This window comes from Mycolicibacterium sp. 624 (assembly GCF_040548615.1).
Lineage (GTDB): Bacteria > Actinomycetota > Actinomycetes > Mycobacteriales > Mycobacteriaceae > Mycobacterium.
In genome coordinates, this window is sequence record NZ_JBEPRZ010000011.1 from 1 (window position 1) to 113403 (window position 113403).

General features: G+C 66.7%; 114 protein-coding genes (1 of these 114 only partly in view). 34 read left to right on the forward strand and 80 right to left on the reverse strand.

Annotated elements, in window-relative coordinates; genetic code table 11:
* The 3 genes from ABIA65_RS31360 to groES form a co-directional block, all read right to left on the reverse strand.
* The coding region (locus tag ABIA65_RS31360) for a helix-turn-helix domain-containing protein (protein ID WP_354526027.1) at positions 1-201 on the reverse strand (201 nt) is incomplete at its 3' end.
* A gap of 107 nt (positions 202-308) precedes the next feature.
* Entirely contained in the window at positions 309-1931 is a 1623-nt protein-coding gene (gene groL, locus ABIA65_RS31365) for a chaperonin GroEL (RefSeq protein WP_241400687.1), read from the reverse strand.
* 93 nt (positions 1932-2024) lie between these two features.
* Positions 2025-2327, reverse strand: coding sequence for a co-chaperone GroES (gene groES / locus ABIA65_RS31370; protein WP_003887755.1), 303 nt, complete (start codon positions 2325-2327; stop codon positions 2025-2027).
* A gap of 246 nt (positions 2328-2573) precedes the next feature.
* Here groES and ABIA65_RS31375 point away from each other — a divergent pair, with 246 nt between their 5' ends.
* Entirely contained in the window at positions 2574-4052 is a 1479-nt protein-coding gene (locus ABIA65_RS31375; protein ID WP_354526028.1) for an HNH endonuclease signature motif containing protein, read from the forward strand.
* A gap of 5 nt (positions 4053-4057) precedes the next feature.
* Here ABIA65_RS31375 and ABIA65_RS31380 read toward each other — a convergent pair whose 3' ends face one another.
* From ABIA65_RS31380 to ABIA65_RS31420, 9 genes are read right to left on the reverse strand one after another with little or no spacing between them, the layout of a single operon-like run.
* Positions 4058-4504, reverse strand: a complete 447-nt coding sequence (locus tag ABIA65_RS31380) for a nuclear transport factor 2 family protein (protein ID WP_354526029.1) — start codon at positions 4502-4504, stop codon at positions 4058-4060.
* Positions 4501-5523 carry a tRNA (adenosine(37)-N6)-threonylcarbamoyltransferase complex transferase subunit TsaD gene (gene tsaD / locus ABIA65_RS31385; protein WP_241400690.1) on the reverse strand — a complete coding sequence of 341 codons (1023 nt, stop codon included), beginning with the start codon at positions 5521-5523 and terminating at the stop codon, positions 4501-4503. Before tsaD ends, ABIA65_RS31380 begins: the two co-directional genes overlap by 4 nt.
* Positions 5520-5987 carry a ribosomal protein S18-alanine N-acetyltransferase gene (gene rimI / locus ABIA65_RS31390; protein ID WP_241400691.1) on the reverse strand — a complete coding sequence of 156 codons (468 nt, stop codon included), beginning with the start codon at positions 5985-5987 and terminating at the stop codon, positions 5520-5522. Before rimI ends, tsaD begins: the two co-directional genes overlap by 4 nt.
* Entirely contained in the window at positions 5984-6610 is a 627-nt protein-coding gene (tsaB, locus tag ABIA65_RS31395) for a tRNA (adenosine(37)-N6)-threonylcarbamoyltransferase complex dimerization subunit type 1 TsaB (RefSeq protein WP_354526030.1), read from the reverse strand. Before tsaB ends, rimI begins: the two co-directional genes overlap by 4 nt.
* Positions 6607-7086 carry a tRNA (adenosine(37)-N6)-threonylcarbamoyltransferase complex ATPase subunit type 1 TsaE gene (gene tsaE, locus ABIA65_RS31400; RefSeq protein WP_241400693.1) on the reverse strand — a complete coding sequence of 160 codons (480 nt, stop codon included), beginning with the start codon at positions 7084-7086 and terminating at the stop codon, positions 6607-6609. The genes tsaB and tsaE overlap by 4 nt, the downstream gene beginning before the upstream one ends.
* Positions 7079-8200 carry an alpha/beta fold hydrolase gene (locus ABIA65_RS31405; RefSeq protein WP_241400694.1) on the reverse strand — a complete coding sequence of 374 codons (1122 nt, stop codon included), beginning with the start codon at positions 8198-8200 and terminating at the stop codon, positions 7079-7081. Before ABIA65_RS31405 ends, tsaE begins: the two co-directional genes overlap by 8 nt.
* Positions 8197-9366, reverse strand: coding sequence for an alanine racemase (gene alr / locus ABIA65_RS31410; RefSeq protein WP_354526031.1), 1170 nt, complete (start codon positions 9364-9366; stop codon positions 8197-8199). Before alr ends, ABIA65_RS31405 begins: the two co-directional genes overlap by 4 nt.
* 43 nt (positions 9367-9409) lie before the next feature.
* Positions 9410-10792 (reverse strand): glutamate decarboxylase, encoded by a 1383-nt coding sequence (gad, locus tag ABIA65_RS31415; protein ID WP_241400696.1) that lies wholly within the window; start codon positions 10790-10792, stop codon positions 9410-9412.
* A 12-nt stretch (positions 10793-10804) separates the two neighbouring features.
* Positions 10805-12232, reverse strand: coding sequence for a bifunctional ADP-dependent NAD(P)H-hydrate dehydratase/NAD(P)H-hydrate epimerase (locus ABIA65_RS31420; protein ID WP_354526032.1), 1428 nt, complete (start codon positions 12230-12232; stop codon positions 10805-10807).
* Positions 12233-12333: 101 nt separating this feature from the next.
* On the opposite strand from ABIA65_RS31420, the gene ABIA65_RS31425 reads away from it, so the two are divergent.
* Complete coding sequence (locus tag ABIA65_RS31425) at positions 12334-12747, forward strand: nuclear transport factor 2 family protein (RefSeq protein ID WP_354526033.1); 414 nt, start codon at positions 12334-12336, stop codon at positions 12745-12747.
* Here the strand turns inward: ABIA65_RS31425 and ABIA65_RS31430 are convergent.
* A complete protein-coding gene (locus ABIA65_RS31430) occupies positions 12713-13123 on the reverse strand; it encodes a VOC family protein (protein WP_354526034.1) in 411 nt (136 codons plus the stop codon). The genes ABIA65_RS31425 and ABIA65_RS31430 overlap by 35 nt on opposite strands.
* A 91-nt stretch (positions 13124-13214) precedes the next feature.
* Here ABIA65_RS31430 and ABIA65_RS31435 point away from each other — a divergent pair, with 91 nt between their 5' ends.
* Positions 13215-13691: a MarR family winged helix-turn-helix transcriptional regulator gene (locus ABIA65_RS31435; RefSeq protein ID WP_354526035.1), complete on the forward strand. Its 477-nt coding sequence runs from the start codon at positions 13215-13217 to the stop codon at positions 13689-13691.
* Here the strand turns inward: ABIA65_RS31435 and ABIA65_RS31440 are convergent.
* Together ABIA65_RS31440 and glmS are read right to left on the reverse strand one after the other, a co-directional pair.
* The gene (locus tag ABIA65_RS31440) at positions 13668-14582 is read right to left on the reverse strand and encodes an alpha/beta fold hydrolase (RefSeq protein WP_354526036.1); all 915 of its coding nucleotides are present in this window, start codon (positions 14580-14582) and stop codon (positions 13668-13670) included. The genes ABIA65_RS31435 and ABIA65_RS31440 overlap by 24 nt on opposite strands.
* A 10-nt stretch (positions 14583-14592) precedes the next feature.
* Positions 14593-16461, reverse strand: coding sequence for a glutamine--fructose-6-phosphate transaminase (isomerizing) (gene glmS, locus ABIA65_RS31445; protein WP_354526037.1), 1869 nt, complete (start codon positions 16459-16461; stop codon positions 14593-14595).
* A 76-nt stretch (positions 16462-16537) separates the two neighbouring features.
* On the opposite strand from glmS, the gene ABIA65_RS31450 reads away from it, so the two are divergent.
* The 3 genes from ABIA65_RS31450 (at position 16538) to ABIA65_RS31460 (ending at position 20055) form a co-directional block, all read left to right on the forward strand.
* Positions 16538-17383 carry a dienelactone hydrolase family protein gene (locus ABIA65_RS31450; RefSeq protein ID WP_354526038.1) on the forward strand — a complete coding sequence of 282 codons (846 nt, stop codon included), beginning with the start codon at positions 16538-16540 and terminating at the stop codon, positions 17381-17383.
* A 38-nt stretch (positions 17384-17421) separates the two neighbouring features.
* Entirely contained in the window at positions 17422-18462 is a 1041-nt protein-coding gene (locus ABIA65_RS31455; protein WP_354526039.1) for an LLM class F420-dependent oxidoreductase, read from the forward strand.
* A 195-nt stretch (positions 18463-18657) separates the two neighbouring features.
* On the forward strand, positions 18658-20055 hold the full coding sequence (locus ABIA65_RS31460; protein WP_354526040.1) for a DEAD/DEAH box helicase: 1398 nt from the start codon (positions 18658-18660) through the stop codon (positions 20053-20055).
* A 7-nt stretch (positions 20056-20062) separates the two neighbouring features.
* On the opposite strand, the gene ABIA65_RS31465 is transcribed toward ABIA65_RS31460, so the two are convergent.
* The 13 genes from ABIA65_RS31465 to ABIA65_RS31525 form a co-directional block, all read right to left on the reverse strand.
* Positions 20063-21211, reverse strand: coding sequence for a hypothetical protein (locus ABIA65_RS31465; RefSeq protein ID WP_354526041.1), 1149 nt, complete (start codon positions 21209-21211; stop codon positions 20063-20065).
* A gap of 3 nt (positions 21212-21214) precedes the next feature.
* Positions 21215-21517 (reverse strand): type VII secretion target, encoded by a 303-nt coding sequence (locus tag ABIA65_RS31470; RefSeq protein WP_241400706.1) that lies wholly within the window; start codon positions 21515-21517, stop codon positions 21215-21217.
* A gap of 62 nt (positions 21518-21579) precedes the next feature.
* Complete coding sequence (gene glmM, locus ABIA65_RS31475) at positions 21580-22911, reverse strand: phosphoglucosamine mutase (protein WP_354526098.1); 1332 nt, start codon at positions 22909-22911, stop codon at positions 21580-21582.
* Positions 22912-22993: 82 nt separating this feature from the next.
* Complete coding sequence (gene rpsI / locus ABIA65_RS31480; RefSeq protein ID WP_241400707.1) at positions 22994-23515, reverse strand: 30S ribosomal protein S9; 522 nt, start codon at positions 23513-23515, stop codon at positions 22994-22996.
* Entirely contained in the window at positions 23512-23955 is a 444-nt protein-coding gene (gene rplM, locus ABIA65_RS31485) for a 50S ribosomal protein L13 (RefSeq protein ID WP_241400708.1), read from the reverse strand. The genes rpsI and rplM overlap by 4 nt, the downstream gene beginning before the upstream one ends.
* A 198-nt stretch (positions 23956-24153) precedes the next feature.
* Positions 24154-24927 carry an ethanolamine ammonia-lyase subunit EutC gene (gene eutC / locus ABIA65_RS31490; protein ID WP_354526042.1) on the reverse strand — a complete coding sequence of 258 codons (774 nt, stop codon included), beginning with the start codon at positions 24925-24927 and terminating at the stop codon, positions 24154-24156.
* Positions 24924-26339 (reverse strand): ethanolamine ammonia-lyase subunit EutB, encoded by a 1416-nt coding sequence (locus tag ABIA65_RS31495; protein WP_241400710.1) that lies wholly within the window; start codon positions 26337-26339, stop codon positions 24924-24926. Before ABIA65_RS31495 ends, eutC begins: the two co-directional genes overlap by 4 nt.
* The gene (gene eat / locus ABIA65_RS31500; protein ID WP_371746853.1) at positions 26336-27757 is read right to left on the reverse strand and encodes an ethanolamine permease; all 1422 of its coding nucleotides are present in this window, start codon (positions 27755-27757) and stop codon (positions 26336-26338) included. The genes ABIA65_RS31495 and eat overlap by 4 nt, the downstream gene beginning before the upstream one ends.
* A gap of 114 nt (positions 27758-27871) precedes the next feature.
* A complete protein-coding gene (locus ABIA65_RS31505) occupies positions 27872-28324 on the reverse strand; it encodes a glycerol dehydratase reactivase beta/small subunit family protein (protein ID WP_354526043.1) in 453 nt (150 codons plus the stop codon).
* Positions 28284-30152 (reverse strand): diol dehydratase reactivase subunit alpha, encoded by a 1869-nt coding sequence (locus ABIA65_RS31510; RefSeq protein WP_354526044.1) that lies wholly within the window; start codon positions 30150-30152, stop codon positions 28284-28286. Before ABIA65_RS31510 ends, ABIA65_RS31505 begins: the two co-directional genes overlap by 41 nt.
* The gene (locus ABIA65_RS31515; RefSeq protein WP_241400714.1) at positions 30153-30746 is read right to left on the reverse strand and encodes a propanediol/glycerol family dehydratase medium subunit; all 594 of its coding nucleotides are present in this window, start codon (positions 30744-30746) and stop codon (positions 30153-30155) included.
* Position 30747: 1 nt separating this feature from the next.
* Complete coding sequence (locus ABIA65_RS31520; RefSeq protein WP_354526045.1) at positions 30748-32463, reverse strand: propanediol/glycerol family dehydratase large subunit; 1716 nt, start codon at positions 32461-32463, stop codon at positions 30748-30750.
* Between the two features lie 9 nt (positions 32464-32472).
* Positions 32473-32901, reverse strand: a complete 429-nt coding sequence (locus ABIA65_RS31525) for a diol dehydratase small subunit (RefSeq protein ID WP_241400716.1) — start codon at positions 32899-32901, stop codon at positions 32473-32475.
* A gap of 85 nt (positions 32902-32986) precedes the next feature.
* Between ABIA65_RS31525 and ABIA65_RS31530 the strand changes: the two genes are divergently transcribed.
* Positions 32987-33697, forward strand: a complete 711-nt coding sequence (locus ABIA65_RS31530) for a (2Fe-2S)-binding protein (protein ID WP_354526046.1) — start codon at positions 32987-32989, stop codon at positions 33695-33697.
* Between the two features lie 12 nt (positions 33698-33709).
* Here the strand turns inward: ABIA65_RS31530 and ABIA65_RS31535 are convergent, their stop codons facing one another.
* The 7 genes from ABIA65_RS31535 to eccCa all read right to left on the reverse strand — a co-directional run bounded on the left by ABIA65_RS31535 (position 33710) and on the right by eccCa (position 42937).
* Entirely contained in the window at positions 33710-34108 is a 399-nt protein-coding gene (locus ABIA65_RS31535) for a GlcG/HbpS family heme-binding protein (protein ID WP_241400718.1), read from the reverse strand.
* A 98-nt stretch (positions 34109-34206) separates the two neighbouring features.
* Positions 34207-35730, reverse strand: a complete 1524-nt coding sequence (gene adh, locus ABIA65_RS31540) for an aldehyde dehydrogenase (RefSeq protein ID WP_241400719.1) — start codon at positions 35728-35730, stop codon at positions 34207-34209.
* A 146-nt stretch (positions 35731-35876) separates the two neighbouring features.
* Positions 35877-37163, reverse strand: a complete 1287-nt coding sequence (locus ABIA65_RS31545) for a helix-turn-helix domain-containing protein (protein ID WP_371746856.1) — start codon at positions 37161-37163, stop codon at positions 35877-35879.
* A gap of 149 nt (positions 37164-37312) precedes the next feature.
* Positions 37313-37609, reverse strand: a complete 297-nt coding sequence (locus tag ABIA65_RS31550) for a WXG100 family type VII secretion target (protein ID WP_241400722.1) — start codon at positions 37607-37609, stop codon at positions 37313-37315.
* Between the two features lie 30 nt (positions 37610-37639).
* Positions 37640-37963, reverse strand: coding sequence for a WXG100 family type VII secretion target (locus ABIA65_RS31555; RefSeq protein ID WP_354526047.1), 324 nt, complete (start codon positions 37961-37963; stop codon positions 37640-37642).
* 94 nt (positions 37964-38057) lie between these two features.
* Positions 38058-39218 carry a type VII secretion-associated protein gene (locus ABIA65_RS31560; protein WP_354526048.1) on the reverse strand — a complete coding sequence of 387 codons (1161 nt, stop codon included), beginning with the start codon at positions 39216-39218 and terminating at the stop codon, positions 38058-38060.
* A complete protein-coding gene (gene eccCa / locus ABIA65_RS31565; RefSeq protein ID WP_354526049.1) occupies positions 39215-42937 on the reverse strand; it encodes a type VII secretion protein EccCa in 3723 nt (1240 codons plus the stop codon). Before eccCa ends, ABIA65_RS31560 begins: the two co-directional genes overlap by 4 nt.
* A 115-nt stretch (positions 42938-43052) precedes the next feature.
* Between eccCa and eccD the strand changes: the two genes are divergently transcribed.
* Both eccD and mycP read left to right on the forward strand, forming a co-directional pair.
* Positions 43053-44339 (forward strand): type VII secretion integral membrane protein EccD, encoded by a 1287-nt coding sequence (gene eccD / locus ABIA65_RS31570; protein WP_354526050.1) that lies wholly within the window; start codon positions 43053-43055, stop codon positions 44337-44339.
* The gene (gene mycP, locus ABIA65_RS31575; protein WP_354526051.1) at positions 44324-45736 is read left to right on the forward strand and encodes a type VII secretion-associated serine protease mycosin; all 1413 of its coding nucleotides are present in this window, start codon (positions 44324-44326) and stop codon (positions 45734-45736) included. The genes eccD and mycP overlap by 16 nt, the downstream gene beginning before the upstream one ends.
* Here mycP and eccB read toward each other — a convergent pair.
* The gene (gene eccB / locus ABIA65_RS31580; RefSeq protein WP_354526052.1) at positions 45665-47056 is read right to left on the reverse strand and encodes a type VII secretion protein EccB; all 1392 of its coding nucleotides are present in this window, start codon (positions 47054-47056) and stop codon (positions 45665-45667) included. The two genes, mycP and eccB, sit on opposite strands and share 72 nt — an antisense overlap.
* 58 nt (positions 47057-47114) lie before the next feature.
* Positions 47115-47666 carry a CGNR zinc finger domain-containing protein gene (locus tag ABIA65_RS31585; RefSeq protein WP_354526099.1) on the reverse strand — a complete coding sequence of 184 codons (552 nt, stop codon included), beginning with the start codon at positions 47664-47666 and terminating at the stop codon, positions 47115-47117.
* Between the two features lie 75 nt (positions 47667-47741).
* On the opposite strand from ABIA65_RS31585, the gene ABIA65_RS31590 reads away from it, so the two are divergent.
* The 5 genes from ABIA65_RS31590 (at position 47742) to ABIA65_RS31610 (ending at position 51544) form a co-directional block, all read left to right on the forward strand.
* A complete protein-coding gene (locus ABIA65_RS31590; protein ID WP_354526053.1) occupies positions 47742-48761 on the forward strand; it encodes an EamA family transporter in 1020 nt (339 codons plus the stop codon).
* A 15-nt stretch (positions 48762-48776) separates the two neighbouring features.
* Entirely contained in the window at positions 48777-49445 is a 669-nt protein-coding gene (locus ABIA65_RS31595; RefSeq protein ID WP_354526054.1) for a cutinase family protein, read from the forward strand.
* 24 nt (positions 49446-49469) lie between these two features.
* Positions 49470-50147 (forward strand): cutinase family protein, encoded by a 678-nt coding sequence (locus ABIA65_RS31600; protein WP_354526055.1) that lies wholly within the window; start codon positions 49470-49472, stop codon positions 50145-50147.
* Positions 50148-50230: 83 nt separating this feature from the next.
* Positions 50231-50869 (forward strand): cutinase family protein, encoded by a 639-nt coding sequence (locus ABIA65_RS31605; RefSeq protein WP_241405815.1) that lies wholly within the window; start codon positions 50231-50233, stop codon positions 50867-50869.
* 57 nt (positions 50870-50926) lie between these two features.
* Complete coding sequence (locus ABIA65_RS31610; RefSeq protein ID WP_354526056.1) at positions 50927-51544, forward strand: cutinase family protein; 618 nt, start codon at positions 50927-50929, stop codon at positions 51542-51544.
* Here the strand turns inward: ABIA65_RS31610 and truA are convergent.
* The 9 genes from truA to ABIA65_RS31655 all read right to left on the reverse strand — a co-directional run bounded on the left by truA (position 51541) and on the right by ABIA65_RS31655 (position 56912).
* Complete coding sequence (gene truA, locus ABIA65_RS31615) at positions 51541-52407, reverse strand: tRNA pseudouridine(38-40) synthase TruA (protein ID WP_241400733.1); 867 nt, start codon at positions 52405-52407, stop codon at positions 51541-51543. The genes ABIA65_RS31610 and truA overlap by 4 nt on opposite strands.
* A gap of 7 nt (positions 52408-52414) precedes the next feature.
* Positions 52415-52984, reverse strand: a complete 570-nt coding sequence (gene rplQ / locus ABIA65_RS31620) for a 50S ribosomal protein L17 (protein WP_354526057.1) — start codon at positions 52982-52984, stop codon at positions 52415-52417.
* A gap of 59 nt (positions 52985-53043) precedes the next feature.
* On the reverse strand, positions 53044-54096 hold the full coding sequence (locus ABIA65_RS31625) for a DNA-directed RNA polymerase subunit alpha (RefSeq protein WP_241400735.1): 1053 nt from the start codon (positions 54094-54096) through the stop codon (positions 53044-53046).
* 75 nt (positions 54097-54171) lie between these two features.
* Positions 54172-54777, reverse strand: coding sequence for a 30S ribosomal protein S4 (gene rpsD, locus ABIA65_RS31630; protein ID WP_241400736.1), 606 nt, complete (start codon positions 54775-54777; stop codon positions 54172-54174).
* Positions 54778-54794: 17 nt separating this feature from the next.
* A complete protein-coding gene (gene rpsK, locus ABIA65_RS31635) occupies positions 54795-55211 on the reverse strand; it encodes a 30S ribosomal protein S11 (protein ID WP_241400737.1) in 417 nt (138 codons plus the stop codon).
* 6 nt (positions 55212-55217) lie between these two features.
* The gene (gene rpsM / locus ABIA65_RS31640; protein ID WP_047331955.1) at positions 55218-55592 is read right to left on the reverse strand and encodes a 30S ribosomal protein S13; all 375 of its coding nucleotides are present in this window, start codon (positions 55590-55592) and stop codon (positions 55218-55220) included.
* 153 nt (positions 55593-55745) lie between these two features.
* On the reverse strand, positions 55746-55859 hold the full coding sequence (gene rpmJ, locus ABIA65_RS31645; RefSeq protein WP_003879483.1) for a 50S ribosomal protein L36: 114 nt from the start codon (positions 55857-55859) through the stop codon (positions 55746-55748).
* 88 nt (positions 55860-55947) lie between these two features.
* The gene (gene infA, locus ABIA65_RS31650; protein WP_003418601.1) at positions 55948-56169 is read right to left on the reverse strand and encodes a translation initiation factor IF-1; all 222 of its coding nucleotides are present in this window, start codon (positions 56167-56169) and stop codon (positions 55948-55950) included.
* A gap of 221 nt (positions 56170-56390) precedes the next feature.
* Positions 56391-56912, reverse strand: a complete 522-nt coding sequence (locus ABIA65_RS31655) for an SRPBCC family protein (protein ID WP_354526058.1) — start codon at positions 56910-56912, stop codon at positions 56391-56393.
* 76 nt (positions 56913-56988) lie between these two features.
* Here ABIA65_RS31655 and ABIA65_RS31660 point away from each other — a divergent pair, with 76 nt between their 5' ends.
* From ABIA65_RS31660 to rfbC, 6 genes are read left to right on the forward strand one after another with little or no spacing between them, the layout of a single operon-like run.
* A complete protein-coding gene (locus tag ABIA65_RS31660) occupies positions 56989-58695 on the forward strand; it encodes an NAD(P)/FAD-dependent oxidoreductase (RefSeq protein WP_354526059.1) in 1707 nt (568 codons plus the stop codon).
* A gap of 24 nt (positions 58696-58719) precedes the next feature.
* Positions 58720-60195, forward strand: a complete 1476-nt coding sequence (locus ABIA65_RS31665) for an ATP-binding protein (RefSeq protein ID WP_241400740.1) — start codon at positions 58720-58722, stop codon at positions 60193-60195.
* Positions 60196-60223: 28 nt separating this feature from the next.
* Positions 60224-61102, forward strand: coding sequence for an LLM class F420-dependent oxidoreductase (locus ABIA65_RS31670; protein WP_241400741.1), 879 nt, complete (start codon positions 60224-60226; stop codon positions 61100-61102).
* A 17-nt stretch (positions 61103-61119) separates the two neighbouring features.
* Complete coding sequence (locus tag ABIA65_RS31675) at positions 61120-61971, forward strand: LLM class F420-dependent oxidoreductase (RefSeq protein ID WP_241400742.1); 852 nt, start codon at positions 61120-61122, stop codon at positions 61969-61971.
* A 17-nt stretch (positions 61972-61988) separates the two neighbouring features.
* On the forward strand, positions 61989-62984 hold the full coding sequence (rfbB, locus tag ABIA65_RS31680; RefSeq protein WP_354526060.1) for a dTDP-glucose 4,6-dehydratase: 996 nt from the start codon (positions 61989-61991) through the stop codon (positions 62982-62984).
* Positions 62981-63583 (forward strand): dTDP-4-dehydrorhamnose 3,5-epimerase, encoded by a 603-nt coding sequence (rfbC, locus tag ABIA65_RS31685; protein WP_241400744.1) that lies wholly within the window; start codon positions 62981-62983, stop codon positions 63581-63583. The genes rfbB and rfbC overlap by 4 nt, the downstream gene beginning before the upstream one ends.
* A gap of 58 nt (positions 63584-63641) precedes the next feature.
* On the opposite strand, the gene ABIA65_RS31690 is transcribed toward rfbC, so the two are convergent.
* The 4 genes from ABIA65_RS31690 to ABIA65_RS31705 all read right to left on the reverse strand — a co-directional run bounded on the left by ABIA65_RS31690 (position 63642) and on the right by ABIA65_RS31705 (position 69473).
* The gene (locus tag ABIA65_RS31690) at positions 63642-65282 is read right to left on the reverse strand and encodes a PucR family transcriptional regulator (protein WP_354526061.1); all 1641 of its coding nucleotides are present in this window, start codon (positions 65280-65282) and stop codon (positions 63642-63644) included.
* Positions 65283-65464: 182 nt separating this feature from the next.
* Positions 65465-66079 carry a DUF1989 domain-containing protein gene (locus ABIA65_RS31695; protein ID WP_354526062.1) on the reverse strand — a complete coding sequence of 205 codons (615 nt, stop codon included), beginning with the start codon at positions 66077-66079 and terminating at the stop codon, positions 65465-65467.
* Positions 66076-67539 (reverse strand): purine-cytosine permease family protein, encoded by a 1464-nt coding sequence (locus ABIA65_RS31700; RefSeq protein WP_354526063.1) that lies wholly within the window; start codon positions 67537-67539, stop codon positions 66076-66078. The genes ABIA65_RS31695 and ABIA65_RS31700 overlap by 4 nt, the downstream gene beginning before the upstream one ends.
* Positions 67540-67844: 305 nt before the next feature.
* Positions 67845-69473 (reverse strand): amidohydrolase, encoded by a 1629-nt coding sequence (locus tag ABIA65_RS31705; protein WP_354526064.1) that lies wholly within the window; start codon positions 69471-69473, stop codon positions 67845-67847.
* Positions 69474-69579: 106 nt separating this feature from the next.
* On the opposite strand from ABIA65_RS31705, the gene ABIA65_RS31710 reads away from it, so the two are divergent.
* Positions 69580-70632 (forward strand): LacI family DNA-binding transcriptional regulator, encoded by a 1053-nt coding sequence (locus ABIA65_RS31710; protein ID WP_354526065.1) that lies wholly within the window; start codon positions 69580-69582, stop codon positions 70630-70632.
* Positions 70633-70874: 242 nt separating this feature from the next.
* Here ABIA65_RS31710 and ABIA65_RS31715 read toward each other — a convergent pair whose 3' ends face one another.
* Genes ABIA65_RS31715 through ABIA65_RS31725 form a run of 3 tightly spaced genes read right to left on the reverse strand, consistent with a single transcriptional unit; the run spans position 70875 to position 73751 of the window.
* Positions 70875-71696 carry a carbon-nitrogen hydrolase family protein gene (locus tag ABIA65_RS31715; protein ID WP_354526066.1) on the reverse strand — a complete coding sequence of 274 codons (822 nt, stop codon included), beginning with the start codon at positions 71694-71696 and terminating at the stop codon, positions 70875-70877.
* The gene (locus ABIA65_RS31720; protein ID WP_354526067.1) at positions 71693-72304 is read right to left on the reverse strand and encodes a DUF1989 domain-containing protein; all 612 of its coding nucleotides are present in this window, start codon (positions 72302-72304) and stop codon (positions 71693-71695) included. Before ABIA65_RS31720 ends, ABIA65_RS31715 begins: the two co-directional genes overlap by 4 nt.
* 7 nt (positions 72305-72311) lie before the next feature.
* Complete coding sequence (locus ABIA65_RS31725) at positions 72312-73751, reverse strand: APC family permease (protein ID WP_502919644.1); 1440 nt, start codon at positions 73749-73751, stop codon at positions 72312-72314.
* Between the two features lie 323 nt (positions 73752-74074).
* Here ABIA65_RS31725 and ABIA65_RS31730 point away from each other — a divergent pair, with 323 nt between their 5' ends.
* The 3 genes from ABIA65_RS31730 to mmsB are packed head-to-tail and all read left to right on the forward strand — an operon-like array spanning position 74075 to position 77684.
* Positions 74075-75592, forward strand: a complete 1518-nt coding sequence (locus ABIA65_RS31730; protein WP_354526068.1) for a CoA-acylating methylmalonate-semialdehyde dehydrogenase — start codon at positions 74075-74077, stop codon at positions 75590-75592.
* A 14-nt stretch (positions 75593-75606) separates the two neighbouring features.
* Positions 75607-76770 (forward strand): acyl-CoA dehydrogenase family protein, encoded by a 1164-nt coding sequence (locus ABIA65_RS31735; RefSeq protein WP_241400746.1) that lies wholly within the window; start codon positions 75607-75609, stop codon positions 76768-76770.
* Positions 76771-76781: 11 nt separating this feature from the next.
* A complete protein-coding gene (mmsB, locus tag ABIA65_RS31740; protein WP_354526069.1) occupies positions 76782-77684 on the forward strand; it encodes a 3-hydroxyisobutyrate dehydrogenase in 903 nt (300 codons plus the stop codon).
* Between the two features lie 9 nt (positions 77685-77693).
* Here the strand turns inward: mmsB and ABIA65_RS31745 are convergent, their stop codons facing one another.
* Positions 77694-78461 carry an HAD family hydrolase gene (locus tag ABIA65_RS31745; protein ID WP_354526070.1) on the reverse strand — a complete coding sequence of 256 codons (768 nt, stop codon included), beginning with the start codon at positions 78459-78461 and terminating at the stop codon, positions 77694-77696.
* A gap of 117 nt (positions 78462-78578) precedes the next feature.
* On the opposite strand from ABIA65_RS31745, the gene ABIA65_RS31750 reads away from it, so the two are divergent.
* Positions 78579-79238 (forward strand): response regulator, encoded by a 660-nt coding sequence (locus ABIA65_RS31750; protein WP_241400749.1) that lies wholly within the window; start codon positions 78579-78581, stop codon positions 79236-79238.
* Positions 79235-80485, forward strand: coding sequence for a GAF domain-containing sensor histidine kinase (locus ABIA65_RS31755; RefSeq protein ID WP_354526071.1), 1251 nt, complete (start codon positions 79235-79237; stop codon positions 80483-80485). Before ABIA65_RS31750 ends, ABIA65_RS31755 begins: the two co-directional genes overlap by 4 nt.
* A gap of 11 nt (positions 80486-80496) precedes the next feature.
* Here the strand turns inward: ABIA65_RS31755 and ABIA65_RS31760 are convergent, their stop codons facing one another.
* The 10 genes from ABIA65_RS31760 to secY form a co-directional block, all read right to left on the reverse strand.
* Positions 80497-81000: a MarR family transcriptional regulator gene (locus ABIA65_RS31760; protein ID WP_354526072.1), complete on the reverse strand. Its 504-nt coding sequence runs from the start codon at positions 80998-81000 to the stop codon at positions 80497-80499.
* Positions 81001-81038: 38 nt separating this feature from the next.
* A complete protein-coding gene (locus ABIA65_RS31765) occupies positions 81039-82076 on the reverse strand; it encodes a pyridoxal phosphate-dependent aminotransferase (RefSeq protein WP_354526073.1) in 1038 nt (345 codons plus the stop codon).
* Positions 82073-83110, reverse strand: a complete 1038-nt coding sequence (locus ABIA65_RS31770) for a 3-oxoacyl-ACP synthase III family protein (RefSeq protein WP_241400753.1) — start codon at positions 83108-83110, stop codon at positions 82073-82075. Before ABIA65_RS31770 ends, ABIA65_RS31765 begins: the two co-directional genes overlap by 4 nt.
* Before the next feature lie 8 nt (positions 83111-83118).
* Positions 83119-83766, reverse strand: coding sequence for a DUF8713 domain-containing protein (locus tag ABIA65_RS31775; protein WP_241400754.1), 648 nt, complete (start codon positions 83764-83766; stop codon positions 83119-83121).
* Positions 83747-85447, reverse strand: coding sequence for a thiamine pyrophosphate-binding protein (locus ABIA65_RS31780; RefSeq protein ID WP_354526074.1), 1701 nt, complete (start codon positions 85445-85447; stop codon positions 83747-83749). The genes ABIA65_RS31775 and ABIA65_RS31780 overlap by 20 nt, the downstream gene beginning before the upstream one ends.
* A gap of 69 nt (positions 85448-85516) precedes the next feature.
* The gene (locus ABIA65_RS31785; protein WP_241400756.1) at positions 85517-86257 is read right to left on the reverse strand and encodes an anti-sigma factor family protein; all 741 of its coding nucleotides are present in this window, start codon (positions 86255-86257) and stop codon (positions 85517-85519) included.
* Positions 86254-86769 (reverse strand): sigma-70 family RNA polymerase sigma factor, encoded by a 516-nt coding sequence (locus ABIA65_RS31790; RefSeq protein ID WP_241400757.1) that lies wholly within the window; start codon positions 86767-86769, stop codon positions 86254-86256. Before ABIA65_RS31790 ends, ABIA65_RS31785 begins: the two co-directional genes overlap by 4 nt.
* 159 nt (positions 86770-86928) lie before the next feature.
* Positions 86929-87723 (reverse strand): type I methionyl aminopeptidase, encoded by a 795-nt coding sequence (gene map / locus ABIA65_RS31795; RefSeq protein ID WP_241400758.1) that lies wholly within the window; start codon positions 87721-87723, stop codon positions 86929-86931.
* Between the two features lie 3 nt (positions 87724-87726).
* Positions 87727-88272: an adenylate kinase gene (locus ABIA65_RS31800; protein WP_241400759.1), complete on the reverse strand. Its 546-nt coding sequence runs from the start codon at positions 88270-88272 to the stop codon at positions 87727-87729.
* Positions 88269-89594 (reverse strand): preprotein translocase subunit SecY, encoded by a 1326-nt coding sequence (secY, locus tag ABIA65_RS31805; RefSeq protein WP_241400760.1) that lies wholly within the window; start codon positions 89592-89594, stop codon positions 88269-88271. Before secY ends, ABIA65_RS31800 begins: the two co-directional genes overlap by 4 nt.
* Before the next feature lie 289 nt (positions 89595-89883).
* Between secY and ABIA65_RS31810 the strand changes: the two genes are divergently transcribed.
* From ABIA65_RS31810 to ABIA65_RS31820, 3 genes are read left to right on the forward strand one after another with little or no spacing between them, the layout of a single operon-like run.
* Positions 89884-90783 (forward strand): class I SAM-dependent methyltransferase, encoded by a 900-nt coding sequence (locus ABIA65_RS31810; RefSeq protein ID WP_241400761.1) that lies wholly within the window; start codon positions 89884-89886, stop codon positions 90781-90783.
* A gap of 23 nt (positions 90784-90806) precedes the next feature.
* Entirely contained in the window at positions 90807-91718 is a 912-nt protein-coding gene (locus ABIA65_RS31815; protein ID WP_354526075.1) for an SAM-dependent methyltransferase, read from the forward strand.
* Between the two features lie 33 nt (positions 91719-91751).
* Entirely contained in the window at positions 91752-92651 is a 900-nt protein-coding gene (locus tag ABIA65_RS31820; RefSeq protein ID WP_354526076.1) for a class I SAM-dependent methyltransferase, read from the forward strand.
* Positions 92652-92936: 285 nt separating this feature from the next.
* On the opposite strand, the gene sppA is transcribed toward ABIA65_RS31820, so the two are convergent.
* Positions 92937-94721, reverse strand: a complete 1785-nt coding sequence (sppA, locus tag ABIA65_RS31825) for a signal peptide peptidase SppA (RefSeq protein WP_354526077.1) — start codon at positions 94719-94721, stop codon at positions 92937-92939.
* 123 nt (positions 94722-94844) lie between these two features.
* Here sppA and ABIA65_RS31830 point away from each other — a divergent pair, with 123 nt between their 5' ends.
* Positions 94845-96077 carry a serine hydrolase domain-containing protein gene (locus ABIA65_RS31830; protein ID WP_354526078.1) on the forward strand — a complete coding sequence of 411 codons (1233 nt, stop codon included), beginning with the start codon at positions 94845-94847 and terminating at the stop codon, positions 96075-96077.
* Positions 96078-96156: 79 nt separating this feature from the next.
* Here the strand turns inward: ABIA65_RS31830 and rplO are convergent, their stop codons facing one another.
* The 13 genes from rplO to ABIA65_RS31895 all read right to left on the reverse strand — a co-directional run bounded on the left by rplO (position 96157) and on the right by ABIA65_RS31895 (position 105924).
* The gene (gene rplO / locus ABIA65_RS31835) at positions 96157-96597 is read right to left on the reverse strand and encodes a 50S ribosomal protein L15 (RefSeq protein ID WP_354526079.1); all 441 of its coding nucleotides are present in this window, start codon (positions 96595-96597) and stop codon (positions 96157-96159) included.
* A gap of 5 nt (positions 96598-96602) precedes the next feature.
* Positions 96603-96782 carry a 50S ribosomal protein L30 gene (gene rpmD, locus ABIA65_RS31840; protein ID WP_020101428.1) on the reverse strand — a complete coding sequence of 60 codons (180 nt, stop codon included), beginning with the start codon at positions 96780-96782 and terminating at the stop codon, positions 96603-96605.
* A gap of 4 nt (positions 96783-96786) precedes the next feature.
* Positions 96787-97467: a 30S ribosomal protein S5 gene (gene rpsE, locus ABIA65_RS31845; RefSeq protein WP_241400767.1), complete on the reverse strand. Its 681-nt coding sequence runs from the start codon at positions 97465-97467 to the stop codon at positions 96787-96789.
* A 28-nt stretch (positions 97468-97495) separates the two neighbouring features.
* Entirely contained in the window at positions 97496-97909 is a 414-nt protein-coding gene (gene rplR / locus ABIA65_RS31850) for a 50S ribosomal protein L18 (protein WP_241400768.1), read from the reverse strand.
* Positions 97910-97912: 3 nt separating this feature from the next.
* Complete coding sequence (rplF, locus tag ABIA65_RS31855; RefSeq protein WP_241400769.1) at positions 97913-98452, reverse strand: 50S ribosomal protein L6; 540 nt, start codon at positions 98450-98452, stop codon at positions 97913-97915.
* A 21-nt stretch (positions 98453-98473) separates the two neighbouring features.
* A complete protein-coding gene (gene rpsH, locus ABIA65_RS31860) occupies positions 98474-98872 on the reverse strand; it encodes a 30S ribosomal protein S8 (RefSeq protein ID WP_241400770.1) in 399 nt (132 codons plus the stop codon).
* A 100-nt stretch (positions 98873-98972) separates the two neighbouring features.
* Entirely contained in the window at positions 98973-99158 is a 186-nt protein-coding gene (locus ABIA65_RS31865; RefSeq protein WP_163918946.1) for a type Z 30S ribosomal protein S14, read from the reverse strand.
* A 4-nt stretch (positions 99159-99162) separates the two neighbouring features.
* Entirely contained in the window at positions 99163-99735 is a 573-nt protein-coding gene (rplE, locus tag ABIA65_RS31870) for a 50S ribosomal protein L5 (protein WP_241400771.1), read from the reverse strand.
* Positions 99736-99737: 2 nt separating this feature from the next.
* Positions 99738-100055 carry a 50S ribosomal protein L24 gene (gene rplX / locus ABIA65_RS31875; RefSeq protein WP_241400772.1) on the reverse strand — a complete coding sequence of 106 codons (318 nt, stop codon included), beginning with the start codon at positions 100053-100055 and terminating at the stop codon, positions 99738-99740.
* Positions 100056-100424 (reverse strand): 50S ribosomal protein L14, encoded by a 369-nt coding sequence (rplN, locus tag ABIA65_RS31880; RefSeq protein ID WP_241400773.1) that lies wholly within the window; start codon positions 100422-100424, stop codon positions 100056-100058. It lies immediately after the preceding gene.
* 231 nt (positions 100425-100655) lie between these two features.
* Entirely contained in the window at positions 100656-101372 is a 717-nt protein-coding gene (locus ABIA65_RS31885) for a hypothetical protein (RefSeq protein WP_241400774.1), read from the reverse strand.
* The gene (locus tag ABIA65_RS31890) at positions 101372-103723 is read right to left on the reverse strand and encodes an arylsulfatase (RefSeq protein ID WP_354526080.1); all 2352 of its coding nucleotides are present in this window, start codon (positions 103721-103723) and stop codon (positions 101372-101374) included. Before ABIA65_RS31890 ends, ABIA65_RS31885 begins: the two co-directional genes overlap by 1 nt.
* 164 nt (positions 103724-103887) lie before the next feature.
* Positions 103888-105924 carry a cellulose biosynthesis cyclic di-GMP-binding regulatory protein BcsB gene (locus ABIA65_RS31895; protein ID WP_241405816.1) on the reverse strand — a complete coding sequence of 679 codons (2037 nt, stop codon included), beginning with the start codon at positions 105922-105924 and terminating at the stop codon, positions 103888-103890.
* Between the two features lie 424 nt (positions 105925-106348).
* On the opposite strand from ABIA65_RS31895, the gene ABIA65_RS31900 reads away from it, so the two are divergent.
* The 4 genes from ABIA65_RS31900 (at position 106349) to ABIA65_RS31915 (ending at position 111125) form a co-directional block, all read left to right on the forward strand.
* Positions 106349-107488, forward strand: coding sequence for a hypothetical protein (locus tag ABIA65_RS31900; RefSeq protein WP_241400776.1), 1140 nt, complete (start codon positions 106349-106351; stop codon positions 107486-107488).
* A complete protein-coding gene (locus tag ABIA65_RS31905; protein ID WP_241400777.1) occupies positions 107485-108600 on the forward strand; it encodes a glycosyltransferase in 1116 nt (371 codons plus the stop codon). The genes ABIA65_RS31900 and ABIA65_RS31905 overlap by 4 nt, the downstream gene beginning before the upstream one ends.
* Before the next feature lie 30 nt (positions 108601-108630).
* A complete protein-coding gene (locus ABIA65_RS31910; protein WP_241400778.1) occupies positions 108631-109797 on the forward strand; it encodes a hypothetical protein in 1167 nt (388 codons plus the stop codon).
* Between the two features lie 110 nt (positions 109798-109907).
* On the forward strand, positions 109908-111125 hold the full coding sequence (locus tag ABIA65_RS31915) for an O-antigen polymerase (RefSeq protein ID WP_354526102.1): 1218 nt from the start codon (positions 109908-109910) through the stop codon (positions 111123-111125).
* Here ABIA65_RS31915 and ABIA65_RS31920 read toward each other — a convergent pair.
* Together ABIA65_RS31920 and ABIA65_RS31925 are read right to left on the reverse strand one after the other, a co-directional pair.
* The gene (locus ABIA65_RS31920) at positions 111112-112686 is read right to left on the reverse strand and encodes a glycosyl hydrolase family 28-related protein (protein ID WP_354526081.1); all 1575 of its coding nucleotides are present in this window, start codon (positions 112684-112686) and stop codon (positions 111112-111114) included. The two genes, ABIA65_RS31915 and ABIA65_RS31920, sit on opposite strands and share 14 nt — an antisense overlap.
* Positions 112687-112691: 5 nt before the next feature.
* Positions 112692-113403 carry the 3' portion of a glycosyltransferase family 4 protein gene (locus ABIA65_RS31925; RefSeq protein ID WP_354526082.1) on the reverse strand. Its footprint extends 431 nt past the window's final position, so the window shows 712 of its 1143 coding nt (coding positions 432-1143); its start codon lies beyond the right edge, outside the window; it ends in the stop codon at positions 112692-112694.

A 113403-nucleotide genomic window follows, 5' to 3' on the forward strand; every position in this document is an offset into this window, starting at 1 on the left:
GCCGACGACGTCGAGTTTGAACTCGAACGAGTACGACGTCTTGGTCGGTTTAGCCACCAGCGCTCTCCTGCCGTGCAGGCTCCACCGGCGATACACATCGCGCACCGCCCACGGACTCAACCCGAGACGCGTCGCCGTGGCGTGATGCCGCCAACCCTGCTCGAACAACGCTACAACCGCACCGCGCTGCCCCTCAGTCAACGAACTACGTGGATGCAAAAAAGTACTCCCCAGAAGAAGGAACTGAATTTCTCAGTCCAACTTCCGGGGAGCACTTCAGGACCGGGGGTGCTTTCGAGAATCAGTGCCTAGTGAGCGTGGCCGTGGTGGCCGTGCCCGTGATCATCGTCCGCCTCGACGGGCTTCTCGACGATCGCGGTCTCGGTGGAGAGCACCATGCGCGCGACCGATGCCGCGTTGACCACCGCGGAGCGGGTGACCTTCACCGGGTCGACGATGCCGTCGGCAACCAGATCGCCGTACGACAGGGTCGCGGCGTTGAAGCCGTGCCCGGCGGGCAGTTCGCGGACCTTGTTCACCACGACGGCCCCATCGAGGCCTGCGTTGGTGGCGATCCAGTACAGCGGGGATGACAGCGCTGCGGCGAAGACGTCAACGCCGATCGCCTCGTCACCACTGAGCGACTCGCGCAGTTTGTCCAGCACCGCGCCGGCCTGAACCAGCGCCGCGCCACCTCCGGTGACGATGCCCTCCTCGACGGCTGCCTTGGCCGCGGCGACCGCGTCCTCGACGGCCTCCTTGCGCTTCTTCAGGTCGGTCTCGGTGGCCGCGCCGACCTTGATGACCGCGATGCCGCCGGCCAGCTTGGCCAGCCGCTCCTCGAGCTTCTCGCGATCCCAGTCGGAATCGGTCGACTCGATCTCGGCCCGCAGCTGTGAAGCGCGCGCCTGCACGGCATCGGCAGAGCCGCCACCGTCGACGATCACGGTGCTGTCCTTGTTGACCACGACGCGGCGCGCAGTGCCCAGCACGTCCAGCCCGGCCTCGCGAAGCAGCAGCCCCACATCGGGGTTGACGACCTGGCCGCCGGTGACGACCGCAAGGTCGTCGAGGAACGCCTTGCGGCGGTCACCGAAGAACGGTGCCTTGACCGCCACGGCCTTCAGCGTCTTGCGGATCGCGTTGACCACCAGGGTGGACAGCGCCTCACCGTCGACGTCCTCGGCAATGATCAGCAGCGGCTTACCGGATTCGGCGACCTTCTCCAGCAGCGGGAGCAGATCGGGCAGCGAGCTGATCTTGTCGCGGTGCAGCAGCACCAGCGCATCCTCGAGGACGGCTTCCTGCGAGTCGAAGTCGGTGACGAAGTACGCCGACAGGAAACCCTTGTCGAAGCCGACGCCCTCGGTGACCTCGAGTTCGGTCGACATCGTCGACGATTCCTCGATGGTGACGACGCCGTCGTGGCCGACGACGGTCATTGCCTCACCGACCAGTTCGCCGATCTCCGCGTCGCGCGAGGAGACGGTGGCGACCTGCGCGATGGCCTTCTTGTCGTTGACCGGGGTGGCCGCGGCGAGTAGCGCCTCGGACACGGCGTCGGCGGCCTTGCTGATACCCGAGCCGACGGCGATGGGGTTGGCGCCCGCCGCGACGTTGCGCAGCCCGGCCTTGATGATGGCCTGGGCCAGGACAGTGGCGGTCGTGGTGCCGTCACCGGCGACGTCGTTGGTCTTGGTGGCGACCGACTTGACCAGCTGGGCACCCATGTTCTCGAACGGGTCTTCCAGGTCGATCTCACGCGCGATGGTGACACCGTCATTGGTCACCACGGGGCCACCGAAGGCCTTGGCGAGCACGACGTGCCTGCCGCGGGGACCGAGCGTCACGCGTACTGCGCCGGCGAGCTTGTCGACGCCCGCCTCCAACGCCCGTCGCGCAGTCTCGTTGAACTCAATCTGCTTGCTCATGAATGTACTTTCTGACTACGTAGGAGAGATACAACGCATGCCGCCCCGGAAATCACACGTTTCGACGGTGATCTCCGGGGCGGACACGAACGCTTACTTGTTGACGACTGCCAGCACGTCGCGCGCGGAGAGGATCAAGTACTCCTCGCCGTTGTACTTGATCTCGGTGCCGCCGTACTTGCTGTAGATGACGGTGTCGCCCTCGGCGACGTCCAGGGGGATGCGCTTTTCGCCATCCTCGTCCCAGCGGCCGGGGCCAACTGCGACGACGGTGCCTTCCTGCGGCTTCTCCTTGGCCGTGTCGGGGATGACCAGACCGGATGCGGTGGTCGTCTCGGCCTCGTTGGCCTGTACGAGGATCTTGTCCTCGAGTGGCTTGATGTTGACGCTCGCCACGATGGAGCCCTCCACTAGTTCAGGTGTTAGGTCCGGACACCCCGGACCTGTCGATTACCAGGTGTTCGGCACGCGTCCGTGCCCGTTGCGCCGTCGTCGCGGGAGCCGGCACAGGGGGTTGGTCGCCTGCCACCTAGCACTCTATACACGCGAGTGCTAGCACTCAAGGTTGGGGTTCTGCCTAGTTTCGACGCACGGCCGAATCGGCTGCCATCGATGTCAGTGGACGGAACTATAATCGAACATGTGTTCGATCCGCCGCCACCGGAGCCCGCTGAGATGGGCAGACTCGACGATGCCGCGTTAATCGCGGCCGTCGAGGGCTGGGCACGCAGCGCAGCAGCGGCCGAGGCCTGCAAGTACGCCGCCATCGCCGAACTCGAGCGCCGTCGCGATACTGCCGAACACCCCAACTGGGCGTGCGACGACTGGGACGCCGCCGCAGCGGAAATCGCCGCTGCCCTGAATATCGGCCACCGCCGCGCGAGCGGCGAGATGGACATCGCGGTCATGCTGCGTGACAGGTTCCCGAAGGTCGGAGCGATGTTCCTGTCAGGTGCGGTGGACGCCCGTCGGGTGGCAGTGATCGCGGATCGCACCTATCTCGTTCAGGATTCGACCGCGTTGACGGAACTGGACGCCGCGATCGCCGAACGCATCACCGACTGGGGACCGCTGTCCGAGTACAAACTCACGCAGGCCATCGACGTGTGGGTCGACTCGGTCGATCCTGGCGCGCTGCGACGCACGCGCAGTAACGCTCGATCGCGCGACTTCAAGGTGTCCGACCCCGACGAGAAGGCCGGCACCTCTGCCGTGTGGGGTCGGTTGTTAGCCACCGATGCCGCACTGCTGAATCAGCGGCTGGCGGCGATGGCCCGCGATGTGTGCGAGGACGACCCACGCACAACGGCGCAGCGCCGCGCCGACGCCGTTGGCGCGCTCGCGGCGGGTTCTCAACACCTTCGCTGCATGTGTGACAACCCGCAGTGCCCCGCAGCCTCCGATGACGGACGTGCCAGCAGTGTCATCGTTCACGTGATTGCCGAGGAGGCGGCCACGACCGGCTCTCCCGACCCGTACCTGCACGGTGAGGATCCGGTCGGCGACGACAGTGCGGAGGACACCGGCCGTACGAAGGCGGCCTTGATCACGGGCGGCGGCGCGGTGCCCGCGCCCCTGCTGGCCGACCTGATCGCCCATGGTGCGCGGGTGCGACCCGTCGTGGCACCCGACACCGCGCCCGAGCCTCGATATCGGCCCAGCGCCGCACTCGACGAATTCGTCCGGGTGCGGGACATGACGTGCCGCTTTCCTGGCTGTGACCGTCCCGCGATGACCGGCGACATCGACCACACCGTGCCCTATCCGGCGGGGCCCACTCACGCCGGTGGCTTGAAGTGCTACTGCCGAAAGCATCACTTGCTCAAGACTTTCTGGCCGGGATGGTCCGATCACCAACTGGCCGACGGCACCGTGGTCGTGACCACTCCCACCGGGCGCGCCTACGCCACGAAACCCGGTGCCAGCCTGTTCTTCCCGGGGTGGGCCATCGCCACCCCGGCACCACCGCCTGCCACACCGGCAACGCCAAGTGCCTACCGCACGGTGATGATGCCGACCCGAAAACGCGCCCGCATGGAGGCACGCGCCGACCGCATCAAGGCGGAGCGCGCACTCAACGATGCCCATGTGGCGGAACGCAATAGGCCGCCGCCGTTCTGACGGTTCTAGCCGTACTGGCGCGGATCGATCATCAGGTGCGCCGAGACGTCCCCCACCAACTCGACGTCCACCTTGCGTTCGGTGAAGTACCAGCCGCTCTCGTCGCGGGCGAACGTGTCGGCATATCGTCCGACGACGATTGGCTGCAGCGGCACCGTCTCGGTGCCCTGAACGACACAGAACGTCGACCGAGACGTGGCGACGTCACCATCCACGTCGACGATCGGGTTCTGCACCAGGTGCCGCGTGCGCGGCGTATTGCCGTGGTCCGGGAAGCGGCGGGTGGTCGTCGCGAAAAGCTTGGCGATCGAGGATGCGCCGCTCACACCCATGAAGTTGCCCCGGCCGAGTAGTTCACCAACGCCGTCGAAGTCACCCGCGTCGATCAGCTCGGCGTAGCGGTACAGCAGGTCGGTGACGGCAAATCGGGCCGCGAGTGCATCGAGGCTCACGCGACCTGACCCTTCAGCACCGGCAGCCCGGGGTCGCTGGCAACATCGAGTGGCGACGGCGACGCGCCCGCCGCGATGAGCTGGGCGGCAAAGGATGCGATCATCGCGCCATTGTCGGTGCACAGCCGCGGTCGCGGGATGCGTAACGTCAAACCCGCTGCGGCGCAGCGTTCCTCGGCAAGCTCACGCAGCCTTGAGTTGGCCGCCACCCCACCGGCGATCAGCAGCGTCGACACCCCGAGCGTGGTGGCGGCCCGCACGGCCTTCATGGTGAGCACGTCGGCGACGGCCTCCTGGAAGCCGGCGGCCACGTCGGCCTGCGAGGCCTCCGGATGGCTTTCGACGTAGCGCGCCACCGCCGTCTTGAGACCGGAGAAGCTGAACACGTTCGGGGCGTCGCGCGGGCCGGTCATCCCGCGCGGGAACACCACCGCATCGCGATCGCCGGTGCGCGCGAGTTCGTCGAGAACCCTGCCGCCGGGATAGCCGAGCCCCAGCAGGCGGGCCACCTTGTCGTAGGCCTCCCCCGCCGCGTCGTCGACGGTGCTGCCGAGTTCCTCGATCGGCTCCCCCAGCGACCGCACGTGCAGCAGGTGGGTGTGACCGCCCGAGACGAGCAGCCCAACGCTCTCGGGCAACGGTCCGTGCTCGTAGACGTCAGCGGCGAGGTGACCGCCGAGGTGGTTCACGGCGTAGAACGGCACCTCCCAGGCCGCGGCGTACGCCTTGGCCGCGGCGACGCCGACCAGTAGCGCACCCGCGAGGCCGGGCCCTATGGTCGCGGCGACCACGTCGGGCCGAGAGACGCCTGCGACGTCAAGCGCCCGACGCATGGTCGGGCCGAGTGCCTCCAGGTGCGCGCGGGACGCGATCTCGGGGACGACGCCGCCGAACCGCGCGTGCTCGTCGACGCTGGAGGCCACCTCGTCGGCCAGCAGTGTGACGGTGCCGTCGTCAGCGAGATCGCAGATACCGACACCGGTCTCATCGCACGAACTCTCGATCGCCAGGATGATCATCGCGCCACTTCCTCCTTGGCAGGCCTGCGCATCGTGTAGGCGTCAGCCCCGCTGACACGGTAGTACCGCTTGCGGATGCCGACCCGGACGAAACCCGTGCTCTCATACAGCGCGATCGCCGCGTCGTTGTCGGTACGGACCTCCAGGAACACGGCGTCATCCGCCGCGATGGCGAGCAGCTGGTCGAGCATGTGACGCCCGATTCCGCGGCCCTGGAACGCACTGTCGACGCCGATGGTGTGAATCTCGAACTCGTACGGCGGTTTCCGGCCCAACCGGGTGATTCCGGCATAGCCGACCAGAACACCGTCGACCCGTGCCGCGACATAGTGGTTGTGCTGGGAGTCCAGTTCGCGCAGGAACGCCACGGCGGGCCACGGGTCGTCGCCGGGGAACAGTTGGGCCTCGAGTTCGGCGCACCGGTCGGCATCGCGGACCGCCAGCGCGTCGTAGACGACGGTCATCGTCGCCGCTCGCCGGGTGGCGTGGCATCCGGGCGGCGCAGATACAGCGGCACCAGCGGTGCGGGCGCGACCGACCAGTCCACGGCGCGAACCAGACCCGAGGCCGTCGGATACACCGGGGCGAGCCTGGGCAGGTCGAAAAGCGCGGCGTGCTCGGGTGAGCCCGCCACCGCATCCGCATCGACGGGGACGTCGGCGGGCGCGGCCACCGCCGGACCGTCGATCCTGACGCTGTCGCGGTAACGCGCCCAGTAGACCTCGCGACGTCGAGCGTCGGTGACCACGAGGGCCTCACCGGTGGTGTCCACTCCGATGGCATCGAGGCTGCACACGCCGTACACGGGGATGTCGAGGGCATGACCGTAGGCGGCCGCGGTCGCCATGCCGACCCGCAGCCCGGTGAAGGGGCCGGGGCCGCATCCGACCACGACCGCGGTCAGGTCCGCCATCGCGACTCCCGCATCGGCCAAGGAGGCCAACACATTCGGCGTTATCCGCTCGGCGTGTGCGCGGGGGTCGAGCGTGACGTGCTCGGCGAGCACCTCCACGGAGTCCGCACGCCGGATCACCCCAGCGGTGACGGCGGGTGTCGCGGTGTCGATCGCCAGTACAAGACCCGTCACGGCCGGCTCCACTGCCACATGACCGTGCGCACCTCGGTGTCACTGGCTCGCTCGAGCCGGATGTCCAGGTGACGTTCCGAGAGTCGTTCGGCCAGACCCTCACCCCACTCCACAACCACGACGGCATCCTCGAGATCGGTGTCCAGGTCCAGCGAGTCCAGTTCGGCCAGCAGGTCCGCGCCGGCGGCCGAGTGGCCGGGGTCGAGCAGTCGATACACGTCCACGTGCACCATGGCTGGCCGCCCCTCCTGGCGCGCCGGGTGCACGCGCGCCAACACATAGGTCGGCGACGTGACCGGACCGTCGACATCCATCGCCTGCGCAATCCCCTTGGCCAGTACCGTCTTTCCCGCACCGAGCGGTCCGGAGAGCACCACGACGTCACCGGCCCGCAGGTCCGCGCCCAGTCGCGCGCCCAGTGCGATGGTGTCCTCCGCGGTGGCCAGTTCCGCTGTTCCCGACGACCCGTCAGCCATGGCTGCGCACTCGATCCCGCAGGCGCCGGGTGATGGCCACCAACTTGGACGGTGTGGCGCGCTCGACCAGCCGGACCAACGCGTCGTCCACAATCTCGGGCTGTTCGAGTTGAACGAGATGCCCTGCGCCCCCGATGATCACGAGTTCGGACTTGGGCAGGGCGATCGCCATGGCCTCGGAGTACTCCATCGGCGTCAGCAGGTCGCGCTCACCGCACACGATCAATGTGGGGATCTTGGCAAGCACCTTCAGCCCGTCGGTCTCGTCGTGCACCTCGAGTGCATGCAGGAAACCGACCAGGGTGGCAATCGGCGTGTCGTGCATCATCCGTTCGGAGAACGCGACGACGCTCGGGCTGATCTTCTCGTCGCCGTACGACGCGGCACGCAACACCGGTCCGATGAGCTTGCGCGCCGCCCCGCGACCACGGTGCACGAACTTCGGCGCGTACCGCACGGCGAACCTCGCGGTCTCCAGCGCGGGATTGCGCAGGATCTCGCCCAGCGGTGACCGCGCGACACCTTCTGCGGCGGTGGAGATCAGCGCGGCACCGACGATCCGAGTCTTGTAGCGCTGCGGGAACTGCCTGGCGTGCGACAGCACCGTCATGCCGCCCATCGAGTGCCCGACCAGGACCACGGGCCCGCGCGGCGCCATCACCGCCAGGACCGCCTCCAGGTCCTGGCCCAGCTGCGGAACCGTGAACGTGTCGGGAGACGCGTTCCCGGACTGGCCGTGCCCGCGTTGGTCGTAGAACACCATCCGAACCTGGTCACCCCATTGCTCGGTGAGCCGTGCTCGCTGAAAGTAGAAGGCCCCCATACGGAGACAGAAACCGTGCGCGAACACGACCGTCAGCGGTGCGCTCTCGGGTCCGACCTCGCGCACCGCAAGAGGAACGCCGTCGGCGGTCGTGACGACATAGCTGCGGTCGGCGTCGAGGAGTTCGAAGTCCTCAGCGTCATGCGGGTCGAATTCGCTGAACCGTCGGGTCAGTGAGCGCGCGACGCTGAGTCCCGCCGCGCCGCCCACGGCGGAGAGTCCCGCCGCGCCGGCCAGCCAGTGTCCCTTGCGCGCCCTCTCATTCGGCGCCTCGGGTTCTTCGTCGCTCAACGGTTTCGACCGGCCCCGGTATAGACCCGTTGAACCCGCCACCGCGGGCTGGTGACGACCTCGTAGTTGATGGTGCCGAGCAGATCGGCCCAATCCTGTGCGGTCGGCTCGCCTTCGCGACCGGGACCGAACAACACTGCGCGGTCACCCTCCACGACGTCGACGGGTCCTGGCCCCAGGTCAACGACGAACTGGTCCATGCAGATCCGCCCGACATTGCGGCGGCGCCGACCATTGATCAGTACGTCTATACGTCCGCCCAGGGTCCGGAACACACCGTCGGCGTAACCGATCGGCAGCAGCGCCACCGTGGTGTCGCGGTCGGCGATCCAGGTGTGCCCGTAGGACACCCCGTCACCCGCCTTGATCTGGCGGACCATGGCCACCGTGCACGTCAGCGTCATCGCGGGGATCAACCCCATGTCCCCGCGCTCCGGGATGGGCGACTGCCCGTAGACCGCGATGCCGGGACGAACCAGGTCGAACGCCAGGTCGGGCCGCGTCATGATGGCCGGCGAGTTCGCCAGGTGCGCGACCTCGAACGACACGCCGGCCGCACCCGCCTGCTCGCGCATCTCTGACAGCCGCTGAGCCTGGGTGCCGTTCATCGGGTTGTCCGGGTCGTCACCACAGGCCAGGTGCGACATGAGCCCCCGCACCCTGATGGCGTCTGCGGCGCGGGCCCGGGCCAGGTCGGGCAGCATCGTGGCGAACTCCGCCCGAGCCGCGCCGTTGCGGCTCAGGCCGGTGTCCACCTTGACCGTCACCGTCGCGGTACGGCCGGTGCGTTCGACGGCGTCGAGCACGTCGGCGAGTTGGCGCCGCGACGACACCGCCACCTGCACATCGGCCTGCAGCGCGGGGCCGAAGTCGACGCCCGGCGCGTGCAACCACGCCAGCAGCGGGGCGCTCACGCCATCGCGTCGCAGCGCCAGGGCCTCGTCGGTGGTGGCCACGCCGAGTTCGGCGGCGCCGGCCGCGAGCGCGGCACGGGCCACCTCGGTGGCACCGTGCCCATATCCATCCGCTTTCACCACCGCCATCACCTGGGCGGATCCGGCGCGTTCGCGCAGCACCGTGATGTTGTGCGCGATCGCGTCGAGGTCCACCACCGCAGTCGCGGCGGCATTGGCGGTTGTCGATGTCGTGAGCTCAGTCGTCTGCATGGTCATATCACCACTGGCGATTGTCCCAGACCCGCTTCCCGGCCTAGTGGGCGAAGGGCTGCACCTCGTCGTAGAGCCCCTTCGGCTTGAGTTCGTCGAGGCCCTTGAGCACGGTGATGATGTCGTCGCGCAGGGACCTCGCGAGGTCGGCGGAGAAGCCCTCCCGGACCACCACGCGCAACACGGTGACGTTGGTCGCATTGTCGGGCATCGTGTAGGCGGGCACCTGCCAACCGAACGCGCGCAGCGCATGCGACACGTCGAACTCGGTGTATTCGCGTTTGCCGGTGAGTCGGAAGCTGATGACCGGGATCGCCGACCCATCCGTGATGACCTCGAAGTGCTCACTGTCGCGCAGCTGGTCACCGAGCCACCGTGCGGTGTCGGACAGGCAGTGCATGATCTGCGAGTATCCGGCGCGGCCCAGGCGCAGGAAGTTGTAGTACTGGCCGACGACCTGATTTCCCGGCCGGGAGAAGTTCAGCGTGAACGTCGGCATATCCCCACCCAGGTAGTTCACCCGGAACACCAGCTCCTCCGGCAGATGTTCGCGGCTGCGCCACACCACAAAGCCGATACCCGGGTAGGTCAGGCCGTACTTGTGGCCGCTGACGTTGATCGACACCACCCGCGGCAACCGAAAGTCCCACATGAGGTCGGGGTGCAGGAATGGCACCACGAAGCCACCACTGGCCGCGTCGACGTGCACGGGTACGTCCACGCCGCCGTCGGCCGCGAGCTTGTCCAGGGCCGCGCAGATCTCGGCGATCGGCTCGAGTTCGCCGGTGTAGGTGGTGCCCAGGATCGCCACCACGCCGATGGTGTCCTCGTCGACCGCGGCCAGCACCTGCTCGGGGGTTATGACATAGCGCCCCTCCTCCACGGGCAGGTAGCGCGGCTCGACGTCGAAGTATCGGCAGAACTTCTCCCACACCACCTGAACGTTGGACCCGAGGACCAGGTTGGGCGTGCGCTTGCGCCAATCCTTGCCAACCTTCTGGCGCCACCGCCAGCTCATCGCGAGGCCACCGAGCATCACGGCCTCGCTGGAGCCGATGGTCGACACGCCGGTGGCGCTGCTGGGGTCGTCGTTGAGCAGGTCCTCGGCATGGAACAGGTCGGCCACGATGGACACGCAGCGAGCCTCGATCGCCGCGGTCGCCGGGTACTCGTCCTTGTCGATCATGTTCTTGTCGAACGTCTCGGCCATGAGCTTCTCGGCCTCGGGGTCCATCCACGTCGTGACGAAGGTGGCCAGATTGAGCCGCGAGCTGCCGTCGAGCATCAGCTCGTCGTGGATGAACCGATACGCCGCCTGCGGGTCCATCGCATCGTCGGGCAGCCGCAGCGATGGAATCGGCGCGACGGAGAGGCGTCCGGTGTAGGCCGGTGAAACCGAGGGGGACCGGTGGTGCCTGTGTGTCATGCGGTCTGTCTCCTAGAGGTTGGCGATAGATGAGCGAATGTGGTCGAGGATTCTGGAAGCCGACGTGGGCGCAGGCGAGGGTCCCGGGTCGGCGGCGGCGAGCCCCGCCGCCCGCGCGTGCACGAACGCACCCATCGCGGCCGCCTCACCGGCGGGCAGGCCCGCAGCGAGCAGCGCTCCGATGACGCCCGACAGCACGTCGCCGGATCCCGCAGTGGCGGCCCAGGACTGGCCTGCCGGGTTGAGGTAGGTGGTGCCCGTCGAACGGGACTGCGCACCCGCCTCCGCGATGATCGTGACGTTGCCCTTGAGCAGCACCGTGACGCCGAGGGAGTCGGCCAGTCGGCGGGTTGCCGCCACGCGGTCATCGCCGGGCGGATGACCAGCGAGCCTGGCGAACTCGCCGGCGTGCGGGGTCAGCACCGTCGGCGCAGTGCGGCCCGCGACGAGGTCGGGGTGCGCGGCGAGGATCGTCAGCGCATCCGCGTCGACGAGGACTGGAAGGTCGGTGCCCAATGCGAACCACAGCGCCGTCGCGCCCGCCTCGTCGGTCCCCAGACCGGGTCCCACGACCCAGGACTGGACGCGTCCCGCGGCACTGGGGCTCGGCGCGGCGACGACCTCCGGCCAGTGCGACACGACCTCGGCGGCGGCACTGCCCGCGTAACGGACCATGCCGGACGTGGCGGCCACCGCGGCCCCGGCACACAGGATGGCCGCGCCGGGGTAGGTCGCTGATCCGGCGAGCACACCGGTGACACCCTGGGTGTACTTGTCGTCGGTGGCACGCGGTATCGGCCAGCGGGCGGCGACATCGGCGGCCTCCATGCTCGCCACGCTGGTGGCCGGCAGGTCGAGGCCGATGTCGATCAGTTTGACACGCCCGCACTCGCCAAGGGCGTGAACGGGTTTCAGTCCCCCGAACGTCACGGTGAGCGCCGCGTGGACGTGCGGTCCTGCGGCGGCACCGGTGTGCACGTCGAGACCACTGGGGATGTCCACGGCGACGACGGGAACACCCGCGGCGTCGACTCCGGCGAACACCTCGGCCGCGTTCGGGCGCAGCGGCCCGCTGCCGGATATGCCGACGACGCCATCAATCACCAGATCGGTTGACTCTGGCACGGTTTCAACCAGGCGACCACCCGCCCGGCGGAATGCGGCCAGCGCCTTGGCATGTGTGCGTTCGGGGTTGAGCAGCAGTGCCGTCGCGGCCGCGCCCCGCCTACGCAGGAACGTCGCCGCCCACAGCGCATCGCCACCGTTGTCGCCGGAGCCCACCACGGCGCACACCGTGGCACCCGTGACGGTGCCGAGTTCGCGGGCTATCGCGGTGGCCAGTCCGTATGCGGCGCGGCGCATCAACGCGCCGTCGGGAAGGCTGGACAACAACGGCGCCTCGGCGTCACGGATCGCGTCCGCGGTGTAGTAGTGCCGCATCGTCGGGTCTTCGTCGCCTCTCGAGCCTCGGTGCTGTCGCGGTCCAACGTTACGCGGTGCGGTCCGGATAAAACGGGACTCCGAGCGGGTACCCCTCCCCCATGACGAATACCCCCACCGATCCGGTTCTCCTCAAGGAACTGCTCGCGCTCGAAAACGACGGATGGAAGGCGCTGTGCGAAGGCACCGCTGCGCAGTACTACGGCGAGATGATGTCCGCCGATGCGCTGATGGTGCTGGCCAACGGCGCCACGATGAATCGCTCCGAGGTGAGCGCCGCACTCGCGCAGGCGCCGCCGTGGCTGCGGTACGAGATCGCCGATACCCGGGTGATCGACATCGACCCCGGCACCGCGGCTCTGGTCTACACGGGCCGAGCCTGGCGCGAGGGTTCCGACGAACCGTTCGTCGGGGCGATGTCGTCGGTCTATCACCGCAGTGAGACCGGCTGGCAGCTCGCGCTGTATCAGCAGACCGCCGTCACTCCGGGCGGTGGCACACCGCCTCGACATTGATCCCGTCGGGATCAAGCACGAAGGCTCCGTAATAGTCGGGCTGATACTCCGGGCGAAGCCCTGGCTCGAGCAGCGTGCGGCCGCCGGCCGCCAGCGCCGTCTCGTAGAAGCCCCGGACGGCGGCTCGGTTCTCGGCGATGAACGCAAGGTGCACGTGATCGCCCACCCTGCCATCGGCGACCAGCCAGAAGAACGGCTTGTGCTCCCACCCGAACCCGTGCATCTCGAGTTGGCCGGTCGCCTCGTCAGCGGGCACGGTCATGACCTTCACGATGCCCAGCGATGCCAGAGTGGGTTCATAGAATGCGAGCGACCGGGCCAGGTCGGGCACGGCGATGTTGAGGTGATCGATGGACGATCCAGTGAAGTCAGGCATACGGCATCCGTTCTGGCAATCGGTTTCGAGGCGGCGTGGATAGTTCAATCGGATATATCTGCATCATGCAATTACTTTATGATGCAGTCAAATGGAAGGGGTTCTCATGTCGCAGCAGTCGTCCGCACGACAGCGCGCATCCGGCGAACTGATCGAGGCGCTGGCCGGATGGCAGGTGCTGGTGGCCCAGTTCAATGACCTCGTCGCACGCAATATCGGGGTCAGCCCGGCCGAGACCCAGTGCATGTACATTCTCGAGCGGTTCGGCCCGTCGACTCCGGGGGAGCTCGCGCGCCGCGTGAACCTGAGCACCGGCGCCACCACCCGCATGCTCGACCGCCTGCAGAACGCCGGCTACATCACCCGGACGCCGGACCCGCACGATCGACGCAAGGTCGTCATCGAGCCGGCCGGTGATGGCGTCGCACGAATCGCCGCACTGTACGGCCCGCTCAACGAGGACCTCGTCAGGCTTCTCGACGACTTCGACCTGCCCCAGCTCGGACAGCTCACCCAGTTCGCGAGGTCGGCGGAAGACGTTACGTCAGAACATATTCGGAGAATCTAGACCGTCCAGATCGTCGACCTTGTCCCAGAACCTGCGCACGCGCTCATCGATCTCGTCGGCGCACTCGCCGGAGATCGCGTGTGACGCCTCGGCCCACAGCTCGATCTCACCGTGCGGCAGCAGATTCCGCGCGCGGGTGGTGGCGACCTCGGCGTCGTGGATCACGCTGCGGCCCGCGATCAACGCGAGGACGGGGACATCCAGCGTCCGCAGCTGATCGTCGGTGAAGAGTGTCGGCATGGACTGACTCAGGACGAAGTCGGCCGTGCCCGCGGCAATGAGCCGCGCCTCGGGAACCGAGTCGTCGACGTCGGCCCCACCCGATATCCAGCGAAGCACTCTGCGCCGCAACGACTCCGGCACACCGGGCAGGCCCATCGGCGCCACTGCGAGCATTGTGCGGATGGGGATGCGCGCGAACGTCATGACGGGGTCCAGCAGCGCAAGTGACGCCACCCGGCCCGGCTGCCGGATCGCGTAGTTGCACGCCGTCCAGCCGCCGAACGACACACCCATCAGATGAGCCGAATCCAGCCCGAGCCCGGCAACGACGTCACCCATCCAGCGCGCCTGGTCCTCGGCCCCGGTGAGCGGCCGCTGCTGCACCGACAGCCCGGGCTCACCCAGGAGGTCGACGGTGAACACCGTCCGGTGATGCAACAACGCGGGAAGATTCGCAGCCCACATGGGAGTTGACGCGTTACGTCCGGGCAGCAGAACCACCGGCCGACCGCCCGAGGGTCCGTCGAAGCGGTAGCCCCGAACCTCGCCGAAAGCGGTTGGTACGTCAAATGACTCGGCATACGACGGCAACGCCGCGAGGCACTCGCGGTAGACGCCGAGGTAGTGCGCGCGGGCGACCTCGCTACGGAAGCGCCCGACATCGCCCACGCCGGTAGGCCTACTCGACGGTGACCGACTTGGCCAGGTTGCGCGGCTTGTCAACGTCGTAGCCGCGCGCGCGAGCCACCTCGGCGGCGAACACCTGCAGCGGGATCGTTGAGAGCAGCGGCTGGAACAGCGTTGACACCGCCGGGATCTCGATCAGGTGATCGGCATAGGGCGCCACCGTGTCGTCGCCCTCCTCCGCGATCACAATGGTGACAGCACCGCGTGCCTGGATCTCGCGAATGTTGCTCAGCAGCTTGGAGTGCAGCATCGCCGCGTTCTTCGGCGACGGCATCACCACGATCACCGGCAGACCGTCCTCGATCAGCGCGATGGGGCCGTGCTTGAGCTCGCCTGCGGCGAAACCCTCGGCGTGCATGTACGCCAGCTCCTTGAGCTTGAGCGCACCCTCGAGCGCCACCGGGTAGCCGACGTGGCGCCCCAGGAACAGCACCGTCGGAGACGTCGCGAACCGGCGGGCCAGCTCCGCGACGGGCTCCATGCAGGTCAGCACGCGGCTGACCAGGTCGGGCATCGCCTCCAGGTCGCGGTACTCCCGCTCAACCTCGTCGGGGTACTTGGTGCCACGGGCCTGCGCCAGCGCCAGGCCAACGAGGTAGTTGGCCGCGATCTGGGCCAGGAACGTCTTGGTGGAGGCAACACCGATCTCCGGTCCGGCGCGCGTGTAGAGCACCGCGTCGCACTCGCGCGGAATCTGGCTGCCGTTGGTGTTGCAGATGGCCAGCACCTTGGCCTTCTGTTCCTTGGCGTGCCGGACGGCCTCGAGAGTGTCGGCGGTCTCGCCCGATTGCGATATGGCGATCACCAGCGTGCTGCGGTCCAGCACGGGGTCGCGGTAGCGGAACTCGCTGGCGAGCTCGACCTCGACCGGCAGCCGGGTCCAGTGCTCGATCGCGTACTTGGCCAGCATCCCCGAGTGGTACGCGGTACCGCAGGCGACGATGAAGACCTTGTCGACCTCGCGCAGTTCCTGATCGGACAGCCGTTGCTCGTCGAGCACGATGCGACCGTCGGCGAAGTGCCCGAGCAGGGTGTCTGCGACCGCGGCGGGCTGCTCGGCGATCTCCTTGAGCATGAAGTACTCGTAGCCGCCCTTCTCGGCGGCCGACAGATCCCAGTCGATGTGGAAGGGACGAGCAGCGGCGTCGTCCCGGTTGCCGTGGAAGTCGTAGATCTCGTAGCCGTCGGCGGTGATCACGACGGCCTGGTCCTGACCCAGCTCAACGGCCTCACGGGTGTGCTCGATGAAGGCGGCGACGTCGGAGCCGAGGAACATCTCGCCGTCACCGACGCCGATGACCAGCGGGGTCGAGCGGCGGGCCGCCACGATGGTGCCGGGGTCGTCAGCGCTGGCGAACACCAGCGTGAAGTGGCCCTCAAGGCGCGGCAGGACGGCCATCACGGAGCCGACGAAGTCACCCGCGGTGGGTCCGTGGTGGTACTGCCACGACACCAGGTGAACGGCGACCTCGGTGTCGGTGTCGCTCGCGAACTCGACCCCGGTGGCCTCGAGCTCGGCGCGCAGGGACGCGAAGTTCTCGATGATGCCGTTGTGGACCACGGCGATCTTGCCCGCGGCATCGCGGTGCGGGTGCGCGTTGCGGTCCGTCGGGCGACCGTGGGTGGCCCAGCGGGTGTGGCCCATGCCTGTGTTGCCGTCCAGCACCCCGTCGGGCGTCTCATCGAGAGCTGCCTCCAGATTGGACAGCCTGCCGGCGCGCCTGCGGACCGTCAGTCCACCCGAGCCGTCGAGCAGCGCCACACCAGATGAGTCGTAACCGCGGTACTCCATCCGGCGCAACGCGTCGACGACGATGCCCCGGGCAGGGCGCTGTCCGACATATCCGACGATTCCGCACACGGGCTAAAGGGTAGTGCAGGTGCCGGGCCCCGGCGCCCGTCAGCGTCCGTCGGCCCTGGTGAGTTACGGTCATCGGGTGGCCAAGACCAAGAAGCTGTTCGCTTCCTTGACGCGCCGGGGACCACATCGCGTTCTACGCGGTGACCTGGCCTTCGCCGGACTGCCCGGGGTGGTGTTCACCCCCGAGTCGGGCATGAACCTACCCGGCATCGCATTCGGTCACGACTGGCTGGCCAGCACCGACCGCTACCTCGGCACGCTGGAGCACCTGGCGTCGTGGGGCATCGTCGCAGCGGCCCCCAACACCGAGACGAGCATCGCGCCGTCGGTGATGAATCTCGCCTTCGACCTGGGCAGCACGCTCGACATCATCAGCGGGGTGCGGCTGGGGCCGGGGCAGATCAGCGTGCACCCCACCAAGCTCGGTGTCGTCGGGCACGGCTTCGGCGGTTCGGCGGCCGTGTTCGCCGCCGCAGGCATACCGGGCAAGCTCAAGACGGCCGTGTCGCTGTTCCCGACGGTGTCCAAACCGCCCGCTCAGGAGCCCGCCAGGGCACTGCAGATGCCCGGCCTCATCCTGGCCGACCCCGGCGATCCGATGTCGCTGCGATCCAACGCGGTCGAGCTGGCACGGGCGTGGAGACCGGCGACCCTGCGCACCGTCGACAAGGCAACGGCGGGCGGGCTCGTAGAGGGCCGGCGGCTGGCTCGGGTGTTCAAGCTGCCGGGCGCCGACCGCGGCACGCAGAAGACCGTGCGCGCGCTGACCACCGGTTACCTCCTGTTCCAGCTCACCGGCGACAAGACCTACCGCGACTTCGCCGACCCCGAGGCCGTTCTTCCCAGGACCCACGTGGTGGATCCGTTCGCCGACGACCCCGTCGCTCTGGAGAACAAGGTTGTCGCACTCCTGAAGCCCTGACGACGGGTCCAACCAACTGGTTGGTGTATAAACCAATCATGCGCACCGGAATCTTTCTGAGTTACGCCGGCGACTTCAAGGCGGCCGCAGACCAGGTCGTCGAACTCGAAAAGGTCGGTGTCGACATCGCGCTGGTCCCCGAGGCCTACTCGTATGACGCCATCAGCCAGCTCGGCTACCTCGCCGCCAAAACCTCGACCATCGAACTCGGCTCTGGCGTGGTCCCGATCTACACCCGCACCCCGTCGCTGCTCGCGATGACCGCGGCCGGCGTGGACTACGTCTCCGACGGCCGCTTCCTGCTGGGCCTCGGCACCTCGGGCCCGCAGGTGATGGAGGGCTTCCACGGCGTCCCATTCGACGCACCGCTGGGCCGTACCCGCGAGGTGGTCGACATCTGCCGGCAGGTGTGGCGCCGCGAGGACGTCAACTACGACGGCAAGTACTACCAGCTCCCTCTGCCCGCCGACCGCGGCACGGGCCTGGGAAAGCCACTGCACCTCATCAATCACCCGGTCCGCGAACGCATTCCGATCGCGATCGCCGCACTGGGCCCGAAGAACGTGGAACTGACCGCCGAGATCGCCGAGGGCTGGCAACCGCTGTTCTTCTATCCCGAGCGAGCCGACTCGGTCTGGGGCGATGCACTGCGCGCCGGCCTGGCCAAGCGCGACCCAGCGCTGGGTCCGCTTGACGTCATGGTGTCGGCATCGCTGGCCATCGGCGACGACGTGGAAGACCGCCTGGCATGGGCCAAACCCCAACTGGCGCTGTACATCGGCGGAATGGGCGCGCGCGGCAAGAACTTCTACCACAACCTAGCCACCCGATATGGCTACGGCGAGGTGGCGGATCGCATTCAGGACTTGTTCCTGGCGGGCAAGAAGAATGAGGCCATCGCCGCCGTTCCCGACGACCTGGTCCGCAACGTGTCACTGATCGGACCGCGTGGTTTCGTCAAGGAACGCCTGGCGGCCTACGCCGAGGCCGGGGTCACCACCATGCTCGTCCATCCCATGGGCGCGGACACCGCCGAGCAGCTCCGTTTCGTCGAGGAATTGGTGACGCTCACCTCATAATTGGGGCCGAACTCCATCGTCGGATAGAGTGATCACCAGCGGCATCGTCTGTTCTGCCTTTTGCCGCTTCGCCGGAGGCGAGCATTCGACCGGTTCGCCGGAGGCGATTGTTCAGCCCCCGTTCGATCGTCACCGAGCGCCGCGGATCACCCGCGCCGGGCAGGACGACCACTCGACTTTCGGAGTTTTCCAAACATGTCTTCATTCGCCGACCTCGGCTTGCCCGAGGCCGTCATCTCCACGCTCGCTGCCAACGGCATCGACTCCCCCTTCCCGATTCAGGCCGCGACGCTGCCGGATTCGCTCGCCGGGCGCGACGTGCTCGGCCGCGGCCGCACCGGCTCCGGCAAGACCTACGCATTCCTGCTCCCCGTCGTCTCGCGCCTCGCGAGCACGGCCGGCGATCGGCGTCCCGGCAAGCCCCGCGCGCTGATCCTGGCGCCGACCCGCGAACTGGTCGCCCAGATCGACGCGGCGCTGGCTCCGCTGGCCGCCGCCACGAACCTGAAGTCGGTCACCATCTTCGGTGGCGTCGGCGCGGGCCCGCAGATCGACAAGCTGCGTAAGGGCGTCGACATCGTCATCGCCTGCCCCGGCCGGCTCGAGGATCACGTTCAGCAGCGCCATGCCGACCTGTCCGCGGTGGAGATCACCGTTCTCGACGAGGCCGACCACATGGCTGACCTCGGCTTCCTGCCGCCGGTCAAGCGCCTGCTCGACAAGACCCCGAATCGCTGCCAGCGCCTGCTGTTCTCGGCGACGCTCGACGGCGGCGTCGACGTGCTGATCAAGCGCTACCTGCACGACCCGATCACGCACAGCGTCGACTCGGAGCAGTCGCCGGTCAACGAGATGGCTCATCACGTGCTGCACGTCGACAACGCGGCACGCTTCGAGGTCCTGAGCGACCTGGCCGCATCACCCGGCCGCACCATCGTCTTCGCGCGCACCAAGCACGGCGCGAAAGGCCTTGCCCGCAAGCTGAACGCGCGCGGCGTGCCCGCAGTCGAGTTGCACGGCAACCTGTCTCAGAACGCCCGCACCCGCAACCTCGCGGCGTTCTCCGACGGCACGGCCGCGGTGATGGTCGCAACCGACATCGCCGCCCGTGGCATCCACGTCGACGACATCACCCTCGTCGTGCACGCCGACCCGCCCGTCGAGCACAAGGCCTACCTGCACCGGTCCGGTCGCACCGCCCGCGCGGGCAACGAGGGCACTGTCGTGACCCTCATGATCGACGCGCAGGTGGCCGATGTGCGCACGCTGACCCGCAAGGCCGGTGTTAAGCCGACCATCACCAAGTTCAACGGCACGTCACACCCCGTCCTACTGGAGATCGCCCCCGGCGAGCGCTCCTTCACCGGGGGGATCGTCATGGACGTTCCCGAGCAGCCGCAGCGCAATAACGCGCCCCGCAGGCGTCCGGCAGGCGATGGCCGTTCCTCGGCGAATCCGCGCTCGGGCAACCGCGGCGGAAGCGGCGGTGGCGGTGGCCAGCGCGGAAACCGTTCACGTGGCGGTCAGACACGCTCCTACTCGACCTCGTCGAGTTCATCGTCGGGTCGCTCCGGCGGCTCACGCGCCAACTAGGCCGCACTCACTCACCAACGCGCGGTAGCTCCTCGGCGGCGATCTCGCACGGCGTCTTCTCCGCGGCGAGTGGCGCCGCGAGATCCTGCACGGCGGGTGCAGCCAACGGCGGCGCCACCGGCTCGGGTGCAGACAACGGCGGCGCCACCGGCTCGGGGACGGGTTTCACCGGCTCCTCCGGCGCGATGTCCGAATCATCGTCCTCGGAGTCGGTCTCGTCATCCTCAACCGGGTCTTCCTCGGGCAAGTCCTCCTCGACGACCGGGTTCTCATCGGGCCGTTCGTCGTCGGGCTCTTTCAGCAGGTCGTCGGGCTCGGCGAGGTCTGGCCCCGCGTCGGCGGAGCCGGTGAATCCACCGATCAGGTCGGCCAGCTGCTGCCCGAACCCGGACAGCCCACCACCCAGCGACGGTATGCCCCCACCAAGTGAGGGCATACCACCGCCGAAGTCCGCCGGCGGCGCGGTGATTGGCTGCGCGGCGGCGCCCGACTCCCCCGGGACGTCGAATCTCGCAGCGGGACTGGCCTCGAGCCTCGCGATCGCCGTGTCGAACGCGTCGACCACCCGATCGAATCCCGCGCGCATCTCGCTCAGCCACTCCGCGCCGATATCGTTGTCCACGAATGGTTTAACCTGCTGGTCGACCAGTTCGCTGGCGGTCGGGACGTCACCGGCACCGGTGGTCACCGTCTGCGCGGCCGCCAACCAGTCACCGCGCTGCCCAGAGGGTCGGCCGTCGATGTCCAGTGCCGCGTCCACCTTGGCATTGACGGCCTGCCACAGATCGTCGCGCAGTGTCGCCAGCGCCGAGGCAGCGGTCACCAGGCCGTCGCGCACGGCCGCCGCGGCATCGTTCTGGCGGGCCAGGAAGTCCTGCGCAGCCGACGCCGCCGGACCCGACCACGCACCCGCAAGCCGGGAGGCCAACTCGACCTGTTGTCGCGCGGCGTCCTCGACCGCGGCCGCGGCGGTGCCGAGCGCATCGGAGTCGCGCTGCAGGACAGCGAGATCCATCCCATCCTCAGTGCCGTACCACTCGCGTAGCGAGGCATCCGACACACCGTGATAGCCGAGCTGCCGGCATGCGGCCACATAGGTGCCCGCGTTCTCCACGGCGGGCAGCCCCTGCGCGAGGCGGGCGGCGACGTCAGGCACGGCTCAGCCCAGCCGGCTAGCTGATCGGGCGTCGACGTCGGCATAGCGATCGGCTGAAAGACGCAGCACAGCAGCGATTCCCGCGTTGGCCGCCGCCCACCGCTGCATCGCCTCGTCAATCTGCCTCAGGCTGGCCCGCAGCGCGTCGCCCCGTGCCGCGTGCGACCGTCCGGCCACCGCGCCGTCGAACGTCAGCCCAGCCAGATGCGAGCGCGCGGTTGCGACCGTGTCGGCGAGCGAGTCGTAGCCGCGGGCGGCGTCACGAAGCGCCGCGACCTGAACCCGTGCAGCATCGAGATGTCCCATGTAGGACTAGGACGCAGCGGCGGGCCATTCGGTTCCGCAAGATCGGCGCCAGTTGCGCTCGGTCAGCGTTGCGCGCTGACCGACTGAGCCACCCGATGGGCGAGCAGCCGGGCGGTGTCCTCGTCGGCGGCCTCGACCATGACGCGGACCACCTGCTCGGTTCCCGACGGCCGCAACAGGATTCGCCCGGTACCTCCGAGTTCGGCCTCGGCCTCGGCGACGGCCGACTGCACGGCAGGCGCCTGGGCAACCGTCGTCTTGTCGGCCACCGCCACATTGATGAGAACCTGTGGCAGGGTCTGCATCGGTGCGGCCAGACCGGCCAGCGTGAGCCCTGTCTGGTTCATGCGCGCCATGAGCCGCAGACCGGTGATGATGCCGTCCCCGGTGGTGCCCAGCGCGGGCATCACGATGTGGCCGGACTGCTCGCCGCCAAGGGCGAACCCACCGGCACGCAGCTCCTCGAGGACGTAGCGGTCGCCGACGCTGGTGGTCCGGACCTCGATACCCGCCGCACGCATTGCCAGGTGCAGACCGAGATTGCTCATCACCGTCGTGACAAGCGTGTTCGACACCAGTTCCCCGGCATCACGCATGGCCAGTGCCAGCACGACCATGATCGAGTCACCGTCAACGACGTTGCCCTCGGCATCCACCGCCAGGCAGCGGTCGGCGTCACCGTCATGCGCCAGGCCGAGGTCGGCGCCGTGCGCCAGTACCGCCTGCTGCAGGACGTCCATGTGGGTCGAGCCGCAGCCGTCGTTGATGTTGAGGCCGGTCGGTTCGGCGTTGATCGCGATGACGGTGGCACCGGCCGCGCGGTAGGCCTGCGGCGCGGCGACCGATGCGGCGCCATGGGCGCAGTCGACGACGACGGTCAGACCGTCGGCCCGCGTGGCGATTGCCGTTGCAGCGTGGTTCAGATAGCGGTCGAGGGCATCGGGGGCCTCCAGGACGCGGCCAATGCCGGCTCCCTCGGGGCGGCGGCCCGGGCCCATCCGGACGAGGTCCTCGATGCGATCCTCGGTGGCGTCGTCGAGCTTGTGCCCGCCGCGGCCGAAGATCTTGATGCCGTTGTCGGGCATCGGATTGTGCGACGCGGAGATCATCACGCCGAACTCCGCGTCATACGCGGCGGTCAGGTAGGCCACGGCCGGCGTCGGCAGCACGCCGACCCGCAACGCGTCCACGCCCTCACTCGTCAGGCCTGCGATGACGGCGGCTTCGAGCATCTCGCCGCTGGCGCGGGGATCACGGCCGACGACGGCGACACGTCGGGAGCGATCGTAGGTACCCAACCGTGCCGCGGCCGACCCCAGGGCCAGCGCCAGCTCGGCGGTCAAATCTCGGTTGGCGACGCCGCGCACCCCATCGGTGCCGAACAGTCGACCCATGCGCATCCCTCCTGGAAACGCCGAGAGCGTGCGCGCCGACAATTCGACGCGCACGCTCACGGTCACACAATGCTGTGAAAGATCAGCGCTTGCTGTACTGAGGTGCCTTACGGGCCTTCTTGAGGCCGTACTTCTTGCGCTCGATGGCACGCGGGTCACGCGTGAGGAAGCCGGCCTTCTTCAGCGGCGGGCGATCCTCGGGCTGCACGATGATGAGCGCCCGGGCGATGGCCAGACGCAGCGCGCCAGCCTGTCCGGACGGTCCGCCGCCGTCGAGGTGGGCGAAGATGTCGACGGTGTCGACCCGGTCCACGAGCACCAGCGGAGCCTTGATCAGCTGCTGGTGCACCTTGTTCGGGAAGTACTCCTCGAGGCTGCGGCCATCCAGGTGGAACTTGCCGGTGCCAGGCACCAGGCGCACGCGAACCACGGCCTCCTTGCGGCGGCCGACGGTCTGGATGGGGCGGTCGATGACGATGGGCTCGCGAGGAGTGGACTCCTCGACTGGCGTCGTCTCGACAACCTCGACGACCTCAACGGCCTCGGGGGTCTCAACAACCTCGACGACCTCGGTCGTCTCGGTCACGTCGTTGGTCTCGGTCACTGGGCCACCTGCTTGATCTCGTACGGAACCGGCTGCTGCGCGGCGTGCGGATGCTCGGGGCCCGCGTAGACCTTCAGCTTCTTCTGGACCTGGCGGCTGAGCTTGGTGTGCGGAAGCATGCCGATGATCGCGTTCTCGACGACGCGGGTCGGGTGCTTGATCAGCAGCTCGCCGATGGTGCGCTTGCGCAGGCCGCCGGGGTAACCCGAGTGGCGGTAAGCGAACTTCTTGGTGAGCTTGTCGCCGCTGAGGGCGATCTTCTCGGCGTTGATGACGATGACGAAATCGCCACCATCGACATTCGGCGTGAATGTCGGCTTGTGCTTGCCGCGGAGCAGCTTGGCTGCTTCGACGGCGAGCCGGCCGAGCACCACGTCCTGGGCGTCGATGACGTACCACGTACGCGTGGTGTCACCCGCCTTCGGCGTGTACGTAGGCACAGCGCTTACCTCTTCTTCTCGGGTTGGATCCCGGTGTGACCCGGGTGCCGGTCTCGGTATGTGCACTCCGGCGCCCCAGCGACCGACATCGACCCGGGACCCGCATGCCCATCAGGGCAGCACACACCAACGAGGCAGCTTACCTGGGGCCGTCATCGCAGGTCAAAACGCGAGTCATGAGGTCGCGTCGGGCGGCGTTCAGCGAAGTTCGGTGGTGCTGGCGGCCTCAAGCGTCGAGCCGCGCGATGCGTCCTTGAGGTCCACACCGGATCGCCCCAGCTCACGTGCGCCCGCAACCAGGCCCGCCGCGACCCGGGCCGCCTCGGCGTATCCGAGACCGTCGGGCGGGTGGATGTTGGAGATGCAGTTGCGGTTGGCGTCGGTGCAGCCGAGCCGCGGCAGGTGGGTCAGGTAAATGCCAAGGCTGTCGGCGACGCTCAGACCGGGCCGTTCACCGATGACGACGAGCAGCGTCCGCACCCCCAGCTGTGCGCCGATGTGGTCTCCGAGCCCGACCCTGGCCTGCGTCGCGATGACGGGCGGCGCCAGCGTGCAGCGGTCCCCCAGCTGCGCCGCGAGTGCCTTCAGCAGAGCCGCGCCATGGTGACTCAGCGCGGTCGGCGAGAGTCCGTCGGCCAGGACGAAGCCGATATCGGCTCCGCTCTCGGCCACCATCGTCACGTCGGCCGGTATCCGGCCCAGATCGGGCCGACGCAGGTACTCGTCGCGGGATGCGGCGCGGCTGGTCACCACCGTTGGCTCGCCGATACCCACCTGGCGCACCTCGCCGATCAGCCGATCGACGTCCAGCGGGACATGCACGGCATCGCGGGCGGCGGCATGGGCCGCGGCCAGCTCCAGCACCTGCCGGGTCGGCAGGGCATTCCCTGCGCGGCCCAGACCGATCCTGGCCTGCGTCGACTTGCGCAGCTCGTCCCAGAACTCGCGGACGGCGGGATTCTCGGCGGTCATGGTGTCTGCGCCGAGGTGAGCGAACGCAACGCCGAATGGGCGACGTCGAAGGGAGTGAGGCGGCCGGTGTCGTCGACCATCCCCACGGTGCGCAGCCACGCCTCGAACTCGGGGGCGGGCCGCAGTCCCAGCGTGCGGCGCGTCACCAGCACGTCATGAAACGACAGGCTCTGGTAGCCGAGCATCACGTCGTCGGCGCCGGGCACGGTGATCACGAATGCCACACCCGCTGCCGCAAGCAGCATGAGCAGGGTGTCCATATCGTTCTGGTCGGCTTCGGCGTGGTTGGTGTAGCAGACGTCGACACCCATCGGCAGGCCGAGCAGCTTGCCGCAGAAGTGGTCCTCAAGCCCTGCGCGGATGATCTGCCTGCCGTCGTAGAGATACTCCGGGCCGATGAAGCCGACGACCGTGTTGACCAGGAGCGGTTGCAGGTCGCGGGCCACCGCGTAGGCGCGCGTCTCGAGGGTCTGCTGATCGACGGGCTTACCTCCGGTACCCAGGTGCGCGCCCGAACTCAATGCCGAGCCCTGTCCGGTCTCCAGATACATCACGTTGTCCCCCACGGTGCCGCGCCGCAGGCTGCGTCCGGCATCGCGGCCCTCGCGCAGCAGGGCAAGGTCGACGCCGAACGCGGTGTTGGCTCCCTGGGTGCCGGCTATCGACTGGAACACCAGGTCGACGGGTGCGCCCGCCTCGATGAGACCGATCGTGGTGGTGATGTGCGACAGCACGCAGGACTGCGCCGGAATGTCGTAGCGGGTGCGGATGGAGTCGAGGAGGTGCAGCAGGTCGGCGGTTGCCTGCGGGGAGTCGGTGGCCGGGTTGATACCGATGACGGCGTCACCGCATCCCAGGAGCAACCCATCTAGCACGGCTGCGGCGACACCGCGGGGGTCATCGGTCGGATGGTTGGGTTGCAGCCGCGTCGCCAGTGTTCCGCGCCTGCCGACCGTGGTCCGAAACGATGCGGTCACCTCCATGGCGGCCGAGACCGCGATGAGGTCCTGGTTGCGCATGATCTTGCTGACGGCGGCGACCATCTCCGGGGTCAGGCCCGGCGCCACGGCGGCAAGATCCGCCGCACCGTCATCGCGCGATGCGGCGTCCAGCAGCCAGTCCCGGAAGCCACCGACGGTCAGATGCGATATCACCGAAAAGGCTTGGCGGTCATGGCTATCGAATATCAGCCGAGTGACCTCGTCGGTCTCGTAAGGCACGATCGCCTCGTTGAGAAAGGTGTCAAGCGGCAGGTCCGCCAGAACCCACGCCGCCGCGGCGCGTTCCGCGTCGTGTTCGGCCGCGCATCCGGCGAGCTGGTCGCCCGAGCGCAACGGTGTGGCCTTGGCCATCACCTCGATCAGTCCGTCGAAGGCGTATGACTCCCCCGCGACCTGTTGCCGGTAGATCACTTGAGTTCGCTCTCCGCCCTCGCGAGCATGGCGAACTCCTCATCGGGCGAGTTGGCCACCAGTTTGTGCCGGCTGTAGACCGCGAAGTACAGCATGAACGCGGCGAACACGGCGAGGCACCAGCCGGCCGCGACGGGATTGACCAGGAATGTCGCGATCACCGCGAGAACCGCGATGACGAGGGCGAATCCGGTCGTGATCGCACCGCCAGGGGTCCGGTAGGGCCGCGGCATATCCGGTTCGCGGCGGCGCAGCACGATATGGCTGACCATCATGAGCACGTAGCTGAGCGCGGCGCCGAAGACCGCCATGTTCAGCAGCAGGTCGCCCTGCCCCGTCAGCGACAGCACGAAGCCGATGACACCGGGGACGATCAGCGCCAGCGTGGGCGCCTTCCGCGAGTTCGTCACCGACAGCGCCGTGGGCAGATAACCCGCCCGCGACAGTGCGAACAGCTGTCGGGAGTAGGCGTAGATAATCGAGAAGAAGCTGGCGATCAGCCCGGCCAGACCGATGTAGTTCACGATCTTGGCCGCGGTGCCGTCGCCGAGCGCCTCGACCAAGGGGTTACCCGATGACGACATCTCCTGTGCTCCACCGGCTCCGGTGGTCAGGATCAGCACCGTCACGCAGGTGACCAGCAGGACGCTCATGCCGGCGATGATGCCGCGCGGGACGTTGCGCTCCGGGTTGGCGGTCTCCTCGGCAGCCAGCGGCACGCCCTCGATGGCCAGGAAGAACCAGATGGCGAACGGTATCGCGGCCCAGATACCCAGGTAGCCGTGTGGCAGGAAGCTGGACGCACCGGCCGCATCGGTGGGAGCGATATTGGTCAGGTTGGCCAGATCGAAGTGGCCGACGGCGGAGATCGCGAACACCAGCAGACCCACCAGGGCGATGGCGGTGATCACGAACATCACCTTGAGTGCCTCACCGACGCCAGCCAGGTGAATCCCGATGAACAGGGCGTACGCCGCCAGGTAGATCCACCACCCGCTGGTGATGCCGAACAGCCCCAGCGACTCCACATAGGCCCCGATGAAGGTCGCGATGGCCGCGGGTGCGATCGCGTACTCGATGAGAATGGCTGTGCCGGTGGCGAATCCACCCCATGGACCGAGCGCGCGACGCGCGAAGGTGTAACCGCCGCCCGCCGCCGGCAGCGCCGAGGACAGCTCGGCCATACCCAGCACGAGAGCCAGGTACATACCGGCGATGATGACGGCGGCGATCGCCAGCCCGCCGAAACCGCCCTGCTCGAGACCGAAGTTCCAGCCCGAGTAGTCACCGGAGATGACGTAGCTGACGCCGAGCCCGGCCAACAACAGCCAGCCCGCGCTGCCCGATTTGAGCTGCCGCTTCTGCAGATAGTCTGCGCTTTCCAGATGTTCTTCAACGCCTGCCACTTGGAACTCCATCTCGACTATCAGCCTTGGGCTGATTCGGAAAGTAGCGCGCCTCGCTTCGACGCGAGCCTCAAAGGTCTGATAACCAACCTTTGATAGAAGTATCGGCACAAATGGCTGTCGTGTCTAGCCGAAACTCAATATTGGTGTGCGCGGCATCGGCTTAAGCGGAAGACTCACCACGATGCGGGCCGCGTTGTGGCCCAGAGTCCTTGCGACATCACGGTCTGCGGCACCGTCAGAGCACAGCTCTGACAACGGCTCGGAGAGCTTGTCGTGGTGCACGCAGACATCCCCGGCGGCTCCCACTCCCACACCGACGTGCAACGGTGAGCGCAGCGCCGCCTGACGAGCAAGACCTGTCGCAGACGCGGCCTCGGTGTTGATTCGGGGGGGCCATTGAACCGAGTAGGGGACGCCCTCCTCCTCGATGCCGGCCAGCACCTCACGCAGCTGCGGCCCGTCAGCTGCGCGCAGTACGACGATCACGGGCGGTTCGGGCTGTCCGCGGGCGGGCCTGGGGCGGGGGATGTTCCCGTCACGCGTCAACGCGCTGCCCTGCCAACCGCGGTACGGCATACGATGCGACCAGACCAGAGGCCACCGCGTTGCGAGGCCCCTCTGTGCCCCGCACATTGCCTGTGCCACAGACGATCCCGTAGGACGCCAGCGCATCGGCGATGAGGTCTGGGATCTCGAAGTCGAGAGCACAGCCGCCCAACAGCACCACGAACCCGATCTGACGCAGATCACCGCCGGGCGCGACCGTCCTCAACGCCCGCAGGGCGTTCACCACGAAGACGCGCTCCTTGGCGCCACGGCGCACGGCCCGGATGCGGTCGAGAGAATGCCTAGTCGGAATCGGGTTCATCGCCTGTCCGGACAGAGTCACCACCCTGGCGAACGCCGTTGCGGGTAGGGGCGAGGTGAAGAACTGCACGGTGCCGTTCTCCAGCCGAACGTGGAAGAAACTCTCCGCCTTCCCCAGCGGGAACCGCTTGATCTCCTCGGCCAGTTCGAGATTGTCCAGCCCGAGTTCGGAATCGATCAGCCTGCTGACCAGATCGCCCGCACCGGCCAGGTGCACGGTGTCGATGGTGTCATCGACCTCGATAAGGGCCGCATCCGTCGAGCCGCCACCGAGATCGAGTACCACCAGCGGCTTGTCGGTGCCGGGCGTGGTGAGCGCACCGAGCACCGCCATCTCCGCCTCGACCCCTCCGACGACGACATCCACCCGCGTGGCACCGGTGGCGTGCAGGCGGTGCCGCACTGCATCGGCAACGGCCTGCATACCGCTCTCCAGAGTGCGCACCATGGCCGCAAGGGCGACCGCATTCTCCAGCGCCACCTCCCCCGCGAGGCCACCCCGAACCTCCTGCGGCACAAAGGTGTCCACTGCGAGTAGGTCCTGGATGTGCACGTCGGCGAGTGCATGCTCGGACAGATCGGCCATACCCTGACGAACATTCGCGATCATGCCGCCGGTGTTGGTGCCGGCCTCGCCCACAACATCAGCCATCGGGCTGACCCGCTCCACAGCCGCCATGATCTCGACGGCACCGCGGGACACGTCCACCGTTGCACGTTTGCTCTCGCCGATCAGCTCGAGGGATCCCGCCGGTATGGTGCGGTCGGCGACATCACCGGTGGGTGTGCGCACCACGACCGCCGAGCGGTTACCGGTCAACGCCCGCGCCACCGGCGAGACCACCTTGGTGGCGGCGGGATCAAGATCGAATATCGTCGCCAGGCCGTAGGCGTTGGACAGAGTCCGGATCGACTGACCGGGACCGGACACCTCGACGGCTGCGAGCATGCCCAGGGGCACCGCCTCGATGCGTGACACCTCGTCGATCACCGGGATGGCGGTGTTGAGCCGGTTCACCACCAGAACGGCATCGTCGTTGCCGAGGATCGCCCCGGCGACTCGCACGCCCCGTTCGGTGGCGACATTGATCGCACGGGCGGTCATCTCGAAGTCGACGCCCCTTGCGACGACCGCGATCACCGCCGTATCCGAGGGGATCTCGGTGAGCGTCTCGAGGCGGACCGTGATGCCGACACCGAGCCCTCGACCACCGGGGGTACGTGGGTCGTGACCGATCATCGTCGACTCGGTGATGATGGTCTCGGTGATGGTCTCCATGGCCAGACCACTGATCACCGGTGTGGCCTCGTTCAGCAGGACGACGTCAAGTTCGGTCAGGGCGATACCGGCGTCCCCGAGCGCGCAGCTGACGGCGGCCGCCACGCCGTCGACATTCTTCGGCGTGCCCTTTATGCCGGTGGTGGGCGTCAAGGCGGCGCCGACGAACCGCACGGATCCATCCGGGCCCACGGTCGCGGCACTGGCCTCCGTCGTCGAGTTGCCGATATCGACGCCGACAACGGTCCGCGTGGCCAACTAGTTCACCGGGTCCTCGGCGAACTGCGGCACCACCTCGACCGGACGGGCCTGCTTGCGAATCTGCTCGGTCTCCTTCAGATGCAGCAGCGCGGCCTTAGCCTGCCACCGCGGGCGGGCCATCTGGTCGTTGAGTGTCGGAACCGGTTCCGGTGACTCCCCTTTCGCATACTGCGCGGCGTTCGACCCGATGCTGCGGTAGGTGTCGAGGGTCATCAGCGGACTCTGCGGGAACAGTTCCAGACTGGAGAGCCGCGGCAGGTCGCGCTGATGGATCATCGAGGTCCCGCGCGACAGGATGCCAATTCCGATTCCCGAACCGGACAGCTTGGCCGCGGTGTGCGCCACGACCGCGAGGTCGCTGCTGTGCCGGACCCGGATGCACCGCGCGGTGACCTCCTGCTCCTCGATGCCAGCCAGGATCTGCCGGATCACCTCAGCGTGGGACACCCCGATGATGGTTTGACTGAAGAAGTCGGCGAACGCAGGCGATATCGCCAGCACCACCTCGTCGGAGCGCGTACCCGGCTGCGCGGGGGTGTCCCCGGTGAAGGCCAATGTCCATCTGGGTGCATCGAACGCAACCTCGGTCATATCACTGGACCTCCATTTCCGGGTTCGAGGCACTGGTGACGTGACGCAAGCGCTTCATTTCCTCCCAGCGCGCGCCGGACGGCCGGTAACCAGTGCCCGGTCCGGCGTAGTCATTGCGGTCGTTGACGGCGGACAACGGCGTCAAGTCGCGGGTCATGATCGCCGATGTCTGCAGCAGGTCACCCGAAACCCGTTGACGCAGCACGCTGAGCAGGTTCTCGGCGACATCGGAGAAACCCGTCGACTCGAGCGCCTTGACCAGATCGAGGCCCGTCACGTTGCGATCCATGACCTGCTGGGCCCCCTTGAGGTCTTCGAGGACGTCGCGGGGCACCAGTTCCCGACTGCCGTGCGCGTAGACGGCCGCGTCGATCTCCGCATCGGAGATCGACGGTAGGTCCAGGTGTCTGAAGACGGCCTGCAGCGCCTTACCGGCACGCAGCCGCGCCGCGAGGATCTCGGCTTCGCTCACGTGCCGCAGACCGCCGTCGATCTGCAGGTCGCGCTGAATGGTGTTGAAGTCGTCGAAGTCCTCGGCGTCCACGTTCGATCCGGCGAACATGTTGTCGTAGTTGGGAGTTGCCGAGTAACCCGAGGTGATGAAGTCGGTCCCCGGCATCATCTGGGGCAGCAGGCGCGCGGTCCGCCGCATCGGCGAGTGCGAGAACGACTGGTCGTTGCCCGACGCACACTCCAGGTCCACCGCGGATGCAACGAGATTCTCCGCCGCCACCGCCCTGATCCCCGCAGGCACCGCACCCGGCACACCGATGCACGAGATCGAACCGTTCTGCAGACCCTGCACTCCGGCGCCCTTGGCCACCAGGATGCAGCGGATCTCCAGGTACAGCATCGACCGGCCCTCGGCGTTACCCATCTGCACCTCGGAGCCGGTTCCCGAGGTGAAGCGCATCTTGATTCCGCGGGACGCGTACGCCGCCGCCAGGAACGCCTTCGACCACGGGGTGTCGTCACCGTCGACGAACACCGACTCGGTGCCGTACACCGAGATGGTCTCCGCATACGCGGTGATGCCGCGCATGCCCAACTCGAGTTCGGTGGCCTCCTCCAGTGCACACTGGGTCAGCCGGCCGCCGGTGCCGACCTGGGCGCCGATCTGCAGGGCCATCGCGACCAGCGGGGCGTACCGCACGACACCCAAAGTCGTCTCCACCTCAGAGAATCCGCGAAGCGATGCCTCTGCCGCCTCGCAGGCGACCTGCAACGGGTTGTCCCGGGCGCTGGTGCAGTGCGCCTGATTGGCCGGAGTCCGGCGGGCCCGCATCTTCTGCATACCCATCATGATCTCGACGATGTTCATCGCCTTCATGACCTCCAGCAGTTTCGCCGGAGTCAGGCCGCCGGTCACGGCGATCACCTCGTCGCGGGAAACCCTGGGATCAACGAGCATTCCCGCGATCTCTACCGCAGGGATCGCCATCGACTGCGCGGTGGTGTCCACATCGATCGCCTTATCGGCGATGAACTGGTCGATGAAGTCGAAATCGGCCCGTGCCCTGCCATCCATCTCGACGATGACGCCGTCAACAACCCGCACGCTCGGCTTTGGGTCGAACTCGCTGTCCATCGCGACCATGCCGACCTCGGGCCACTCCTCGACGAAACCGTCAAGGTTGACCGGCCGGTCCTCGAGAACCCTTGTCCGCTCGGAGTGGCGCTTCTCGGGGGCAGAATTCCTGGGTGCTACCGCGGTCACAACCGTCTCCTATTCGCTGGTGGCCAGGATGTCGCGACGCTGGTAGACGTCTGCGGCTTCACGGACGAGATCGGCCAGCAACGTTGCGCCGTACTGGTTCTGCAGCTCATCAGCGATCGACTCGAGTTCATCCTTGGTCGACGCATTCGGCCGCAACGCGTTGTAGATCTGCAGCACTCGCTCGTCGCTGATCGTGGTCATCTCGGCCGCCCGGCGCAGGTTCCCGCCGAGCTGTTTGCGACCGTCCTTCTCGGCGATCTGGGCCTGCAGGCGCAGTGTCTGCGGTGTGATGCGCAGGTCTGAGGCCTCGACCTCACCCGACATCACCGACTCCATGGTGATGGCGTCGATGGGCTTGCCGTTCGGGGTGAAGAGCAGGTCCTTGCGATTGCTGCTCAGCGGGTAATCCACTGCAGGGTCCAGGTTCGGCTCCGTCATGCTGAGATTGTGCGCTGCATCACGTTGCACGGAGGTTGGTGCGCAGGTCAGTGGTGATGCCGGGGTGCCGCTAGCCTGGCTGACGATGACCGTCCCGCATCCGGCAGCAATGAACCCGATCGCCGAACTCGGCGAGTTCTTCGCCCTTCCCACGGCTGAGGGTGATTCGTGGCTGCCGATCCTCACCCTGTGCAACGATGCCGCGGTTGCGCGCGAGTACGCCCGTCGCGCCCAGTCCGCGATCGCCGCCTCGATGCGCGTAGACGTGGCCGACGTACCCATCAAGGCCGCCGCATCCTCGGTCCATCTGTCGATCGCGGCCCGACTGCTGTCCCCGGTCATCGGGGCCGCGACCTGCCTCGCAACGTTTCCGCTGCTGTCTGCGAAAAACGTCTTCTGGCAACAATCTTCGACGCATCGCATGGAACTCGGGGTCGCAGATGCCGAGTTGGCCACGGTCACCGGTCCACGGCAGTCTGCCAACGCCATCGCCGACTCCCTCATCGGCGATGTGTTTCGCCCGTTGAACGAGACCATGCGTCTGGCAACCGCGCTTTCGCAGAAGGTGTTGTGGGGCAACATCGCATCAGCGGCCAACGGTGCGGTGACGGTCCTATCACAGTCCCGGCCGGCGGATGAACCGCGCGGGCGTGCGCTGGTAGCCGCGCTCATCGCGACGGGTCCGTTGCGCGATGCAGCCGAGATTCTCGACGGCCAGTTCCGGCGGCGCAACTGCTGCCTGTTCTATCAGGTGCCCGGGGCGGGATACTGCGGCGATTGCGTTCTGACGGAATGACTTACAACTGCATCACAGGGCTGCGACGCCGGCCTCTGCCACCGACACGTCCTGTTCCACACTGCCCGCGCTGACTCCGATCGCGCCGATCACCACACCCTCGGACTCCAGCAGCAGACCGCCGCCGAAGATCACCAGGCCGCCCGACGTCTGCTCGAGACCGTAGAGCTCGGCGCCGGGTTGCGACACCGCAGTTAAGGCACTGGTGGGCAGGTTCATCATGATCGAGGTCCGTGCCTTGCGAATCGATATGTCGATACTGGCCTTGATCGCGCCGTCCATTCGCACGAACGCGACCAGATGCCCGCCGTCGTCGACCACAGCGATGTTCATCGGCTTGCCGATCTCGATCGCCTTGGCGACCGCGGCATCAATCACGTTCTGGGCAGTCTTCAGCAGCAGGGAACCCATCGAATCTCCTCAGTGACAGGGGCGCGAACGTGAGCTTGTGCGCGAGACGAGGGGGGTCGATCGCGCACAAGCTCACGTTCAGCGGGGGAAGGCGCGGTTTAGAAGAAGCCCTGCGCCTTGTTCGAGTAGCTGACCAACAGGTTCTTCGTCTGCTGGTAGTGGTCCAGCATCATCTTGTGGTTCTCGCGGCCGATACCCGACTGCTTGTACCCACCGAATGCGGCATGCGCGGGGTACTGGTGGTAACAGTTGGTCCAGACGCGGCCAGCCTTGATATCGCGACCAGCCCGGTAGGCGGTGTTGCCGTCGCGGCTCCACACTCCCGCACCGAGTCCGTAGAGGGTGTCGTTGGCGATGCTGATGGCCTCGTCGTAGTCCTTGAACGACGTGACCGCGACGACGGGCCCGAAGATCTCCTCCTGGAACACCCGCATCTTGTTGTGGCCGGTGAAGATCGTCGGCGCGACGTAGTAGCCACCGTTGAGATCGCCGCCGAGTTCGGCGCGCTCGCCGCCGGTGAGCACCTTGGCGCCCTCGGACTTGCCGATCTCGATGTAGGACAGGATCTTCTCCAACTGGTCGTTGGAGGCCTGCGCCCCGATCATCGTCTCGGTGTCCAGCGGATCGCCCTGGCGCACGGCCTTGGTACGGATGGCGGCCAGTGCGAGGAACTCGTCGTAGACGTCGGCCTGGATCAGGCTGCGCGACGGGCAGGTGCACACCTCGCCCTGGTTGAGGGCGAACATGGTGAAGCCCTCGAGCGCCTTGTCCTGGTAGTCGTCGGCGGCCGCCATCACGTCGTTGAAGAAGATGTTCGGGCTCTTGCCGCCGAGTTCCAGGGTGACGGGGATCAGGTTCTGCGACGCGTACTGCATGATCAGCCGGCCGGTCGTGGTCTCGCCGGTGAACGCGATCTTGGCGATCCGGTTGCTCGACGCCAGCGGCTTGCCCGCCTCAACGCCGAACCCGTTGACGATGTTCACCACACCCGCGGGGAGCAGGTCGCCGATGATCGAGAACAGGTGCAGGATCGAGGCCGGGGTCTGCTCGGCGGGCTTGAGCACGATGGCGTTACCCGCGGCAAGCGCCGGTGCCAGCTTCCACACGGCCATCAAGATCGGGAAGTTCCACGGAATGATCTGCCCGACGACGCCCAACGGCTCGTGGAAGTGGTAGGCGACGGTGTCCTCGTCGACCTGCGACAGTGAACCCTCTTGCGCACGAATGCATCCCGCGAAGTAGCGGAAGTGGTCGATCGCCAGCGGGATGTCGGCGTTGAGCGTCTCGCGGACCGGCTTGCCGTTATCCCATGACTCGGCGACCGCGATCGACTCGAGGTTCTCCTCGATGCGGTCGGCGATCTTGTTCAGGATCAGCGCGCGCTCCGCCGGCGAGGTCTTACCCCACGCGGGGGCGGCGGCGTGCGCGGCATCCAGCGCCTTCTCGATGTCAGCCTCGGTCGAACGGGCGACCTCGCAGAACACCTCACCGGTGACCGGAGTGGGGTTGGCAAAGTACTCGCCGCCGACGGGTGCCACCCACTCGCCGCCGATGAAGTTGTCGTAACGGGACTGGAAGGACATCACGGCGCCCTCGGTACCCGGACGTGCGTAAACAGTCATGCGCGATCTCTCCTGCTATTCAGACGCCACAAGTGTGTCGGTCGTCACTAACACTACGAGTGCGACCGTTGCAGCACGGTTGCATCGGCGGGCTGACTGCAAGGTGTTCTCCCGGGCGAACGGCACGACCTACTCAGGTTCTGGGGTCAGCCGATGTCGAGATCGAGGCCGGCGAGGTGCCCGCTCGCGGTGGCGCGCTGCACCGACCCCGCGGGCACGCCGTCGTGCAGGATACGCCAGCCGTCGCGGTCGTCGCGTCCCTCGGGGAGTTCGAGCCAACGGTTCAGCAGCGCGATATCCCCGGTGCCAAGCACCGCTGCGCGCACGCTCGTGGACAGTTCGGCACGCAGGCGGCCGATCGCCGGCGACACCGACTGCGGTAGCAGCTCCCCGCGGTACTGCGATACCGCGGCCGCGACATCGCCGCGCCGCAGGGCCTCGAACACGTCGCCCAGATCGCTGTCGACGGGCTCGAGCAGCCGGTAGGGCCGGGAGCCGACGTACTGGGTTCCGATGACGCGACGCAGCCGCGACATCTCGGCGCGAATCGTCACAGCGTCGAGGTCGTTGTCGTCCAACAACATTGCGAGATGATCAGCGCTCAGACCCTCCTGGTGGCGGGTGAGCAGAACCAGGATGTCGGCGTGCCTGCCGGTGAGCGTGCAGGCGTCCAGACCACCTTCGGACGTCCACCGGGGGCGTCCTGCGCCAAGGACCGACAGGCGGGCGCGGTGCACCGCGGCATCGGCGGATCGGGTGAGCGCCAGCAGCGCGAGGTGGTTTTCGATGGCAACGGCGGTGGCCCGGACCAGGGCGAGGGTCTGCGGTGAGGCGACCTGCGGGCCGCCGGTGAGATCGATGGCCCCGAGCACCAGGCCAGTGGCGGGATCGTGGACGGGCACCGCGGTGCAGTTCCACGGCTGCACGATGCGGGAGAAGTGCTCGCTGCCCCGGATCTGCAGTTCGCGGTCCAGCGCCACCGCCGTGCCGGGTGCGTTGGTACCGGCACGTCGCTCGCTCCAGTCCGCACCGGGGACGAAGTTCATGGTCTCGGCCCTGCGCCGGGCGACCGGGTCGCCCTCGACCCACAGCAGGGTGCCGTCGGCGGCCATCACCGCGACCACCACACCCGCATCGGATGCGTCCTCGACCAGAAGCCGGCGGATGACAGGTAGCGCGGCGGTCAGCGGATGGCTGGCGCGCAGTTCGTCGAGGGTACGGGCAGCCCAGGAAAGCTCGGCACCGCTGTGGTCGGGGTCAACACCGATGGCGAGGCTGCGCTGCCAGCTTTCGGCGACCACCTTGCGTAGTGGCGAGGAGTCCAGATAGCTCGCGTCGACCTCACCGGCGACAAAGAGTTCGTGCATCGCGCGCACGGCCGATCCGGGCGGCTGGTCCATGGCCCCGCCGCCCGTGGTCCTCGAGGCACTCACCGGCGATCACACTCCTCGTGCGGGGCCTGTTTCCGCTGGCCACGTCACCGAAACCACCCTATCCCAACCGGCAGGGCGAGCGGTGAGACTGGGCGGCCCCGCAGGCTCTCCTCCTGCGGGACCACCCAGGGGTCTCGGCGGCTGCGGGGTCACATCCCCCAGGCCGTGGCCGCTCGCCGGTCGGTGCTGGCGACATCGTCGGCGCCGTCCCGGACGGCGTTGCCCAGCCGGAACAGGATGTCGTTGAGCGCGGCGGCCGACTGGTCCCACCTGGCCTGCTCGACGCGGTACGCCTCGGCGGCCTCCCGGGTCCAGACCGCCGTCAACGGCGCGATCTGCGCACGCAGGTCGTCCAGCGCAGCGTTGAACCGGGCCGACGTGGCGTGGATCTGCTGTCGCACGGCGAACTCGATCTCGTTGAAGTCGTATGACAGAACCGGATCCATGAGTGCTCCATTTCGGTGGGGAATGTCGGGCTACAGCGCCGCGGTGGTGGCGCCGATGCGCGCCGCGTGCGCGTCGGCGGCGTCTCGCAACGCGTGTTCGTTGAGGCGCATGGTCTCGGCGATGCGTGCCAACGCGGTGTGCAACGTGATCGACTCCGCGTCCCACCGCGCAACGACGTCGCGGAACCGCACGGCGGCGACACCACCCCACACCGAGGGCGGCACGCCGCTCATCTTGCCCATGAATGCGCCCAACATGGCACGCACCTCCTCGTTACGCGCGTCGATCTTGCCCGCGACTGCCGTCATCAGCTCGAGGTCGGTGTTGAGTGCACCACCTGCCGGAGTTGTCATCGTGTCCCCTTCTTCGTAGTGAGGTCCTTTGTAGTGAGGTCTAGGTATAAGACGCGGCCGGGGTCCGATCGGTTCCATTGGCCACGAACGATTTTCATTCCCACTCGTGCGCCGATCGGATCGCGCGCCCGCATACGGCGTCAGGGGTGGGGCCACCAGGGGCACCCTGGCAGCCGATGGCGATGCGGACACCCCCCTCGAGCACCAGCGTCCAGTCGACAACGCGGTCAGATCGCGTCTCGCGATAGGTGATCGCGGGTTCGTCCTCGACGCGGGCCGCCGGGTCGAAGTCGCCGAAGACGCCGTCTGGTTGCTGCCCCAGCGCGGTTCGCACTACCGCGGCGGCCGCCTCCAACGATTGGCCCCTGGGTATCGGGGACTGCGTGACGTGTATCGCCTGGATCGGATCAGTGGGTGAGACCACTTGCACGCGAGCCGATCCCGGACCGACCACAATGCGCTCGGTGCTCCACTCGGCGGGCACCTCGAGGGCCACGCGCCCCTCGACGAGCCAGGTCAAGCCCTCATCACCAGGGGTTTCGGCGTCGTACCGCGCGCCGAGGGCCGACAGCACCGACACCGACAGGGCGACGCCCGCTGCGATGACGACCCGCGGTTGGAGGCATCGCTGCAACCAGCGCCGTTCACCCGGCGACCGACGTTGGTGCTCGAGCACCGCCGCGGCGATGACGGCGGCGTCATCAGTGACCGTGACGAGAGCACCGCGACCCCGTAGTTCTCGGGCCATGTCGTCGACGAGCTCCGCGACGTCCACCTCCGTCGAAGGATCAATGACCACGCGATCGACGTGACGAAGCCGGCTGATCGCGGCGTTCACGACGTCACCACGGTCGCCGACCCTCGGCACCAACCTCATCGATGACCCTGGTGGCGAAATCGCTATCAGCTCCGGCGCAATCTCAACGACCGCGTGAACCGCGCTGGCGTGCAACGCATCCCCACGACGCACGACACAGACGTCTCGGCACGTCCCCTCGGCGGCCGTGGCGACCCGGCGGATGCGCGTCGCCGTCCACCATGACGGGCAGATGAGAAGCACCGCGTCGGTGTGCTCGCCCACCGCATGTCGCAGCACCTCCGACCACAGCGCGTTGACGGAGACCACCCGGTCATCGATCAACGCGAGATCGTCGTCGACGCAGGCCAACGCCTCGGCGTCGAGGTCGGCCGGTACATCACTCGGACCACGTGTCGTCGCAGGCCCCACCAGCACGACGGCGGGGGCGCTGCTCACAGCGGCGCAGCCGTCCACGCGATCTGGACGAGCTGATCACCGAGCCCGCGGCGGATCAGCGTGCCCCGGCCCGGCGGCTGCACCGTCGGGCGCAGCGATCCGAACAGCGGGCCCTCATCGGCTCGCGCACTCATCATCAACCCCATGCAGCCCAGGTCGCGCAGGCGAGCGAGAACGGGATCGTACATCGCCCGCGCGGCACCGCCGGAGCGTCGCGCAACCACCATGTGCAAACCGAGATCACCTGCATGCGGGAGTAAGTCAAGAATGCCGAGCAGAGGGTTGCCATCAGCGGATTCGGCGATCAGGTCGTAGTCGTCGACGATCACCCAGGCCTCGGGCCCCGTCCACCACGAGCGCTCGCGTAGCTGTCGTTGTGTGACACCTGCACCAGGCAGACGGGCGCGCAGCCGGGCGGACAGTTCGGCGACGTGAGGTTGTGCGCCGGCGGCCGACACCGCATAACCCAGCAGGTGGTCGGTCTCGACGACACCGAGCAGGGTCCGGCGTGGATCGATGATCATCAGCTGTGCTGCCGCCGCGTCGAGGCCTCCGGTGATCGCGCGGCACAGCGTGCGCAACGTCGCGGTCTTCCCGCACTCGGACTCACCGAGCACGATCAGATGCGGCTGCCGGTCGAATTCGACAGCGAGCGGCTGCAAGTCGTCGTCCCCGACGCCGATCGGGATCCGGGTCGACGTCGCCGCTCCGCTACGGGCAGTGACCGTGTCGAGGTCGACGGTGGCCGGCAGAAGGTGCACGGGCGGCGCCATCAGGTCGCCGTGGCGCGTGCGCAGTTGATGAGCGGCACTGTGCAGCGCGTCATCGAGGTCCATCACCGTCGGCACACCATCGAGCCGCGGTAACGCGATCACCAGCTCGAGGCCCTCACGTGTGACGCCCCTGCCGGGTGGACGATCGAGGAGCCCCCTGGCCCGTCCGCGGTCCATCTCCGACTCGGCCGGATCGCCGAGTCGCAGCTCGATTCGGGTGGCGATCCGGTCCTTGAGCGCGGGTCGCAGATCGGCCCACCGCGAGGACGCCACGACGATGTGCACACCGACCGCCAGACCCTGACCGGCAAGCGCGGTGACGGACTCCTCGAGCCCGTCGAGTTCCGCACGCGCGGTGGCCCACCCATCGATCACGAGGAACACGTGACTGTAGGCGTCCGCGAAACCACGGCGCAGGCGCGACTCGCGCTGCCACACCATGGATTCGAGTTGGGCGACGATACGTCGGGCCAGGTCCGACTCGAAACGTCCGGCGACGGCCCCGACGTGCGGCAGCGCCCGTGTCGCCGCCAGCGTGCCACCGCCGAAGTCCAGGCCGTAGATCTGGACGGCCTCCGGCGAGTGTGTCGCGGCCAGGGCCAGAACGAGACTGCGCAGCGCCGTCGACTTGCCCGCCCGAGGGCCTCCGACCACGGCGACATTGCCGCCCGCTCCAGCGAGGTCCACGATCAGCTGGTCGCTGCGCTGGTCGAACGGTCGGTCCACCAGGCCGATCGGGACGTTCAGGGGCGCGAGCCGGCCGCCGCGGGCGAGCACCTGGTCCAGGCTTGGCGAGGCGGTCAGAGGTGGTGACCACACCTGATGTGCCGGCGTTCCGGCATCCGACAGCCCGTTCAGAACGACGGCCAAGACGCTGGCACCCGACGCCTCGGCGTGCGGTTTGTGCGCACCGTCGCGTCGCACCCCGACCTGCGCCGCCGTGAACAACGTTGGGATGAACGTCGATTCACCGGTGTCGCGGACCTGAGCGCCGACGACGGGCGCGGAGACGTACGAGGAACGGAACCGGATCAGATCACCGTCGGCGGTCTTGAGCAACGCCATACCCGGCGTGTTCGGCAGGTCGTATCCGTCAGCGGTGCCGAGGACCGCACGGGACTCCGCGGCGGAGAACGTCTTCAGGCAGATCCGGTAGGACAGGTGGGTCTCGAGCCCGCGGAGCCTTCCCTCGTCGAGACGCTGACTCGCCAGGAGCAGGTGCATGCCCAGCGAGCGCCCGACGCGTCCGATCGCGACGAACATCTCGGCGAGGTCGGGTTGTCGGGCCAGCAGTTCGGAGAACTCGTCGACGATGATGAGCAACACCGGCAACGGCGCCAGCGGAGCCCCTGCGGCCCGGGCCTCCTCGTACACGGTGACGTTGGCGAGGTTGCCCGCCGTGCGCAGGATCTCCTGCCGCCGGTTCATCTCACCGGACAGCGCGTCTCGCATCCGGGAGACCAGATGGGCCTCATCGGCGAGGTTGGTGATCACGGCCGCGACGTGGCGAAGCCTCTCGAAGCCGAGGAACGTTGCGCCACCCTTGAAGTCGATGAGGGCGAGGTTCAGCACGTCGGGCGAGTGGGTCGCCACCAGGCCCAACGCCAGGGTGCGGAGTAGCTCCGACTTTCCGGAACCGGTGGCACCGACGCAGAGTCCGTGCGGTCCCATGCCGCCGTGCGCAGCCTCCTTCAGGTCCAGCTCGACCGGTTCGCCGTCATCGCCGCGCCCGATCGGCACCCGCAGATGCCGGCCGGCCGTGCGGCCCTGCCAGGTTCGCGCGGGGTCTATTCGGCAGGGATCGCCGATGCCCACCAGGTCCGGCCAGCCAGGCGCATCGTCGGACCGACGGTGTCCACTGCCCGTGCGGGATGCCAGGCGCCGGGCGCAGGTCAGCGCCGCGGCCATCGGCATGGCATCGGGCACCGCGAGTGTGTCGACGCCCGTTCCGTCGAGGAGAACCGCCACCGGGCCACCCGGCCGGGTGCCGACAACGAGCACGCTCACCCCGGTCGCAGGGAGATCAGCGGGCACCTCGCCGCCATCCACAACGATCACGACGTTCTCGGCAGCCACCGACGGCAGCGCGTCGAGTCGACCGTCATACGTCAACCGGGCCGAACCCGCATCGTCGGCCTCGCGTCGATGCTGATGATGGGGAAGCCATTTCATCCATTCCCAGTGCCGCGCAGCCGCTGCGTCGACCACCGACACCACGCTCACCTCATCGGGATCGTGGAGCACCGTCAGTTGACACACCATCGCGCGCATCAGCGCCCGCGTCGCGGCGGGCTCGCCCTCGACGGTGACGAAGCGGTGACCACGCAGATCGACGGTGACGGGTACCGGGGCGACGCCGGAGCGCGCGTCGACAAGCCGTTGCACTGCGTCAACGGTCACCGGGTCGGCGGACCCAGCCGGCGCCACATCGGGTGCGATCAGCGCCGCCGCCGGTCGACACACCCCGAGCCCCACCCGGACGTGACAGAAGTCGCCGTCCCCCGGGCGCCGCTCCCCCATGCGTTCACCCCCCACCAGCGTCCACAGCGCCGACGGATCGGGATGACTCCACCACAACGAGTGATGTTGGGCGTCGGCGGTTCTGGTCACGGCATCGTCGACGGCAGCCAGGTAGCAGAGGTAGTCCCTGCGGTCGGAGTTCAGCTCGCCGGTGCGCCGGGTACCGCGCATGCCGTAGGCCACGGATCCGAGGACCGACACTGCCATCATGACCGGGAACAGCAGCATCATCGGCCCGCGCGATCCGACGCCCGAGGTGAAGTAGAGCGCCGCCATACCGCCCGCGGCGATGAGCATAACCACGGGAAGCAGCCGCGATATCGGGTCGGCGGGCACCAGCCGCGGCACGTCGGGTGGCCGGTCCACGACGACGTCACCGATGTCGACAGGTGGGGCCGGCAGGCGCGCAGCATGCGAAAGTTCCATCGGTGCTTGGACGCGCCAGAGGCCGGCTTGGTTCCATCGAATATTGGCGCACGGGCGCCGGTCCGGACTCGGCTACGGTGACTGCAGAGGCATCAACGTACCGGGGGGTGAGCCGATGCCGCTGTGCCGGTTGTCCATTCACGCGGAGTACGACGACGGGGCGCGAACCGTCGATATCGCGCTGCCGAGCACCATCAGCGTCCACGCACTGCTCCCCACGGTCGTCGACCTCGCAGGCCCGACCAACCCCGCTGCCGGTGCGCCAACGCGGTGGCACCTGGGCTGGGTGACAGGGCAGCCCATCGACCTCGCGCTGACGCTCGCCGAGAACGATGTGCGAGACGGCGATGTGCTGGTGCTGTCGCCACAGACCCCACCACCACTCCGACACAGCGACTGGGATCCGTGCGCAACGGTGGCATCCGCGTCCGACACACGATCGACGTCACCCGTCGCCGAGATCCTCTGCGGGTGGGCGCTGCTCACCGGAGCAGTCGCACTGGCCTGGACGGGACTCTCCACCGAGCGGATCGTGCACCTTGTCATCGCCGCCGTGGCGGCGTGCATGGTGATGGCGCTGGCAGTATCGACACCGCACCGGTCGACGCTGCGCATTGTGGCGGTGACGATGTGCGCCGTCACCGGTTTCCTGGCTGTTCCGTCGGGCCCTGCCGCGGCCAATGTCTTCCTCGCGGCTGTGGCGGCATGCTCATCGGCGGCGCTGTTGGCAAGGTGGACCGACCTGTGGTCTCCGAGTCTGATTGCCACAGGCACATTCTCGACCATCGTCGCGCTGTCGAGTGGGGTACCGATGGTCGTTGCCACGCCCCCGGCTGCGATCGGTGTGATCGTGACCCTCGTGTCGCTCGTGTCGCTCGCGGTATCGGCCCGGCTTGCCGCCGCACTGGCCGGGCTCACACCGGGAGGGCATATCGTCGATGTGACCGATCGCGGCGCCCACGGTCACGCCGTGCTGAGCGGACTCGTCGCGGGCGGTGCCTGCGGCGCAGCCGCGGGTTCGACACTGGTGTTCCTCGCTCATCTCCATGACGGTGCAGACCCGCTGCGCCGGGCGGCGTTCACCGCCGTCGTGGGTTTGGCGCTCGCACTGAGGGCGCGCGTCCATGCAGTTCCGACCCGTTGCACGGCCCTGATCGCAGCCGGATTGACCTGCGCCACTGCCGCGTTGGCGATTACCACCCACGCGTCGGTGGTGATCGCGCCGTGGTGTGCGGCGTTCGTCATCGCAGTGGGCCTCGTCGCCGCCGCACGACCCGACCTCGGCGCGTCGATCGGGCGCGGTCTGGACATCATCGACTACGTCGCGCTCACCGCGATCATCCCGCTGGCGTGCTGGGTCGGCGGTCTGTACGCGGTGGCCCGCGGATGGCACTCACCGTGACCGCGCGAATCGCTGCTGTGCTGACCGTGATCCTGCTGGCGGCGGCCCTCGCCACACCGTCCGCCGCGGCCGTGGCACCACCGGCCGTCGAGCACGGCGCACTACCCAGACCTGCGCCACCCGCACCGCCCGGGCCCACCGAGCTCATCGGCGAGTGCCAGGTGATGCACACCCCGGCCGAACAAGCCGGCCGGCAACCACTGCGGTCGACCGAGTTGCAGGCGTTGTGGCAGCTGACCCGCGGCGCGGGCCAGACGGTCGCCGTGATCGACACCGGCGTGGCCCGTCATCACCTGCTCCCCCGCCTGATACCCGGCGGCGACTACGTCGGTACCGGTGACGGCACCGAGGACTGCGACGGGCACGGCACCATCGTGGCCGGGCTGATCGGTGCGGAACCCTCCGGTGGCGACGGCTTCGCGGGCATCGCACCGGATGCCGGGATTCTCGCGATCCGGCAGTCGAGCAACGTCTTTCGCCGCTCCGGCGACCAGTCGGGGCCCGGTGTCGGTGACGTCGAGACCCTGGCCAGGGCGATCCGCACGGCAGCCGACGCGGGCGCGACGGTCATCAACGTCTCCTCCGTTGCCTGCGCACCGGCGGCGGAGTCCATCGACGACAGGGCGCTGGGTGCGGCACTCGCCTACGCCGTCGACGTCAAGAACGCCGTGGTCGTCGCGGCGGCGGGCAACGTCGGCGGGCACGGCCGATGCGATCAGCAGAACCCTGTCAGCGGCGACCGCCCAGACTGGGACGGTGTCAAGGTGGTGGTCAGTCCGAGCTGGTACGACGACTACGTGCTGACCGTGGGTTCACTCGACGATGCGGGCCGACCGTCGGCGTTCAGCCTGGCCGGGCCGTGGGTGGACGTCGCAGCACCCGGGGAGCGGCTGGTGTCACTGGATCCCGACGGGGAGGGCCTCATCGACACCGCACCGGAATCGGGCACACCGAATTCAACAGCAGCCAAGCCGCTTTCGGGAACCAGCTACTCCGCCCCCGTGGTGTCGGGCATCGCCGCGCTGATCCGGTCGCGCTCCCCTGGGCTCACGGCCAGGCAGGTGATGCACCGCATCATCGACACCTCGATCGAGCCGTCGGCCGGTTGGGATCCGATGGTCGGTTATGGCGCCGTCGATGCACTCGCCGCCGTGAGCAGCGACGGGCCCGGCGATCAGGCGGGCCGTCGTCCTCCGGGCCCGACGGTGGCCGCACCAGCCGCTCTGGCGGCCGTCGAGGCCGGCCCGCCCCGAGGAGTCGCGTTCGGCGGAGCGGCGGCATGTATCGCCGTGGCGGCCGCGGCGATTGCGTTGTCGACCAAACGGTTACGGCGTCGCAACGAGCACGTCGTGGACCCGGGAGGCGCCGTCGACGCTGAGTTCCGGTCCACGCGGTAGCCGGGACAAGACCGGCCACGGTGCGCTACCGAGGGGTTCGGACAATCCCAGTGCGCTGGCCGCGGCATCGTCGGCAATGCCGTGAACCACTCCCTCGGCGGTGACGACGAACCTCGGCCCAGAGCGCCCGTCGTCCCCAACGATCCGCGCGGAACCGACGTAGGCACTGTTACCGGCCGGCATGGCGATGCGGTCGATGGCGGGTCCGTCGCCATCCGCCTGGGCCAGAACCATCCCGTCCTCGACCGCCGGTGACGTCCCCACCAGGACAGCGGTGTTCGTCGTGGCCTCGAGGGGACCCGCCTGCCACCGCGCACACACCACAACGGACGGCGCCGCGCCGACTGGTGCGCCAGCGCGATCCGGCAGCGTCGCGATGGCGAGTCTGTCCACCAGGGGGATCGCGGCGATGGCCGCCGGCGCCACGGTGAGCACGGCCGCTGGGCCTGCGGGGTAGCCGAAGCGGATCAGGTCGGCCGCCATCTCGCCGATGCGCTGCACGCCATCGGCGAGGACCACGTAGTGGTCTGCGGCCTCCGCACGTGACACCCGGACGACAGCGCCCACCCGGGCGCCACCCAACGTGGGCGGCCCCGCCGCCCCCACGCCCTCGATATGCGGGACGGCGATCGGCGCGACCTCCGGCACCGAGTCAAGCAACGCCCGCGAAACAGGCAGCGGTGCAACTCCATCGAGGCGCATCGCGCGCACAACCGCCGGATTGCGTAGGTCAACCTTGGCGCGCTGCCCGTCGTACAGCAGGTAGGTGAGGGCCGCACTCTCGCCACGCGGGGTGACCAGCACGGTGCGGGTGGGGTCGAACCGCTGCACCGACGGCACCTCGTCACCGGTGATGACGACGGTGTCCGCACCGTCGCAGACCACCCACACCCGTAGCGGCGCTGGCACACCGATCGTCGGCGCACCCGCAATACCCACCGCCGGGCCCCGTTTCACGGCGCTGAGCGCCTGCCGTGTGACCACCACCGGGTCGACGGCGGCGCCAACGGCGAGCCTGGCCGAGGCGAGGTTCGGCGTGGCATGCCAGGTGTCGCCGAGCCGCACGTACAGCGCGCCCGTCTCGCGGGCCAGCACGATCTGCGCCGACCCGAGCGTGCCGTGCGGCTTGATGATCGCCAGAATGGCGCACACCGCGACGATGATCACGGCGACGACGCACCCCGCCGCCAGCGCCACCGACTGCGCGCGCAATGGGTCGTCGTGCATGCCAATATCGTTGCGCACCAACGCATGCTCCATGCGTCGCGCCAGAAAGCGTTGCGCGCTGACCTGCAGCCACGTCGACGGTTGCCGAGCCATAGATCCCCCGGCTTCGACCCTAACCGGCTCGCCACCCCCGCGACGGCAGCAGTTTCTTCTAGGACTTGGCGTGCCGCTCGCGGTAGGCCGCGACGTGCTGGCGGTTGCCGCAGTTGCCGGTGTCGCAGAACATCCGTGAGCGATTGCGCGACAGGTCAACCAGCACGGCCTCACAGTCCGGTGCCGCGCACACCTTGAGGCGGCGCAGTTCGCCGACGCGGATCAGATCGGCCAACGCCATCGCCATCTCGGCCCCCATGCGCTGCCAGAGCGGATCGTGGATGGACGCCAGGTGTAGATGCCACTCCGGCATCTCGACGTGACGAGTCAGCCACGGCGAGGCGCGGGTGTCGCTCAGCAGCGCATTGACCTGCCCAACCGTGCGCTCCTCGTCACCGGCGACGGCCCAGATCGTGCCGAGCCGCTCACGGAGCCGGTGCACGGACTCTAGTTCTGCGGCGTTCTTGTCTCGGCGCCCCGTCCAGCCGAAGCCGTCCAGGTACGCATCGAGCGCGGACATATCGCCGAGCCGTTCCCCATCGACGCGATCGGAGTTGATCAGCACGCAGGCAGCGCGCAGCGTCAGCTCGGTGTCATGACTGAAAATCATTTGACTCATGACCCCTTCTGGGAATAGCGTCAGGACCAACATCGACTTTACTCATTACAGCGCGGGAGGTGCCCTGTGTCCGCGACACGACTCGACTCGACACCCAACGTCGATCACTTCCGGGTCGGCCTCCTGTTTGCGATCGGCTCTGCGCTCGCATTCGGCATGGCGGGCCCGCTCGGCAAGGCCCTGATGGAGGCCGGCTGGTCACCGACCGCCGCCGTGACGGCCCGCCTCGCCGGTGGCGCCCTCGCCATTGTCGTGTTCGCGAGCGTCACGAGGCCGGGTTGGGCCCGCGAGGCATTGCGGCACTACAAGACCGTGATCGCCTACGGCATCATCCCCATCGCCGGCGCACAGCTCTGCTACTACAACGCCGTCTCACATCTGTCGGTCGGCGTGGCCCTGCTGCTGGAGTACACCGCGCCGCTGCTGGTCGTCGGCTGGCTGTGGGCGACCACCCGGCGCAGGCCCAGCAATCTCGTCCTGGGCGGTGTCGTACTCGCGATCGCCGGAATCATGCTGGTCCTGGATGTGTTCGCCGGTGCCCACGTCAACGTCGTCGGCGTCACCTGGGGGCTGGCCGCCGCCATCTGCGCGGCGTGCTACTTCCTGCTGTCGGACAGGGTCGCCGCCGACGGCACTGGGTTGCACCCCATCACGCTGGCCGCCGGTGGTCTGATCGTCGGCGCGGTGGCGGTCGCCCTGTTGGGCGCCTCCCGCATCATGCCGATGACCTTCACCGCCAACGACACCGTCATCGCGGGCCACACCACGTCATGGCTGGTGCCGGTGATCCTGCTGGCGCTGATTCCGACCGCGATCGCCTACACGCTGGGCATCATGGGCATCGCTCGGCTACGGCCGCGCTTCGCCTCGCTCGTCGGCTTGGCCGAGGTGCTGTTCGCCGTCATCGCCGCATGGGCACTTCTCGGCGAGTCCATCTCGGTGACGCAGGCGGTCGGCGGCGCAGTGGTCCTGGTCGGGCTTGCGCTGGCCCGCCAGGGTGATCGCTCGGAGAAGATCGCGCAGGCCACCTGGCCGGAGACCCCGGCGCAGCCCGTCGACATCGAGCGAACGGTTCCTCGTAGCTGAAGGCGGTATGTGAAGATGGCGGGCGTGACCATGCTCAAAACGTCCGCCAAGCTGGCCGCGGTCGTCTCGGCCGTCGCGGCGACCGCAGCGATCCTCACCGCCGCGCCCGCGACCGCCGAACCCGGCTGCTCCGATGTCGAGGTGATCTTCGCGCGCGGCACCAGTGAGCCCCCCGGCATCGGTCGCGTGGGCCAGGCAATGGTCGATGCCCTGCGTCCGCAACTCGGCGACCGCACGGTGAGCACCTACGGCGTCAATTACCCGGCCACCTACGACTTCCTGGCCGCCGCCGACGGCGCGAACGACGCGACGGCCCGTATCTCGCAGCTCGCAACGACCTGCCCGAACACCCGCATCGTGCTCGGCGGGTACTCGCAGGGCGCGGCCGTGGTCGACATGCTGGCTGGCATTCCGCCCCTGGGCAACAAGATCGGCGACGTCGGTTCGGCTCCCCCGCTGCCTGCGAGCCTCGACGGCAACATCGCCGCGGTCGCGGTGTTCGGCAACCCGTCGGCAAAGTTCAGCATTCCGATCACCAGCTCGATCTTCGGTGGTCGAGCCATCGATCTGTGCAAGGACGGCGACCCGATCTGCTCACGCGGACGCAACCCGTTCGCGCACAGCGACTACGTCGACGGCGGCCAGGCAGCGCAGGCGGCTAACTTCGTAGCCAGACTTATTTAGTCTGTTTACGCGTTATCATGTGGCGTGCCCCTTGATCTTGTTCGACGTTCGCTTCTCGCTGCCGCCGCCGCCTCTCTGACCGCGGCCGCTGCCGTCATCGGACCCGTGGTCGCGCCGTCACCCCTCGGTGGCGTGGGCACCGCCTCGGCCGACGACTGCCCCGACATCGAGGTGGTGTTCGCCCGCGGGACGAGTGAGGCTCCGGGCCTGGGTCTGGTCGGCGGCTCGTTCGTTGATGACCTGCGCGGCAAGGTCGGTGGCCGTTCGGTCGGCGCCTACGCGGTGAACTATCCGGCCAGCTACGACTTCCTGGCCGCCGCCAATGGCGCCAACGACGCCAGCGCTCACATCCAGTACATGATGGGCGCCTGCCCCAACACCCGGCTGGTGCTGGGCGGCTACTCACAGGGCGCCGCGGTGATCGACGTCATCGGCGCCGTGCCCATCCCGGCGATCGGGTTCACCAATCCGCTGCCGCCCAACACGCCTGACTTCGTCGCCGCGATCGCCGTGTTCGGCAACCCCTCGGCCAAACTGGGCCTGCCCATGACCACCAGCCCTGTGTGGGGCGGGCGCTCAATCGACCTCTGCAACGCCGGTGACCCGATCTGCCAGACCGACGGCGAGAGCGTCCCGGCGCACAAGGCATATGCCGGCGGACCCACCGACCAGGCAGCAAACTTCGTCGCCGGCCTGCTGTAGCTGTGAGCAAAGAAACAGTAACCACATCGTCAAAACCCTCGGTTAGAGTCGGTTTCGTGATCCGTCGCTACGTCATCGCTCCCATGATCGTCGCCCTCGCCGCGGGCACCCTGCTCATCGCTCCCGCCCTCACCCGCCACGGTGCCCCCACGGCATCGGCCGCGTGCCCGGCGATCGAGGTGATCTTCGCCCGCGGCCGCACCGAGCCCGCCGGTGCCGGCGTGATCGGCAACAACTTCGTCAGCGCCCTGCGGTCCAAGACGGGCAAGAACGTCAACCTCTACTCGGTGCAGTACCCCGCCGACAACGAGATCGACGTGGGCGCCAACGATATGAGCCGGCGTATCCAAGCCACGGCGGCGAACTGCCCCGACACGCGGATCGTGCTCGGCGGGTACTCGCTTGGCGCTGCGGTGACCGATGTCGTGCTGGCCGTGCCGTTCCAGTTCTTCGGCTTCAACCAGCCGCTGCCCCCCGGTATGGATCCCCACATCGCGGCCGTCGCACTGTTCGGCAACGGCAGCGCGTGGGCGGGGCCCATCGGCGCGTTCAACCCGGCCTACCGCGAACGGACCATCGAGATGTGCCACGGCGCGGACCCCATCTGCAGCCCCGCCGACCCGAACACGTGGAGGGACAACTGGTCCGATCACGCTGCGCGGGCCTACATCGACGCCGGAATGGTCAACCAGGCCGCCGATTTCGTGGCGGGCCGGGTCTAATCTCCCTGCCGCGCACGGTGTAACGCTTTGCCAGTAGCGACAGATACCATCGGTGTGGTGAATTCGAGATTAGCTGCGGCCGCCATACTGGCGGTCGGTCTGGCGGTCGGTCTGGCTGTCGGTCTGGCCGTCGGCCCGGTGCCCACAGCGGCGGCGGCGCCGTGCCCCGACGTCAACGTCGTGTTCGCACGCGGAACCGATGAGCCCGCAGGCCTCGGCGGGGTGGGTGAGGCCTTCGTCCAGCAGCTGCGGGACAAGTCGGGCCGCGATATCGCGGCGTCCCCGGTCAACTATCCGGCCCACCAGGACGTCGCGCCCGGGGTGACCGATATGACGGCTCAGATCAACTCGATCATCGCGAACTGCCCGGACACCAAGATCGTCGTCGGCGGGTACTCGCTGGGCGCCGCGGTCACCAACGATGCGCTCAACAACACCGTGCCGCCCGGCGCCGATCAGCACATCGCCGCCGTCGTCCTGTTCGGCAACGCCAGCCGGCTGCTCAACATCCCGTTGGGACCTGGCCCCGCGTACGCCGCCAAGTCGATCGACGTCTGCAATCCGGGCGATCCCATCTGCTCCGGCGGCCCAACGGCGTTGACCCACCTGCAGATCGCCTACCTCATCGGCGGCGGTATCGGCAGTGCCGTCGACTTCACCGCCGGCCGGATCTAGCGCTTCCGCACGTCGCGCGTGACATCGATGCGCGCCGCGAGTTCGTCGTCGCGCGGGTAGTCGACCGCCACCAACGTCAGACCCCGTGCCGGGGCCACTGCGAACGCACTCGAGCGGCTCGTCTCCGCCAGCAGCGCAGCGCACCAGGCCGGCTCGAGTCGGCCCTCCCCGACGGCCAACAACGCACCGACGAGTGAGCGGACCATCGACCAGCAGAACGCATCGGCGGTGACGCGGGCCAGGATCTGATCGCCCTCGCGCGACCACTCCAGGCGTTGCAGTTCGCGGATGGTCGTCGCCCCCTCCCGGGGACGACAGAATGCCGCGAAGTCATTGAGGCCCAACAGTTCTGCCGAGGCGGTGCGCATCGCGTCGAGGTCGAGTGGACGCGGCCACGGCACGACGAAGCGAGCGTCCGCCGGCTCCACCCCGTAGGGCGCGGTGGACAGCCGATACTCGTAGTGCCGCCGCAGCGCGGAGAACCGCGCATCGAAACCGGCAGGCGCCCGCACGATGTCACGCACCCGCACATCCTCGGTCAGCAGCTTTGCCAGCCGACGCACCAACGGCAGGAACTCGGCGTCACCCTCGCGGCGGGTGCGTGGGTAGGCGTGCGGCACGGCGTCGACCGGAACGTCGATGTGGGCCACCTGACCCGTGGCGTGCACCCCGGTGTCGGTGCGTCCCGCCGCATACGTGCGCACCGGTGTGCGGAACACCGTGGACAGGGCCTCCTCGAGCACGCCAGCGACGGTGCGCTGACCCACTTGCGTCGCCCAGCCTGCGAAATCCGTTCCGTCGTAGGCGATGTCGAGGCGCAAACGAACGAGCCCGCCACCGGAGTCGATGGCGGGCTCGTTCATTGCGTGACTACTTGGCGTCGTCGGCCTTGTCCTCGTCGGCGGGGGTCTCGGCGGCTGCCTCAGCGGCAGCCTCCTCGACCTCAGCCTCGGCGGCTTCTGCAGCCTGGCCTTCCTCGATCGCGGCGTCCTCGGCCTTAACCTCGGCGACAGTCTCGGTCTCGGCGACCGGGGCGGCCGGCGAACCGACGCGGCGCGCGCGGTCGGCCTCAGAGGTCACGGTCTTCTCCCGAACCAGCTCGATGACGGCCATGGGGGCGTTATCGCCCTTACGTGCCTCCACCTTGATGATGCGGGTGTAGCCGCCCTCGCGATCGGCGAAGAACGGGCCGATCTCGGCGAACAGCACGTGCACGACGTCCTTGTCGCGGATCTTCTTCATCACCTCACGCCGGTTGTGCAGCGTGCCCTTCTTGGCATGGGTGATGAGCTTCTCCGCGTAGGGCCGCAGCGCCCGCGCCTTGGGCTCGGTCGTCTTGATGCGGCCGTGCTCGAAGAGCGACGTGGCCAGGTTGGCCAGGAGCGCCTTCTGGTGCGAGGACGACCCGCCGAGGCGAGGACCCTTAGTGGGCTTGGGCATTGCGACTATCTCCTAATTGGGGCCGGTCCCCGTATCAGGTAGGACCGGGACGGGATTACTTAGAGCTGTTCGGTTTCGGCGTAGTCCTGGGTGTCGTCCAGGTCGTAGCTGGCGTCGCTGTTCCAGGTGCCAGTGGCGACGTCGTAGCCGGCGACCTCGGACGGGTCGAACGTGGCCGGGCTGTCCTTGAGCGAGAGACCCAGCTGATGCAGCTTGATCTTGACCTCGTCGATGGACTTCTGGCCGAAGTTACGGATGTCCAGCAGATCGGACTCCGTCCGCGAGACCAGCTCGCCGACCGTGTGCACACCCTCACGCTTGAGGCAGTTGTACGACCGGACTGTCAGCTCGAGGTCGTCGATCGGCAGCGCAAAGCTGGCGATGTGGTCGGCCTCGGCCGGTGACGGCCCGATCTCGATGCCCTCGGCCTCGACGTTGAGCTCGCGTGCCAGACCGAATAGCTCAACCAGCGTCTTACCGGCCGAGGCCAGTGCGTCACGCGGGGTGATCGAGTTCTTGGTCTCGACGTCGAGGATCAACTTGTCGAAGTCGGTGCGCTGCTCGACGCGGGTGGCCTCCACCTTGTAGGTCACCTTGAGCACGGGCGAGTAGATCGAGTCGACCGGGATGCGGCCGATCTCGGCACCCGACACCTTGTTCTGCACGGCAGGCACGTAACCACGGCCACGCTCGACCTGGAGCTCGACCTCGAGCTTGCCCTTGTCGTTCAGGGTCGCGATGTGCATATCGGGGTTGTGCACCGACACACCGGCCGGCGGCACGATGTCACCCGCGGTGACCGCACCCGGGCCCTGCTTGCGCAGGTACATGGTGACCGGCTCGTCCTCCTCCGAGGACACGACCAGGCCCTTGAGGTTCAGGATGATGTCGGTGACATCTTCCTTGACCCCATTGACCGTGGTGAACTCGTGCAGCACACCGTCGATGCGGATGCTGGTGACCGCCGCGCCCGGGATGGACGACAGCAGCGTCCGCCGAAGCGAGTTGCCAAGGGTGTAGCCGAATCCGGGCTCCAGAGGCTCGATGACGAACTTGGAGCGATTCTCGGCGAGGCTCTCCTCGGAGAGCGTGGGGCGCTGTGAGATCAGCATGGTGTTTCTTCTCCTTCTCGGCACCCGCTATTTGATGCCGTCTGGTTACTCTCCGGCCTGATGGCCGAAGAGCATTTACTTCGAGTAGAGCTCGACGATCAGCTGCTCGGTGAGCGGGATGTCGATCTGCGCGCGCTCGGGCAGCTGGTGCACGAGGATGCGCTGACGCTCGCCGACAACCTGCAGCCAGCCCGGGATCGGTCGATCACCAGCGTTGGCCCGAGCGATCTCGAACGGCAACGTGTTGATCGACTTTTCCTTGATGTCGATGATGTCGTACTGCGACACGCGGTAGCTGGGGATGTCGACCTTCACGCCGTTGACGGTGAAGTGGCCGTGGCTGACCAGCTGGCGGGCCATGCGACGCGTACGGGCGAGCCCGGCGCGGTACACGACGTTGTCCAGCCGGCTCTCCAGGATGCGGAGCAGGTTGTCACCCGTCTTGCCCGGCAGGCGGTTGGCCTCTTCGTAGTAGCGACGGAACTGCTTCTCCATCACGCCGTACGAGAAGCGAGCCTTCTGCTTCTCCTGCAGCTGCAGCCGGTATTCGCTCTCCTTGATCCGCGCGCGGCCGTGCTGGCCGGGCGGGTAGGGGCGCTTTTCGAACGACTGATCGCCACCGATGAGGTCGACGCCGAGGCGGCGCGACTTGCGGGTTGCGGGTCCGGTATAACGAGCCATTTGTTAGTTCCTCTTCCCTAGACCCGGCGCCGCTTGGGCGGGCGGCAGCCGTTGTGGGGCTGCGGGGTGACATCGGAGATCGCGCCGACTTCGAGGCCTGCGGCCTGCAGCGAGCGGATGGCGGTCTCGCGGCCCGAACCCGGGCCCTTCACGAACACGTCGACCTTCTTGACACCGTGCTCCTGCGCCTTTCGGGCAGCGTTCTCGGCGGCAAGCTGAGCGGCGAACGGTGTCGACTTACGCGAGCCCTTGAAGCCCACGTGGCCCGATGACGCCCAGGCAATGACGTTGCCCTGCGGATCGGTGATCGACACGATCGTGTTGTTGAACGTGCTCTTGATGTGAGCGGCGCCGTGCGGGACGTTCTTCTTTTCCCGCTTGCGGGTCTTCTGCCCCTTCTTGGGGGCAGACCCTGACTTCTTCGCTGTTGCCATCGGGGGTTACCTGGCCTTCTTCTTGCCGGCGATAGTCCGCTTCGGACCCTTGCGGGTGCGCGCGTTGGTCTTGGTCCGCTGGCCACGCACCGGCAGGCCACGGCGGTGCCGCAGGCCCTGGTAGCAGCCGATCTCGATCTTGCGGCGGATGTCGGCCTGCACCTCGCGGCGCAGATCACCCTCCACCTTGAGGTTGCCCTCGATGTAGTCACGCAGCTGCGTGACCTGATCGTCGGTCAGGTCCTTGGTGCGCAGGTCCCGGTCGATGCCGGTGCCGGCCAGGATTTCCTGGGAGCGGGTACGGCCAATGCCGTAGATATAGGTCAGCGCGATCTCCATGCGCTTGTCGCGCGGGAGGTCAACGCCCATGAGACGTGCCATCAGGCAGTGTTTCCTTCTCTTTGCGGAGGTCTTGTCCCAGTCCGTTCCCCTCGCGGGGTCCGGCCTCCGTGCCGGACGTGATGAGCGGCGAATCCGCTCAGTGGTACTGGGAGTTCTGCATTCAGTTGTGGGTACCTCGGGCTACGTGGTGCTTTAGCCCTGCCGCTGCTTGTGGCGGGGATCGGAGCAGATCACCATGACCCGCCCGTGCCGGCGGATCACCCTGCACTTGTCGCAGATCGGCTTGACGCTCGGGTTCACCTTCACGGCTGTTCGATCCTGCTCTCGGTCTCTCGGTGACGAGCGCGCACGCTCGTCACAGTGTTCTCGTCGGAGTTGTTGCTTCGGACGCGGGTTACTTGTATCGGTACACGATGCGGCCCCGGGACAGGTCGTATGGAGATAGCTCCACCACGACTCGGTCCTCGGGCAGGATGCGGATGTAGTGCTGCCGCATCTTGCCGCTGATGTGGGCAAGCACCTTGTGTCCGTTCTCCAGCTCAATGCGGAACATCGCATTGGGCAGAGGCTCGACCACGCGGCCCTCGACCTCGATGGCACCGTCTTTCTTGGCCATACTTTTCTAGCGATCCTTGCGTTTGGTTTCGTATTCGCTTGCGCCCATTCCAGCGCAGCCCTCGATCCGACTAAAAGACGTGAGCCGGATCGGGAGAAAACTCAAGGTCCGAGACCATGCACGCAGAAAGTCGGCGCGGAAGCCGCACCGTTGGTCCATGCTACCCGCTTGAAGGTCCCGCCCAAAATCGCCGCTACCGGCGTTACCGGCAGCGGTGGGGCTCAGGCTTCGGCTGAGGCCTTGATCGCCGCGAGCGTCTGGGGAATCCCGCTCGTTGCCTCGTCGATGCGTATCGCGATCTCCGCTTCCGCTCTCTCGCCGAACCGCTCGTGGAACCCAGCGATACCCCGCGGCAGGAAATTCCACACCTGCGTCAGCAGGGTGCTCTGGCCAGCTTCCCCGGCCGGTTCGAGCACGAAACCCCAGCGGACCCAGCCGCCGTTCACCTCCCAGGCGAACTCGCGGCCGGGATCGGCGGCCACCACCTGGCTGCGAGTCTCCCAGGTCCGCTCGGCAGTCTCGTTGCGACCGATGAACCAGGCACCGACAGTCGCCGCGTCCGCCGATTCCCTGCTCGTCGCGTCGGCCGAGCCCTCCATGCTCCTCGCGTCCGCATCCTCCCACCAGCACGCCTTACAGACGGGGCTCCAGCCCCCCATCAGCGTCACATCGGACACCAGCGCGTAGACCTCGTCCGGGGTTCGGGACACCAGGACAGAGTCTGAGAAGTCGAAATCCGCCACAACGCGAGTTTAGGACCGAGCCAACTGGGTGGCTTGGCCGCATATCCGGTGGACGAGCAGCGCATACTTGACGGTGATGACTGGACCCGCACACCAGCCCCGAAAACCCGCGATCCTCACCGTCGACGACGATCCCTCAGTGTCGCGCGCCGTTGCGAGGGATCTACGCCGCCACTACGGCGAGCGCTACCGCATCCTGCGCGCCGAATCTGGCGCGGATGCCCTCGCCACGCTGCGCGAACTCAAGCTGCGTGGCGACACCGTCGCGGTCTTCGTGGCCGACTACCGGATGCCGCAGATGAGCGGTATCGAATTCCTCGAAGAGGCGATGGACCTGTTCCCGCTCGCCAAGCGGGTCCTGCTGACCGCCTACGCCGACACTCATGCCGCGATCGACGCCATCAACGTCATCGACCTCGACCACTATCTGCTCAAGCCGTGGGATCCGCCGGAGGAGAAGCTCTACCCCGTCATCGACGGCCTGCTCGAACAGTGGCACGCCGTCGGCGACCGGGCGATGCCCTACACGAAGGTGATCGGCCACCGCTGGAACCCGCGGTCGTGGGAGGTCCGCCAGTTCCTCGCCAGAAACGCATATCCGTTCAAAGCTCTCACGGCCGACGAGCCCAAGGGCAGCCAACTGCTCGAGGCCGCGGGCCTCGACGGGCGGCAGCTCCCCGTGGTGATCACCGAGGACGGCACGCCACTCGTCGAGCCGACTGACGCCGAGTTGGCCGCCCTGCTCGGCCTGTCCACCAATCCGTCACTCGAGATGTATGACCTCGCGGTCATCGGCGGCGGTCCCGCGGGCCTCGCCGCGGCGGTGTACGGCGCGTCCGAGGGCCTCAACACCGTGCTCATCGAGCGTGCGACGACAGGCGGTCAGGCCGGACGCAGTTCCAAGATCGAGAACTATCTCGGGTTCGCGAACGGCATCTCGGGCACCGATCTGACCACCACGGCCCGCCGGCAGGCCGAGCGCTTCGGCGCCGAGGTGATCACCACACGTGAGGCCATCAAACTCGTGGCGGGCGACGTCGGGACCGCGCGCACCATCAAGTTCGAGGACCGCAGCACCATCGGCGCGCGCGCCGTGATCCTCGCGACGGGCGTCGAGTACCGCCAGTTGTCGATCACCGGGTGCCGGCGTGATCCCGAGGATCCCGACGAGATCACGTTCGTCGACAAGGGCGTGTACTACGGCGCATCGGTGTCCGATGCCGAGGAGTGCCGCGGTGAGGACGTCTACATCGTCGGCGGCGCCAACTCGGCGGGCCAAGCCGCGATGTTCATGTCCCGGACCGCGAAGAAGGTCACGCTGCTGGTCCGCGGGCCGTCACTCGAGGCGTCGATGTCGCACTACCTCATCCAGCAGATCGAGCAGAACCCCAACATCGAGGTGCGGACCTGTACCGAGGTCGTCGACACCTGCGGTGAGGACGGGCACCTGACCGGACTCTGGCTGCAGGACAGCAAGACCGGCGCGAGGGAGAGGGTCGACTGCGCGCGGATGTGCTGCTTCATCGGCGCAACCCCGCGCACCGACTGGCTGGAGGAGGCCGGCATCGCGCGCGATGACCACGGCTTCATCCTGTCCGGACCCGACCTCAAGGACGTGTGTGGCTGGACACTCGACCGGCCACCGCACCACTTGGAAACAAGTGTGCCGGGTGTGTTTGTTGCAGGTGATGTGCGCTCGGAATCCGCCAAGCGCGTGGCGGCCGCTGTCGGAGAGGGCTCGATGGCAGTGATGTTGGTACACCGATACCTGGCCGAGGCATGAGTAGGACCTGAGAGGACCACCACTATGGGCGAACAGTGCCTCGCTACTGAGCTTCGCACCCTGTTCCTGTTCGAGGATCTGTCGGACGCACAGCTCGAGATGCTCTGCTGCGACGGTCATATCGAGACGTTCCCGGCTGGCCCGCTGGTTCAGGAGGGCGAGCCGGCCACCTGCTTCTACGTGATGATCGACGGCGAACTGATCATGTCGAAGCACTCCGGCGGCGTCGACATCCAAACCGGTCGCACATCGCAGCGGGGCGTGTACTTCGGCGCCTGGTCGGCGTACATCCCGGGTGAGGAGCACAGCTACCAGGCATCGGTGCGGCTGACCAAGCCATCACGCTGCTTCGTACTCGACGCGAACCACTTCGCGGGCTTCATGCGTTCGCAGTTCCCGATGGCCGTGCATCTGCTCGAGGGGCACCTCGTCGGAGGTCGACGCCAGAGCCAGATCATCGGTCAGCGCGAGAAGCTACTCGCACTGGGCACCATCACGGCGGGGCTGACCCATCAGCTGAACAATCCGGCGGCCGCCACTGCGCGTGCGGTGGCCGACCTTCGCGAGGGCATCGGCAAGATGCGGCACAAGCTGGCGATGGTGGCCAATGCCAAGTTCACGCCCGAGGCGCTGCAGGTCCTCGTCACCATCCAGGACGAGGTCGCCGAACAGGTGGCCAAGAGCAAGGGCCAGGAACTCACCGCGCTGGAGGCGTCCGACCGTGAGGACGCCATCGGCGACTGGCTCGATGATCACGGGATCGCCAGCGCGTGGGACTACGCGCCGACATTCGTGGAGGCCGGGCTCGACATCGACTGGTTGGAGCGGGTGTCGGCGTCGGTCGACGACGTCGACGCCACCGCGTCGCTGCAGAGCGCCGTCGGATGGCTGAAGTACACCATCGACACCGAACTGCGGATGAACGAGATAGCCGAGGCCAGCAAGCGCATCTCCGCCCTTCTCGCCGGCGCCAAGCAGTACTCCCAGATGGACCGCGGGGTCTACCAGAGCGCTGACGTCCACGAGCTGCTGCGCAGCACGATGATGATGTTCGGCGACAAGATCGCCATGGCGGGCAAGGGCAAGCCGGTCACGCTGGTCAAGGAGTTGGACAAGTCGCTGCCCGAACTGCAGTGCTATCCAGGCGACCTCAACCAGGTGTGGACCAACATCATCGACAACGCGATTCAGGCGATGGGCGGACACGGCACCCTGACTCTGCGGACCTCACGCGAGAACGACCAGATGATCCGGGTGGAGATCTGCGATGACGGCCCCGGCATCCCGGAGGACATCATCGACCGCATCTTCACGCCGTTCTTCACCACCAAGCCGTTCGGCGAGGGCACCGGCCTCGGACTGGACCTGGCCTGGCGCATCGTCGTGGAGAAGCACGGCGGCACCATGTCCGTGCAGTCCCAGCCCGGCGACACCCGCTTCATCGTGTGCCTGCCGCTGGTTGCTCCGCCGCCCTCGGAGACGGCGACCAGCGCGGAATAGGCGTGGGCGCGCTTGGGGTTGACGCGATATGACCCAGACCACCCCCTCTGCGCGCGAGCGCTCATCGAAACCCGAGCTCGGCGCCTTCGGCGTGTTCGGCCACTACACGCAGTTTCAGAATCTGACACCCGAACAACTGCGAGACATCGAGGCGCTCGGCTACGGCGCCATCTGGGCGGGCGGCTCGCCGCCCGCCGACCTGGACTGGGTCGAACCGCTCCTCGCGCCGACCGAGAAGTTGCAGGTGGCCACGGGCATCGTCAACATCTGGTCCGCCGCCGCCGGGCCGATCGCCGAGTCGTTTCACCGCATCGATAAGGCCTACCCCGGGCGGTTCCTGCTCGGTATCGGCGTGGGCCACCCCGAGGCGGTCACCGAGTACAAGAAGCCGTACGACGCCCTCACCGAGTACCTCGACAAGCTCGATGAGTACGGCGTGCCCAAGGACCGTCGCGTCGTCGCCGCGCTGGGCCCGCAGGTGCTCAAACTGTCCGCACGCCGCAGCGCGGGAGCCCATCCCTACCTGACCACGCCGGAGCACACCGCCCAGGCGCGCGAGCTGGTCGGACCCGATGCGTTCATCGCCCCGGAACACAAGGTCGTCCTGACGACCGACTCCGCACAGGCACGTGCCGTCGGGCGCAAGGCACTCGAGATCTACCTGAACCTGGCGAACTACCTGAACAACTGGAAGCGGTTGGGGTTCACCGACGCCGACGTCGCCAAGCCCGGCAGCGACGCCCTGGTCGACGCGGTCGTCGCCTACGGCAGCACCGACGCCATCGCGGCCAGGCTCAAGCAACACCTGGCCGCCGGTGCCGACCACGTGCCCGTGCAGGTCTTGACCGGAACTGACAAGCTGGTTCCTGCGCTCGCCGAACTGGCCGGACCGCTCGGCCTCAACTGATCAAGCTAAGGACCAACATGACCGACGCAGTCGCACTCAAGCCCGACCTCGGACGTTTCGGGGTGTGGACGTTCGGTGCACCCAAGCCCGAGCAGGCCGCCGAGATCGAGAGACTGGGCTACGGCGCAGTCTGGGTCGGCGGCTCCCCCGCAGGCGATTTGGCGTTCGTTGAGCCGATCCTGGCGGCCACCGAGACGCTTCAGGTGGCGACGGGGATCGTCAACGTGTGGACCGCGCCGGCCGATGAGGTCGCCGAGGCGTATCACCGCATCGAGAAGGCGTATCCGGGCCGGTTCCTGCTGGGCATCGGTATCGGACATCCCGAGCACACCGAGGAGTACCGCAAGCCCTACGACGTGCTGGTCGAGTACCTCGACGCGTTGGATGCCGCCAAGGTCCCGACGAGCCGGCGCGTCGTCGCAGCACTCGGCCCCAAGGTGCTCAAGCTGTCCGCTCAGCGCAGCGCAGGCGCGCATCCGTATCTGACGACCCCTGAGCACACCGGCCAGGCGCGCAATATCATCGGAAACACCGTCTACCTGGCGCCGGAGCACAAGGTGGTGCTGACGACCGACGCCGACGAGGCCCGTGCCATCGGCCGGGAAACGGTCGACTTCTATCTGAACCTGAGCAACTATCTCAACAACTGGAAGCGGCTGGGGTTCACCGACGACGACATCGCCAAGCCCGGCAGCGACAAGCTCATCGACGCCGTCGTCGCGCACGGCACAGCGGAGGCCATCGCGGCACGGCTGCACGAGCACCTCGACTCCGGCGCCGACCACGTCACCATCCAAGTGCTCGGCGGTTGGGACAAGCTGATTCCGACGCTCACCGAACTCGCCGGTCCGCTTGGTTTGAAGGGCTGAACGCTAGGGTTCTGGCCATGCGATTACTGGTCACCGGTGGCGCGGGATTCATCGGCGCGAACTTCGTGCACGACGCGCTGCGTTCGCACCCCGACGTGGACGTGACGGTTCTCGACGCGTTCACCTACGCGGGCAGCCGGGAGTCGTTGACCCCCGTCGCCGACGACATCCGCCTGGTACACGGGGACATCGCCGACGCCGGGCTGGTCGACGAGCTGGTCGCCGGGTCCGACGCCGTCGTGCACTTCGCGGCCGAGACGCACGTCGACAATGCGCTCGCCGATCCCGAGCCGTTCCTGCGCGCCAACGTCATCGGCACGTTCACCATCCTGGAGGCGGTGCGCCGCCATGGCGTCCGGCTGCATCACGTGTCCACCGACGAGGTGTACGGCGATCTGGAACTCGATGATCCGGCGCGGTTCACCGATGCCACCCCGTACAACCCGTCGAGCCCCTACTCCGCGACCAAGGCTGCCGCGGACCTGCTGGTGCGGTCCTGGGTGCGGTCCTACGGCGTGCGGGCGACGATCTCGAACTGCTCGAACAACTACGGGCCCTACCAGCACGTGGAGAAGTTCATCCCGCGCCAGATCACCAACGTGCTGACGGGCAGGCGCCCCAAGCTGTACGGCGCGGGCGCCAACGTCCGCGACTGGATTCATGTCACCGACCACAATCGCGCGGTGTGGCGCATCCTCGCCGACGGCGACATCGGCCGGACGTATCTGATCGGCGCCGACGGGGAACGCGACAACCTGACGGTGATGCGCACGGTGCTGCGCCTGATGGATCGCGATCCCGACGACTTCGACCACGTGACCGACCGCGCCGGCCACGACATGCGCTACGCCATCGACCCATCGCCGCTGCGCGACGAATTGGGTTGGACGCCACAGCAAGTCGACTTCGAGGCGGGCCTGGCGGACACCATCGAGTGGTACCGCGACAACGAGACGTGGTGGCGCCCACTCAAGGAGTCGGTCGAGGCCGTCTACGCGGGACGCGGCCAGTGACCTTCCGCGAGCTCTCGGTGCCGGGAGCATGGGAGATCACCCCCACCGTGCACGCGGACTCCCGGGGCGCGTTCTACGAGTGGTTCACCGACGATGAGTTCACCGCGATGACGGGACACCGACTCGACCTTCGACAGGCCAACGTGTCGGTGTCATCGGCCGGTGTGCTGCGCGGTCTGCACTTCGCCCAACTGCCGCCGAGCCAGGCCAAGTACGTGACGTGTCTTCGCGGCGCGGTCTTCGACGTCGTGGTCGACATCCGGGTCGGCTCTCCGACGTTCGGCCGGTGGGACTCGGTACTGCTCGACGATCAAACCCATCGAACGATCTACCTGTCGGAGGGATTGGCGCACGGTTTCCTTGCGCTGCATGATGATTCGACGGTGTCCTACCTATGCTCGGCGGGCTACTCCCCCGGCCGGGAACACACCATCTGCGCCACCGATCCGGCCATTGGCATCGAGTGGCCACAGGTCGTCGGCGCCGCGCCGACGCTGTCCGACCGCGACGCCGCTGCACCCTCGCTCGCCGACGTCGAGGCCGCCGGCCTGTTGCCGACGTGGGACGACGTCCAGGCGTTCACCTCGACACTGCGCTGAGATCGGCACGCCACCGGGTTCAGCACCAGTCCGGGACAAGAGCCCGACGATCACATGGTTATGCGCTGTCACTGTCGAGCAAGTCGGCGGCGAGCAGAGCGACGTGCAGAGAGACGAGAATGTCGGGATCGCCGAGGTTGACGTCAAGTACCCGCGAGATGCGTCCGAGGCGGTCGTAGAACGCCGAACGTGACATGTGCAGCTCAGCGGCTGCGTCAGATTTGCTCCAGGGATGACGGACTAGTGCCCGCAGACTGTCCATCAGATCTGTGTTGCACGTGGTGTCATGTTCTTTGAGCGATCCCAGTTCTCTTGCCACGAACAGCCGTAAACGATCGTCGTCGGCAAGCATGCTCAGCAGGCCCCGTAGGTGTACATCCTCAAGGCGATACACGGTCCGTTCGGGCGTTCCCGGTCGCAGAGACTCGACGACGTGCTGGGCCTCACGCAACGTTCGATCGATCTCGCCCACTCGTTCGACCGCTCGGCCCGCACCAACCACAACGGGAGTCCTTCTGTGTAGTCGCTTCGCCAGGTCCGCGGTCAAAGCCTCGCAATCGGTGGTGGTCTCGACAGACAACAAGGCACGAACCATATCGTCGATCTCGCAGACGAGCGCTGGCACACGTAGTTCATGTACGGAGTGCACTAGCGCCGCGACAACAGCCTCCGTCCGCTCCGCGCTACGAGCGGGCTCATGGGCGGTGCGCGGCAGGCGGAGAGCGAGCCCGACGAGCTGTCGGTGATTGAGCGGAACACCGGCCAGTTCGCAGCGGCGCTGCAGGTCGGGTGCACTTGGGTCGCTGAGGAGGCCGACGATCAACTCATGGTGGTTGCGTCGGATTAGGCCATCGCGCTGGCGGTCATGCAGCCGATGCAGAGCCAGTGCGGCGGCTGCACGTTCGGCTGTGGCCACCACGCGCCGGCTGGGTGCGTGCGGAGACTCGATAATGAGCCGGCCCCAGCCGCGGTCGGGCTTGCCGACACGGGTGACAAGCCATCCGTTGGCCTCGTCCCACGTCGTGCGCCCGTCAAGAACGGTGGCGCGTGAGCGGGATCGCCAATCTGCGATGAAGCTGGCGGTGTCGCCTGGGCCCTGTCGATAGTCCATGACACCGTGCTGTCCGTCTTCGAGCACGACAGCGGCGCCAGTCAGACGCTGCACGGACTCAAGAATCTCAACAGGGCCAGCTTCGGCAATGCTGAGCTCGGTGAAGACCTCGTGGACACGCTGCGCCTCGCGCAGCTCCTGGAGTTGACGATCGATGAGCTTCTCTCCCACCGCCTGTGCTACCGCGGCGAACCGAACCTCACGGCACAATGCAATCAGGGGTAGAGACAGCTGTTCGCAGGACCTCACTAGAGCCTGGGGCACCTCCCGCCACCGTCGCCCAAGTTCGACGACAAGGCCCGCCACTCCATTGCGATCGAGACTCTCGGCGAAAACCGCCAAGTCGCCCGGACGGTTAGGCAGCGCAATGCCAGTAGTCAGGACGAGGTCACCGCCGCGTAGCAGCGGTCCGATGTCCGCAAGTTCGGTGGTGTGTACCCAGCGGACAGTGCGTTGAAGGCCTGGCGCTCCGGCCAGTACCACGGGGCCAGCACCACGCAGGACAGGCACCGCCAAGGCCTCCTTGACGGTCATCTCCACGACGCCAAGGGCGGCGGGCGGTTCAGGTGGTGGTGGCGTCGTGGACATCGCGAGAAGACCTCGTGTTATCGGAAACGGATGAGGGCTCTACCACAGATCCGGCCATCTGGTCTCAGCTCAAGTGCATTGGAAATACGGCTCAAGGGGCGCAGAGCGTGGGCGACATTCGCTTGGCCGGCACTGCGAACTGGCGGCCCTAGCATCGCCGTTGGCCAGGTACCCCTGTGCGATTAGGCCGATGACATGATGAGGATGTCGACGTCCCGAGGCTGGCCGTCCCCGCCATTGGTTGGATACACATCGTCAGGGCACGCCGACACGAAGATCGACAAGTCCATCTCGGCTTGCACGTCGACAAAAGACCCTGGTACACAATCACACCGGCGATAGCCAATCTCTCCGGAATCGTCGATGCCTGCGACCATGAACAGGTTCCACGGGTTCGGCGGTCGCGTGATCTCATAGCCAAGGGCGTCATTGAGGTTGGACTGACAGCTGCGGTGATCGGCCGCGGCGCCGTGCTGCCGGTACATGGCGGCGCTGCACGCCGCGATCAGCGTGTCGTGAAGCCCCGGCGAGGTGTCAGCCAAAAAGCTCAGAATGGGTCGGTAACGATTCGTGACCAACACGTCACCGGGTCGAAAGAAGAGACGCTGCAACACCTCCCGATTGTGTTCCATCGACAGATACTCATGTTCACCGTCGACGAACGCCCAGAAGTCCACCACCTGGGTGCCTGACGTGTTGACTATCCGCACGATATCGCCGAGCTGCACATCGATGCTGGCACCGCATCCTGCGAGCACCGTGAGACGCCGATCCCAGTCGCGCTGTCGTTGGTTCATCGAGAATCCGACATCTCGTCGGCGTGCACAAGGCCCTCTTCGGCCACGATTCGCCGTTCTGCTTCAAGATCGAGGGTGCGCGAAAGGATCAGATACACCGCCGCCGAAACCGGCAGACCCACGAAGATCGAAACGTCCACCGAGCCAAGGGCGCGGGCTAGGAACCCTACGTAGGGGGTCGTCACCATAAACGGCACCATCGCCACCAGGCCCACCGCATACGCGATGGTGCCTCGCCAGCCCCACCGCCCGTATATGCCGTCCGGACGGAAGATCTCGCGGATGGAGTACCGGCCTCGGCGCACCCAGAAGTAGTCGACCAGGTTCACCGCCGTCCATGGGATGAACAGGTAGGTCAAGAACACGATTGCATTCGAGTAGAACGAGTTGAACCGTTCGATCCCTATGAAATGTGATGCTAGCCAGACGATCAGGAACATAGCAGCGAGCGTGATCACACGGATGCGCCGCGATGGGGTGATGGGTCGGAACGAGTCGAGGATCGAGATCATGCTCATACTGCCGCCATATTGGTTCAGGACCATTACGGACAGCAGTCCGACAAGTAGCCCAGCCACACAGATCCACGACACTACCGGCCCTAGGCTGCCAGTGGCGATGGACAGTGCCTCGATCGGATCCGCCGCTGGGGCGATCGATCCGATTACTACACCGACGCCCAGTACCCACACGCCGGACGCCACGCAGGGCCAGAACGTCCAGTTGAACGTAGAGCGCACCCCTGTGCTGGCGGGCAGGTACCGCGAGTAGTCCGAAACATAAGGAGCCCAAGCGATCTGGAATCCCGCCATGATAACGAAAACCGTCATGAACGGTGCCATCATGAACGGGGTCGGTTGCCACGCGGCCGCGGAGATGCTGGGGCCAGTCAGGCAGGCCACCGTGATCAGCACCAGAACGACGATCAGCGGCCCGGTCAACCAGGCGTTGATCTTGTGGATCCACGCGTAGCCGTACAGCGCCACCACCGACGCGATCGCCGCGGCCACAAGATAGCCGACGCTGCTGGGGATACCGACCAGCTTGGTGATCGCCGCGCCGGATAACAGGGCGTCGCTGGTGTTATAGGCGATGTAGTTCACCAGTGCGGCGATCCACACGGTGATCGCGGCACCCCGAAAACCGAACTGCGCGCGAGATTGCACCAGCTGAGGCAGGCCCAACTGCGGCCCCTGCGCGCTGTGAAACGCCATGAAGAACGTGCCGAACACGATGCCAAGCACTGCCGCGATCAACGTCCAGAACAGCCCCGCTCCCAGCGTGAACGCGGTAACCCCGGTGGCCATCGCGGTCAGGTTTACGTTGCCGACGAACCAGATGCCGCCGAGACTGGCTGGTCTACCGTGGCGTTCAGCGTCGGGAATCCAGTCGATGGATCGGCGTTCGATGGTGCTGCCGATTGTCTCAGCATCGCTCGGTGGTGTGCCGTCGGTTGACATCGTTACTCCTGGTAGGCCAATTCGAGTGGTTGAAGAGTCCCGCTACTGTTGGGGGCAGCGGTAATTCGTGGATGTGATGGTCGTATCGGTCGATGACGCCGACCGTTGGGGATAGGCGAACTGAGAGCGGCCCCGTCGAAAACGTGCCGCTCGAGTCGCTGAAAGGACCTGGGGGTTCGCGTTAGTAACCGGCGTCCGCCAGATGCCACCCAGCACCGAACCGCACAGTTCGCAGCACTTCTCGACTCCGGATCGGTCTGATAGCGACACGCCGAGCCCGCCGGTGCGGTTGCGTGTGATGACCATCAAGACCTCGCCGCAGCGTTATCGTGCACCACGTCGCCACCTACGATGGTCAGTTCCACTGGCAGGTCGACCAGGTCGTCGGCGTCCACTACAACCGGGTCCTCGGCGAATACTGTGAGATCGGCGAGGTATCCGGGCGCAACTCGGCCCAGCCGGGCGTTGCCCGCGGCGCGAGCCGCGTTCACCGTGTAGCCCTCCAATGCCTGGAGCGCCGTCAGTGTTTGTGCAGGAAAACGAACTTTGAGGTCTCGGCTCTTTGGCGGTCTGCCCAGCCGAGCCCATGCCATGCCGACACGGGGGTCAGCACCTGAGACCGGCCAATCAGATCCCAGCGCGACGGTGCCGCCCGCCTCGATGATGTCGCGAGCGCGGAAGGCGAGCGCATCTGCACGGTCGCCGACGCGTTCTCGCCACGGATTCTCACCCGAGGATGTCAGCCATTCCAGGTAGGCCGGTTGCATGGACGCCACAAACCCGCCACGAGCGATCCGCTTGACGGCATCGTCAGTGGCCAGCTCCAGGTGCTCCAATCGGTGGGGCGCACCGGAGAGCGCTCCGCAGTGTTCTAGATCTTCGTAGATGTCGAGAACCTCACTGACCGCCCTGTCTCCGATTGCGTGAGAAGCGCACTGAAAGCCCTGTCCAGCAAGGACTGTCACGACCTGACGGAGCCTGTCCAGGTCGCGCCAGAACGGAGCACTGCCTCCGCCGCAGCAGTCGGCGTCGTGGAGCCATGCGGTCCCGGTCTCGATAACACCGTCGACGAAAAGCTTCACCATGCCGCCCGCCCAGTTCCTGCCCCGGGCGCCGCGCAGCCCTACGAACCGGTCGATGTCGGCATCAGTGATGCCCGGCTCGATCCACAGCGCGACCTTGAGGCGGTGAGGCAGAACGGCCTCGGCTTCAATACCAGCCAGAAGCGTGAAGGTATCGGGCGAGCCATCCATCACATGGCCACCAGTGAGTCCCATCGCGGCCAGCCTGTGGGCCACCGCCACCACCCGCTGCGCGGTACTGGAGGCGTCTTGGTCAGCGACTTTGAGCACCCGTTTGTACGCACTGGGTTCGCGCAGCTCACCGGTGGGCACACCGTCGCGGGTAACCACTTGGGAGGAGTCGGGAAATGTGGCGCCGGCGTCGAGTCCGGCGAGCGCGAGAGCTCGTGGGGTGGCCACCGCGGTGTGCAAGTCGTAGAACATCAACACGGCAGGCCGACCCGCCACCGCACCGGCCAATGCGGCTCCGTCGATTGGTCCACCCGCGAAGGCCTCGTAGTGCAGATTCCAACCACGTACCCATTGGTCGGTGCCTAGCGTCGCACTGTGCGCGGCCAAGGTGGTAGCGAGCTGGTCCACCGATGTGACCTCGGTCAGGTCGACCCCGACGGATAGGTCGGCGGCCCACAGCTGGTGGGTGTGCGAATCCACCAGGCCCGGCACTACAGCCAACCCCGCGCGGTCGAATACGGCGGTGTCGGGGCCGATCATAGGCCGCACATCAGCGTCATCGCCGACTGCGACGACTACCCCATCGCGGAGCGCGATCGCGGTGGCGTGTGGCCGCGCCGGATCGAGAGTGCGGACGGTGGCTCCCAGAATTACCAGCCCAGCTGGTGTCGTCGACGTCACACCCCGAAAGTAGCCTAAAACGTTTAAGTGAACAAGGGGCGTTCTCGTCGAGCGCGGGAACATCCACGTGAACAGGGCGAATGCTGGCGGGCTACAGTCGGTTGCTATGACACAGCGACGGGTAACGATTCGTGATGTCGCTGCGGAGGCCAAGGTATCCATCGCGACGGTGTCACTCACACTCAACGGCAAGGGCGAGCTTGACCGCAATACCCGCGCTAGAGTCCTCAAAATCGCTGAGCGACTTGGCTATAGGGCCAATCCTGCAGCGCGCGCGCTTCGCGAGGGCAAGTTCGGCACGTTAGGGTTGACTATCCCAACCTTTGGTGCACATCCCGGCGCCGAGATCATCTCCCTCGACTACTACATGCAACTTGCAGCGGGCGCGGCAGGCGCGGCATTGGACGCCGACCGGCCACTAACCCTAGTGCCGGCCAGGGACGACGGGTCGACCGTGACGAGGCTGAGGGTCGACGGACTCATCGTCTGCGACCCCACCACCGACGACCCCTACGTGGCCGCCTGCCGTAACAACGGAATCGCAGTCGTGACAGTAGAATCCGACCTCGCCCACCCCGAGGACCCCTGGCACGTCAACGCCGACAACAACGCCGACACCCGCCTATTGCTCGATCATCTGTGGGATGCGGGGGCCAGGAACATCGCCATGATCGCGCCGGAGCCGATCTGGGCCTGGGTACAGGAATCCCGCGACGCCTACATCGCGTGGTCCGCCGAACGCGGCAACCCACCCCGCATCGAACACGCGGCGCTAGAGCACCTCGAGGCCAGCGCCCGAGAGACAGCCACCCGATTACTGTCGAGGCCAGACCGGCCCGACGCCGTGCTGACCGTCGCCGACCGGCATGCCGACGGAGTCGCCAGGGCAGCACGCGACCTTGGATACCAAATCCCACAAGATCTATTGCTGGCCAGTGGAATCGACAACCGCAACCTGGAAGTCAACGACCCGAGCATCACGGCCCTGGACCTGCGGCCTGCGCTGCGCGGTGCGACCGCGGCCAAACTCCTACTCGGAATGATCGACGGGGCCGATGTCAGCGGACCCGTCATCATTCCCGGAATTCTACGGGCCCGATCGAGCACCACCCCGGTGCGCCGAAAGGCAGTCCGCAAGCGTTCCACCTCGCGAAAATGACGCCCGAACAGTCGCACTCAAGGTGAAGACCCGCCCCCACACCCGCTGTTCACGCAACGTCCGGCCATCTCGCACCGCACAACGACGGACAGTGCCATGGCGCCAGCGCCGAACGTGGTGGGTACCGTCACAGTCCCGGCCATCGCCCGCAGTCAACGCTGTCGACAGGGACCAGTAGTTGCCGCGACCGACGCCAAGAAGATCGATGCGACCACCGCAGACCTTCGCCGCGACCATGGCACTCAGTCGTGCGCTTCGAGTTGCCGCACAAGTGGATCGTTGAGCTCTGGACGCAGATCCAACAGATACGGGTTTCGATCTCGTGCGTCCCGAACCACCGCACTGTCAAGATCACCATAGATGAGCCCGTTGCCTGCGACGACCCGGGCGATCACCGTCCCATCCGGTGCGACGATGCTGCTGCGCCCCACATACACGGTGTCGCCCTCTCGACCTGAGCGATTGATGTACGCCACATACATCTGGTTCTCCCAGGCTCGTGTACGTATCACCGAATCCGCAACGAACTCGAACGGTTCCATCTGAGCTGTTGGGACAGCTAGGAACTCAACGCCTTCCAACGCCACCATCCGGGTGTTCTCGGGGAACTCGACGTCGTAGCAGATCATTATCCCGATGTGGACACCCTTGTACTCGACGACCGTCGCGGCCTTGTCTCCGGCCGTGAAGTACCTGCGATCGAGTTCACCGAACAGATGCGTCTTCCGGTGAGTCGCTCGCACGTTCCCCGATGGATCGACGAATACAGCGCTGTTGTAGAGCTTTCCGTCAGCAAGTTCGGGCAAGCCAACGATCAGGGCGATACCGTGATGTTCGGCCGTACGGCGTACCGGAGACAACAGGTCTTCGCCCGCGAGCGAACGTATGGGCTCCCCGATGTCATAACCCGTGACGAAGAGCTCCGGTGTGATCAGTATGTGCGCACCCTCGTTCGCAGCGGCATGGGCCGCCTGGGAAAGTTCGTCGAGGTTGGCCTCCACATCACCCGGGCTGCCCTCACTCTGGAGGCCTGCCACTCGGAGACGTCCGATGTAAGTACTCATGCTTCGCAGGAGATTTCGATCGTGACCGGATGAGGCGTCCCGTCGCCACCATTGGTGGGATAGTGATCGTCGGGACACGCCGAGAGCACCACTGTGAGATCCGTCAGCGCCTCGAGAGTGACGGCCATACCCGGCCTGAGCGGGGGCCGGGCGTACTCGACCACGCCGTCGGCACGGACGGTGGCCGTCATGAACAGGTTCCACGGCTGTGGCGGTTCGGCCAGGGCTCGCTCCGGCAATGCCTCGAGATAGTTCGAGGTACAACTGCGATGTCCGGGCGCACTCCCGAGGAACTGGTACATCGCACTGCTGCACGGCGCGATCAGGGTGTCGTGACGGATGCCCGTGTCGTCCGCAACGATCGTGAGCATCGGGTTGTACCTGTTGCTGATCAGGGTGTCGCCGGCGCTGAAGTAGATGCGTTCCATCACCTCACGACACTGCCCCAGCCCCAGGTATTCGGAGAGGTCACCTGAGTTGTGCGCCCAGAAGTCGACCACCTGTGTCCCATGAGGATTCGCGATCCTGAACACACCCCCGGTGCCGACGCTGACGGCCGCACCATGACCACCCGTGATCTCGATGACGGTTGTACTTGCTTGTCCCACGGCCACATCAGCCCCTTCTCGGAAGTACGAAGCCGTAGATCAGTGCTGCGACTGGCAATGCCGCCAACACCGAACTCACTACAGCTGATTGATCGGTGACCAGAGTGAAGTTGGACAGCACCAGGTACATGCTGGCGCACAGGCCACCTGCGGTGAGCAACGGAACGATGTAAGTGCTCACCACCCTGCCCCGACGTGCCACCCCGTCGCGGAGAAAGAACACCGGAACCGCAATGGAAGTCAGGATCAGGAGTACCAGCATGCCCACTGCTGAGATGCCTGCCATCGACGCGAACACCTGGACTAACGGATCCAGCCCGAGGGCTGCAACCACCACCACCAGTAGGAACGCAGTCGCAGATTGGAGAACCGACGACATGTGCGGGGAGCCCTCCGTGGGATGGACCTGACCGTACCTTGCCGGCAGGACCCCTTTGTTCGCGAGCGAGAACTGGTACCTCGTGATGACGTTGTGGAACGACAGGACACACGCGAACAAGCTCGTTACCAGGAGCACATGCATGAAGTCGCGGAACACCGAACCGACGTACACGTCGGCGGTGTCGAGCAGCGCGTTTCCTCCCTCATCCAGCGACTTCTGCACCACCTCCTTCACGTTCGCCGGACCCCATGCTTCAACGACCGCCCAACATGAGATCGCATAGAACACACCAATGATCGCGACTGACAGATATGTCGCACGTGGGATTGTCCGCTCGGGCTGACGGGCCTCGTCCCGGAACACCGCGGTCGCCTCGAATCCCATGAATCCGGCGAATGCGAACAGGACAGCAATGCCGAGCGGCCCGGATGTCGCCGCCTCAGAAGTGAAGGAGTATCCCGAGATCCCGTCGTGCCCACCCGCCACCAAGATGGCGGCATCGGTGACGAGAACAACCGCGATCTCGAGCACCAGGGCAACACCGAGGACCTTCGAGCTGAGTTCGATATTGCGGTAACCCAGATACGCCACCAGCACCAAGGTGGTGATCGCCCATACCCACCACGGCAACTCCGGCCCACCATAGGAGGTGACCAAATCGCCCAGTGCCCAACCCATGTAGCCGTACATTCCCACCTGAATGGCGGTGTAGGTGACAAGGGCGACGAATGCGGCACCCAATCCCCAACGGTCACCCAGACCTCTGGTGATGTAGGAGAAGAAGGCTCCGGCCTCGGACACGAACGGTGTCATTGTCACGAAGCCCACCGAGAACAGCATCAACAGCAAGCCCACGATCAGAAAGCCGAGCGGCGCTCCCGGACCAGGGCCTTCAGCGATAGCGAGGAGCCCGTCTCCCCCTATCACCGTCAGCGGGGCAGCCGCGGCCATGACCATGAGGACGATCCCCGCCACACCGAGTTGTCCGGTGAGCTTGCGTGGGGCTGCTGGCTCGGTAGCGCTCGAGCTGGCCTGGCGATGAGATTCTCGTTCCGAAGCAGTCACCTAGTAATTCCCCATCCGTAAATGTCCCGCGGGAGCCAATCGAGCTTTGCTGTGTTCTCGGTCATGTTTCCTCGATGTGAGTGAGACACGGCCCGACACCATGTACGACAGCGCTGAGAACTCGCTACAGATTGCGCTAGAGCAATGAACCAACCCATGCGCATTTGACGGCCCGTCGACACGGCGATCCGCCGACATCTGGGTGATTTCTGATCTTGCTGAAGCGGCACACAACTAACGGTGGCGGTTGACCCCTTGCGCATGCCGTCGACTATTTACTAGGATATCCAAGTAATTAGCGATCGTCGGCCTAGGGGCATGTCATGACCACAAAGATTCCGCACTTCATTGACGGCAAGCGCAGCGAGCTGGCCTCAACCCGCACGGCCGACGTCCTCAACCCGAGTACCGGCGAGGTCCAGGCGCAGGTCCTGCTTGCCTCGACCGCCGATGTCGACACGGCGGTGACCAGCGCCGTCGCCGCGCAGCGCGAATGGGCAGCCTGGAACCCACAGCGCCGTGCCCGCGTGCTGATGAAGTTCGTCGAACTCGTCAACGCCAACACCGATGAGCTGGCCGAACTGCTATCCAAGGAGCACGGCAAGACCGTCGCCGACTCGCGTGGTGACATTCAGCGCGGTATCGAGGTTATCGAGTTCGCGATCGGCATCCCGCATCTGCTCAAGGGCGAGTTCACCGAGGGCGCCGGAACGGGCATCGACGTCTACTCGCTGCGCCAGCCGCTCGGCGTCGTCGCAGGCATCACGCCGTTCAACTTCCCGGCGATGATCCCGCTGTGGAAGGCCGGGCCGGCACTCGCGTGCGGCAACGCCTTCATCCTCAAGCCCTCCGAACGCGACCCGTCGGTGCCGTTGCGCCTGGCCGAGCTGTTCATCGAGGCCGGGCTGCCAGCGGGCGTGTTCCAGGTCGTGCAGGGCGACAAGGAGGCCGTCGACGCGATCCTGCACCACCCCGATATCCAGGCCGTCGGCTTCGTCGGCAGCTCCGACATCGCGCAGTACATCTACTCCACCGCGGCAGCCAACGGGAAGCGCTCACAGTGCTTCGGTGGCGCCAAGAACCACATGATCGTCATGCCCGACGCCGACCTCGACAACGCGGTCGACGCCCTCATCGGCGCCGGCTACGGCAGCGCGGGCGAGCGCTGCATGGCGATCAGCGTCGCAGTGCCCGTCGGCGAGGAGACCGCGAATCGGTTGCGCGCCAGGCTCATTGAGCGAGTCAACAATCTGCGCGTCGGCCACAGCCTGGACCCCAAGGCCGACTACGGCCCACTGGTGACCGGCGCCGCCCTGGAGCGCGTCAAGGACTACATCGGCCAGGGTGTTGATGCCGGCGCCGAACTCGTGGTCGACGGCCGCGAACGCGCCAGCAATGAGCTCACGTTCGGCGACGCCAGCCTCGAGGGCGGCTACTTCATCGGGCCCACGCTGTTCGACCACGTCACCAGCGACATGTCGATCTACACCGACGAGATCTTCGGACCCGTGCTGTGCATCGTGCGGGCCCACGACTACGAGGAGGCGCTGGCGTTGCCGTCCAAGCACGAGTACGGCAACGGTGTCGCGATCTTCACCCGTGACGGTGACACCGCCCGCGACTTCGTGTCCCGGGTGCAGGTCGGCATGGTCGGCGTCAACGTGCCGATCCCGGTTCCGGTGGCCTACCACACCTTCGGCGGCTGGAAGCGCTCCGGATTCGGCGACCTCAACCAGCACGGCCCAGCGTCGATCATGTTCTACACCAAGACCAAGACCGTGACGCAACGCTGGCCCGCGGGATCCCACGGCGCCGAGTTCGTCATCCCCACCATGAAGTAGACCGGCACTCTGAAATGGACTATCACGGCTTGGACGACGACGAACGCGTGATCGCCGAGACGGCGGCGGCGTTCGCCGAGAAGCGGCTGGCCCCATACGCTTTGGAGTGGGATGCCGCCAAGCACTTCCCGGTCGACGTGTTGCGGTCATCCGCCGAGCTGGGCATGGCCGCGATCTACTGCCGCGACGACGTCGGTGGCAGCGGATTGCGCCGGCTCGACGGGGTGCGGATCTTCGAGCAGCTCGCGTACGCGGATCCCACCGTCGCGGCGTTTCTGTCGATCCACAACATGTGCACCTGGATGGTCGACACCTACGGCACGGACGAACAGCGCAAGAGCCTGGTACCCCGGCTCGCGTCGATGGACCTGATCGCCAGCTACTGCCTCACCGAGCCGGGCGCGGGGTCCGACGCGGGTGCGCTGCGCACCAGGGCGGTCAGGGACGGCGAGCACTACGTTCTCGACGGCGTCAAGCAGTTCATCTCCGGCGCGGGCGTCTCCGACGTGTACATCGTGATGGCCCGCACCGGCGGTGACGGACCCCGTGGCATCTCGGCCTTCGTTGTCGAGAAGGACACGCCCGGTGTGAGTTTCGGGGCCGACGAGGACAAGATGGGCTGGCACGCCCAGCCCACCGCTCAGGTGGTCTTCGAGGGGGCCCGGGTGCCCGCCGATGCGATGCTGGGCGGCACCGGCGGCGAGGGCACCGGGTTCGGCATCGCGATGTCGGGTCTCAACGGCGGCCGCATCAACATCGCCGCCTGCTCGCTGGGCGGAGCGCAGGCCGCCTACGACAAGACGCTGGCCTACCTGGCCGACCGCGAGGCGTTCGGCATGACCCTGCTCGACGAACCCACCATCCGGTTCACGCTGGCCGATATGGCGACATCACTTGAGGCATCGCGAAACCTGTTGTGGCGCGCCGCCTCCGCGCTCGATGACGACCATCCGGACAAGGTCACGCTGTGCGCCATGGCCAAGCGCTACGTGACCGACTCGTGCTTCACCGTCGCCGATCAGGCGCTGCAACTGCACGGTGGCTACGGCTATCTCACCGAGTACGGCCTGGAGAAGATCGTCCGCGATCTGCGGGTGCACCGCATCCTCGAGGGAACCAACGAGATCATGCGCGTGGTCATCGGGCGGGCAGCGTCCGTCCGGGCCCGCGCGTCTTAGGAGAGAAGTACATGACCACGATCGCATTCCTTGGACTCGGCCACATGGGTGGCCCGATGGCCGCCAACCTAGTGTCCGCCGGCCACACCGTCCGTGGCTTCGACCCGGTCGCCGAACTCAAGGACGCCGCGGCGGCCAAGGGCGCGCAGGTCTTCGACAGCGGCGCTGAGGCCGTCGCGGATGCGGATGTCGTCATCACCTCGCTTCCCAACGGCGACATCGTCAAGCGGTGCTACGCCGAGGTCCTTCCCGCCACCAAGGCCGGCGCGCTGTTCATCGACACCTCCACCATCTCCGTGGACGACGCGCGCGAGATCCACGCCAAGGCCAATGCCGCGGGCTTCGACCAGCTCGATGCGCCGGTGTCCGGTGGCATCAAGGGCGCCACCGCGGGCACGCTCGCCTTCATGGTCGGCGGTGAGGACGCCGCCGTCGAGCGGGCCAAGCCGATCCTGGATCCGATGGCGGGCAAGGTCATTCACTGTGGCGCCTCTGGTGCCGGGCAGGCCGCCAAGCTGTGCAACAACATGGTGCTTGCGGTGCAGCAGATCGCCATCGGCGAGGCCTTCGTGCTCGCCGAGAAGCTGGGCCTGCCCGCGCAGTCACTGTTCGACGTCATCACCGGCGCGACCGGCAACTGCTGGGCGGTGCACACCAACTGTCCGGTGCCGGGACCCGTGCCGGCCTCACCGGCCAACAACGACTTCACGCCGGGTTTCGCGACGGCGCTGATGAACAAGGACCTCGGCCTGGCGATGGCCGCCGTCGAGTCGACCGGTTCGGCCGCACCGTTGGGCACTCACGCCGCCGAGATCTATGCGAAGTTCGCCCAAGACCATGCAGGCAAGGACTTCAGCGCCATCATCGAGGCGCTCCGCGCCGGCGGGCAGGAGCGCAGTGACCCGGGGGAATAGTCCGAGTGACTATCGGCCGGACCAGTACCGGCGGTGCATGCCCTCGCAGCCCGACGCCAGCAGGCCGTCGTACTCCGAGCGCACCTCGGCGGCGCCGGTGAAGTCCGCACCTGCGGTGTAGTCCGTGGTCACCACGAGCGTCGCGAGTTTCGCCGCGCGCGCGGCCCGCAGGCCGTGCACCGTGCTGGCCACCGCCAGCGCAGCCTCTGGTCCGAGCCCGAGTTCCCACAGCGCGTGGCCGTGCAGATCCGGCTCGGGGCCGGGACGGGTGAGATCGTCGGGTGTCACCACGGTCTCCGCGATGCCGTCCCCGAGCAGCTGCCGGACCAGCGGCACCACCCAGGACCGTGCGCCCGCGCTGAGGACCGCGACGGGCGTTCCCGCGAAGTACAGGCTGTTCACCAGGTCCTCAAGCCCCTCGCGTGGGGTGACGTCACCGCTGAGCACCGACCGCTCGAACAGCTCGTTCTTGGTGCGGTAGACGTGCGCGGCGACCTCGGTGCTGACCCGGCCGAAGCCGCGCCGACGAAGGGCTGAGGCGATGCGTCGTTGTTCGTCACCGATGCGGGCCAGGCGGCCGTACTCCTGTACCGACCACCTGATATCCAGACCGTGCTCGGCGAACGCGGCGTTGAACGCCGCGCGCTGACCGTCACGCTCGACGTCGGCCAACGCCCCGTCGAGATCGAATATCACCGCACTCAGCGGCTCGACCGCGGCATCGGCGGGCCTACCCGAGTCCCACCAGAACGTCCGCTGCGCACACTCAACCTCCATGCTCCGTAGAGTGGCCCACATCACGCCCGTCCGACCTCCCCCATTCGGGGGATTCGGGTGGCCATTCGGGGTTGCCGTCTTGGGCTAGACAGTTCCCCACCGGAATAAGGTGAACCAATGGCGGCCACACCTGTCCGGCTCATGCTGGTCGACGATCACGAGATGGTCATCGAGGGTCTCAAGGCCATGCTGGCTGCCTTCAGCGACCGGGTCGAGGTCATCGGCCAGGCTGTCGGTGCCGAACGAGCGCTGCAGGTCGTCGACGACCTCGACCCCGACATCGTGCTGTGCGACGTGCGGATGGCCGGCGCCAGCGGTCTGGACCTGTGCGCCGAGCTGCGCGCCCGCACACCCGGCCGCAAGGTCGTCATGCTCTCGGTCTACGACGACGAGCAGTATCTGTTCCAGGCGCTACGGGTGGGGGCGTCGGGATACCTGCTCAAAAGCATCAGTAGCGACGAGTTGGTGCGCCAGCTCGAGTTCGCGCACCGCGGCGAGAGGGCGATCGACCCCGGCATGGCCGCCCGCGCCGTCGACACCGCGGCGCGCATGCAGCGTGACGAGTTCTGGCCGGGCGCACGGCAGGGCCTCACGCAGCGGGAGAGTGAGATCCTGTCCTGCGTCGTCAATGGCCTGTCCAACAAGGGCATCGCCACCAAACTGGTGATCGGCGACGAGACCGTCAAGACCCATCTGCGCTCGGTCTACCGCAAGCTCGGCGTCAGCGACCGCACGGGCGCCGTGGCGACCGCGCTTCGCGAGGGGATCTACCAGTGAGCTGGCCCGTGACACCCGGCAGGGCCAATGCCGTCCGCGATCTGGTCGACGCCGACCGCGAGTTGGCACTGCTACGTGAGCTGATCCAGGCGGCCTCCAGTGGTCCCGGGGTCGAGCCGCTGGCCGAGGCCGCGGCGCGCATGATCACCGCCGCCACCGCGACCGACGTGTGCTTCGTGCACGTGCTCGACGACACCGAGCGCTCACTCACCCTCACCGGCGCCACCCCGCCGTTTGACAGCGAGGTCGGAAAGATCCGGCTTCCGTTGGGGCAGGGTGTGTCCGGTTGGGTGGCCAGCCATCGCGAGCCGGTGGTGATCATCCACGACAAGGAGTCCGACCCGCGGTACATGCCGTTCGAGTCGCTGCGTGGTTCGGACTTCACATCCATGGTGTCGGTGCCGATGGAGACCGACCCCGGCGGGTTGGTCGGCGTGCTCAACGTGCACACCGTGGCGCGCCGCGAGTTCACCTCGCGCGACGTGGAACTGCTGCTGGTGATCGGTCAGCTGATCGCGGGTGCGATGCACCAGGCTCGTCTGCACCGCCAGCTCGTCGCCCGCGAGCGCGCCCACGAGAACTTCGTGGAGCAGGTGATCGAGGCCCAGGAGATCGAGCGCCGCAGGCTCGCCGGTGACATCCACGACGGGATCTCCCAGCGGCTGGTGACGCTGTCCTACCGGCTCGACGCCGCGAGCAGAGCCGTCAGTGACGACCGCGACGACATCGCGACGGCGGCCGAGCAGCTGGCGATGGCCCGCGAGCTGGTGGCGCTCACCCTGGGTGAGGCGCGCGCCGCGATCGGCGGCCTGCGCCCGCCGGTACTCGACGACCTCGGTCTCGCAGGTGGGCTGGCCAGCCTGGCACGCTCCATTCCCCAGGTCGACGTCGACGTCGACCTCGCCGACACCCGACTCCCCGATCACATCGAGATCGCGCTGTACCGGATCGCGCAGGAATGCCTGCAGAACGTCGTCAAACATGCCGAGGCGTCCAACGCCCGGTTGACGTTCGTCGTGAACTCCGACGAGTCCGGCGATACCGCACGGCTCGAGATCGTGGACAACGGCGTCGGTTTCGACACCTTCGAGAATCCGCTCGGCGGCGACGAGATGGGCGGTTACGGCCTGTTGTCGATGGCCGAGCGCGCCGAGATCGTCGGCGGCAGGCTCAACATCCGGTCGCGGCCGGGGTCCGGCACCATCGTGACGGCGACGATTCCCATACCGTCGCCGGTCATCGACTGAGCGCCGGCGCGTTAGAAGTCGCCGGCGTGGCGGCGCAGCGACTCGACGGCGGTGGCCAGTGTGCGGGAGTCCGCGTCCGACATCCCGATGTCGGCGAACACGTCGGTGTTGAGCGTCTCCGTGGCGTCCTCGACGGTCGATCGACCCAGATCGGTCAACCGCACCAGCGTGGTGCGACCGTCGGTGGGATGTGGGATGCGCTCGACCAGGCCATCGGTCTCGAGCCGCCTGATGGCGTGCGTGACGCTGGTGACGTGCACCTGAAGACGGTCGGAGGCCTTCGTGATCGGCAGCTCGCCACTGCTGGTGAACGCCAGCAGGCGCAGTAGCTCGAAACGCGAGAAGCTCAGGTCGTATGGCCGCAGCGCGTTCTCGACACGGGCCAGCAGGATCTGGTGCGCCCGCATGACCGACGTCACCGCGACCATGCCGTCTGCCACGTCACCCCAGCCGGCGCGCTCCCAGTTGTCGCGCGCGAGAGCGATCGGGTCATGCTTGGCGGGATGGGAGGGCACGCCCCTTCATACCGCACTCGACCGGCTGGATGCGCGAATCAGGTGCTCACCCACGCCTGAGCCAGCACAGCGAGGACCTCACGCGAGGACCGCCGACTGCCGATGCTGATCCGTACACCGCCGTCGGCGAAGTTGCGCACCCGTAGCCGCGAGTCGGCGAAGACCTCGCGCCACGGCCTCCCCTGCTCGGGCAGGTAGACGAAGTTCGCGTGACCCGCCGTGCTGTATACGCCCATCGAGCGCAGCTGGGCCCGGAGGTAACCACCCTCCGCACAGATCGCGCTGATCCGATGGCCCAGTTCGGCTTCCGCGTCATACGAGGCGGCGACACCCACCAACGCCGTGGATCCGATACCGAACGGCAGCTGCATGGTCCACAACCGCTGCGCCAGGTCCGGCGCGCAGAAGCCGTATCCGACACGTAACGCAGCAAGCCCGTACGCCTTCGAAAACGTCCGCAGAACGACGACATTGGGATACCGGGCCACAAGCGCAGGCCCGTCGAGCCGGTGCTCGGGGCTCAGAAACTCGACATAGGCCTCGTCGAGCAGCACGACGACGTCCGACGGCAACTGGCGCAGGAACCGTTCAACACCGTCGACGGACTCGATGGTGCCGGTCGGATTGTGCGGTCGGCACACCACGACGACGCGGGCCCCGGTCGCCGCCTCGGCCATGGCGTCCAAGTCGTGGTAGCCGTGGCGGTCGAGCGCGACGGTCACCGACTTCAGCCGGGCCATCTGCGCGAAGATCGGGTAACCGTCGAAGGTTGGCGAAGACATCACCATGACGTCGCCGGGCTCCGTGACGGCGTGCAGCACCTGCATGGCGACGCCGGTGGCGCCCGCGCCGACCACCACCTGGTCATCGCGCACGCCGACCCGGCTCGCGATCAGCGACCGCAACCGTTCCGGCAGGAAGTCGGGATAGCGGTTGGCCGTGTCCAGGGAGGCGACCAGCGCGGACCGCACCGACGGCAGCGGCGGGAAGGGATTCTCGTTGAGCGACAGCGCAAACGGGCTCTGCTCACCGACGAGCGACTCGAGGTCGCTGGCCACGGCCAACGGTGTACTCATGCGGCGCGCCCACCCCACCTGACGGCGGCGGCCCCGGCGAAGTCACCGGCGTGCGCGAACGCCGCCATCAGCACGACGTCACCCTTCGTGCACTTGCCGTCGGCGATCGCGCGATCGAGATTCACCGGGATACCCGCGGCGAAGAGGTTGCCGCACTCATCAAAGGTGTCGACGTGTCGCGCCTCGGGCAGCTCGAGCGCGTCACGCCAGTTGCGCAGGAACACCCGGTTCGGCTGGTTGGTGACCAGCAGGTCGAGGTCCTTTGGCGCCACACCGATTCGGTCGCAGACCGCATACGACACCTCCGGCACCTGCCGGTTGCCGCGCGCCAACACCTTGGTGATCTTGGTTTCGGTGAACCCGATGCAGCCCTCGCCCGGGCCGGCCTGCCACCACTTCCGGGGCGGGTCCACGGCGATGGTCATCTCGCCCGCGTACTCCCCGTACGTCCGGCATTCGACGCCAAGGATCGGCGACTCATCCGACGTGGTCAGCAGGCCGACGGCCGCGCCGTCGCCGGGTACCGCGGCCTGCGCCTTGCGCCGCACCGTCTTCTGGTCGAACACCTGCCCAGCGCAGTTCTGCGCGACGGCGATCAGCGCGGTCCGTCCCTCGCCGGAGGCCAGCAGGTTGCGGGCCAGCTTCATGCCCAACACGAAGGCCGCACACCCGCCGTTGTGCAGGTCGATGACCCAGTTCGGCTTCATACCAAGGCGATGCGCGATACCGCCACCGGCACCGTAGAACGGCATGTCGGGCAACTGCGTGTGGGTTATCAACACGTCGACGTTGCTCATCGTGTCGGTGCCGTGCCGGTCGATCAGACCGGCAGCGGCTCGCTCCACCATGTCGATGGCCGACTCGTCCGGCGCGACGTGGTGGCGGAATCGCGGCGCACGGAACATCAGGTTCTCGCGCAGGTCGTCGGAGTCGGCGAACTGCTGGTAGTAGTCGGCAGGAACCGGCGGACCGGGCAGGTAGGTCGCGACGTCGACAAGGCTGACGGCGGGCACTCGGGGATCAATTTCGGTCATGGGGCTACTCATCTCATCCACACCGGTGAGACCGGCAGGCCGTTGCGATACCGGTACTCGGCGATCGCCTTGAGGTTCCTCAGCTCCAGCAGGTGACCGGCGCCGAACATGTCCCAGAAGTCACCGACCCACACGGGCCGTTGCGGCGGCGCGGTCTCGGGGTAGGGATTGTGGTCGTAGAACGGGTGGTGGCAATTCGTCCAGAGCACCACCGAGCCGGGCTTGTCGAGCACCACCTGCGCGTCGACGACCCGCATCAGGTACACCATCCAGAGGTGGCGGCCCTGATCCCACGCGCAGTGGTAGTCGACGGTGCGTGCCTGCGGGTTGGCGACTGTGCGCGTGTAGATCTCGGTCTCCGACCCCAACCGGTCGTAGGCCACCCACAGCCCCGGTTCCTCGGTTGGCGTGAAACCGCGCAGGCTGTAGGTCCACTCCTCCAGGCTGCGGGTGTCCGACAGGTACTCGTACAGTTCGTCTGGCGGGCAGTCGATGTAGTCGTTGACGGTGCAGTACTCGCCAAACACCTGGTCGTGCGGGTACACCGATCGCATCATCTCCAGGATGATCGGCGTCGCCTTCTCACGCGGTGCATTCTCGATGCGAATCACGCCGTCAATGGGGGTAGTTATGTCGTCAAGCGCGGGCAGCGACATGGTCGGTCATCTCCTCGTCAATCGGTTGGTGTTGGATAGCAGCGAGAAACGGTGCGAAGGACGGGATCTCGTCTGCCGAGCACTCGATGCTCACGACCGACGGCCCGGTGTGTGCGAATGCGTCGCGCAGGGTCGCGGACAGGACCGCGGTGTCGACGACGTCGATGGACGGCAGACCCGGGAACATCGCGGCCAGGCCGGCACCGAGCCGGCTCGGTGTGAAGCGGTTGTAGCTGTACTGATCTCCGTAGAACAGTTGTTCGCGGCTGACGCACATGGCATGGGCGTTGTTGTTGAACAGCACCACGGTGATCGGCAGCTCATACTGAATCGCGGTGTGAATCTCCATGCCGTGCATGAAGAACGAGCCGTCGCCCGCGATGACGACGGTCCTGCGCCGCCTGGCGAAGCACATGCCGATCGCGGCGCCGAAGCTGTAGCCCATGCCACCCATACCGAGCGCGACGACGAACCGCCCGTCCCGCCGCACGGGGAGGTGGTGGATCGCCGCTGCGCCGCTGTTGCCCGCATCCACGACGATGTCGGCGTCATGGGGTAGCGCCTCGTCGAGCGCCGTCATGGCGGCGCGGTAGCGCACGCCGCGGCCGTCGTGCTCGGGTGGCTGTAACTCGCGTCGTGGCATGGCGTTACACACCCGCAGCCCTCGAGGCCGGCCCACCCCGGTCAACGCGCGGACGAGCTCGCTCAACGACGTGCGCAGATCACCGGAGTGCACGTGCAGGCCCGGCACATAGGGCCGCACCGACCCGATCGACACCACCGACACTCGGTCGAGTGCGTCGTCGAGCCCGGCTCGGGCGGTGACCGGCAGTCGCGCGCCGACCAGGAGACACACCGAGCTGTCCGCCACCGCGTCCGCGACAGCCGGGTGCCCCATCACGCCGGTGACGCCAAGCGCCGACGAGGCGCCTAGACCCGGTGACCCACTGGTGTCCTTCGCGTCGGGCACCGTCGCGACGGAGGCGCGCAGCACGGCGCGCAGTTCCTCCAGTTCGGCGCGAGCGTCGTCGCGGGCAACCTGTTCACCGGCGATGATGGTGACCGGGCCGAGCGCGCACCGCAGTGCGTCGACGACCGGCGCGAGGTCCTCGACCCATGCCCCCGCCACCATGTCATCGACATCTGCCACCTCGATGATGCTCTGCTGTACGTCCTTTGGCAGCAGCAGTACAGCCGGGCCGCCGGAGTGTGCGGCAGCGATGGCCTCGGGAAGTGCGGTGACGATATCGGCGGGGTCGACGATTCGGCGGCAGTACACCGACACCGCGGAGAACACCGCGACGGCGTCGATCGATCCGCCCAGTCCACTGGTGTCCTGGAAGCTGCCCTGCCCGTCCATCACTGTCGGAGCCTGGCCAACGAGCGCCAGCACCGGGACTCTACTGGTGTAGGACTCCCCCAGTGCTGCAACGAGGTTCAGAGATCCGCCACCCGATGTGGCAGCCACCACGCCGAGACTCGCCGACGCCCTGGCCAGACCGTCGGCCATGGCTGCCGCCGAGAACTCGTGTTTGGCCAGCACGCCGGTGATGTCCTCCCGACCGAACATCGCGTCGTAAAGGTCCTCGATGTTGGCACCGTCCACCCCGAAGACGAAACCGACCCCATGAGTCGCAAGTCCGTCGACGATGTGGTCGACCACCCGGCCTCTGCTGACCATCGCTCACCTGCTTCCTGATCTGCAGGTGACACGACGTCGGTGGCGTCGGGGTTCACCGCATCAGGGAACTCACAGGGTGCGCTCAAGCAGTACCTTTCCCGTGTCGGTGGAAACCAGTTGCACCGAGGCGATTTCCTCCTTCGGCAACGGCGTGTTGCCACTGGGCAGGGCGGTGGCCCCGGACAGGCCGAGCCAGGTGGCGATCTGGGTCGCCTTGCCATCCCTGCCGACGACCACCATGCCGAGGTTGCTCGGCGGGGCGCTGCCACCACCGGACCACTGGCCGTACGAGCACGCCATGTCGATGCGCGTACCCCACCCGTAACTGCTCAACGCAACGGTCGCGCTGAACGGCGTCGGCTCGAGCTTGGTCATCTCGAGTTCCTGCGCAACGACCTGCGACGACCCGCTCTGCAGCCCGAACACGCCCGGCCGGATGGCGACCACGAGACCGATGGCCACCAGCGCGGCCGCCACACCGACGGCGGTCGCCATCAACCACCGCGACCGGCGGCGGCGCCACCGCACCTTGTCCAAGACCTGCTGACGCACCTCCGGCCGCAGTGGCGGCGGCTCGGCCTGCGCGGTGCCCAGCGACTTCACATCCTCGGCGTCGAGCATGGCCAGCAGCGCCGGCATGCCGGAGATGTCGGCAACGGCGGCCCGGCATCGGTCGCACGTCCGCATGTGCGCCTCGTACTCGCGTCGCTCCACACTCGACAGCGAACCGAGCACGTACGCGGCATCCCACGTCGCGTATCGGTCGCCCTCGAGCGATTCCACGCTTCGGGGTCCACCCAGTTGGGTCATCGTGTCACCCCCATCTCCTGCAGGTTGAGTCGCAACGCGCGTACCGCGTAGTGCAGCCGGGACTTGACGGTGCCCTCGGCGATCTGCAGTGCGGTCGCGATCTGGGCGACGCTCTGCCCCTGGTAGTAGGCCCTCATGATCACCGCGCGGTGATCCTCCGACAGTTCACTCATGGCCGTGCCCAGCAACAGCTTGTCCAATGCGTGATCCACCTGGTCGGGCCCCGCCTGATCGGCGACCGCCTCGATGTCGGCGGTCCCGGACTCGTTGCGGAATCGAGCACTGCGCCGCTCGTCGATGATCAGGTTGCGCGCGACGGTGAACAACCACGCCCTCGCTGAACGGTCGGCGTCATACGTGACCTCTGGATGACGCCAGGCGCGCAACAGCGTCTCCTGCACCACGTCCTCCGCGCGAGCCGCGTCTCCGGTCAACCGCATGACGTAGCGCCAGAGCGCGCCTGCGTGCTCGTCGTAGAGAACCCTCATCATGGCGGCCTCAGGATCATCCATTCCCAACCTCCGCCAGTTAACACGCAGCGGACCGCTGCGCGGTTCAACCGAGACGACAGGTCTTGTGCGCAACTACAAGGGACTATGCCCTAACTTCGCCGGTCACGAAAGGTGCGGGCGCCGATTCACCGCGCAAACGCGGGCAACGCCCCGCGAGCCCTACAGCGTGAGGATTCGCGGTCCGTCGTCGGTGACCGCCACGGTGTGCTCCCAGTGCGCGGCACGGGAACCGTCGGTGGTGACGACTGTCCAGTCGTCCGACAGCACCTTGGTGTTCGTGGTGCCCAGCGTGAGCATGGGTTCGATGGCCAAAACCGATCCGGGTTCCAGATAGGGGCCGCGGCCGGGTGAACCCTCGTTGGGCAGGAAGGGGTCCATGTGCATCTGCCTGCCGATGCCATGACCGCCGTAGCCCTCGACGATGCCGTACTTGCGGCCGTGGCTCTCCTCGGCAGCGCGAGTGCCGTTCTCGATCGCGTGCGAGACGTCGGTGAGTCGGTTACCCGGCACCATTGCCGCGATACCGGCCTCCATCGACAGCCGGGTTGCCTCCGACAACAGCTCGTCGGCGGGGATCAGCGGGCCGACTCCGAAGGTTAACGCCGAGTCACCATGCCAGTCGTCGAGGATGGCACCGCAGTCGATCGACACCAGATCGCCGGCCACCAGCACCTCGTCGCGCGCGGGGATCCCGTGCACGACGCGGTCGTTGACCGAGGAGCAGATGCTGGCGGGAAACCCGTGATAACCGAGGAACGACGGGATACCGCCACCGTCGCGGATGACGGCCTCGGCCACGGCGTCGAGGTCAAGCGTCGACACTCCGGGGACGGCGGCGGCGCGCACCGCCTTGAGCGCCTTGGCCACCAACGCACCCGCCGCGGCCATGGCGTCGAGTTCTGCGGCGCTGCGTGTGGCGACGACCTTGCGGCGCCTACCGGGCAGGCCGATCATCGACTACCTACCGAGCGCCTGCAGTGCTCGGGCGAACACCTCGTCGAGCGTGCCGATGGCATCCACCGTCTTGAGTTCGTCGCTGTAGTAGTCCAGCAGCGGCGCAGTCTCGTCGCGGTACACGTTCATGCGGTTGAGGATGATGTCATCGGTGTCATCGGCGCGGCCGCGGCCCTTGAGGCGTGCGAGCAGCTCGGCCTCGGAGACGCGGAACTCGACGACAGCATCAAGTTTCAGATTGCGCTTCGCCAACATGTCGCGCAGCGCCTCGGCCTGTTCCACCGATCGCGGGTAACCGTCGAGGATGAAGCCGTCGGCGGCGTCGGCGTTGCTGATCCGATCGTCAACCAGCGCATTGGTCAGCGTGGAGGGCACCAGGTCGCCGGCGTCGAGGTACTTCTTGGCCTCGAGCCCCAGCTCGGTCTCGTTGCTGATGTTGTGGCGAAAGAGGTCGCCGGTGGAGATGTGCGGAATGCCGAGCTTCTCGGCCAGCTTCTCCGCCTGTGTGCCCTTGCCAGCGCCCGGCGGGCCAAGCAAAACGATTCTCACTTGAGGAACCCTTCATAGTTTCGCTGCATCAGCTGGCTCTCGATCTGCTTCACGGTGTCCAGGCCGACGCCGATCATGATCAGCACCGCGGTACCGCCGAACGGCAGGTTCTGGACGGAACCGGTGTTGCCCATCTCCAGGAAGAGGTTGGGCAGCACGGCGATCACACCGAGGTAGATGGAGCCCGGCAGAGTGATGCGACTGAGTACGTACCGCAGATAGTCGGCGGTCGGCTTGCCGGGCCGGATGCCCGGAATGAATCCGCCGAACTTCTTCATCTCATCGGCACGCTCATCGGGATTGAACGTGATCGAGACGTAGAAGTAGGTGAAGAAGATGATCAGGCCGAAGTAGATCGCGATATAGGCCGGGCTGGCGGGGTTCGTCAGGTAGTTCGCGACGAACTTGGCCCACCACCCACTGCCCGGGTTGGCGCTACCACTCTGGATGAGCTGGGTGATCAGCTGGGGCACGTAGATCAGCGACGACGCGAAGATGACCGGGATGACGCCGGCCTGGTTGACCTTCAGCGGCAGGTAGGTCGAGGTGCCGCCGTACATCTTGCGGCCGACCATGCGCTTGGCGTACTGCACCGGGATACGGCGCTGGCCCTGCTCGACGAAGACCACACCGACGATGATGATCAGTGCCGCGACGCAGACCAGCGCGAAGACCATGCCGCCACGGCTCTCGAGGATGGTCTGGCCCTCCGCGGGAATGCGGGCTGCGATACCGGCGAAGATCAGCAGCGACATGCCGTTGCCGATGCCACGCTCGGTGACCAGCTCGCCCATCCACATCACCAGCGCTGCGCCTGCGGTCAGCACCAGCACGATGACGACGAGGGTGAAGATCGACGAGTCCTGGATGATCTCCAGCGAGCAGCCCTGCAACAGGCCACCGTTGGCGGCCAGCGCGACGATCGACGTCGCCTGGAGAACCGCCAGCGCGATGGACAGATAACGCGTGTACTGCGTCATCTTGGCCTGGCCGGACTGGCCTTCCTTGCGCAGCTGTTCGAAGCGCGGAATCACCACCGTCAGCAGCTGCACGATGATGCTGGCGGTGATGTAGGGCATCACGCCGACCGCGAATACCGACAGCTGCAACAGCGCGCCGCCGGAGAACAGGTTGATCAGCGAGTAGATCTGCGCCGAGTCACCGCCACTGACCTGCTCGATGCACTTCTGCACGTTGGGATAGTTCACACCGGGAGACGGCAGCGAAGCGCCGGCTCGATACAGGATGACTATGCCCAGAGTGAAGAGGATCTTGCGTCTGAGGTCGGCCGTCCGCAGCGATGAGATAAAAGCCGAAAGCACTCTTCCTCCTGCGCAGCCGAGTCCGAGTCGCGGCGTGCAAATGGGGCTGGCTTGACCAGCGCATTGGGGTTACGTCCCGCACGAACTGGCCGCAAGCTCACAGCCTGCGAAGTCGCGCGTCAAACAGTCTACGAGAGTAACAGCCGCGACCGCTCCGACTCGCATCCGATGGGGGTCCGGCCACTCGAACCGAACTCCCAAGTTCGAAGCGTACAGTCAGAACCGAGTTATTAACTGGGCTAACTAAAACCCGGCCAGTTAAACCAGCCCATTACTTTGGAGACTCGCCATGGCGCGTACAGATGACGACACCTGGGATCTAGCGTCCAGCGTGGGCGCGACAGCGACCATGGTCGCCGCCGCCAGGGCAATCGCCTCACGCGAACCCGATGCCCTGATCCAGGACCCCTACGCCGCATCGCTGGTACGGGAGGTCGGTATCGACTTCTTCACCAAGCTCGTGGACGGTGTCGTCCCGCCCGATGCCGTCGGCGACGGCAGTACGGCCAGGACGATGACCGACGTGATGGCGGTGCGCACACGCTTCTTCGACGACTTCTTCCTGGGATCAGAGGGTGTCTCACAGGCCGTGATCCTGGCGTCGGGCCTGGACTCGCGCGCCTACCGACTGCCGTGGCCGAGTGGCACCGTCGTCTACGAGATCGACCAGCCGCGGGTGATCGAGGCGAAGAGCGCCGCGATGACGCGAATCGGCGCGTCGGCCACATGCGACCGTCGAGCCGTCGGCATCGACCTGCGTGAGGACTGGCCCGATGCGCTTCGGCGCAGCGGCTTCGATCCCGCCCAGCCGACCGCCTGGAGTGCCGAGGGCCTGCTGGTCTACTTGCCGCCGGAGGCACAGGACCGCCTGTTCGACGACATCACCGCGATCTCGGCCCCTGGCAGCCGACTCGCCACGGAGTACCACCCCGACGGAGGTGCCGCCATCGCCGCGCGCGCCGCGGCGATGAACGACGTGTGGCGCGACCACGGCTTCGATCTGGACATGGGCGAGCTGTTCTACGGCGGCGAGCGCACGCCCGTCATCGACTACCTGACCGCACACGGCTGGCAGGTCAGTGCCCGCTCGCGTGCCGAGGTCTTCGCCCACTACGGCCGCAGATTCGAGATCACTGGCGATCTAGCACCCATGAGTGGCTCGCTGGCCGTCATCGCCACCAAGAGCTAGCCATCAAGAGTTAAGGAGTATCGATGACCCGTACCGACAACGACACCTGGGACCTGGCCTCCAGCGTCGGCGCCACGGCCACCGCGGTCGCCGCGTCCCGAGCGGCCGCCTCACAGGGGCCCGATGCACTTCTCGCCGACCCGTGGGCTGACCCGCTGGTCCGTGCCGTCGGCATCGAGCACTTCGTCAAGCTTCTCGACGGTGACGACGACGGGCGGCTCGCCGCCGAGGACGACCCGCTGCTCAACCGGCGCGCGATGAATGAGCAGATCACCGTCCGCACCCGCTACTTCGACGACTTCTTCATGCACGCCTCCCGCGACGGTGTCCGCCAGGTGGTGATTCTCGCGTCAGGACTCGACACGCGCGCCTACCGGCTGCCGTGGCTGCGTGACACCACCGTCTATGAGGTCGACCAGCCCGCGGTAATCGCGTTCAAGACCGACACCCTTGCCGGCCTCGGCGCCGAGCCCACCGCACAGCTCCGCACCGTGTCGGTCGATCTGCGGGACGACTGGCCAGCCGCACTGCGGGCGGCAGGCTTCGACAGCAGCGCGCCCACCGCGTGGAGCGCCGAGGGTCTGCTCGTCTACCTACCCCCGGAGGCCCAGGATCGGCTGTTCGACGACATCACCGCGCTGTCGGCACCCGGCAGCCGGCTGGCCACCGAACACATGGACATGGCGTCACTGCCCGCCGACTGGGCGGACAAGCTCACACAGCGATCGAAGCGGATCGGATCCGATATCAACCTCGCGGAGCTGTTCTACCTCGGTGAGCGCAACAGCGCCGCCGACTATCTGACCGCCCGCGGATGGCATGTCGACGTCCGCCGGACCGATCAGGCCTTCGCCGCCAACGGGTTCGAGCTGCCCGACGACGAGCTGGCGGCCTTCGGGGGCGATTCCGGCTACCTCACTGGCACGTTGAACTAGACCGAACAAGACAGACCGAGACGGAGGACACCCATGGCGAGATCAGATGGCGACACCTGGGACCTGGCGTCCAGCGTCGGGGCCACGGCGACGATGGTCGCCGCGCAGCGCGCGCTGGGCCACCGCGAGAAGCTGATCGAGGATCCCTATGCCGAGCCGCTGGTACGCGCGGTCGGCATGGAGTTCATCCTCCGCATGCTCGACGGTGACTTCAGCTTCGAGGACATTGACCCGGTGTTCACGGCGCGGCTGGCGGCCGAGGCCATGGCGGTCCGCACCCGGTGGTTCGACCAGATGTTCCTCGACGCAGCCGCCTCGGGCGTGCGCCAGGCGGTGATCCTGGCCTCCGGTCTGGATGCCCGCGCATATCGCCTGCCGTGGCCGGACGGCACCGTGGTCTTCGAGGTGGACCAACCCGAGGTGATCGCGTTCAAGACCACGACCCTTGCCGATCTCGGTGCCACGCCGACCGCAACCCACCGCACTGTCGCCGTCGACCTGCGCGAGGACTGGCCCAGCGCGCTGCGCGACAACGGCTTCGACCCGAAGCAGCCAACCGCGTGGAGTGCTGAAGGTTTGCTGATCTACCTACCGTCGGAGGCTCAGGACAGGCTGATGGAGGACATCACCGCGTTGTCCGCACCGGGTAGCTACCTGGCCACCGAGCGCGTTCCCGACGTCGCGGCCTTCACCGAGGAACGGTCCAAGGAACTCTCCGACCGCATGAAACAGCTCGGCTCGGATATCGAGATGGGCGACCTGGTCTACAAGGGTGAGCGCACCAACGTCATCGACCACCTGCGGGAGCTCGGCTGGGCAGTGACGGCGTCGGCGATGCGAGACGCTCACGCGGCCAATGGGTTCGATGTGCCCGATGACGCGTCGTGGTCGGCGTTCACCGATCTGATCTACGTCCGCGCGAAGCTGGGCTGAATACACCTCAGGCCCGGCGTTGGGGAAAGTGCGAACACTTCCCCCAACGCCAGCCCGGCCGTCGGCCCTAGAGCCGCGGCGGACGGGGGCCCCCACCCCCGCTGGTGCGCCGAGTGCCGCCTCCCCCGTCGGGCACCCGGCACGTTCCGTTCCTCCCCGGCCGCAACGCAGTATTGATGTTAGGCGCGTTGACGCAGCCGATGAATCGGGGAAACCCCTAATGTTTTGCCAGCGACACCTCAGGGTGAGGACGCGGGGACCGGTCGTTGCGGGACGGGCAAACCGCTAGAAGCGGACATCACCCAGCCACGTCGCGGTGACCCCGGACATGGAGCGTTGCGCCTGCATCCATGCCCCGGCCAGCGAGCGGCCCAGGATGGCACCGACGGCATCGGGCAGCGAGGCCGCCGCCGGCTGCGATGACGGCTTGGGTCGCAACTTCTCCAGAAGCGACGAACCCGGAAGGTTGACGAGCTTGACGTCGGCATCCTCGTCGAGACCCGCCAGAACCTTCGCCCGATCTATCGCTGTGCGAAGTCCGCCGAGCTCGTCGACAAGCCCGCGCTCCAAGGCGTCGGCTCCCGTCCAGACGCGTCCACGGGCGACCGCGTCGACGTCCTGCACCGACATTCCGCGGCCGGAGGCGACGCGCTCGACGAAGTCCGTGTAGAACAGGTCGGCTTCGGCCTCGACCTGCGCATGCTGTTCCTCGGTGAACGGTGCGTTGACCGACCACGCGTCGGCATTGGCGTTGGTGCGCACCGAATCCGAGCCGATGCCGAGGCGCTCCTTGAGGTCTCGCGCCACCAACTTGCCGGTCACCACGCCGATGGAGCCTGTGATCGTTCCGGCGTTGGCCACGATCGTGTCGGCGGCCATCGACACGTAGTAGCCGCCGGATGCCGCCACCGATCCCATCGAGGCGACGACGGGCTTGCCCGCCTTGCGCAGCCGATCCACCTCGCGCCAGATCGTCTCCGACCCGCTGACCGAGCCGCCTGGGCTGTCCACGCGCAGCACGACAGCCGACACCGAGTCGTCGGCGGCTGCCTCGCGCAGTGCCGCGGCGATGGTGTCGCCGCCGGCGCTCGACCTGCCAAGAGGCAGGGCCTGTGGTCCGCCGCGACCACTGACGATGGGTCCGGCAAGCGTCACGACGGCGATGGCCGGCTTGGACCCGATGCCGGGCAGCGACGGCGGCGTCGGTCCGTGCGCGCGGGCGTAGCGCGACAAGAACAGGCGCGGCGGTGCGTCGGGATGCGTGTCGGCATCCCCGCGCTCCGATGAGACACCCGGCGCTCCAACGAGTTCGGCGATCCTGCCGTACGCCTCGTCACGAAACCCGATGCGGTCGACGAGCCGGGCGTCCAGCGCGTCATCGCGCAGCAGCGGCGCGTTATCGGCCAGTGCGTCGATAGCGGCGGTCTCGATGTGGCGCGACTGCGCCACCGCGGCGAGCACCTGGGCGTGCAGGCTCCCGATCATTGCGCTGTCGGCCTCGCGGTGCGCCTCGGTGTAGGAGTCCTGGGTGAACAGGTTGGCCGCCGACTTGTACTCGCCACGGGCGACGAACTGAGCCTCCACACCGGCCTTCGCGAGTGCGTCGCGCAGGAACATCGCACTGGTGGCGAAACCCACCAGCCCGACCGATCCCGACGGCTGCATCCACACCTCGCGGAACGCCGACGCCAGGTAGTACGACATCGTGCCGGGATAGGTCTCGGCCCACGCCAGTGACGGCTTGACGTCACTGAAGGCGAGGATGGCATCCCGCAGTTCCTGGATCGGACCGGGGGCCGCGGCGGGAACCTGGACGCGGGCGATGAGGCCTGCAACCCGGTCGTCCTCGGCGGCGCGATGAATGGCCGCGACGGCTTCGCGCAGAACCAATGGGCGGCCACCGCTCAGCAGCGCCATCGGATCGAATCCGCTGGTCTCCTCGGGCACCGTCTGGAGGTCGAGTTCGAGGACGCAACCCTTCGGCACACCGTGATGCCGTGCGGTGTCCACTTTGCGGGCCAGTGTCCGCAACTCGTCGGTACCGGGGATGCCAGGGAGGAATGCGAACATTCCTCAAGGCTACCGATCCGTTCACAGACGATCCGGACACCGACGCTGTCACCTGCGACGATCGCCGTTCTCCAGTGCGAGCCCAGCCCCCACCGCGAGAATGACGCGACGGAAGGGGACTCAATGGTGCTCAAGGTGGCCGTGTCACCAGATCTCATCCACGGCGACGTCGAACCCGGCTACGGCAGGATCGCCGACGCGTTTCGGGCCAACTTCGCTTCGGGTCAGGAGGTGGGTGCCGCCGTCACCGTCTATCGCGACGGCGACAAAGTGGTGGACCTGTGGGGCGGTTACCGCAACGGACTCACCAGAGCACCATGGCAAGAGGACTCGATGGTCAACGTGTTCTCGACGACCAAGGGTGTTGCGGCCCTTGCCGTCGCGGTCGCCGTGTCGCGGGGTCTGTTCCGCTATGACGCGAGGGTCGCTGACTACTGGCCGGAGTTCGCGGCGGCAGGCAAGGGCGAGGTGACCGTGCGCCAACTGCTGGCCCACCAGGCCGGCCTGTCGGCGGTGACGCCGGCCCCCACGCTGGACGATGTCGCCGACCCGTCCCGACTGTCGCCCATGCTCGCGTCGCAGGCGCCCGCGTGGCCGCCGGGCACCCGGCACGGCTATCACGCGATAACTCTGGGCTGGTATGAGTCCGAACTCATCCGGCGGACCGACCCGGCCGGCAGAACCCTCGGCAGATTCCTCGCCGACGAGATCGCAGGTCCGCTCGGACTCGATCTGCACATCGGCCTGCCCGCCTCGGTGGACCGTGACCGGATCGCCCACGTGCACAACTGGAAACGTGCCGAGACGCTGCTTCACCTCAACGTGATGCCACCCGGCTTCGTCGCCGCATCACTAAACCCCGTCGGCCTCACAGCCCGCACAGTCTCGGTGCCACGCAACGTCAACGCATTCGACGGGGACTACAACCGTGATGATGTGCGGTCCGTGGAGATTCCCTCGGCGAACGGGACGGCAACGGCCCGCGCGGTCGCGAGGCTCTATGGTGCGGCTGCGACCGGCGGCGCGGCACTGGGCCTGAACGAGGCCACCTTCGAGGACCTCGCGGCAGCGACGACCACGCCCAGCGGCGGTATGCGCGACAAGGTGATGCACGTCGATGTGGCGTACTCGCTGGGCATGTGCAAACCATTGCCGCACTTCGGGTTCGGCTCTTCGGGACGGGCATTCGGCACCCCGGGGTTTGGCGGCTCCTTCGGGCTGGCCGACCCCGACACCGGGATCGGCTACGCCTACGTCATGAATCGACTCGGCTTCCACCTGTGGAGCGACCCACGGGAGCTGTCATTGCGCCAGGCGCTGTTTCGCGACGTGCTCGGCGCGCGCCCGCAGAGCTAGCGGGCCGGCCCCAACCGCCGGCCCATCCCCCAAAAGCAAAATGCCCCCGCCGAGGCGGGGGCATTTCACATGTCTTGCACTACAGCTCGGTGGCCGAACCGCCTGCTGCAATGATCTTCTCGCGCGCGCTGCCGCTGAACTTGTGCGCGGTGAGGTCGACCTTGACGGACACCTTGCCGTCGCCGAGCACCTTCACCAGCGTGTTCTTGCGGACCGCACCTGCAGCCACCAACTCGTCGACGCCGACAGTGCCACCCTTGGGGAACAGCTTGTCGAGGTCACCGACGTTGACGACCTGGTACTCAGTGCGGAACCGGTTCTTGAAGCCCTTGAGCTTCGGCAGCCGCATGTGGATCGGCATCTGGCCACCCTCGAACGTCGAGGGGACGTTCTTGCGTGCCTTGGTGCCCTTGGTGCCGCGACCGGCGGTCTTACCCTTGGAGCCCTCGCCGCGACCCACGCGAGTCTTGCGAGTCTTGGACCCGGGGGCGGGCTTCAGGTCATGAAGCTTGATGGTCATGGTTGCTACGCCTCCTCAACCGTTACGAGGTGGTTGACGACGGCCAGCAGGCCGCGCGTCTGCGCATTGTCCTCACGCACCACGGACTGGCGGATCTTCCGCAACCCGAGGGTGCGCAGGCTCTCACGCTGCTTCCAGCGAGCACCGACGGTGCCGCGCACCTGGGTGATCTTCAGTTCAGCCATGTACTTATGCCGATCCCTCACGCGCGGCCGTAGCAGCCAGCGCTTCGCTCTCACGTCGAGCCTTGAGCATCCGCGCAGGCGCGACGTCCTCGATGGGCAGCCCACGACGGGCCGCAACCTCTTCCGGACGCTGGATCATCTTCAGCGCGGCAACGGTGGCATGCACCACGTTGATCGCGTTGTCGCTGCCCAGTGACTTGGCCAGGATGTCGTGCACGCCGGCGCATTCCAGCACCGCACGCACCGCGCCACCGGCGATGACGCCGGTACCCGGGCTGGCCGGACGCAGCATCACGACACCGGCCGCAGCCTCACCCTGCACCGGGTGCACGATGGTGCCACCGATGAGCGGGACGCGGAAGAATCCCTTGCGGGCCTCTTCGACACCCTTGGCGATCGCCGCCGGAACTTCCTTGGCCTTGCCGTAGCCGACACCGACCATGCCGTTGCCGTCGCCGACGATCACCAGTGCGGTGAAGCTGAACCGGCGACCACCCTTGACGACCTTGGAGACGCGGTTGATGGCAACGACGCGCTCCAGGTAGTTGCTCTTCTCGCCGCCGTCGCGACCGCCACGGCCACCACGGTCGTCGCGCCTGCCGCGACCGCCATCACGACCGCCACCGCCGCCGCCACCGCGGCCGTCGGTGTTCGACGGCCCGGCTCCACTAGCCTGCTCGGCCATCATGCAGTCCTTCCGTAAGTCTTCATCATCAGAATTTCAGCCCGCTCTCACGCGCGGCATCGGCCAGCGCAGCGATCCGACCGCCGTAGGTGTACCCACCACGGTCGAACACCACCGTCTCGATGCCTGCGGCCTTGGCGCGCTCGGCGATCAGCTGACCGACCCGGACGCTGTGGGCCTTCTTGTCGCCCTCAACGGCACGCACGTCCGCCTCGATCGACGACGCGGCGGCCAGCGTGACGCCGACCTGATCGTCGACCAGCTGTACGTGGATGTGCCGCGAGCTGCGGTTCACGACCAGGCGCGGGGCCTCCGAGGTGCCGGCGACCTTCTTGCGAAGGCGTGCGTGGCGACGCAGGCGCGCCACCCGACGTGTCTCGGAGATGTTCTGCCCAAGGGGCTTCCGCTTGGCGGAAGCCACATCAGTCTTCGTGGTAGCCATGACTTACTTACCTGTCTTTCCGACCTTGCGGCGGATCTGCTCACCCTCGTACCGCACGCCCTTGCCCTTGTACGGGTCGGGGCGGCGCAGACGGCGGATGTTCGCCGAGATCTGACCGACCTTCTGCTTGTCGATACCGGTGATTGAGAACTTGGTGGGGGTCTCCACCGCGAACGTGATGCCCTCAGGCGCCTCGATCACGACGGGATGGCTGTAGCCGAGCGCGAACTCGAGCGTGTTGCCCTTGAGCTGCACGCGGTAGCCAACGCCGAAGATCTCCATCTTCGTGGTGTAACCCTCGGTGACACCGGTGATCAGGTTGGCCACCAGCGTGCGCGACAGCCCGTGCAACGAACGGCTGCGCCGCTCGTCATCGGGGCGGGTCACCACGATGGCGCCTTCGTCGTTGCGCGCCACCGAAATCGGCTCGGCGACGGCTAGACCCAATGAGCCCTTCGGGCCCTTGACCGAGACGTTCTGCCCCTCGATCGTGATATCGACCCCGGCAGGAACCGGGACCGGCTGCTTACCAATACGCGACATAGTTCTACTCTTCCTATCCCGCTACCACACGTACGCGAGGACTTCGCCGCCCACGCCGCTACGCGCTGCCTGGCGGTCGGTGAGGAGGCCGGAGGACGTGGAGATGATCGCCACGCCGAGGCCACCAAGCACCCGAGGCAGGTTGGTGGACTTCGCGTACACCCGCAGGCCGGGCTTGGACACCCGGCGCAGGCCCGCAATGCTGCGCTCACGGCTGGAGCCGTACTTCAGCTGCACCACCAGGGACTTACCGACGCGAGCATCCTCGGTGCGGAAATCGCTGATGTAGCCCTCAGCCTTCAAGATCTCGGCGATGTTCGCCTTGATCTTGCTGTGGGGCAAGGTCACCTCATCGTGATACGCCGAGTTGGCGTTGCGCAGACGTGTCAAGAAGTCTGCGATCGGGTCAGTCATCGTCATGACAACCGGCTCACCTTCCTCGCGGCGGTTCCCCTGGGTGGAATTCCCTTGGGGGCCTGCCGCGCACTTTTGTTAAGTGGTTTCAATGTTTGGATTTGGATTACCAGCTGGACTTCTGGACACCCGGCAGCTCGCCGGCATGCGCCATCTCCCGCAGGCAGATTCGGCACAGGCCGAACTTGCGGAAGACAGCGTGCGGACGCCCGCACCTGTTGCAACGCGTGTAGCCGCGAACCTTGAACTTCGGCTTCTTGTTGGCCTTGATGACCAGCGCTTTCTTTGCCATCTGCTCAGTTCTCCTTGAACGGGAAGCCCAGCGCGCGCAGCAGCGCACGGCCCTCGTCGTCATTCGTCGCCGACGTGACGACTGTGATGTCCATGCCCCGCGGGCGGTCGATGCTGTCCACGTCGATCTCGTGGAACACCGACTGCTCGGTGAGACCGAAGGTGTAGTTGCCGCTGCCGTCGAACTGCTTGGGCGACAGGCCGCGGAAGTCGCGGATACGCGGGAGGCTGATCGACACGAGCCGGTCGAGGAACTCCCACATGCGGTCGCCGCGCAGCGTGACGCGGGCGCCGATCGGCATGCCCTCGCGCAGCTTGAACTGTGCGATGGACTTGCGGGCCTTGCGGATCTCCGGCTTCTGGCCGGTGATGAGCGCGAGGTCGTTGACGGCGCCGTTGATCAGCTTGGCGTCGCGGGCGGCGTCACCGACGCCCATGTTCACGATGACCTTGACGACGCCCGGGATCTGCATGACGTTGTCGTAGCTGAACTCGGTGTTCAGCGCGGCCTTGATCTCATCGCGGTACCGCTGCTTGAGGCGCGGCGGCGTCTTTGCGGGAGCTTCTGCAGTAGTCATTCTCAGATGTCCTTGCCATTCTTCTTCGACACGCGGACCTTCTTGCCGCTCTCCTCGTCGACGCGGTAGCCGATCCGGGTCGGGTTGCCGTCGGAGTCGACCACCATCACGTTGCTCACGTGAATCGCGGCTTCCTGGGTGACGATGCCGCCCGAGGACGCGCCACGCTCATTGCTGGAGACGGCGGTGTGCTTCTTGATCCGGTTGACACCCTCGACCAGGACCTTCTCGCGGTCGGGGTAGGCGACCAGGACCTTGCCCTTGGCGCCCTTGTCCTTACCGGAGATGACCAAAACGGTGTCGCCCTTGTGCACCTTCATTTACAGCACCTCCGGGGCCAGCGAAACGATCTTCATGAACTTCTTCTCGCGCAGCTCACGACCGACCGGCCCAAAGATGCGGGTGCCGCGGGGGTCATTGTCGGGCTTGATGATGACGGCAGCGTTCTCGTCGAACTTGATGTAGCTGCCGTCGGCGCGGCGGCGCTCCTTGACGGTGCGAACGATGACGGCCTTCACGACATCGCCACGCTTCACGTTGCCGCCGGGGATCGCATCCTTGACGGTGGCCACGATGACATCACCGATGCCGGCATAGCGTCGCGCCGAGCCACCGAGCACCCGGATGCACAAGATCTCCTTGGCACCGGTGTTGTCGGCGACCTTCACTCGCGATTCCTGCTGAATCACTCGATCTCCTCGATTTCGATGCACGCCAAACAGCACTAGATTGTTCGACGTACGCTGTCTTCGTCACCTAAGGGCACGCAGGGCTTCCGCCTCCGCTGAGCACTTACAAGAAGAACTCAGATGAGAGCGGCTACCGAGGTCTGCCCAAGGCAACCCCTACATACTAGGTGACCGGCGCGAATGCACCAAATCGCGGCGACCAGCGCTTTCCGTGTGCGTGGTGTCGGCGGGTCAGGGGATCTCGACCTGTGGGTCACCGGTCAGCCGCGCCCCCGCGTCGTCGAGGGCATCCACACCGCTGGGCGCCTCCACGTGCACCGACACCAGGTAGTTGGCGGTGTTGGTCCAGATGTGCACGATCCTGTCGCGAAACTCCACCGATTTCTCCGATGTGTCCGACCAGGCGCCCATCAGCTTCTGCCCGCTGTAGTCGCACAACTCCGCGGGCAGGACGCTCACGGTGCTGACGGCCGCGGTGGCCATGATGCGATCGGTGTAGTCGCGGAACGCCGCCGCGGGATCGTGCGTCGTACGCGCGATGGTGATGGTCGCTGACATCGCCTCGGGTCCGGTCAGCGTGGCGGCGATGTCACCGGAACCAGGAGCCAGGCTCCACCCGTCGGGCAGGGCCACCGTGATCCTCGGCGCCTGCGGATCGGACACCGCCGTCTCGACCGCATCACCGGGCTCCGGAGGTAGTGGGCACGTCACAGTGCCCGCCGGGATCGGAACCTGGAGCGTGGGCATAATGCCCGGCTCAGGCTGGGCGGTGTCGGTCGTCGTGGGTGGGGACGACACCGGTGACGACGACGCGGACGCCACCGATGTGGTGACTGATGCCGCCGACGGCTCGGTAACCGCAACACCCTCGCTCGTGCGCGCGCATCCCGACGCGACGATCGCCGCGATGCAGCTGATCGCGAGGCCACTCACGCGCCAGGTGCTCATCAGTCCCTCGCAAAGGCCTGGGCGAAGTCTCTTTCAAGGTCCTCATATGGCGTGCCCGATATGTCGACGACCACCTTGGCGATGGTGCCGCCGGTGAATGCGAATGGGGCCTGGTAGCTGCTCGACACCGCCTGACCGGCATTGCGACCGACTGCCACGCCACCGCCGGCGAGCCCGAAAGTGCCCGGATGGGCACGCACGCCCGGCAACGTCGCAACCTTGGCGTCATCGACGTACAGCGAGACGTCGCCGAGCGGAGTGTGACTGTTCTCCACGGTCCCGGTCCGGTCGTATCGGACGCCGAACACGTGACTGCCCAGAGGAATCGGGGCCGGGGCACAGACACTCTGCTCGTCCTCGCCCATGAAGTTGTAGACGTAACACAGCTGGGCGTCCTTGACGAACAGCACGTGACCACCGTGGCCCGCGCCCTGCTTGAACAAGACGCCTTCCGCGGCGCCGTCATCAACGGTCACCTCGGCGAGGACGGAGAACGACTGCCCACGAAGCTCGGGGGCGGCACCGACGCCCACTTCGGCCGAGTCCGGGTAGTAGATGAAGGAGTTGCGGTCGACCGACAACGAGGGTCGCCAACGAGCGATCGTGTCGAAGATGTTGAGATCGCCCAACGGCAGCCCGTTGTACTTGGCGGCCTCGCTGAACCACAGCGCCTTGAGTTCCTCGAGCTTCTCTGGCTGCTGGGCGGCCAGGTCATGGCACTGACTGCGGTCGGACTCGATGTGGAACAGCTCCCAGCGGTCAGCGGGGAACTGCGACCAACCAGCCGGGCTCGCCGCGTGCACCGTATTGGCCAACCAGCCCTTGTGCCAGATCGCCCTAGTGCCGAGCATGGTGTAGAACTGCGTGTCCTTACCCGTGTCGGCACACGAATCGGCAAGCGCAGCAGCGAAACTCACCCCGTCGAGCGGCTTCTGAGCGATACCTGCCACCTCGTCGGGCGGGGTGATTCCGAGTAGGTCGTAGACGGTGGGCGTGACGTCGCAGACATTGATGTAGGTGTCTCGAACTTCGCCGTGCGCATCAATTCCGTTGGGCCAGCTGATGATCGCGCTGTCGGCGATGCCGCCCTCGTGTGAGGCGTAGCGCTTGAAGAGCTTGTAGGGCGTGTTGAACGCCATCGCCCACCCGATCGGGTAGTGGTTGTAGGTCTCCGGCCCGCCGAGCTGGTCGTAGAACCGCAGGCTCTCCGCGACGGTGTCGATGTAGCCGTTGAAGAACTTGTTCTCGTTGACCGAGCCGTTCGGTCCACCCTCTCCGCTGGCTCCGTTGTCGGAGATGACGACGATGATGGTGTTGTCGAGCTGGCCGGATTCCTCGAGGTAATCCAGGATGCGGCCGATCTGCGCGTCGGTGTAGGACAGGAAGCCGGCAAACACCTCGGCCATCCTGGAGAACAGCCGCTTCTCGTCGTCGTCCAGTGTGTCCCATTCCCGCACGGTGTCCTGGTACGGCCATGCCTCGCCGTTGGGCCCCTTGACGTCGAGATACGGGTTGACCGGCGATAATTCGGTGTCTTGGGGCACTATGCCCAGCTTCTTCTGATTCTCCAGCACGACCTCGCGATAGGCCTCGTAACCCATGTCGAAGCGGCCGGCGTACTTGTCGGCCCACTCCTTGGCAACGTGATGGGGCGCGTGGCCAGCGCCGGGGCACAGGTAGTTGAACCACGGTTTGTCGGGTGCGATCACCTTGGCATCCCGAATGAACTCGATCGCCTTGTCCGCCAGGTCCTTCGACAGGTGGTAGCCCTCCTCGGGAGTGGCGGGCGGCGCGACGGGGTGATTGTCGTACACCAGTTCCGGATACCACTGATCGGTCTCGCCGCCCAGGAATCCGTAGAACCGCTCGAAACCCCGGGCCAACGGCCAATGTCTCTTGGTGGCGGCGAGGTTCGACTCCTCCAGTGGGGTCAGGTGCCACTTGCCCACGCAGTAGGTGTTGTACCCGTTCTCGGCGAGCACCTCCGACAACAACGCCGTGTCGGCGGGTATGCGCCCGTTGCAGTTCGGAAATCCGTCGGTGAACTCCTCGATGGTCGCCATTCCCACGGTCGTGGCATTGCGACCGGTCAGCAGCGACGCGCGGGTCGGCGAGCACAGCGCGGTGGTGTGGAACTGCGACAGCCGCACACCGCGCTGCGCTATCCGACTCATCGCGGGCATATCGACCAGTCCACCGAAGCAGTCCCAGGTGGCAATGCCGATATCGTCCCAGACCAGGTACAAGACATTGGGTGACCCCGCCGGGGCGGTCGGCGCCGCGTACGGGCCCCAGTCGGGTTCCGAGTCGCGGATGTCGAGTTCGATCTTGCCGTTAAACGTCCGTGTCATCGCGCCTCGTCCTGATCCGTCGGCCGCCGTGTCGTCGCCGGTCGCCCGGAGGTTACACCGGCTAGATGTAGCGTCGCTGAGGAATTGACCCGCGGCGCCACTTTGCCTCGGCAATGCCCTCAAAGACACTGCCTTGCAACGGCAGAGCGTCAGGCGATATCCGTCTAGTCAGCACCACCGCGGCGTCGTCGCCACCACAGCGCTGCACCCAATCCGAGCACGGCGGCGGCGAGGACTCCTGCGCCGATGGCCAGCCAGATAGGCGGCGAGTTGGCTCCATCCTGGTCCGTTGTCGGTGCGATGCCCTCCGGCCCGATCGCCAACTCGGTGACCGTGCCCTCAGCGCCGGCCGCCAGAACGTCACCGCTCAGGCTCGACCAGCCGTTCGGTAGCTGATCGATATGGCCGAAGAGTGGCTCGATCAGCGACCATGCTCCGCTCGAGGTGACCAGGACGACCGTACGATCGCGGGGCTGGTCGGCAAAGACCTGAATCGACGCCAGCCCCCCATTGATGTCAGCGCGAAGTTCGTCGCGGAGAGCGACCTGCACATCGGAGCTCTCGCCACCGATCGGCGGGCGCAGCGACGTCGACCGCAGTGTCGCGGAGTTCGCCACGATCAGCGCACCCGTACTCGCTCCTGCCGCGTCCTTGACGTTGACGACACGCGGCCTCAGGGGCGCCTCGGTCTGCCGAGCGATGTTCGCGACCACGCGGGATGCAAAGTCGAGTTGACTCGGACCACTGCCGTCGAGCGCGACAAGGAATTCGGGGCTGAATTCCGATGGCACGGCCCCGAAACCCCCAAGTGGCTGCCCACCGCGTCGCATCGTCAGCGTCGACCGGGGATCCAACTCAAACGTCATCGGCGCAATGGTCGGGCTGCACAGTTGGCGTGGGCTGAACGTCAGGTCGAAATCGAAGTTGACTCGCTGCTTGAGAAACTCGCCGGGCACGTCGAAGACGGCATCAACGCGGCCGCTGTCCCGCAGCGGCGCGGTGTAGACCGCCTGACCGTTCACGCTGACCATCACACTCGCAGAGTCCGCGTCCGCAACCGGCGTATGGGTGGCCAGCAGATGCACCTGCACGCCGTCGACCCGGGCGCCCAGCGCAGAACGGTCAACGCCCACGGTGAACTTGGACGTCCGAAGCACCGAGCTTTCGCCCGTCAACTTCAGCTGACCGAAGGTGGCCTCGTCGGACTCGGGGCCCACGTCGGAACCCGCCTTGCTGACACGCGCATTCGGGACCTGCGCCAACGACTGCAACTGGTTGATCACGAGGGATGCCTGTTCGGCGAGTTGGTCGCCACGGCCGGTCAGCTTGAGGAAGGCGTCGGACGTTCCTGCGTTGATCACCTCGAGTCCGGCATCGCCGCGTTCGACCACGATGGCGCGGGTGAATTGTGGTGCGGGAGGGGGCGAAGCACCTCGCGGTTGATTGACCACGGTGATCGCTGTCGACTGCGGTCGGTACATGCGCGCGACCGCTGACGCCAATGTGAGCACGCCCTGCTTCTCCGCGTCCTCGGCGTCGGTCGGCGCATAGATCGTGAGTCGCTGCAGAACTGGGGGGAAGAACGTCGCGATCGTGGTCGGGGCGGTTTCGTTTCCGGCGAACACCGCAGTGAGATCGCTGATGACCACGCGCTCCCCGAGCCCGCACCGTTCTTGGCCTGGGCGCGGAACCTCTCGCACCGTGAAGGACAGCCCGACTCCCGAGGCATCGGCCTGGGCTGCCGCCACATCGACGTCGAATGGAACAACGGCTTGATTGGGGGCAACGGCGGGCAAGTCGATCGTTGCCATGAGTGCGCCCCTACGGTCGACGATCTCCACGAAACCCGCGGCGAAATCGACCGGTGCGTGAATGAGGCCGCGTAGCCGAATGATGGAGAAACCTGATGGCACGGGAACTGTGAAATCCTGATTGGTGTTGGCACCGACCAGCGTGATGTCTCCAGTAAGTCCGAGTGTCCGCCACGGCAGCGCCACCTCCCCGCCGGCAGCGGGGTCGAGGTTCAGCGGGTCGGCATGAGCCGCCTGTGGCATGCCAAGCGTCGCCGCGAGCACCACCGACAGAAGTAGGCCCGCCACCCTACGGATAGCGTTGTGCCCTATCGATGTTCGAGACAGTCCCCCGTTCATGGCCGCCTCGTTCCTCGTCACGTGCACGGCATCGCTGAACTCATGAGACACCCGCTCCAAGTCTTTAGTGTGGAGGCATCCGAATTGCATATCGGCGTCGGACGATACCGTTAAACCACCGAATGTGGTGCCAGACCCGCCGCCGCGCGATTCGCGGGGAAAACAGCTTCGCAATAACCTTCGCAAACCGCGTGCACGAAAAGTCGAATGCAATATCATCGGTGCGTTAGTGATCGGGTGCGGCAATTACCATGTCGTCGTGTCCACAAATGCAGAGATACCGGCGTGACCACCACGACGCATTTCCCAATCGGCGCGTTTCCATCCAATGCCGGGCAATTCGGACTAGCGCAACTACCATGTTGATCGCATCGTGAGTTCAGGACGGAGCGCCGCAGAGTTGGGTTTCAACGTGTCGAAGGTATCCCCGTCCACGATTTCCACTATTTCATCGCTCGAAACCCGCTTGCTGATCATGAAGGTGCTCGTCGGCGCAGTCATCGGCCTGTGCGCCGGGGGGCTCATCGGCGGAGTTGGCTTCGCAACGTTGGCAGCAGACAGCACCGCGACAGCCTTTGTGCGACTCCAGAATCCGGCTGACCTGACGGCCATCGCAGGCGGTGCGGATCAGACCACCCCCAACAACCAGGACAACTCGAGCGCATTCGTCGCCGGGGAGATCGCCTACCTATCGGGGAAGGGCTTCGCGCAGGCCGTGGCTCGCAAGATGGCGAACGACGAGCCCGCGGAACTCAACATCGCGCAGGCCAATGAGTCGCCGATGGTCACCATCAGCACCAGTAGTAGGTCCGGTGACGAAGCCGTCAGAACCGTGCAGACGGCCATCGACCTCTACGGACACGAACTCGAGCAGCGCGTTGACGCGCAGCTTCGGACGATCCTGCCGAGGCTGTCCGAATGGCAACAGCGAGCCGCCGCAGACCCCACCCGTACGCAGGAACTCCAGCGAGTGCGCGAGAGCGTCGAGCTGCAAGCGGAACAGGCCAGCACCCTGCTCGTCGTGCAGCCTCCGACACTGAACCATCCGAGCAGCAGGCAGTGGCTCATGGGAGCGGTTCTCGGCGCGCTGGTGGGCGGTTCCTGTGGCGCGGCAGTCGTGCTCGCTCGACGACGACGCTCCGGCCACGGATCCCTGGTGAAGACCGTGACCGACGAGGTTGAAGGTGTGCTGCTGCCCGCCGTCGACCTCGACATGCCGCCGCGCAATGCGTGGACTGACGAACAGGCCCGGCTCGGCCGAACGCTCTACGCGCAGTGTCCGTCTACGGGACCCAATCGCCTCATCCTGGTCATCGGCGCATCGCCGTCATCAGGAGGCGCAGCCGTGGCTTCTCTGCTGAAGATGGCGGCGGCCGAATCGCCCACGGCTCGAGTGGTCGACGGCGGATCCGTCGGCGACCCGACGCTGACCCCCGACGCCATCGGCGCCGCCACCGACATCGTGCTCGCGCTCCGAATCGAAGCCGACACCGTGACGCAAGCTTTGGCGTTGCGCGCTGCCACCGCATCCAGTGCCGCGCCCGTGGTGGCGGTCTTCACTCACCGTCGGTGGCGGGGTCTTTCGTTCGGGAGACGCCGACGGGGCCACGCGTGAGGGTGTCAATCGTTCACGAACGGCTGACCGAGATAGCCGGTTCCGAGCACGTCGTTGCCGAACTCTCCCGGGAGTGGCCAGATGCGCCGATCACGATTCCCATCGTCGATTCACGGGTCACCGCCGCGTTCACCTCCCGCGTGAAGACGGGTGCGCTGTCCTCGGCCTACCGCTTGGCGGGCTACCGCAGCTACGCGCCGTTGCTTCCGATGGTGCCGGGATGGTTGCGACACCACGACTACGGTTGCGCTGACGCGGTGATCATCAGCCATCACGCGTTCGCGTTGGCCGCGGCCAACGCCCCGTTGCGGGCACCGACGATCGCCTACGTCCATTCACCGGCGAGGTGGGCGTGGGACGAGGGCATGCGAGTCGAAGAGGCTTCGTCACGAGCCGGACGCCTGGCACTCGACATGTTGTCGCGGTTGGCGATCAAGACGGAGTTGGCCGCGGCTTCGAGGCTCACGACCATCGTGGCCAACAGTTCGGCGGTGGCGCAACGGGTCAAGCACCATTGGCAGCGGGAGGCGCAGGTCGTCCACCCTCCGGTGAACATCGACTTCTACACCCCGGACGCAGCTGAGGCGCGTGAGGACTACTTCCTGCTCGCAGGACGGTTGGTGTCCTACAAACGCCCGGATATCGCCATAAGGGCGGCCGCGCAGGCCGGTGTGAAACTGGTGGTCGCCGGTGGTGGCCGGGACTTCGCCAAGTGCAGGAAGCTCGCCCGTGGCGCCGACGTCACGTTCGCCGGTCGGGTTTCGAACGAGGAGTTCCGCAGCCTGTACCGCCGCGCGAAGGCGTTGGTGATGCCGGGTGAGGAGGACTTCGGCATCACGCCCGTCGAGGCCATGGCCTGCGGGACGCCGGTGATCGCGCTCGGGGTCGGTGGCGCACTCGACAGTGTCGTCGACGGCCATACGGGCACATTCGTTGACTGCGCCGACGACGCCAAGATGGTCGGTGCCTTCGCGGAGGAGTTCGCGTCCTTCGACGGCGGTCGCTTCGACCCGGTCGAGATCCGTGCGCACGCAGAACGGTTCTCGCCGGAGAACTTCCGCCGCAGGATGGCCGGCGTCGTTAGGCAGACGCTGGAGGGCCGACGAGAATGACGCACCGCCTAGCATCCACCTGGTTCGGCCGTGCCTAACGGCAAACACCTCCACACCGCCGTGCAGGTCGTCGCCGGCCTGGCGCTGAATGTCTTCCCGGCGATGTTCATCGCGATCTATGCCCGTATCGCGCCCATCGAGACCCAGGGATTCCTGGCGCTGTCGCTCGCTGTCGGCGTCTACGTCGCGCAGCTCTTCAACGCCTTCGTTGTGGAGGGCCGCCTGGCAACCCCGGACACCGAGGGCGAACTGGGCCTTCCCATCTGGGTGGTGCTGCTCACCGTCGCCGCCGGCGGGCTGCTGGTGATCGGGCCCGCGGTGGCGTCATCACCTGTCCTGATGGCGAGTTCCGTCGGGGTGATGACGGGCCTGCTGATGTCCCGCTCGATCGGAGTGGTCGGTGGGCACTGGCAGCGCGAGGGCCTGGGTGCGGCAGTGTTGATCGCCGCCAGCGTCATTGCTCTCTGGATGGCCGCTCAGCACAGCCCGCATTGTGTACGGGTGCTTGCAGTCGGTGCCGTTCTGGCGGTGCTGGTTCGATACCAGCCTCGAAAGAGCATGCCGCACATGGGCTTTCCTCCGGACGTCCGCCGGTCCAGCTGGGTCACGGCGGAGACTGCGGTCGTCGGCGCAGTTCAGCCGGCAATCACATCCATCCTCCTGGTCATGGTCGGACCGGTGGCTTCGGTGACGTTTCGCGTCATCTCAACGGTCGCGGGCGCGTTGGAGCCGATTCTGGCGTACGGCAGGTACCGATTACTCGCCCACGGGCACCGAGGCGAACTCAAGGCGTTTGTCGCGGTCTTCGCCATGGGGCTGGCCGTGGTCATGCTCGCTGCGTTCGGCGGGCTCGGAAGCCTGATATTCGGTCCGGCGTGGCGGAGTGTGGGTGCCGCCGCGATGCTGCTGGCCTGTCTTTGGAAGGCCTTCACGCTGGTGTCCACCGTGCCGTTCGCCGCGCTTCGCAAGGCAGGCAAGACCACGCTGGTGTTCTGGATCCGCGGGGGCAGCACGGTCATCTACCTGATCATCAGCGTGAGCTTCCTCGTCATGTGGCAGAACACCGCGGCGATATTTCTGGCGTTCGTCGTGTCCGAGATGGTCACCGCCCTGCTGTACCACTTCGCCGCGGTCAGGGGCGCTCCGGACTATGCGGCGACATTCGGGCTCCGACCGCTACGCGAACGGTTCAGTTAGGAATGGACACGAACAGTAGCGCCGAAGTCGGTGTGCGCCATTCTCGAACAACATCACCTCGAGCCCCCGCGTGGTTCTCGCCGGCCGTCTTGATCATGGCCCCGGTGATCATGTCGTTCGTCGGGTGGTCGGCGTTGGTCGCCAGGCAACGGCTTGGAGGACCGCAGGCCGCCTCCGAGGCGTTGACGGGGTTTTCGGTCCCCGCTCCGGCAAGCGGTCGAGGCATCGCACTACTTCTGCTGTGGTACTGCGCGATAGTGATGGTGTCGATGGTCGGTTTCTGGCTCGGCACACATCGCTCGCGGCCTACCTCCGGCGACCAGCACACGAACACCGCCTGGTTCGAGAGGCGTTATTTCTTTGTCCTTCTCGCGGCCGGTGCGATCGGAGTCGGCTACTCGTTCTTCAAGGTGGGTGGCATCGCCGCGATCGTCGATTCACTGAGCGAGCAGACCGCCAACGATTTCAGCAATGCACTCTCGGGATTCGCGGGCCCGCAGACGCTGCGATACGCCACGATCCTTGCTGCGCCGATCGGTGTGTACCTGTGGCGCAAGAAGGTCATCGGCTGGCCGTACATGGTGGCGGCCGTGCTGCTGTTGGTCGCCAACTCCATGATCGCCTCCCGTCTCGCGCTTCTCATGGCCTGTGCGGTCTATCTGGCCGCTTGGGTGAGAGGTCGCGAGCCACGACGAACAGGCGGCGCATCTGCGATGCGCAGGTGGGTCGCGGTCGCACTGATCGTGCTGAGTGGGTTCGCAGTTCTCACAGCACTCAACTACTTCCGCAACGCGAACTACTACCGAGAAGCCGGAGTCACGAATCCGGTCGCGATGAACCTGTACCAGACAGGGGCATACCTGGCCGTCCCAGCGCAGATCTCCCTCGGGGTGGCGGACGCCGTGATGGGCGGCTCCTGGGAGAACGAGGGCGGTGCAGTGACCTCGCTGGCCGCCGTTCAGCCCACTTTCCTGCAGTTCAACAAGGTCGCCAAGGACGACAGCTGGAAGCAGGCATCGGTCTACGGGTACTCGGTGACCTTCGCCGGAAACTTCTTCACCAATTCGGTTTTCGCCGACACCTACGCCGAGCACGGGATCTGGGGCTGGCTCTACACCATCGTGGCGTATGGCTTCGCCGGCTACGCCTTCGCGCGCATCTTCAGTTTCAGCCCAGTACTCGCCGCATCGGCCGGCGTGGTGGCTTACTGCTTCCTCGAGGTATGGCGCGTGCAGATTCTGATCTACGGCATCGTCATCTTCCTCTTGCTGCTGACGGCCGGGAGCGCGTTCCTCGCCACTAGGCTGCGACCGCCTACCGACAGGTGATCGCCGATGTGCCCAGCGGTGGTGTGAGCTTGAGGCTTCCGATGGCGACCGGCATTTCGCGGAAGTCGTCACCGCACTGTTCGGTGGCGGACATCGAGACGGCATGCCACGAGGTGGGGGCCGCCGACCAATCGATTTCCAGCTCGGCGATGACACCGTCGGAGGCATCCAGCGATACACACGGTGCCGCGGTGCCCTCAGGCTGTTCGGATGCACTGATCGTCACCGCGAGGCGGTCGACCGCGAGCTGCCTGGCCTCCACGGTCTTGAAGGCCACGACCGGCTCCGCATGCCGAATCGACACGTGGCCAAGCGAGACCCCATTTGCCTGGACGATTCCCACGCCGCCGTTGCCGCCCGTCGTCGAGGTCGACGAAATGCTGCAGTCGTCGATTCGCAGACCGCTCACCCTGTGTTCGGCCAGCGATTCAGCCCGAACCGACCAGTTGTCGCAACCGTCGACCTTGGCGTCGCCGATGTGTATGTCGAACTCTCGGAAGCTCTTATCACCGGAGGCTCCCGGCCTTGCCAGCAGATGAATACCGGTGTCACAGTCGGTGGCAGTGACATCGTCGACGCGAACCGCACGGCTGGCTACGTAATTCCAACCGACGTCCGTACCCGGGGCCGCGGAGTCGACCATCACCGCGGCGCCGGATCGCACGCCGCCGACTCGAAGGTCACCGATTGTCACGCGGTTCGCTCCCGCGATACGAACCCCATTCGCCCGGCCGCGAACGATGTCGACGTCCTTGACGACGACGTCCGTGTTCGACCAGTCGGTCAGAGCGGGGAACGAGAAGGTTTGTGCGGTTTGGTCGAAGGAGAATTGGCGGGCGAAGTACGTCACCAACGCCAATCCATCGTCGCCGGCGTCGACCGCGGTGTAGTCCTCGATCCTGGCTTGTCGACACGCGTTGAAGTGGAGGCCGTCCGCCCGACTGTCAATTACCCGGAGCCCAGCGATGCTGATGTCGGACACCCCCATCATGATCACCCCGGCCTGCGGACTCCGCCGAATTACGCAGTCCGACAGTGTAAGGCTGGACACTTCTCTTCGAGGCCCTGACCATCCGGCCGGCAGCGCTCCCCCGTGGGCGGGACAGCCAACCACCCTGATGCCGTCGCCGATCGATCGTTTCGCATCGGACACCCACCGAATGTTCACATTGCGCAGAGAGATTCGCGACGCGGGCCCACGGACCAGGAGACCGTGGCTGGTGCCCGTCCGTGCGGTCTCGTCGACGTTGTCCATGAGGAGTTCGGCCCCGGCGTCGAACTGGACATCAACGTCGGACACACCAGTGATGACGATGGCCGCTGATCCATCAGGACGACGCTGCGCGAAACGGTATGTCCCTGGCGGGAAGTACAGTGTGCCGCCAGAACGTAGTGCCGCCGCAGCAGCCTGGATTGCCCGCGAATCATCGGCGGCCCCGTCTCCCCTTGCGCCGAACTTCCTGACATCGACGACGGTGCTCCCGCCGAGCTGGCAGCCCGCCAGAACGGCCAACGCGGCCGCGGCAGGCGCGCCCATGATGAGCCGGCGCCTCGAGGTCATGACGGTCAGCTCGCGACCAGGTCGGCACAGATTGCGTCGGCGGCCAGTGTCGGGCAGATCTGCTGCTGACGCTTCAAGACATGAGCGTGGCCTCGCGCCGCGAGGTCCGCTCTTGCCACGTCGTCATCGCAGTACTTGCGCATCTGTTGCGCCAACGCGCCGCGGTCGTGGGGGTCGAAGTATTCGGCACCGTCGCCACACGTTTCGCGAAGGACCGGGATATTCGCCGACAGAACAGCCGTATGGGAGGCCATGGCCTCCAACGGAGGCAATCCCGCGCCCTCATATAGCGACGGCATGACCAACAGGTCCGCCGACGCGACCAGCGCACGTAGTACCGAGAAGTCGAGTTGCCCCATGAGCACCACCCGGTCCCCGTGGTCCTCCGCGAGTCGGCGAACTCGCTCGTCTAGCGTCCGCACGGATGCCCCTCCCCCAGCGATCACCAACTTGTGGGGAATGGTCCCGGCCAGGTCGGAGAATGCATCGAGCAGAAGTGGAAGGTTCTTGTATCGCTTCGTGTTTCCCACATAGAGCAGATAACGACCGTCCACCGGCGACAGACTCGGATCGGCGGGCTCCAACCAGACCTCGTCCACCGGGATCGGTGTCACCTGAACCCGGGCGGAGGCCACGATGCTCGTCAACGTCGCGGCGGTGGCCTCTGACGGTGTGAAGATCCGGCGACACGACCGCGCGTCAGCCCTGAGCATCATG

Coding starts and splice junctions, on each gene's coding strand:
- groL (WP_241400687.1), bottom strand. CDS start 1,931: ATGAGCAAGCAGATTGAGTTCAACGAGACTGCGCGACGGGCGTTGGAG.
- tsaD (WP_241400690.1), bottom strand. CDS start 5,523: ATGATCATCCTGGCGATCGAGAGTTCGTGCGATGAGACCGGTGTCGGT.
- rimI (WP_241400691.1), bottom strand. CDS start 5,987: ATGACCGTCGTCTACGACGCGCTGGCGGTCCGCGATGCCGACCGGTGC.
- tsaE (WP_241400693.1), bottom strand. CDS start 7,086: ATGGCTGACGGGTCGTCGGGAACAGCGGAACTGGCCACCGCGGAGGAC.
- alr (WP_354526031.1), bottom strand. CDS start 9,366: ATGCAGACGACTGAGCTCACGACATCGACAACCGCCAATGCCGCCGCG.
- gad (WP_241400696.1), bottom strand. CDS start 10,792: ATGACACACAGGCACCACCGGTCCCCCTCGGTTTCACCGGCCTACACC.
- ABIA65_RS31420 (WP_354526032.1), bottom strand. CDS start 12,232: ATGCGGCACTACTACACCGCGGACGCGATCCGTGACGCCGAGGCGCCG.
- ABIA65_RS31425 (WP_354526033.1), top strand. CDS start 12,334: ATGACGAATACCCCCACCGATCCGGTTCTCCTCAAGGAACTGCTCGCG.
- ABIA65_RS31430 (WP_354526034.1), bottom strand. CDS start 13,123: ATGCCTGACTTCACTGGATCGTCCATCGATCACCTCAACATCGCCGTG.
- ABIA65_RS31435 (WP_354526035.1), top strand. CDS start 13,215: ATGGAAGGGGTTCTCATGTCGCAGCAGTCGTCCGCACGACAGCGCGCA.
- ABIA65_RS31455 (WP_354526039.1), top strand. CDS start 17,422: ATGCGCACCGGAATCTTTCTGAGTTACGCCGGCGACTTCAAGGCGGCC.
- ABIA65_RS31460 (WP_354526040.1), top strand. CDS start 18,658: ATGTCTTCATTCGCCGACCTCGGCTTGCCCGAGGCCGTCATCTCCACG.
- ABIA65_RS31470 (WP_241400706.1), bottom strand. CDS start 21,517: ATGGGACATCTCGATGCTGCACGGGTTCAGGTCGCGGCGCTTCGTGAC.
- glmM (WP_354526098.1), bottom strand. CDS start 22,911: ATGGGTCGACTGTTCGGCACCGATGGGGTGCGCGGCGTCGCCAACCGA.
- eutC (WP_354526042.1), bottom strand. CDS start 24,927: ATGACCGCCGAGAATCCCGCCGTCCGCGAGTTCTGGGACGAGCTGCGC.
- eat (WP_371746853.1), bottom strand. CDS start 27,757: ATGGAGTTCCAAGTGGCAGGCGTTGAAGAACATCTGGAAAGCGCAGAC.
- ABIA65_RS31505 (WP_354526043.1), bottom strand. CDS start 28,324: ATGCCGTACCGCGGTTGGCAGGGCAGCGCGTTGACGCGTGACGGGAAC.
- ABIA65_RS31515 (WP_241400714.1), bottom strand. CDS start 30,746: ATGACCGAGGTTGCGTTCGATGCACCCAGATGGACATTGGCCTTCACC.
- ABIA65_RS31525 (WP_241400716.1), bottom strand. CDS start 32,901: ATGACGGAGCCGAACCTGGACCCTGCAGTGGATTACCCGCTGAGCAGC.
- ABIA65_RS31530 (WP_354526046.1), top strand. CDS start 32,987: ATGACCGTCCCGCATCCGGCAGCAATGAACCCGATCGCCGAACTCGGC.
- ABIA65_RS31535 (WP_241400718.1), bottom strand. CDS start 34,108: ATGGGTTCCCTGCTGCTGAAGACTGCCCAGAACGTGATTGATGCCGCG.
- adh (WP_241400719.1), bottom strand. CDS start 35,730: ATGACTGTTTACGCACGTCCGGGTACCGAGGGCGCCGTGATGTCCTTC.
- ABIA65_RS31550 (WP_241400722.1), bottom strand. CDS start 37,609: ATGGATCCGGTTCTGTCATACGACTTCAACGAGATCGAGTTCGCCGTG.
- ABIA65_RS31555 (WP_354526047.1), bottom strand. CDS start 37,963: ATGACAACTCCGGCAGGTGGTGCACTCAACACCGACCTCGAGCTGATG.
- eccCa (WP_354526049.1), bottom strand. CDS start 42,937: ATGGAACTTTCGCATGCTGCGCGCCTGCCGGCCCCACCTGTCGACATC.
- eccD (WP_354526050.1), top strand. CDS start 43,053: ATGCCGCTGTGCCGGTTGTCCATTCACGCGGAGTACGACGACGGGGCG.
- mycP (WP_354526051.1), top strand. CDS start 44,324: ATGGCACTCACCGTGACCGCGCGAATCGCTGCTGTGCTGACCGTGATC.
- eccB (WP_354526052.1), bottom strand. CDS start 47,056: ATGGCTCGGCAACCGTCGACGTGGCTGCAGGTCAGCGCGCAACGCTTT.
- ABIA65_RS31585 (WP_354526099.1), bottom strand. CDS start 47,666: ATGATTTTCAGTCATGACACCGAGCTGACGCTGCGCGCTGCCTGCGTG.
- ABIA65_RS31595 (WP_354526054.1), top strand. CDS start 48,777: ATGGCGGGCGTGACCATGCTCAAAACGTCCGCCAAGCTGGCCGCGGTC.
- ABIA65_RS31605 (WP_241405815.1), top strand. CDS start 50,231: ATGATCGTCGCCCTCGCCGCGGGCACCCTGCTCATCGCTCCCGCCCTC.
- truA (WP_241400733.1), bottom strand. CDS start 52,407: ATGAACGAGCCCGCCATCGACTCCGGTGGCGGGCTCGTTCGTTTGCGC.
- rplQ (WP_354526057.1), bottom strand. CDS start 52,984: ATGCCCAAGCCCACTAAGGGTCCTCGCCTCGGCGGGTCGTCCTCGCAC.
- ABIA65_RS31625 (WP_241400735.1), bottom strand. CDS start 54,096: ATGCTGATCTCACAGCGCCCCACGCTCTCCGAGGAGAGCCTCGCCGAG.
- rpsD (WP_241400736.1), bottom strand. CDS start 54,777: ATGGCTCGTTATACCGGACCCGCAACCCGCAAGTCGCGCCGCCTCGGC.
- rpsK (WP_241400737.1), bottom strand. CDS start 55,211: ATGGCAACAGCGAAGAAGTCAGGGTCTGCCCCCAAGAAGGGGCAGAAG.
- rpsM (WP_047331955.1), bottom strand. CDS start 55,592: ATGGCACGTCTCATGGGCGTTGACCTCCCGCGCGACAAGCGCATGGAG.
- infA (WP_003418601.1), bottom strand. CDS start 56,169: ATGGCCAAGAAAGACGGTGCCATCGAGGTCGAGGGCCGCGTGGTCGAG.
- ABIA65_RS31660 (WP_354526059.1), top strand. CDS start 56,989: ATGACTGGACCCGCACACCAGCCCCGAAAACCCGCGATCCTCACCGTC.
- ABIA65_RS31665 (WP_241400740.1), top strand. CDS start 58,720: ATGGGCGAACAGTGCCTCGCTACTGAGCTTCGCACCCTGTTCCTGTTC.
- ABIA65_RS31670 (WP_241400741.1), top strand. CDS start 60,224: ATGACCCAGACCACCCCCTCTGCGCGCGAGCGCTCATCGAAACCCGAG.
- ABIA65_RS31675 (WP_241400742.1), top strand. CDS start 61,120: ATGACCGACGCAGTCGCACTCAAGCCCGACCTCGGACGTTTCGGGGTG.
- rfbB (WP_354526060.1), top strand. CDS start 61,989: ATGCGATTACTGGTCACCGGTGGCGCGGGATTCATCGGCGCGAACTTC.
- ABIA65_RS31690 (WP_354526061.1), bottom strand. CDS start 65,282: ATGTCCACGACGCCACCACCACCTGAACCGCCCGCCGCCCTTGGCGTC.
- ABIA65_RS31695 (WP_354526062.1), bottom strand. CDS start 66,079: ATGAACCAACGACAGCGCGACTGGGATCGGCGTCTCACGGTGCTCGCA.
- ABIA65_RS31700 (WP_354526063.1), bottom strand. CDS start 67,539: ATGTCAACCGACGGCACACCACCGAGCGATGCTGAGACAATCGGCAGC.
- ABIA65_RS31710 (WP_354526065.1), top strand. CDS start 69,580: ATGACACAGCGACGGGTAACGATTCGTGATGTCGCTGCGGAGGCCAAG.
- ABIA65_RS31715 (WP_354526066.1), bottom strand. CDS start 71,696: ATGAGTACTTACATCGGACGTCTCCGAGTGGCAGGCCTCCAGAGTGAG.
- ABIA65_RS31730 (WP_354526068.1), top strand. CDS start 74,075: ATGACCACAAAGATTCCGCACTTCATTGACGGCAAGCGCAGCGAGCTG.
- ABIA65_RS31735 (WP_241400746.1), top strand. CDS start 75,607: ATGGACTATCACGGCTTGGACGACGACGAACGCGTGATCGCCGAGACG.
- mmsB (WP_354526069.1), top strand. CDS start 76,782: ATGACCACGATCGCATTCCTTGGACTCGGCCACATGGGTGGCCCGATG.
- ABIA65_RS31745 (WP_354526070.1), bottom strand. CDS start 78,461: ATGGAGGTTGAGTGTGCGCAGCGGACGTTCTGGTGGGACTCGGGTAGG.
- ABIA65_RS31750 (WP_241400749.1), top strand. CDS start 78,579: ATGGCGGCCACACCTGTCCGGCTCATGCTGGTCGACGATCACGAGATG.
- ABIA65_RS31765 (WP_354526073.1), bottom strand. CDS start 82,076: ATGAGTACACCGTTGGCCGTGGCCAGCGACCTCGAGTCGCTCGTCGGT.
- ABIA65_RS31770 (WP_241400753.1), bottom strand. CDS start 83,110: ATGACCGAAATTGATCCCCGAGTGCCCGCCGTCAGCCTTGTCGACGTC.
- ABIA65_RS31775 (WP_241400754.1), bottom strand. CDS start 83,766: ATGTCGCTGCCCGCGCTTGACGACATAACTACCCCCATTGACGGCGTG.
- ABIA65_RS31780 (WP_354526074.1), bottom strand. CDS start 85,447: ATGGTCAGCAGAGGCCGGGTGGTCGACCACATCGTCGACGGACTTGCG.
- ABIA65_RS31785 (WP_241400756.1), bottom strand. CDS start 86,257: ATGACCCAACTGGGTGGACCCCGAAGCGTGGAATCGCTCGAGGGCGAC.
- ABIA65_RS31790 (WP_241400757.1), bottom strand. CDS start 86,769: ATGGATGATCCTGAGGCCGCCATGATGAGGGTTCTCTACGACGAGCAC.
- map (WP_241400758.1), bottom strand. CDS start 87,723: ATGATCGGCCTGCCCGGTAGGCGCCGCAAGGTCGTCGCCACACGCAGC.
- ABIA65_RS31810 (WP_241400761.1), top strand. CDS start 89,884: ATGGCGCGTACAGATGACGACACCTGGGATCTAGCGTCCAGCGTGGGC.
- ABIA65_RS31815 (WP_354526075.1), top strand. CDS start 90,807: ATGACCCGTACCGACAACGACACCTGGGACCTGGCCTCCAGCGTCGGC.
- ABIA65_RS31820 (WP_354526076.1), top strand. CDS start 91,752: ATGGCGAGATCAGATGGCGACACCTGGGACCTGGCGTCCAGCGTCGGG.
- sppA (WP_354526077.1), bottom strand. CDS start 94,721: ATGTTCGCATTCCTCCCTGGCATCCCCGGTACCGACGAGTTGCGGACA.
- ABIA65_RS31830 (WP_354526078.1), top strand. CDS start 94,845: ATGGTGCTCAAGGTGGCCGTGTCACCAGATCTCATCCACGGCGACGTC.
- rplO (WP_354526079.1), bottom strand. CDS start 96,597: ATGACCATCAAGCTTCATGACCTGAAGCCCGCCCCCGGGTCCAAGACT.
- rpmD (WP_020101428.1), bottom strand. CDS start 96,782: ATGGCTGAACTGAAGATCACCCAGGTGCGCGGCACCGTCGGTGCTCGC.
- rpsE (WP_241400767.1), bottom strand. CDS start 97,467: ATGGCCGAGCAGGCTAGTGGAGCCGGGCCGTCGAACACCGACGGCCGC.
- rplR (WP_241400768.1), bottom strand. CDS start 97,909: ATGGCTACCACGAAGACTGATGTGGCTTCCGCCAAGCGGAAGCCCCTT.
- rplF (WP_241400769.1), bottom strand. CDS start 98,452: ATGTCGCGTATTGGTAAGCAGCCGGTCCCGGTTCCTGCCGGGGTCGAT.
- rpsH (WP_241400770.1), bottom strand. CDS start 98,872: ATGACGATGACTGACCCGATCGCAGACTTCTTGACACGTCTGCGCAAC.
- ABIA65_RS31865 (WP_163918946.1), bottom strand. CDS start 99,158: ATGGCAAAGAAAGCGCTGGTCATCAAGGCCAACAAGAAGCCGAAGTTC.
- rplE (WP_241400771.1), bottom strand. CDS start 99,735: ATGACTACTGCAGAAGCTCCCGCAAAGACGCCGCCGCGCCTCAAGCAG.
- rplX (WP_241400772.1), bottom strand. CDS start 100,055: ATGAAGGTGCACAAGGGCGACACCGTTTTGGTCATCTCCGGTAAGGAC.
- ABIA65_RS31885 (WP_241400774.1), bottom strand. CDS start 101,372: ATGAGCACCTGGCGCGTGAGTGGCCTCGCGATCAGCTGCATCGCGGCG.
- ABIA65_RS31890 (WP_354526080.1), bottom strand. CDS start 103,723: ATGACACGGACGTTTAACGGCAAGATCGAACTCGACATCCGCGACTCG.
- ABIA65_RS31900 (WP_241400776.1), top strand. CDS start 106,349: ATGAAGGTGCTCGTCGGCGCAGTCATCGGCCTGTGCGCCGGGGGGCTC.
- ABIA65_RS31915 (WP_354526102.1), top strand. CDS start 109,908: ATGTCGTTCGTCGGGTGGTCGGCGTTGGTCGCCAGGCAACGGCTTGGA.
- ABIA65_RS31920 (WP_354526081.1), bottom strand. CDS start 112,686: ATGACCTCGAGGCGCCGGCTCATCATGGGCGCGCCTGCCGCGGCCGCG.